This is a genomic window from Psychromonas ossibalaenae ATCC BAA-1528, from assembly GCF_000381745.1.
Taxonomy (GTDB): domain Bacteria; phylum Pseudomonadota; class Gammaproteobacteria; order Enterobacterales; family Psychromonadaceae; genus Psychromonas; species Psychromonas ossibalaenae.
Genome location: NZ_KB906987.1, coordinates 1 through 81,570, shown reverse-complemented (window position 1 = coordinate 81,570; position 81,570 = coordinate 1). Strand labels below are relative to the sequence as shown.

General features: G+C 43.2%; 68 protein-coding genes. 27 read left to right on the top strand and 41 right to left on the bottom strand.

What is annotated here, in order from left to right; genetic code table 11:
* Positions 1-169: 169 nt before the first annotated feature.
* The 6 genes from G327_RS0111705 to G327_RS0111680 are packed head-to-tail and all read right to left on the bottom strand — an operon-like array spanning position 170 to position 4,631.
* Complete coding sequence (locus G327_RS0111705; protein ID WP_019614970.1) at positions 170-1,348, bottom strand: MFS transporter; 1,179 nt, start codon at positions 1,346-1,348, stop codon at positions 170-172.
* Positions 1,348-2,259 carry a hypothetical protein gene (locus G327_RS0111700; RefSeq protein ID WP_019614969.1) on the bottom strand — a complete coding sequence of 304 codons (912 nt, stop codon included), beginning with the start codon at positions 2,257-2,259 and terminating at the stop codon, positions 1,348-1,350. Before G327_RS0111700 ends, G327_RS0111705 begins: the two co-directional genes overlap by 1 nt.
* The gene (locus G327_RS0111695; RefSeq protein WP_019614968.1) at positions 2,256-3,092 is read right to left on the bottom strand and encodes a D-alanine--D-alanine ligase family protein; all 837 of its coding nucleotides are present in this window, start codon (positions 3,090-3,092) and stop codon (positions 2,256-2,258) included. Before G327_RS0111695 ends, G327_RS0111700 begins: the two co-directional genes overlap by 4 nt.
* A gap of 4 nt (positions 3,093-3,096) precedes the next feature.
* The gene (locus G327_RS0111690) at positions 3,097-3,609 is read right to left on the bottom strand and encodes a hypothetical protein (protein WP_019614967.1); all 513 of its coding nucleotides are present in this window, start codon (positions 3,607-3,609) and stop codon (positions 3,097-3,099) included.
* 42 nt (positions 3,610-3,651) lie between these two features.
* A complete protein-coding gene (locus G327_RS0111685) occupies positions 3,652-4,122 on the bottom strand; it encodes a YHS domain-containing (seleno)protein (protein WP_019614966.1) in 471 nt (156 codons plus the stop codon).
* Positions 4,123-4,175: 53 nt separating this feature from the next.
* Positions 4,176-4,631: a YHS domain-containing (seleno)protein gene (locus tag G327_RS0111680; RefSeq protein ID WP_019614965.1), complete on the bottom strand. Its 456-nt coding sequence runs from the start codon at positions 4,629-4,631 to the stop codon at positions 4,176-4,178.
* A gap of 231 nt (positions 4,632-4,862) precedes the next feature.
* On the opposite strand from G327_RS0111680, the gene G327_RS0111675 reads away from it, so the two are divergent.
* The 5 genes from G327_RS0111675 (at position 4,863) to arsB (ending at position 9,172) form a co-directional block, all read left to right on the top strand.
* A complete protein-coding gene (locus G327_RS0111675) occupies positions 4,863-5,408 on the top strand; it encodes a PepSY domain-containing protein (RefSeq protein WP_019614964.1) in 546 nt (181 codons plus the stop codon).
* 251 nt (positions 5,409-5,659) lie between these two features.
* The gene (locus tag G327_RS0111670) at positions 5,660-6,337 is read left to right on the top strand and encodes a winged helix-turn-helix domain-containing protein (protein WP_019614963.1); all 678 of its coding nucleotides are present in this window, start codon (positions 5,660-5,662) and stop codon (positions 6,335-6,337) included.
* Positions 6,276-7,667, top strand: coding sequence for a sensor histidine kinase (locus G327_RS0111665; protein ID WP_019614962.1), 1,392 nt, complete (start codon positions 6,276-6,278; stop codon positions 7,665-7,667). Before G327_RS0111670 ends, G327_RS0111665 begins: the two co-directional genes overlap by 62 nt.
* Positions 7,668-7,779: 112 nt before the next feature.
* Positions 7,780-8,133 carry an ArsR/SmtB family transcription factor gene (locus G327_RS0111660; RefSeq protein WP_019614961.1) on the top strand — a complete coding sequence of 118 codons (354 nt, stop codon included), beginning with the start codon at positions 7,780-7,782 and terminating at the stop codon, positions 8,131-8,133.
* Between the two features lie 31 nt (positions 8,134-8,164).
* Positions 8,165-9,172: an ACR3 family arsenite efflux transporter gene (gene arsB, locus G327_RS0111655; protein ID WP_019614960.1), complete on the top strand. Its 1,008-nt coding sequence runs from the start codon at positions 8,165-8,167 to the stop codon at positions 9,170-9,172.
* 173 nt (positions 9,173-9,345) lie between these two features.
* Here the strand turns inward: arsB and G327_RS0111650 are convergent, their stop codons facing one another.
* Complete coding sequence (locus G327_RS0111650) at positions 9,346-9,861, bottom strand: GNAT family N-acetyltransferase (protein WP_019614959.1); 516 nt, start codon at positions 9,859-9,861, stop codon at positions 9,346-9,348.
* A 73-nt stretch (positions 9,862-9,934) separates the two neighbouring features.
* Here G327_RS0111650 and G327_RS0111645 point away from each other — a divergent pair, with 73 nt between their 5' ends.
* Positions 9,935-10,180, top strand: coding sequence for a DUF3820 family protein (locus G327_RS0111645; RefSeq protein ID WP_019614958.1), 246 nt, complete (start codon positions 9,935-9,937; stop codon positions 10,178-10,180).
* 54 nt (positions 10,181-10,234) lie between these two features.
* Here G327_RS0111645 and G327_RS0111640 read toward each other — a convergent pair whose 3' ends face one another.
* Positions 10,235-10,738: a hypothetical protein gene (locus G327_RS0111640; RefSeq protein ID WP_019614957.1), complete on the bottom strand. Its 504-nt coding sequence runs from the start codon at positions 10,736-10,738 to the stop codon at positions 10,235-10,237.
* A gap of 546 nt (positions 10,739-11,284) precedes the next feature.
* On the opposite strand from G327_RS0111640, the gene G327_RS0111630 reads away from it, so the two are divergent.
* Complete coding sequence (locus tag G327_RS0111630) at positions 11,285-13,411, top strand: alpha-amylase family glycosyl hydrolase (RefSeq protein ID WP_019614955.1); 2,127 nt, start codon at positions 11,285-11,287, stop codon at positions 13,409-13,411.
* A 179-nt stretch (positions 13,412-13,590) separates the two neighbouring features.
* Positions 13,591-14,586 carry a DUF2860 domain-containing protein gene (locus G327_RS0111625; RefSeq protein WP_019614954.1) on the top strand — a complete coding sequence of 332 codons (996 nt, stop codon included), beginning with the start codon at positions 13,591-13,593 and terminating at the stop codon, positions 14,584-14,586.
* 235 nt (positions 14,587-14,821) lie between these two features.
* Here G327_RS0111625 and fghA read toward each other — a convergent pair whose 3' ends face one another.
* The gene (fghA, locus tag G327_RS0111620) at positions 14,822-15,679 is read right to left on the bottom strand and encodes an S-formylglutathione hydrolase (RefSeq protein ID WP_019614953.1); all 858 of its coding nucleotides are present in this window, start codon (positions 15,677-15,679) and stop codon (positions 14,822-14,824) included.
* A 67-nt stretch (positions 15,680-15,746) separates the two neighbouring features.
* The gene (locus G327_RS0111615) at positions 15,747-16,877 is read right to left on the bottom strand and encodes an S-(hydroxymethyl)glutathione dehydrogenase/class III alcohol dehydrogenase (protein ID WP_019614952.1); all 1,131 of its coding nucleotides are present in this window, start codon (positions 16,875-16,877) and stop codon (positions 15,747-15,749) included.
* 133 nt (positions 16,878-17,010) lie between these two features.
* On the opposite strand from G327_RS0111615, the gene G327_RS0111610 reads away from it, so the two are divergent.
* From G327_RS0111610 to torD, 5 genes are all read left to right on the top strand, one after another.
* Positions 17,011-17,880: a LysR substrate-binding domain-containing protein gene (locus G327_RS0111610; RefSeq protein WP_019614951.1), complete on the top strand. Its 870-nt coding sequence runs from the start codon at positions 17,011-17,013 to the stop codon at positions 17,878-17,880.
* Between the two features lie 338 nt (positions 17,881-18,218).
* Positions 18,219-18,392 (top strand): trimethylamine N-oxide reductase system protein TorE, encoded by a 174-nt coding sequence (gene torE / locus G327_RS0111605; RefSeq protein ID WP_019614950.1) that lies wholly within the window; start codon positions 18,219-18,221, stop codon positions 18,390-18,392.
* Between the two features lie 55 nt (positions 18,393-18,447).
* On the top strand, positions 18,448-19,629 hold the full coding sequence (gene torC, locus G327_RS0111600) for a pentaheme c-type cytochrome TorC (RefSeq protein WP_019614949.1): 1,182 nt from the start codon (positions 18,448-18,450) through the stop codon (positions 19,627-19,629).
* A 13-nt stretch (positions 19,630-19,642) separates the two neighbouring features.
* Positions 19,643-22,108, top strand: a complete 2,466-nt coding sequence (gene torA / locus G327_RS0111595; protein WP_019614948.1) for a trimethylamine-N-oxide reductase TorA — start codon at positions 19,643-19,645, stop codon at positions 22,106-22,108.
* 64 nt (positions 22,109-22,172) lie between these two features.
* Positions 22,173-22,802, top strand: coding sequence for a molecular chaperone TorD (gene torD, locus G327_RS0111590; RefSeq protein ID WP_019614947.1), 630 nt, complete (start codon positions 22,173-22,175; stop codon positions 22,800-22,802).
* 68 nt (positions 22,803-22,870) lie between these two features.
* Here the strand turns inward: torD and G327_RS0111585 are convergent, their stop codons facing one another.
* Both G327_RS0111585 and G327_RS0111580 read right to left on the bottom strand, forming a co-directional pair.
* Complete coding sequence (locus G327_RS0111585) at positions 22,871-24,334, bottom strand: Ntn hydrolase family protein (protein ID WP_019614946.1); 1,464 nt, start codon at positions 24,332-24,334, stop codon at positions 22,871-22,873.
* A 99-nt stretch (positions 24,335-24,433) separates the two neighbouring features.
* On the bottom strand, positions 24,434-25,309 hold the full coding sequence (locus tag G327_RS0111580) for a LysR family transcriptional regulator (RefSeq protein WP_019614945.1): 876 nt from the start codon (positions 25,307-25,309) through the stop codon (positions 24,434-24,436).
* 95 nt (positions 25,310-25,404) lie between these two features.
* Here G327_RS0111580 and G327_RS0111575 point away from each other — a divergent pair, with 95 nt between their 5' ends.
* Positions 25,405-25,848 carry a PACE efflux transporter gene (locus G327_RS0111575; protein ID WP_019614944.1) on the top strand — a complete coding sequence of 148 codons (444 nt, stop codon included), beginning with the start codon at positions 25,405-25,407 and terminating at the stop codon, positions 25,846-25,848.
* Positions 25,849-25,988: 140 nt separating this feature from the next.
* The gene (locus G327_RS0111570; RefSeq protein ID WP_019614943.1) at positions 25,989-27,053 is read left to right on the top strand and encodes an FUSC family protein; all 1,065 of its coding nucleotides are present in this window, start codon (positions 25,989-25,991) and stop codon (positions 27,051-27,053) included.
* A gap of 64 nt (positions 27,054-27,117) precedes the next feature.
* Here the strand turns inward: G327_RS0111570 and G327_RS0111565 are convergent, their stop codons facing one another.
* From G327_RS0111565 to G327_RS0111555, 3 genes are all read right to left on the bottom strand, one after another.
* The gene (locus G327_RS0111565; RefSeq protein WP_019614942.1) at positions 27,118-27,645 is read right to left on the bottom strand and encodes a protein disulfide oxidoreductase; all 528 of its coding nucleotides are present in this window, start codon (positions 27,643-27,645) and stop codon (positions 27,118-27,120) included.
* Positions 27,645-29,837, bottom strand: coding sequence for a protein-disulfide reductase DsbD family protein (locus G327_RS0111560; RefSeq protein ID WP_019614941.1), 2,193 nt, complete (start codon positions 29,835-29,837; stop codon positions 27,645-27,647). The genes G327_RS0111565 and G327_RS0111560 overlap by 1 nt, the downstream gene beginning before the upstream one ends.
* A gap of 83 nt (positions 29,838-29,920) precedes the next feature.
* On the bottom strand, positions 29,921-30,280 hold the full coding sequence (locus G327_RS0111555; protein ID WP_019614940.1) for a hypothetical protein: 360 nt from the start codon (positions 30,278-30,280) through the stop codon (positions 29,921-29,923).
* A gap of 532 nt (positions 30,281-30,812) precedes the next feature.
* Between G327_RS0111555 and G327_RS0111550 the strand changes: the two genes are divergently transcribed.
* Positions 30,813-32,576 (top strand): putative bifunctional diguanylate cyclase/phosphodiesterase, encoded by a 1,764-nt coding sequence (locus tag G327_RS0111550; RefSeq protein ID WP_019614939.1) that lies wholly within the window; start codon positions 30,813-30,815, stop codon positions 32,574-32,576.
* Here G327_RS0111550 and G327_RS26505 read toward each other — a convergent pair.
* Positions 32,573-33,820: an ion transporter gene (locus tag G327_RS26505; RefSeq protein WP_019614938.1), complete on the bottom strand. Its 1,248-nt coding sequence runs from the start codon at positions 33,818-33,820 to the stop codon at positions 32,573-32,575. The two genes, G327_RS0111550 and G327_RS26505, sit on opposite strands and share 4 nt — an antisense overlap.
* Positions 33,821-34,036: 216 nt before the next feature.
* On the opposite strand from G327_RS26505, the gene G327_RS0111540 reads away from it, so the two are divergent.
* Entirely contained in the window at positions 34,037-35,050 is a 1,014-nt protein-coding gene (locus G327_RS0111540; RefSeq protein WP_019614937.1) for a manganese-dependent inorganic pyrophosphatase, read from the top strand.
* Between the two features lie 225 nt (positions 35,051-35,275).
* On the top strand, positions 35,276-35,941 hold the full coding sequence (locus G327_RS0111535; RefSeq protein WP_019614936.1) for an HAD family hydrolase: 666 nt from the start codon (positions 35,276-35,278) through the stop codon (positions 35,939-35,941).
* Between the two features lie 11 nt (positions 35,942-35,952).
* On the opposite strand, the gene G327_RS0111530 is transcribed toward G327_RS0111535, so the two are convergent.
* From G327_RS0111530 to G327_RS0111495, 8 genes are all read right to left on the bottom strand, one after another.
* Entirely contained in the window at positions 35,953-37,830 is a 1,878-nt protein-coding gene (locus tag G327_RS0111530; protein ID WP_019614935.1) for an HD domain-containing phosphohydrolase, read from the bottom strand.
* A gap of 403 nt (positions 37,831-38,233) precedes the next feature.
* Positions 38,234-39,328 carry a GTP pyrophosphokinase gene (locus G327_RS0111525; protein ID WP_019614934.1) on the bottom strand — a complete coding sequence of 365 codons (1,095 nt, stop codon included), beginning with the start codon at positions 39,326-39,328 and terminating at the stop codon, positions 38,234-38,236.
* 42 nt (positions 39,329-39,370) lie between these two features.
* Positions 39,371-40,024, bottom strand: a complete 654-nt coding sequence (locus G327_RS0111520) for a hypothetical protein (RefSeq protein WP_019614933.1) — start codon at positions 40,022-40,024, stop codon at positions 39,371-39,373.
* Positions 40,025-40,097: 73 nt separating this feature from the next.
* Entirely contained in the window at positions 40,098-41,297 is a 1,200-nt protein-coding gene (locus G327_RS0111515; protein WP_019614932.1) for a hypothetical protein, read from the bottom strand.
* On the bottom strand, positions 41,297-41,992 hold the full coding sequence (locus G327_RS0111510) for an ABC transporter ATP-binding protein (protein ID WP_019614931.1): 696 nt from the start codon (positions 41,990-41,992) through the stop codon (positions 41,297-41,299). The genes G327_RS0111515 and G327_RS0111510 overlap by 1 nt, the downstream gene beginning before the upstream one ends.
* Positions 41,993-42,029: 37 nt before the next feature.
* Positions 42,030-43,247 carry an ABC transporter permease gene (locus G327_RS0111505; RefSeq protein WP_019614930.1) on the bottom strand — a complete coding sequence of 406 codons (1,218 nt, stop codon included), beginning with the start codon at positions 43,245-43,247 and terminating at the stop codon, positions 42,030-42,032.
* A complete protein-coding gene (locus G327_RS0111500; protein WP_019614929.1) occupies positions 43,237-44,481 on the bottom strand; it encodes an ABC transporter permease in 1,245 nt (414 codons plus the stop codon). The genes G327_RS0111505 and G327_RS0111500 overlap by 11 nt, the downstream gene beginning before the upstream one ends.
* Positions 44,482-44,515: 34 nt before the next feature.
* On the bottom strand, positions 44,516-45,271 hold the full coding sequence (locus tag G327_RS0111495) for an outer membrane lipoprotein-sorting protein (protein ID WP_019614928.1): 756 nt from the start codon (positions 45,269-45,271) through the stop codon (positions 44,516-44,518).
* A gap of 549 nt (positions 45,272-45,820) precedes the next feature.
* On the opposite strand from G327_RS0111495, the gene G327_RS0111490 reads away from it, so the two are divergent.
* Positions 45,821-46,300: a MarR family winged helix-turn-helix transcriptional regulator gene (locus G327_RS0111490; RefSeq protein WP_019614927.1), complete on the top strand. Its 480-nt coding sequence runs from the start codon at positions 45,821-45,823 to the stop codon at positions 46,298-46,300.
* Between the two features lie 67 nt (positions 46,301-46,367).
* On the opposite strand, the gene G327_RS0111485 is transcribed toward G327_RS0111490, so the two are convergent.
* Genes G327_RS0111485 through G327_RS0111475 form a run of 3 tightly spaced genes read right to left on the bottom strand, consistent with a single transcriptional unit; the run spans position 46,368 to position 48,965 of the window.
* Positions 46,368-47,378, bottom strand: a complete 1,011-nt coding sequence (locus G327_RS0111485; protein ID WP_019614926.1) for a metal ABC transporter solute-binding protein, Zn/Mn family — start codon at positions 47,376-47,378, stop codon at positions 46,368-46,370.
* A complete protein-coding gene (locus G327_RS0111480; protein ID WP_019614925.1) occupies positions 47,371-48,261 on the bottom strand; it encodes a metal ABC transporter permease in 891 nt (296 codons plus the stop codon). Before G327_RS0111480 ends, G327_RS0111485 begins: the two co-directional genes overlap by 8 nt.
* Positions 48,258-48,965 (bottom strand): metal ABC transporter ATP-binding protein, encoded by a 708-nt coding sequence (locus G327_RS0111475; RefSeq protein WP_026339328.1) that lies wholly within the window; start codon positions 48,963-48,965, stop codon positions 48,258-48,260. Before G327_RS0111475 ends, G327_RS0111480 begins: the two co-directional genes overlap by 4 nt.
* 351 nt (positions 48,966-49,316) lie before the next feature.
* Between G327_RS0111475 and G327_RS0111465 the strand changes: the two genes are divergently transcribed.
* Positions 49,317-51,113, top strand: coding sequence for an ABC transporter ATP-binding protein (locus G327_RS0111465; protein WP_019614922.1), 1,797 nt, complete (start codon positions 49,317-49,319; stop codon positions 51,111-51,113).
* 67 nt (positions 51,114-51,180) lie between these two features.
* Here G327_RS0111465 and manA read toward each other — a convergent pair whose 3' ends face one another.
* The 9 genes from manA to G327_RS0111420 form a co-directional block, all read right to left on the bottom strand.
* Positions 51,181-52,371 carry a mannose-6-phosphate isomerase, class I gene (manA, locus tag G327_RS0111460; protein WP_019614921.1) on the bottom strand — a complete coding sequence of 397 codons (1,191 nt, stop codon included), beginning with the start codon at positions 52,369-52,371 and terminating at the stop codon, positions 51,181-51,183.
* Positions 52,368-53,561, bottom strand: a complete 1,194-nt coding sequence (locus G327_RS0111455) for an MFS transporter (RefSeq protein ID WP_019614920.1) — start codon at positions 53,559-53,561, stop codon at positions 52,368-52,370. The genes manA and G327_RS0111455 overlap by 4 nt, the downstream gene beginning before the upstream one ends.
* 54 nt (positions 53,562-53,615) lie before the next feature.
* Complete coding sequence (gene ptsP, locus G327_RS0111450) at positions 53,616-56,114, bottom strand: phosphoenolpyruvate--protein phosphotransferase (protein ID WP_019614919.1); 2,499 nt, start codon at positions 56,112-56,114, stop codon at positions 53,616-53,618.
* Positions 56,115-56,116: 2 nt separating this feature from the next.
* Positions 56,117-58,711: a glycoside hydrolase family 38 N-terminal domain-containing protein gene (locus G327_RS0111445; protein ID WP_019614918.1), complete on the bottom strand. Its 2,595-nt coding sequence runs from the start codon at positions 58,709-58,711 to the stop codon at positions 56,117-56,119.
* Positions 58,712-58,810: 99 nt separating this feature from the next.
* The gene (locus G327_RS0111440; protein WP_019614917.1) at positions 58,811-59,926 is read right to left on the bottom strand and encodes a PTS fructose transporter subunit IIC; all 1,116 of its coding nucleotides are present in this window, start codon (positions 59,924-59,926) and stop codon (positions 58,811-58,813) included.
* The gene (locus G327_RS0111435; protein WP_019614916.1) at positions 59,926-60,234 is read right to left on the bottom strand and encodes a PTS fructose transporter subunit IIB; all 309 of its coding nucleotides are present in this window, start codon (positions 60,232-60,234) and stop codon (positions 59,926-59,928) included. Before G327_RS0111435 ends, G327_RS0111440 begins: the two co-directional genes overlap by 1 nt.
* 10 nt (positions 60,235-60,244) lie before the next feature.
* A complete protein-coding gene (locus tag G327_RS0111430) occupies positions 60,245-60,757 on the bottom strand; it encodes a hypothetical protein (protein ID WP_019614915.1) in 513 nt (170 codons plus the stop codon).
* A gap of 106 nt (positions 60,758-60,863) precedes the next feature.
* Positions 60,864-61,973 (bottom strand): carbohydrate porin, encoded by a 1,110-nt coding sequence (locus G327_RS0111425; protein WP_019614914.1) that lies wholly within the window; start codon positions 61,971-61,973, stop codon positions 60,864-60,866.
* Positions 61,974-62,081: 108 nt separating this feature from the next.
* Positions 62,082-62,552 (bottom strand): hypothetical protein, encoded by a 471-nt coding sequence (locus G327_RS0111420; protein ID WP_019614913.1) that lies wholly within the window; start codon positions 62,550-62,552, stop codon positions 62,082-62,084.
* Positions 62,553-62,940: 388 nt separating this feature from the next.
* On the opposite strand from G327_RS0111420, the gene G327_RS0111415 reads away from it, so the two are divergent.
* The 4 genes from G327_RS0111415 (at position 62,941) to G327_RS0111395 (ending at position 68,152) form a co-directional block, all read left to right on the top strand.
* Entirely contained in the window at positions 62,941-63,624 is a 684-nt protein-coding gene (locus tag G327_RS0111415) for a hypothetical protein (RefSeq protein ID WP_019614912.1), read from the top strand.
* Positions 63,625-63,634: 10 nt separating this feature from the next.
* Entirely contained in the window at positions 63,635-65,716 is a 2,082-nt protein-coding gene (locus G327_RS0111410; RefSeq protein ID WP_019614911.1) for a metallophosphoesterase family protein, read from the top strand.
* A gap of 68 nt (positions 65,717-65,784) precedes the next feature.
* A complete protein-coding gene (locus G327_RS0111405; RefSeq protein ID WP_019614910.1) occupies positions 65,785-66,645 on the top strand; it encodes an endonuclease/exonuclease/phosphatase family protein in 861 nt (286 codons plus the stop codon).
* Positions 66,646-67,183: 538 nt separating this feature from the next.
* Positions 67,184-68,152: a porin gene (locus G327_RS0111395; protein ID WP_019614908.1), complete on the top strand. Its 969-nt coding sequence runs from the start codon at positions 67,184-67,186 to the stop codon at positions 68,150-68,152.
* A 65-nt stretch (positions 68,153-68,217) separates the two neighbouring features.
* Here the strand turns inward: G327_RS0111395 and G327_RS0111390 are convergent, their stop codons facing one another.
* From G327_RS0111390 to melA, 5 genes are all read right to left on the bottom strand, one after another.
* Positions 68,218-69,387, bottom strand: a complete 1,170-nt coding sequence (locus G327_RS0111390; RefSeq protein WP_019614907.1) for a cyclic di-GMP phosphodiesterase — start codon at positions 69,385-69,387, stop codon at positions 68,218-68,220.
* Positions 69,388-69,768: 381 nt separating this feature from the next.
* Positions 69,769-71,013 carry a carbohydrate porin gene (locus tag G327_RS0111385; RefSeq protein ID WP_019614906.1) on the bottom strand — a complete coding sequence of 415 codons (1,245 nt, stop codon included), beginning with the start codon at positions 71,011-71,013 and terminating at the stop codon, positions 69,769-69,771.
* A 163-nt stretch (positions 71,014-71,176) separates the two neighbouring features.
* Complete coding sequence (locus tag G327_RS0111380) at positions 71,177-73,699, bottom strand: hypothetical protein (RefSeq protein WP_019614905.1); 2,523 nt, start codon at positions 73,697-73,699, stop codon at positions 71,177-71,179.
* A 196-nt stretch (positions 73,700-73,895) separates the two neighbouring features.
* The gene (gene melB / locus G327_RS24535; RefSeq protein WP_019614904.1) at positions 73,896-75,278 is read right to left on the bottom strand and encodes a melibiose:sodium transporter MelB; all 1,383 of its coding nucleotides are present in this window, start codon (positions 75,276-75,278) and stop codon (positions 73,896-73,898) included.
* A gap of 102 nt (positions 75,279-75,380) precedes the next feature.
* The gene (melA, locus tag G327_RS0111370; protein ID WP_019614903.1) at positions 75,381-76,742 is read right to left on the bottom strand and encodes an alpha-glucosidase/alpha-galactosidase; all 1,362 of its coding nucleotides are present in this window, start codon (positions 76,740-76,742) and stop codon (positions 75,381-75,383) included.
* 395 nt (positions 76,743-77,137) lie between these two features.
* Here melA and melR point away from each other — a divergent pair, with 395 nt between their 5' ends.
* The 3 genes from melR to G327_RS0111355 all read left to right on the top strand — a co-directional run.
* On the top strand, positions 77,138-78,142 hold the full coding sequence (gene melR, locus G327_RS0111365) for a transcriptional regulator MelR (protein ID WP_019614902.1): 1,005 nt from the start codon (positions 77,138-77,140) through the stop codon (positions 78,140-78,142).
* 53 nt (positions 78,143-78,195) lie between these two features.
* The gene (locus G327_RS0111360) at positions 78,196-78,660 is read left to right on the top strand and encodes a GNAT family N-acetyltransferase (protein ID WP_019614901.1); all 465 of its coding nucleotides are present in this window, start codon (positions 78,196-78,198) and stop codon (positions 78,658-78,660) included.
* A gap of 390 nt (positions 78,661-79,050) precedes the next feature.
* A partial coding sequence (locus G327_RS0111355) for an Ig-like domain-containing protein (protein WP_019614900.1) occupies positions 79,051-81,570 on the top strand: 2,520 nt, incomplete at its 3' end.

Below are 81,570 nucleotides of genomic sequence, written 5' to 3'. Positions count from 1 at the left end.
AAATCCATTTTAGATAGAACAGCTGCATATAACGTTCAGCAGCACCGTGAGTCATTTATGCCGGGTATCTGTTTAGCCTGTAAAGAAGTCGTTAAGCGTAATGAACTGGTTTACGGTTTAGAACATTTGATGGATTAAGGTTAACTCTGTTAACCGCATTAACGCCGGCCTATGCCGGCGTTTTTATTGCTTCTTTCTGATAACCATAAAGCAGGTATACAAAAACTAACGGCAATGCTAAATCATACAGTATCTGCAGCTGTTTCAACGGATCTGAACCCATTGAAGAAAGCAGCGCAATCAGGCTGAAAAATACCACCAGCATAAACTGCGAATAGTAACTTTTACACAGAATATATCTAACCGGATTATCTCTCGATGCTAAATCATAAAAGCGTTTATTAAAAGCGAGACGGAAAAAACTGCTTAAGAACGCAATCAGGAGCATGCCTGCATATAAAATAACCGGTCCTTCCTGCGTAGTTAATTCGCCACGTAAAAACCATGAAAAGGCGTAACCGAATATTGAAATAATAAATATGCGCTGCGCGTTCATATAATCGATGCGTTTTTTAATTACGAAAAAAATCAGTGCTAATAAGATACTTAAACACACCACTAATACACCCAGCTGCATAATGTTTTCCTGGGTAAGCAGATATAATGACAGCATCCAGAAGTAACTCTCTAAAAATAAAAATAAACCATCAGTTAAAAAGATAAGTTTAGAACGATAATTGTCTTTGAACTGCATTATATCGGTGAGTGTAAAGGCTTTAGGCTGAGTACTGCTGAATAACTCGGAAACATTTTCCAAACTGCGCCTGAGTAACCAGTAACCACCAAGCGACATAGCTAATGATATAAAAAGTAGGGTTTTAATATGTACAGCATCAAGCAGGTAACTGCCGATTAAAATACCTGCCTTTAAGGCGAAAACCACCAAGATCTGAAAATTACCAAAAGTATCGCCGCTGTTGTTAGTCTCGGTTATCGACTGAAATAAAATTCGCTGTGTTGACCAGTAAAAACAGCCGGCGGCACCATTTAACAATGCTCCTACGGACAATAACAGCCGCTGCGAATCCCACAGAAGTAACATCACCAGTAATGCCTCAAAGAGAAAAGACAAAGCGATAATCACTGACCAGTTAGACAAAGCACGTAACCTGTCCCAAAAAGTTAGCGCAATAATAAAACCCACCGCAGTCAGCGCGATAAAATATGAGATAGCGGATATGTTTAAACCTTTATCCCAGAGAATAACCGGAATAAAGATCGGCAATAAACCAAGAAGAAAAGAGTGGATGCCTGAGAACAGGTAAAAAGTACGACTTAAACCGGCCATTAATAGGTATCTGACTGCTGGATATCAAGCTGCTCAAGCTGCTCAAAATCACCTGAAAGATCTTCTGCTTTGCCATAACGAGGATAAGCATGCATTTTCAGATAAGGACGAGAATTAACTTCTAAAAATATACATTTCTGCTCACGAAAATCTGTTTCAATGCCTTTTTCTAAAATCACATCAATTCCGAGGATATTAGCATCAAACAGTTTCAACACATCTTTAAACAATATCTGATTAACTTTCGGTAACAACGCCTTATCAATCACTCTAACCACGCCGCCCGGCGCTAATGATATCCGATAAAACAATGTAACCTGCTCATCTAACGGCGGAACAGTCGATAAGCTGTACCCCTGTTTAGCTAAAAAAGATAAAGTCTGCGGCCCCTTCTGCAGCGGTGACATACATGGATAAAGTCCCATAGACTCCCGCACCGCATTCTCCTGATCAATGAGTTCATCAATCGTTGCTTTACCGTCACCTTTTACAAAAGGCGCATAACGCTGCAGCACCGACATAATTTTACCGTTAGCGACGACTACCCGATAATTATTACCCTGCAGATACTGCTCAACAACGGTATAAGGCCACCATAACTTGGCAAAAAATATCGCTTTCCACAGCTCCTGATAGTTTTTAATAGGAAAGTGACTGCCGCGTGAAAAACCACTGACATTCGGTTTAATCACTAATGGAAAACCAAATTCTTTAGCAAACTGCACAGCTTTAAAAGGATTAAAAAAAATCAGTCCCTGTGCATGAGGAATATTTCCCGAAGCAAACACATCTCTGGCCTGCTCTTTACTGCGGCAGCTTTTGCGCACTTTCAGGCTGTTATAATTACTGCAGCCGTCCATAAATGTTTTACTTATCCACTGATAAATAAACTTCTTTAGCTGTTTAATCATAAGACCTCATTTTTAGTCAGTGCTTTTAAAGCACGTGAACGTTTTAGCTTTTTAAAAAATACAGGTTTAACCACCTGTGATGCTGGAATTGTTTTTGTCACAGCCGCGAGATGCTTCATGGTGCTTATTACAAAGTGTATTTTCTGGGAAATACTCACCTGCTTAACCAGCAGCACTAAAGGCATAGGTACAAACAAATTAATTTCAATAATATGGAACTGACCGGCAGCCAGAGCTTCAATAGAATCTGCACGGATACCATAGCGGGCAATACGAAACTGCCCGATCTGCTGAAGATGAGACCATATGATGTCTTTCTGTTCAGCTGTAATATGCTCAGATAAATCCCGGTAAAAAGTGTTTTTATTGTAAATACCGTTAACTGCCAAAGGTCCCTCATTGTTATTACAAGTTTCAGTAATAGATAAAACTGCGGGCACCCCGTTATCCTTATCTGAAAGAATGACAAACACTTCAAACTCACGTTTTCCCGGCGCAGCCTGCTGAATAAGGTAGCGAGGATGTTCTGCAGTACGCCGCTTACGAATGGCCCGCAGTTGTTCAAAACTGTCGGCACGCGATATGCCCTGTGAATTCTGTCCCCACTCAGGCTTTACAAAAACCGGATAGGTGTGCGGATTTTTCTGAGAAAAATCCATAAACTGCTCAAGCCGCCACTGCTCCGGAATATGTTTATCTATATCTAACTTAGAAAATAGATTACGCTGCTCATTAAAATACGGCGCATTAAGCTGAAAATATTTCCAGGGACCAATACGCAGACGGCAGCAGTGCACAATATAAGCAATAACTAAAAGCGCTCTAATTAACAATTACTTACTCCTCTTTAAGCTTAACTGACTGTAGCTGCATAAAGTTCATAACAAATAAAAGAAAACCAAAGACCAGAATCGAAACCGCCGCATAAAACAGGCTTCCGTGATCACTTTGTCCTTCATGAATCACTTCAATGCCTAAGGGTGTAAACAGATGAAAGAATACTGCACCGGCCATCACACCAGAGGCCATTAAGCCGCCTACTGCGTGCATCATTGACTGGCTGGGTGCATTAGCAATAATTTTGATTTTAGTCAGCATCCAGAATAATACCGGAGACAATAAAACAAGCGCTGTAATTAATTCAAAAGTCCCCACAACATAGGAACCATAATGACTAAACCAGGTGCCGACAGCATCACCGAGTATGCCGTTCAGCCACTGCCCTATCGTGCCGAATATATGCTGCGTATCCGGATGCAGGGTAAATTTATACGGTAGTGAAAGTAAAAATACTTTGCTTGTCCATAAAACAATTAACCAGCTGATTGTACTTATCATCTTCTCTTTCATATTGTTATCCTTAATTTATATCGGCCGGTAAGATTCAGCCGTTTATTGTTTTTCAATTTTTAACCAGTTGATATCTGCCAGCCTGATTACCCGATCTTTATCGGCCAGCAGCTTGTCTAAACCGCTTTGCGCATAAGTCAGATACAGTTTGTTTTTGTAAACAAGCCACATACTTGGATCACCCGGCGCAATTTTATTCTGCGACATTGCCCAGGTGCAGTAACCGCCGTATTGGGGGGCATAATTTTCAGGCGCGTTTTTAAACTTACGTAAATTTTCCCGGCTGCTGAAATACCAGTCGGCCCCCTTATATTCAAAAATAAAATCAGATGAACCTTTAAGCGGCTTGTGCACAGTGAAATAGGCAACAACATCAAATCCGGAAACCGCTTTATTATTAAAATAACCGGTAGAAATCTGTTCCTGTGCCTGTACCGCGCAGGTGCTGATAAACAGTAAAAATAATACTGTTTTTATTGAGAAATTAATTAACTCCAAAATAATCCGCAGCATTTTTCATCCTTAACTTTTGGCGGCTGTTACAGGCTTAATCAGGAACCTGTCAATTACTCTTTATCCATTTTTGCCCAGTGCTGATCGGCTTTTTTAATAAAAGCATCTTTATCGGCACGCCAGGTATCAACAACGCTCTGATCATAATTGAGATACAGTTTGTTTTTATAGATAGTCCAGAAAGGCGCATTGCCCGGTGCGGTTTTATCACGCGCCATTGCCCAGGCGCAGTAACCACCGTATTGCGGTGCATATTTTTCAGGATTTTCTTTAAACAGTATTAAGTTTTTCTGAGTCGAGAAATACCAGTCAGCCCCTTTATACTCCAAAGTGTACTTAGAGGAGCCCTCGACAGGTTTCTGCTCACTAAAATAAGCAACCACATCAAACCCGGATACTGCTTTATTATTAAAAAATCCCGTATAAACCGGTTCGTCAGCCTGAGCAGAACTGACGACAGCAAAAGATAACAGCAGTAGTGCCCTGACCAATAATCTGCCTGATTTCATCATTTTCTCCTTGAAAACATTCATTAACTAAATACTAGACCAATGCACTGCAGAAAATATTTCACTACTACTATAATTTTTTTGTAACAGGCTGAATAAGATATGGATATTGGCAGACTGCTGATTCAATGGTATTTTTACAAAGATTAACTTTTTGTAATGTTTCATCCACCTTTATGACATGCGCTATTCGCTAAACTGCAGTTATCAAATAGACAAAAGGATACAAAAATGAAATTTACTAAACTAATCTGCGCAGCGCTGGCTTTAACTTCTTTTACCGTCGCTGCGGACGATGATGCGCTTTCAGTACTTGCATTAAAACGTGCATCTTTCACTCTGGAGCAGGCTGTTGAAAAAGTAACTACAGACTACCAGGGACAGATCATCGAATTTGAGCTGGATGACCATGACGGTCAGAGTACTTATGAGATAGAGGTTATCAACCTGCAGAAAGAAGAGAAATATAAACTGCACTTAAGCACTGCAGACGGTACTGTACTGAAAGAAAAAAGCCGCAGCTTAAGTACCCTTGGGTTCAGTCGTTTAGATGATGATGAATATCAGGCACTGAAAGAGTTAGAAACGTCACAATTCAGCCTGTCGTCAGCCCTTGCTGAACTTCGCGAACAATACACTGCTGAAGTAATGGAATTTGAATTAGAGAATGAGAAAGGCATTACCTTCTATAAATTTAAATTAATCGATCAACAGGGCCGTAAACGTGTCATTGTTGATGTTAAAACAGGTGAAATGATTCCGATTATGAAACACTAACAGGTAGAAGCATATTGCTCTGATTTGTATGAAAAACAGAGCAATATGAAAAATGTCAGGCCGGTTTAACGTTATCACTTAAGGACAGTATGATGAAAAATACAATTATCATAAAGGTTTGGGATCTATTCATGCGTATCTTTCACTGCTCTTTAGTAACATCCATTGCTGTTGCCTGCATCTGCTGCAGATGTCTGTTTAAAAACAGATTTAAATAACAGTGCGATAACTATTCAAAAGAAGGAAAGCTTGTGCGTATTTTAGTTGTTGAAGACAGTGCTGACACCCGTCAGTATCTGCATAAAGCGCTTCAGGAGCAGGGGTATGAAGTTGACCTCGCCGAAAACGGCCAGGACGGCTTATTCTTAGCCCTGGAGCATGACTACCAGCTTATTTTATTAGACAGAATGCTGCCGAAATTAGACGGCTTGTCAGTATTAAGTACCTTAAGAAATGCCGGAAAACAAACTCCCGTATTAATTTTAAGTGCATTAGACAGTGTCGCTGAACGTGTTAAGGGACTACGAGAAGGCGGTGATGATTATCTGGTCAAACCCTTTGCACTTTCTGAATTACTGGTGCGCATAGAAATATTAATCAAACGCAAAGGTGAGAGCACCGAGCAGTCAAGTAAACTGCAGGTAGCCGATCTGCACATAGATCTGCTTTCTCATAAGGTGTATCGCGGGCAGACTGAAATCCAGCTGCAGCCCAAAGAGTTCAAATTATTGCGTTATTTAATGGAACACGCGGGACAAGTGATATCGCGCTCTTTACTGTTTGAAGCCGTATGGGATTATCATTTTGATCCGCAGACAAATGTTATAGATGTGCATGTTGCACGATTACGAAAAAAGGTAGAACTTGATGGTCATGTTCCGTTACTTGAAACCGTCCGCGGCATGGGTTACCGAATGGTGGAAAAATAGCAGCCAGGCCAGCTCTGTATGGCGTTTAACACGGCTATATACCAGCCTGCTGCTATTAGTTGTGGGCATTCTGCTAGTTGTTCTTTACCAGTTAAGTGTCGGTCAGATCAGTCGTAATCAGAACGCACAGATGAATCATCTGGCTTTGCAACAGAAGCTGTTAGCAGAAGAACTTAACCAGACAGACTTTATCAGGCAGTTCGAACTTCAAGCCGGCAGCTCCCGGCAGTATATCCTCAGCTTGATCACAACAGACAATATGTACGGCCAGCTGAATTCAGTACCTAAAAACATCGGTATTTGCCCAGAAACAGCCCGCTTTCCCGTCTGGCTGGATAAATATGATGAAATCCGCCTTATTTCAGGCTGCTCGCAGTCTATTGAAGCGGGAGTTCTTGTGATCGCCACCGATGACGAGTCATTATACGATCTGCAGCGTCAGTTTATCAGCGCCTCCCTTATTGCTTTGTTATTAGCCCTTCTATTAGGTATAACCACAGGTTTAATATTCTCACATCGCGTTTTAAAACGTATTAACACTTTTAACTCCATTGCCCAGCGGGTTGAAGGCGGGGAAATGACCGCACGTGTCCCTGTATCCAGCAAAGCCGATGAATATGATCATATGGCTCTGCATATCAATACCATGCTGTCGCGTTTAGAAGATTCCTTTCATGCTATTGCCGGCGTTACCGATGCTATTGCACATGACCTGCGCACACCGTTAGGACATTTAAGACAGCAGATTGAACAAGGTTTAATCGATGCACATAAATCCGGCAGTGACACCCAAAATCTGGAGCAGATGTTAAACAAACTGGATGCAATATTGTTTACCTTCAAAGCGATGCTGGAGCTTACCCGCCTTGAACAGAAGCAGCAGAGCAGCAGCTTTAAAGTCATAGATTTACAAGTCATTATTAACGATGCGGCCGATTTAATCCTGCCGATTATAGAAGATAACCAGCAGTACTTAACAGTTAACGATAAAGCCGGCTGTATGGTAACAGGTGATGCCACACTGCTGTTTCGAGCCGTTTATAATCTGCTTGAAAACGCTAGTAAATATGCAGGGAAACATGCTCAGATCAACGTAGAAATCAGTGGTCACGGTTTTATTATCAGTGATAGCGGCCCGGGTATTCCAGACAATGAGAAAGATAAAGTCTTCCAGCGCTTATACCGTGTTGAAGAGAGCCGCAGTATTGCCGGTTTTGGAATAGGCCTGCCGCTGGTCAGGGCGATTATACGCCTGCACGATGCACAGATATCACTACAAGATAATCATCCGGGATTAAAGGTTGTAGTTAATTTCAACACTGCTGAGTAATCCCCCCCTCCTTTGCAGTGAAAACAGATATTTCTTAAAAAGATTATCTGTTTTCACTGGAACATTTCAACAGTTCTTGTATTATTGAAGTTAAGTAACCAGGAGATAAATAATGACCAGAGATAATGCAACGCAAATATTTGAATCATTGTCGTCCGGTGTCCGACTGGATACCTGGCGTTTATTAATTAAAAGCGGGCAGAACGGCATGGTCGCAGGTGAAATGGCCTCGGCATTGGAGATTGCACCAAACTCTCTATCGTTCCACCTAAAAGCGATGCTGCATGCAGGATTAGTCTCCGTTGAACAGGAAGGGCGATTTAAACGCTACCGCGCCAATACTTCGTTAATGAGTCAGTTAATTGCTTATATGACCGAGCAGTGCTGCATAGAACAAAGTGAAACACAGTGTGAAGTAACTAGCAGCGGCAATATATGCTCTTCAGACATGAACGGCAGCTGTTAAGGCTGCTATATAAAAATTGAGGGATAGTAAAATGGGAATATTTGAACGTTTTTTAAGTGTCTGGGTAGGCATGGGCATGCTGCTCGGCATCGGCTTTGGCACCTTGTTTCCAGAGCTGTTTGCAACGCTGGCAGACATCCAGTATGCACAGATTAATTTAGTTATCGCCCTGCTGATCTGGTTAATGATCTACCCGATGATGATGCAGGTAGACTTCACCTCAATACGTAATATACATCAGCGCCCTAAAGGTCTGATTATTACTATCGTTGTGAACTGGTTAATTAAACCATTCACCATGGCGCTGCTGGCAATGTTTTTTATCCGCTACCTGTTCGGATCCTGGATATCACCGGAATTAGGCGATCAGTATATCGCGGGAATGATTTTATTAGGCATAGCTCCGTGTACTGCAATGGTTTTTGTCTGGAGCCAGCTTACTAAAGGAGATGCTAATTATACTCTGGTGCAGGTATCCATTAATGACCTGATTATGGTGGTCGCATTTGCACCGCTGGCAGCTTTCTTATTAGGGGTTACCGATGTTTTTGTCCCTTGGGATACGCTGCTTCTATCTGTGTCGTTATTTGTAGTTGTACCGCTGGCTGGCGGTGTATTAACCCGTCATTTTATTCATAATCAGGTTAAGCTGGATAAACTCAGCGGCGCACTAAAACCGCTGTCGATTGTCGGTTTGGTGGGTACAGTGATTTTACTGTTTGGTTTTCAGGCGCAGACTATTTTAGATAATCCAGTCGATATCTTCCTGATTGCTATTCCACTGCTGATTCAGACCTATCTGATTTTTGCGATCACTTACTGGTGGATGAAAAAGTGGAAACAGCCACACTGCATAGCGGCTCCCGGTGCCATGATCGGCGCATCAAATTTCTTTGAATTAGCGGTTGCTGTGGCAATCAGTTTATTTGGAACTTATTCCGGCGCTGCGTTAGCAACCATTGTTGGTGTATTAGTTGAAGTACCGGTAATGCTCACCCTGGTCGCTTATGCAAACCGCACTCGTGATCAGTTTGTATAATATCAAATCCACTAATTTTATATTCATTTATGCTTGTTAAAATGGACGCTAGCTTCGTTCTTGATTTTGTAATTAGAATAACTAGTTACAGCAATCAACGCCTTGCTTTCATCCATTTTTCCTACGCCTAAATAGAACAGCTAATTAGTGATATTGGTATAATTAAAAAAGAGTTACAGTTCTTTTTTAAGAACCAGATCGGTTTGAATATCACCGCCCATATCAAAAGGGTGCGAACCGATCTGCTGAAAGCCCATGCTTTTATAAAAATGCAGTGCCGGGAAATTACCTTCCCATACACCCAGCCACACATATTCTTTCTCCGCCTGTCTGGCTAACGTACAGACAAAATCCATCAGCTCTCTGCCCAAACCATTACGCAGAAACTGTTTACGAATATAAAAACGTTCAATTTCCAGCGATTTACCGTCATGAATATCCGTCTGTGCTCCTGTTTCATTAACCTTTAAAAAACCGGCGGCCTGGTCCTGAAAAAATATAAAATAGAAATAACTGTCCGGATTATTAAATTCAAGAAGCAGTTTTTCTTTATTTAATGCCTCAGAAAAATACCGGATCATCAGCTCTTCACTGTTACTTTCAGAAAAAGTATCACGGTAGGTTTCTATGGAAATATCACGTAAGAGACCTAACTGATCGCTAGTACAAAGCTTAATATTATTAACCATCACTTCCTGCTATTTCAATTCGTTGAACATGTTAAGATTTAACTTTTATAACCTTAATCAGCAGGTAAATCCATTGTTAGATGATCCCAAAGCTCTTAGCGAAGCTCTCAACCAGATTATGCCCTTCGGAAAATACGCCGGCCGTAAACTGATCCATCTACCGGAACCCTACCTGGTATGGTTCAACAGCAAGGGTTTTCCAGAAGGAAAATTAGGCCGGCAGCTGGCATTAATGTATGAAGTGAAATTAAATGGTTTAGAAAAAATGCTCGAACCGTTAATAAAATACGATGGTGCAGATACCAATAGATTTAAATAGATTATATGCAGGCTCAGCTGAAGCGTTAAAGATTTCTGCTAAAATGAAATTAGTTCACTGAGCCTTTTTACGCCCCAGACACATGATCCAGTTCCAGTCAAAAACATTCGCACAAAGCGCTTCTAAATCATCATAATAAAATGCTTTCTTATGACAGAGACGTTTAAAATTGCGCTTTATTTCCTTTAAACCCAGCTTTTCTTTCTCGTAGGGAGCAATAGCAGCTTCATGCTCTGCAAGCAGTTTCTCCTGTTCCATAAACAGTTCTTTATATTGCGCAACCAGCATATTTGCCCGTTCACAATCCTCAATCACAGTCCGGCAGCTTAATGCGGCTTCCCGAGCTTGTGCTTCGGCTTCCGGTATCGAAGAGAGCAGCAGTTTAAAATCCCCTTCCAGCTTTTTTAAACCGGCCTTTAAACTGTTAACTGTATCCTGCGACTCGTTAACCTCCTGCTTAAGATTAATGCACCTCTCAAGTTCAGAGCGAGACAGATTCTCTGCCTGAACAGTAAAAGTACAGCTTACTAACAATAACCCTAACAACTTATGCTTCATGCTTAATCCAGCTTCCCGTCTGTCACTCTATGCAGTGCCCCGCAGCAGTTCAAAGTCTGCACTTCCTATTTTAATATTATAGCTAAGTGCGCAATATGCCGCCGTCAAACTATTCTCAAGGCCTGCGCTGGGATTTATGCTTTTTGTTCCCTAAAATTCACCCCTTTATTTTATCCGGCAGCGGCGGCACACTTTCCTGTATAGCCTGCTGTGTATACGTTTACAGCCTGTTTCAGCTGAATTGTATAGATACAATTTGTTACAAAAACAGATAGCTCAGGTGCGATCCTGCTCCCCTTAATAGACCTCAAACTGTGATTAAATAAAGCTCTTTTTGGCGATAAGCCAGGTTCAAGTACCTTTACACAAAAGTTTTGAACAATTCAGCGGGATTTAAAATTGTCAAATATAAGGCATTTGCTTAAAGACATAGTTGTTCTATGTCGAAAACAATAACGCAGCAGCTGATGATTTAAACCCGCCCGGAAGAAGCTCATCAGAATCAAAATCTCTGTGTTAAGGTACTATTTTAAAAGGTGTCATAAAATGATGTTACGGAAAACCCTGTTAGCACTATCCATATCAGCTTTACTCACAGCCTGCAGCAGCAGTAACAATGCGGCTGTTGATTCAGCAGCTGATGCGGCACAAGCGGCCAAGGTTGATATTCAAGTCACTCAGGCTAAACGCGCCTTAGATGAACGCTTAGCCTGTAATAACCCGAGTAATGTACAAACCGCCTGCAGCCTGCGTATGTATCAGGTGATGGTCGAATCTTTTATCGATGCCGACAGCACTGCCGATTATGGTACGGGTTACGGCACCAGTCACCATAATGGTGATATCGCCGGTATTACTGCTTCGCTTGACTACATTAAATCTTTAGGAATGAACGCTGTCTGGCTGACTCCAATTTTCAAATCAACACCTCGAGACGGACAGGATCAATGGGCGGATCGTCTTGATGCAACAGGCTACTTTACCAGTGATTATTTCTCCATTGACCCCAAATTCGGTACGCTGGAGCAAGCCCGTGAACTTGTTGAACAGGCCCATGCAAAAGGCATGTATGTCTTCTTTGACGGTGTATTCGGCCATCACAAAGGTAATGTGGCAGCTTCACCTAACGGCCTGAAACCCACAACAGGCAAAAAGCAGGGTAATGCCGGTTTTGAAGCACAATATCCTCAGGATCTTGAGTTCTATAAAGAGGTTGCCGCTTACTGGATAAATGAATTAAAAATTGACGGCTGGCGTTTAGATCAGGCGTATCAGGTACCTCTGGACAGCTGGGTAGAGATCCGTACGGCAGTTAAAGAGGCTTCAGCGTCACAAACCTACAGCTTAAACGGTGAAACGGTCAATCCTCTTGGTTATATGGTTGGCGAGATCTGGCGCGGTGCCAGTGATATAAGTGCCCAGGGCTACGGTAAAGAAGACTCCCCGGCACTGACTTCGGCCTTTGATTTTCCGATGCGCTATTCCATGGTTCAGACTTTTGCCGTTGAAGAAAACGGCAGCGGCAAGCGTTATGCAACTAATTTGGATAACGGATTTGTTGCCCATATGGCTTACCCCGAACATGCTATGCCTAACCTGATGCTCGGCAACCATGATTTATTACGTTTTGGTGATCTGCTGCAGCGCGGCGTGATTGCCAGTCCAAACTCCCCTGAATACTGGGACCGCCATAAAGCGGCAATAAGTTTTATGGCGGCTTACAGTGGTCCTATCACACTCTATTATGGTGATGAGATTGGTGATCAAGTTGAAGATTTTGTCAGTAAACTGGATCCCTGTTCCGGCGATTCCGGCATGTGTGATGATCATGTTGCCCGTTCCAGCGCCAAGATTGAAGGACTGGCGACAACAGTCGGCGGGGAAATTACCGTACTTAATAAGCAGCAGGCGGATCTTAAAGATTATGTATCATCATTAATGGCAATGCGGGCGGCCCATCCGGCTTTATATAACGGCAGCCGTACCCATATCCACTCGGATAAAGATATCTATATAGACCGTAAAGATGCAGGCAACGATCACGTCCTTTATCTGGTTAATACTAAAGGCAGCAATACACGCATTACCATCGCGGCCGATGCAATAGGCAGCCAGGGTGATTTACTCAATCTGCTTGAAAACGAAACAATTACCCTTGCAGACGGTAATTATATAATCAACCTGCCTGCTTATACGGCTGCATTTTATCAGATCAGCTCGCCGGCTGACCAGGGACCTTTAATAAGCACAGCGGCAGTCAGCCTGACCGGTACAGGGGATCTGGCCGACTGCACCAAAGCGGATGCAGACGGTTTCGGGCCTATGGGGCAGAATATCTGGATTCGAGGAACCTATGCCGGCGGTGACGGTTTTATGGCCACTCCAGACTCGCATAAATTCCGCTACAAGGGAGATGACCTTTATCAAGTGGTAGTCAAACACCCTACAGCTACCGTGTTTACTTTTAAGTTTGCCACTCAGTCGTGGAGCTCTGAATTTGCAGTTGAAAATTCAGATGCTGTCACTGTTGGTCAGCAGCAGTCTATGACAAGAGCCGTTGGTCCAGGGACAGAATCTTCAATTGTGCTACCTGAAGCCGGCAGTTATGTTTACAGCTTCAAAATTAATGGTTTCGGCGATGCCGGCACTATGATGGTCAGCCAGTGTAAATAAACCTGCACTAGAGTTTGAATCTAAATTAATCCCTCAAAACCGCAGTTTTTACACTGCGGTTTTTTATACCCATATAAAATACAGAATATTTTGCTTGTTACTTATCTTTAAAATATCAGCTACACTAATCTCACAGTCTGTATCAATACAGAAGGGTTATTATATTTAAGGGAATAATAATGAACAAAGTATTTAAGATACTAATATTAAGTCTTTTTTTAAGTAGTCAGGCCTGGTCTCGCCCTTTGGCTAAAGAATCTGGATGGGCTTTTACGCTTAATGTTAATGCCGGTACAACCACTCGCCAGTCACAGTTTAATACTCACGAAGATAACGAAATTAACAAAGATTCCAGTAGCAGTGGTGAATCAGTGCAGACTGCAATTATTTATCCTTTAGCGCGTATTCAATACACCTTTGACAGCCTGAAAACTCAAATGTTTCTGGGTAACAGCAAAGACCAGGTTGCCACAGCGCGCTTCCAGTATGAATTAGGTGTTGCTCACCAGTTTAGAGATAACAGCCGGCTAACCTTAGCATTTTTCCCTGAGCTGACTTCATATAATGAAACATGGCAGGATCCTTTTTTAGAAAACAGCACACGTAAAACCACCAGAGAAAATACACGCGGCGGACGAGCGAAGCTGGAACGTATTGGCGGCGGCCCATTAACAGTGCAGTATGCATTTGCGGCCAGTAAAGCCGATCAAGAAAACAGCGGGCAAAGTCAGTCCGGACTGACTGCCGAGGAGATAAGTTCATTAGTACGTGACAGTCAATACCACCGTATTGAGCTGCAGACAACACTGCCTCTAAGAGCCGGTGTATTACTTAGACCGTCAGTGCAATACACAATACGTAATGCAAAAGGTGAAGCGAACAGTTATGACCAGTACCACGTGCAGCTGACACTGTTACTACTTGGAGATAAACATAACCTTATTACCACCCTGAACGCGGGTACTAAAAAGTTCTCGGAAATTAACCCTGTATTCGACCACAAGCAGGACTCAGTCAGCGCAGGGATTTTTTCTGTCTACACCTATAAAAAGCCGTTTAACTGGAAGTCTATAAACTTCAATGTGATGGCGGGTTATAACCAGGAAAATTCTGATATTGATTTTTATGACAGCAGCGGTTTAATTGTATCTACCGGCTTCACCTACCAGTTTTAACCAGCGGCCTAAGTCAAGATAAAACCCCAGCGCAATGCGTTAGAGCTAGATTCAATCGACTTTCTTAACTTAGTGACTGCTGTCTCCCGGCGAACTCAGGCTGCAATTCCCGAAGTCGATTACCCGAAAGTATTAACAGTAAACAGCATGGTCAGCTATCTACTGAATGTGCTTAATTAGCCAAAAAGCCAATAAAGATAAGTATATAAATACTGCCTTTATCAGCTCACCGGATTTATTGCGCTTTGATAAGACCTAAATTCAACGCATGAAAATGAAGGTGTTTTTCAATAAATGCACTGATAAAATAATAACTATGGTCATAACCGTCGGCCATATTAAAGGTCAGCGGATAGTTACTTACCTTAGCGGCTTTCAATAATGCCTGCGGTTTCAGCTGCTCTTCTAAAAAGTCATCACTTGAGCCCTGCTCAACCATTGCCGGAATCCGGGCTGTCGTTTTGCGCATCAATTCACTAGCGTCGTATTGTTTCCATACATCGGCACCTTCTCCAAGATAAGCGCTGAACGCTTTTTTTCCCCAGGCACAGTTGATCGGATTACTGATCGGGCTGAAAGCGGTGACCGAACGGTACAATTCAGGATTACGCAGTGCAATCACCAATGCACCATGCCCGCCCATTGAATGACCGCTGATCACCCGCTGTGAATTCACCGGAAAATGTGCTTCAATCAGTCTCGGCAGTTCATCAACCACATAATCATACATCTGATAATGTTTGTTCCAGGGAGCCTGGGTAGCATTAACATAAAATCCCGCACCTAAACCTAAATCGTAAGCCTGTTTTTCATCATCGGGAACATTTTCACCGCGCGGACTGGTATCCGGCGCGACAATCGCAATCCCCAGTTCAGCAGCAGCCGCCAGAGCACCGCCTTTCTGCATAAAGTTTTCATCAGTGCAGGTCAGGCCGGATAACCAGTACATAACCGGCACCGGGTTTTTACTGCTTGCCTGCGGCGGCAGATAAACAGCAAAGCGCATTGCACAGTTAAGCACCGTAGACTGATGTGTATATTGTTTGTGCCAGCCGTCAAAGGCTTTGTTACAGCTGATATTTTCGATTGTCATATTTCTTTCCGGATCGGCAGAAACAGACCGTCTGCTAAACAACAGAACGGCCAGTTTGTACTAGAGATTATTTATCAAAATGGATAACGGTGCGGATACTTTCACCGCTGTGCATCAGGTCAAATGCATCGTTAATACTGTCAAGATCCATAGTATGGGTGATAAAATCACTCAGTTTGAATTCACCTGCCATATAACGTTCAACCAGCTCAGGAAGCTCAGAGCGTCCTTTCACACCGCCGAATGCACTGCCGCGCCATACACGACCAGTTACCAGTTGAAACGGACGGGTTGAAATCTCCTGCCCGGCACCGGCGACACCGATAACAACCGACTCGCCCCAGCCTTTATGACAACACTCCAGCGCACTGCGCATCACATCCACGTTGCCGATACACTCAAATGAATACTCAACACCGCCATCGGTCATCTCTACAATCACATCCTGAATCGGTTTGTCGTAATCTTTAGGATTGATGCAGTCAGTTGCACCAAGCTGACGTGCTAATTCAAATTTGCTCTCATTAATATCAACACCGATAATACGGTCTGCACCGGCCATTTTTGCGCCGATAATCGCGGAAAGCCCAATACCGCCAAGACCGAAAATAGCAACGTTATCGCCCTTTTCTACTTTTGCAGTATTCAGTACAGCGCCCATGCCGGTTGTCACGCCGCAGCCTAAAAGACAAACTTCTTCTAACGGCGCTTCTTTGCTTACCTTAGCCAACGAAATTTCCGGTAAAACTGTGTATTCAGAAAAAGTTGAACAGCCCATATAATGGAAGATCGGCTGGCCGTCTTTATAGAAACGTGTTGTGCCGTCCGGCATCAGACCTTTCCCCTGGGTTTCACGTACAGCGCTGCATAGGTTGGTTTTACCTGATTTACAGAACTTACATTCACCGCATTCAGCAGTATAAAGCGGAATCACATGGTCGCCGACAGCAACGCTGGTCACACCTTCGCCGATCTGTTCAACAATACCGCCGCCTTCATGACCTAGGATAACGGGAAATATTCCTTCCGGATCCTGACCAGACATAGTGAACGCATCAGTATGGCAGACACCGGAAGCGATTATTTTAACTAATACTTCACCTTTACGAGGCAGCATCACATCCACTTCTTCAATTACAAGTGGTTGATTAGGGCCCCAGGCAACAGCAGCTTTTGATTTGATAAATTGGTCAGTCATATGAACTCCAGTTAGTGCTCAACATGAAGTTCATGCTGCAGCTTGTTTGTTTTAAGTGTAGCTATTATATTTATTTCTCACAGAATGATAATATAACCAAACTGCAAATTACTTTTACGAGATGGTAACAATCATGAAATGGGAAGGTATTAACGAATTTGTCGCAGTGGCTGAAACAGAGAGTTTCACTCTGGCGTCAAAAAACTTGAAAATATCTACCGCGCAGGTCAGCAGGCAAATCAGTGCGTTAGAAAAGCGCCTTAATATAAAACTGTTTTACCGTACCACTCGTAAAGTGACTCTTACTCAGGAAGCGCAGCTGTTTTACCGTCACTGCCGCGATGTATTAGACGGTTTAGAGGCGGCAGAGCAGGCTGTCACTAATTTACAGAGCAGTCCGCAGGGATCCATAAAACTCTCGGCACCGGTAACCTACGGCGAACAAAAAATATTACCCTTAATAAACGATTTTGTGCAGTTATACAGTGAGATTGAAGTGGTCAGTGATCTGACCAATAACCGTATTGATTTGGTTGAAGGGGGATTTGATTTAGCGATACGTCTTGGACAGTTGAAAGACTCCAGCTTAATTGCCAAAAAATTAGCTGTTCGTTCAAATTTCGTCTGCGCTTCACCCGAATATATTAACAAGTTCGGCGAGCCGCATTCATTATCTGAATTGAAACATCATAACTGTCTGCTGGGTACGCGCGATTACTGGCGCTTTAACGAACAAGGCAGAGAAAAAAATATCCGCGTAAAAGGTAATATCCGCTGTAACAGCGGTATCGGTCTGGTTGATGCGGCACTGAAACATTTAGGCATCATTCAGCTGCCTGATTATTATCTGCAGCGGCACTTAGACTCAGGAAAATTAGTCACTCTACTGGATAATATGCGCGAAGCACCGGAAGGAATCTGGGCGGTTTATCCGCAAAACCGCTATCTATCCCCCAAGATACGTCTACTTGTTGACTACCTGCAGGAAAATTTACAAGAATAAGCGGCTGATTACTTATCTGCTCAGTGGAATTTCAACGAGAGATACCTATACCCGTTATCATTCAAAATGTAAAAAGATCACTTGCTCAACATTCAAGTAAATACCATTCTCTTTTCACTGAAAAAGACCTGTAACAAGCAAGTTTTACTCTATCACAAGCCGCAACATCACAAACAAATAGTTTTCATTAAATTATTGTGAATTATCGTATGGTAATTGAACACCCCGTGTTTCGAAACTACAATTCTTCACAAGAACTTCATAATTAAGTTACATCCTGAACAGTACAACTAAATAGCTGGATAAAATTACCTAAATTTACAAAAAATGGAATTATTATGTCAGAGATAAAAACTGAATCAGAACAAACAACACGTGCGGGCGAATGGAAAACATTTTTATTTATCACCGTCTGCTTATTCCCAATTTTAAGCGTCATGCTGGTCGGCGGTTATGGTTTTAGCGTCTGGTTTTTACAGATGTTTATGATCGGTCCTCCCGGCCATGGTTAACCTCACAGTTCTGTAGTTACTATTTTCCTTTACCTTTTATAACAAAGGACTAGTTATGATCAAATTAATTAAATGTTTCTGGCGGATTGTCAGTAAACCAAGTGTACATTTAAGTTTTGGGCTGCTCACTATGGGGGGGTTCTTAGCGGGTGTTATTTTCTGGGGTGGTTTTAATACCGTACTAGAAGCGACTAATACCGAAGAGTTCTGCATCAGCTGTCATGAGATGTCTGATAATGTTTATGTTGAGCTGCAGGAGACAGTGCATTGGCAGAACCGATCAGGCGTACGTGCAACGTGCCCGGACTGCCATGTACCGCATAACTGGACAGACAAAATTGCCCGTAAAATGCAGGCATCTAAAGAGGTTTGGAGCGCTGTTTTCGGCAATATCGATACTCGCGAAAAGTTCTTAGCTAAACGCGGTGAATTAGCCCAGCATGAATGGGATCGCTTCACTGCCAATAATTCCTTAGAATGTAAAAACTGTCATAACTACAACAGTATGGATTTTTCTATCATGTCTGAGCGTGCACAGGTACAAATGAAAATGGCGGCCGAGCGCGATCAGAGCTGTATTGACTGTCATAAAGGGATTGCCCACGAACTGCCTGAAAATATGGGGTCAGGTGAAGGTACACTGGCAAAACTTGAAGAGATGGCTACATCGGGTTACAACAAAGGTCAAAGTTATTACAGTGTTCGTCAGCTGCCGTTATTTACCGATAACACCTTAACAACTGAAGCCGGACAGTTAAATGCGGCAACTAAAGTAACCATACTGGCAGTTGAAGGCGATGCTGTTCAGGTTGAAATTGATGCATGGCGTAAAACCAAGGGTTTCGGACGGGTAATGTTTGAAGACTTTGCAATGAATGTTAATGACGGTTTCTTAACTAAAGAAGTTGCACAGAGCGATGACTACATGAGCAAAGGCGAATCTAAAGTCGACGACTTAACCGGTCTACCATGGCAGAAAGTTGAAGTAAAACTATGGATGCGCAACAGCTCCTTAACAGAGTCCCGCGATACTTTATGGACCTTTGCTAAAACAACCTACGACAGCAGCTGCAGTGTTTGTCACACTCAGCCGGCAGAAAATCATTTTGACACCAATACGTGGCCGGGCATGTTTAACGGTATGTTATCTTTCGTGAATTTAGACGGGGATACACAGGCGTTAGTGCTTAAATATCTACAAAAACATTCATCTGATTTTTCAGACGAAGCGCATTAACTAGGAGGTCACAATGTCAATTTCAAGACGTAGTTTTTTAAAAGGTTTGCTGGCCACTAGTACCGCAGCTTTAGTCGGCCCGGGTTTAATTCAAGCAGCGCATGCGGCGACAGGCGATACAGCTGGTCAATGGAAGATTAGCGGTTCGCACTGGGGCGCTTTCCGTGCCCGCGTTTACGCCGGTAAAGTGCAGGAAATAAAAGCATTTGAAGCAGATAAATATCCGACCGATATGCTTAAAGGCATTAAAGGTATTATCTACAGCCCGTCACGCATTCGTTACCCTATGGTACGTTACGACTGGTATCTGAACCGTGAAAAAAGTGATACCAGCAAACGTGGTGACAACCGTTTTATCCGTGTGACCTGGGATGAAGCAATAACCCTTTTTCATAATGAATTAGAGCGCATGCAGACTCAGTATGGTCCCTGGGCCATTCACGCAGGAAGTACCGGCTGGCGCTCAACAGGTCAGCTGCATTCGTGTGGTAACCATATGGCACACGCAATCGCTATGCACGGTTATACCGTCAATAAGGTCGGCGACTATTCAACAGGCGCGGGTCAGACGATTATGCCCTATGTACTGGGCACCACCGAAGTCTATGCGCAGGGTACTTCCTGGCCGCTGATCCTTAAAAACAGTAAAACAATTGTGCTTTGGGGCAATGATCTGGTTAAAAATTTACAGGTCGGCTGGAACTGTGAAACCCACGAGTCTTTTGAGTATCTTGAACAGTTGAAAGAAAAAATAGCCAGAAAAGAGATCCGTGTAATCAGTGTGGATCCGGTAAAAAGCAAAACGCAGAACTACTTAAATTCAGAGCAGCAGTATATCAATCCACAGACCGATGTGCCGTTTATGCTGGCAATTGCACATACACTTTATAAAGAAAACTTATACGATAAAAAGTTCATTGATACATATGCATTAGGTTTTGAAGACTTTGTTCCCTACCTGTTGGGCGAATCAAAAGATAAAGTTGAAAAAACGCCGCAATGGGCTGAGCAGATCTGCGGTATAAAAGCCGATAATATTCGTGAATTTGCACGCATGCTGGTCAAGGAGCGTACCCAGATTATGGTCGGCTGGAGTATTCAGCGTCAGCAGCATGGTGAGCAGCCGTACTGGATGGCTGCCGTACTTGCCACTATGTTAGGGCAGATAGGTTTACCCGGCGGTGGTATCAGTTACGCGCATCATTACAGCTCGGTAGGTGTTTCTTCAACAGGGGCAGCCGGTCCGGGAGCATTCCCGCGCAATCCAGCTAAACCTGATAACCGCATTCATAAAAATCAAGATTTCAAGGGTTACAGCAGCACGATTCCCGTAGCACGCTGGGTTGATGCGATTTTACAGCCGGGCAAAAAGATTCAGGCAAACGGTGCAGAAATTACTCTACCGGATCTTAAGATGATGGTTTTCTCGGGTTGTAACCCGTGGCACCACCATCAAGGCCGTAATAACATGAAAAAAGCGTTCCATAAACTGGAAACGGTTGTGACGGTTGATTTCACCTGGACGGCAACCTGCCGTTTTTCTGATATCGTGCTGCCGGCCTGTACACAGTGGGAACGTAATGATTTAGATCTGTACGGCTCATACAGCGGGCGCGGCATTATTGCGATGCACAAACTGGTGGATCCTTTATTCCAGTCAAAAACTGACTTTGAAATATTTACCCTGCTGGCACGCAAACTCGGCCAGGAAAAAGACTACACCCAGGGTAAAAATGAGATGCAGTGGGTAAAAGAACTTTATAACGGCTGTGTTGAAGCCAATAAAGCCAGCTTCTCGATGCCTGATTTTGAGACATTCTGGAAAGAGGGTTTTGTTGATTTCGGTACAGGTAAAGACTGGACACGCCAGGCGGCTTTCCGCGAAGATCCGGAAATCAATTCATTAGGCACTCCGTCCGGCTTTATCGAAATATTCAGTCGTAAAATAGACCGTTACGGATACACAGAGTGTCAGGGTCACCCTATGTGGTTTGAAAAAGCAGAACGCTCACACGGTGGTCCTGGCTCGGATAAACACCCGATCTGGTTACAGTCTTGCCACCCGAACAAACGCCTGCACTCACAAATGTGTGATTCAGAGCAGTTCCGTGCTACTTATGCCGTTAAAGGCCGTGAGCCGATTTACCTTAATCCGCAGGACGCTAAATCTCGCGGTATTAAAGACGGTGATATAGTGCGTGTATTTAACCAGCGCGGGCAGTTATTAGCCGGTGCTGTCGTATCAGATAACTTCCCGTCGGGTGTAGCCCGTATCGAAGAAGGTGCATGGTACGGCCCGGTTGACGAAAAAATAGGTTCATTAGATACCTATGGCGATCCGAACACACTAACCATAGATCTGGCAACTTCTGAGCTGTCACAGGCAACCAGTGCAAATACCTGTCAGGTTCAGTATGAAAAATTTGTCGGTAAAGCACCTGCGGTAACTGCCTTCGGCGGGCCGAAAGAGATAAGCTAAATATAACTGTGGCGGGTATTCACTGAATACCCTGCCTTCTGGTACCAAGAAAGTGAGCTCGGAAATGACAGAAACAACCATATCAGAAATAAATGAAACACGTGCGAGCCTCTACTGGTGGTTTGCAACTTTACTCACCAAAGAGCTGGATAAAGAACAGCTTGCTATGTATTTCTGCGGTGAAGGGGTAACACTTTTAGATCAGCTTGAGCAGGAGCCTGACTTTACTGCGTCTGTACAGAAAATAAAATCAGCATTAACCGCTATTTTAGCCATGAACAAACCTGAGCTGGAATTAGCAGCCGACTTCAGCCAGATTTTTCTAACCGATACAAAGACGGGTGCACCACCCTATGCCTCTGTTTATCTGTCTAAATCAGGACAACTATTTGAGCAGCCTCATCAGGATATGATTGACTTATTCAAGGCACAAGGTCTGGTAGTTGATCCGTCCTTTAATGAACCGGCGGATCATATTGCCATCCAGCTTGATTACCTAGGCAATCTGATTATTCAGGATGTTAACGGTGTCAGTGAAGCGCAGATCAACTTTATTGAAGTACATATTCTGTCCTGGCTAGAACAGTTTGTGAAAGCGACTGCTAAGGTCAACAACTCCGGTTTTTACCAAGGGGTTTGTCAGCTGCTGCAGGCTTATATCAAGCAGGATATAGTTGAAATCATGCCCGATTAAACGCTTAAGCCCTGCCTGTCACTGCACAGTGACAGGCAGGGCTTATAAACGACCAGTAAAACCTATAACTACTTCTGTGCAGCTTCAAATTTATATTTTTCAACAATATCAAACAACGGATCACCGTTACGGTTTTTGAACCGTTCAGCCTGATAATAGATAACAGACCATTCAGATTCAGAGAGAGCTTGTGATGCGCTCAAAGGCGCTAAAGTTTTTTCAAAAATACTTTTCATAAGTCTCAGATACTCTTCTTTATGCTCACTAAGCGCCTGTTCATGCAGGTTTATCAAGGTATTGATACGCAGCAGGTAAGGAAATAAAGGAGTTAAGCGCTTCAAATCATGAACAGTTAACTTCCCGGACGCCGCTAGCTCCTCGACCTTACGTACATGACTAATTATATCTCCCGTCTCCTCGCTATGATTCTGCACAGCTAAATTGAGCATAGCTTCCGGCAGCACTTTAGCTGCCTCTATTAACCAGATTTTTTCTTTTGTTAACTGGTATTTTAAATACTGCGAACGGGCATTACCTTTTGCAGCTAACTGTTCAACAAGATCCAGAACAGGCTGATAGCCTTTTGCAGCAGCCTGAGTAATAAGATCATTACCATCGGCTTCATCAGCATCAACAAGTTCAGGATGGGAATGGTAAAACATTGCCAGGGTATACATAGCATCGGCTAATTCCCATGGCGTGGCCACCGCTTTTTTATAATAAATTTCAGCCTGCTGCGGTTTCTGGGAATCAGCCAGATAACCGGCAATCACCATATTTGCCTGCGGATCACCCAAATCAGCAACATAATGCAGATTTTTAATAAACAGTTCCACCTGCTCGGCTGTTTTTACCTGCTCAGACTGTTTATAGATACGCTCTATTTTTTCAACCACCTGCCTTGTGCTCTTATTTATATTCTGCTTAAACAGCAAAGCATCGGGATCATAATCACCGCTGCCGAAAACCGTAAAAGCTAAACTGACATGATGACTAAGCTGATAAAAAGACTGTGTTTTTACATAAACAAAAGACTGGCTGTCGCTTTTCCGAGTATTTCCTTTGAGCTGCATAACTGTTTTGTTATTAACCGTTTGAGACTCACAGGAAAAGTCATTGGCACTGCGGTTGTTTTGGCACCATTTTGCGGCCTGATCTTCTTTTTGAGGCAGATGTTTATGCACCAGGCTAAGCCAGACTACCGAATAAGCTTTTTTCTTTTTAAGCAGGCCGATAATATCAACGGGCATGAATACACTGCTGGTGCTGCTGCCCACTGCGCTGAAAAGCTCTCTAAACTCAAGCAGCTGCGCCTTGCTTATTTTCTTTTTTTCAAATAAAGACAATGCCTGAGCATAAATAGACTGTGCACTTTCCAGATCTAATTTTATCCAGCGCTCCGGTAATTCCAGTTCAAAACCCAGCTCACTGTCCACCACGGCAGCTCTGCTAACCGTGCAGTTCAGTGATAACATCAACAGAGTAAATAACAGGATAGTAAAAGTTTTAAACTGCGCAGTAATATAATCCATCAGAAGCTTCCATTATGTAAATTTATCTAAGTAACGATTATCTGTCTAGCATCTCTTATTCAGGTTGATTTAAAACAAGCCCGGCACAAACATTTTTTATCAGAAAGCCTGCTTTAATAGTTTAATCAATCCCTGTAAAGCAGGTCCCTGCTGGCTTCTTCGACTAACAATATAATCAATGGTATTCATCCAGCCGTAGGGTTCGTAAGTCACATCAAGCAGAATGACCTTACCCTGCGCCAACGAGTCTAAGGCGAGATCTTCAGGCAGCATAGTCCAGCCTATGCCCTGCTCTGCTAACTCAAGCAGTAAATGGTGATTACTGGCGTACCAGATCTGCGTGCTGATAGCGTGGCTGAACCATAACTCTTTGCCATGATAAGTACGCAAAACCAGCTGCCGATAAGCACGTAATACCTGATCATTAATTTCCTGCAGATCAGCGAGAGGGTGCGAAGCAGCCGCTACAGTAATAAATTTATTATAACCAAGCGTTCCAAAATCAACATCATTCTGAATTTCCCCTTTACTGTAAATCAGACCGATATGTACATCACCATTACGTACGTATTCCTCTATATCATAAGTAGATGCGGTTACTACCTCCAGGTTGGTCATGGGAAACTGCTCGGCAAACTTTTTTATTTTGCTGAAAATAGGCCCGTAAGAAAGGCTTTCTTCAATTCCAATAATTAATTCATGCTCCTGCTGCTGTGATAATGCGGCGACTTTTTGATCAAACTGACGCTGCTGTAGCAGCAGAGATTTAGCAACCGGCAATAACGCTTTGCCGTCATCGCTTAATGAAGGTGTATTACTGCTTCGGTCAAACAGTTGTTTATCAAGAGAAATTTCTAAATTAGAAATGGACTGGCTGATACCGGACTGCGCTCTTTTAAGCTTACGCGCGGTCGCAGAAAAAGATCCATTTTCAGAAACGGCAACAAAAATTTTCAACTGTTCAAGACTATACATATCACGACCTGTGATGGTTACTAACTTTCTATCATCTTAGTTTAAAGTCACACTACTTCCAACATCTAGTTACAATAATAAACAGGAGAATATTTATGTCTGCACGTGAACGTCTATTACACATGCTATTGTTTGAACTAATTGCAGTGTCCTCAGTAATTATCGGTTTAATTGTTTTCTCCGATATTGCACTTTATTCTGCATTAAAAACAATGATAGTTGTATCGCTAATCGCGATGGTGTGGAACTATCTTTTTAACCTCATTTTTGATCAATTTTATCGCGGAGCCCGTGAAAAAAGAGGGTTAAAATTACGCATTTTTTACGTCTTAATTTTTGAATCAGGCCTTGTCATTTTAACCACTCCGGTCATGGCGTATATTTTACAAGTCAGTCTGCTGGAGGCTTTTATTCTGGATCTAGGCATTACCCTGTTTATTACGCTTTACACTCTGGTATTTAATTACTGTTACGATCATCTGCGTCTTAAATTTGTTAATTCTAAAGAAACACCGCCTTCGCTTTCGCAGCTTAATTAAACACAGAAGAAGACAAGGTAGTCTCCTAGTTAATATTGGGAGACTGCTGATAATCAAAGCTAGAAAATATAAGCTATTCTTTCTTGGTTTTCTGTATAAAAAATAATACTCTCATTTTTTAACTAGATTAAGTCTGCATAATGCTGCTATCAGATCGTTTTGTCATTCGCCACCAGCGAATGCTTCATGCTTTACGGGTTGTTATCGCCTGCGCGATTGCACTTGTTGTGATCCGAGTTTTCGAATTCCCGCACTCCAGCTGGGCGCTGATCACTATTATTGTGGTGATGGGGCCTGTTTCATATTTGGGCTCTGTTTTAACTAAAGCTAATCAGCGCTTAAGCGGTACAATTATCGGTGCACTGCTTGGTTTAGCCGTCTACCTGCTGCCTGGCGCTTACATTGTTCTGCATGATTTAATCCTTTTACTAATCTTAGCTGTCGCTATGTATGCAGTTGTGGGGAAATATTCCTATGCAGCTGTCTTGGTGGCGCTCACTCTATTTTTAGTTGCCGGGCCCGGCGGAGCTGACAATATTGTGGTTGCAGAGTGGCGGGCAATTAATGTTGTCTGGGCAACATTATTAACCATCTTATGCAGCCGCCTGTTTTTTCCCTCACGGGCATTAGTCCACTTTCAGCTTCTGGTAACAGAGTTTTTACTGCTCAGCAGCGATTATTATCTTCTGCATAACAAAGGCTTAAACAGCGATAACGGTGCGGCTGACTACAATCTGAAACTGCTCAGCACCAACTTAAATAAACAACGCTCATTAATGGCACATATATACAAAGAGTGGAAAGGTGATGAGCAGGATATTACCGATATCATTTTTTTAGAGCGGCGCATTTTAAGTGTATTAGAAACGCTGATTAACCGGCAGTGGCGCAGCCAGGATGCTTTTCAAAAGATAAAAACCAATTCAGATTTAATGCACGGAGCATCAGATCTGTTTGAGCATATGAACCAGATCAGCCTGCAGGTGGATATGGGGGATGTACAGCAGATATTAGCCGACGATATCAGCCTGTTCACGATTACCAGTGAAACAGTGAGTGCCGTTGACAGCTGCCACCAGAGTAATATTAATTTCTTTGGATATTTATGGCTGAATCATGAATTAGCCCGGCATGTCTGTGCTGTGTCTTTCAGTCTAAGTAAAGTTTTTAATCGGCAGCATTTTCGAAAAAACAAACAAGAATAAATATAAGAGCTGTTTAGAAAAACATAAAAAAGCAGCGCTGACCGCGCTGCTTTACAGTGACGGCCTAAGTCAGCTTAAGACGCATCCACAAACCCATGGGAGATGTAAAACCGGTTGTTACCGACTTTATCTGACCTTTATCGATAATAAAAATAGTCGGCGTTACTGATATACCCCAAGCCTGGCTTATCTGCCCCTTAGGATCATTAATCGTGCTGAAATCATATTCCTTTGCCTGCTGGTATTTATGAACTCGCTCTTCTTCGCCAGAAGTTAAAGCCACAGTCACTACCTGATAATCCGCCGATAAAAAATCCACCGACGGCGAGACATAACTGCACACCGGACACCAGGTTGCCCAGAAATAAAGCAGCACGGGTTTGTCCTGACTCATAGCACCTAAATCAATCTTCTCCCCCTGCACTGAAACAGCAGTTAAGGCAGGAGCCTGACCGGAAGCCATGGAGCCGCTCCGCCAGAAATCGACAGCCCAGCTGATAACTGTCAACAGGAGCACTAAAACAAGTGCTTCTTTCAGCCAGCCCCGCCAGCCTTTATGTTTTTTTACAAGATCAGAAATCTGCTTATCCATTATTTCGATCCCCTGGCCTGCTGAATAGCACTAAGTACTTCATCCGTAGTCAGAATAGTGGCCAAAGGCAGCCCCTGCGGCGCTCCCGGACCATAAACAATATTAAACGGCACACCAAAACGCCCGTAGGACTGCAGATAATCAGTGACATCTTGAGAAGGGACCGTCCAGTCTCCTTTCATGGTCATGACCTGCTCACCCTGCAGTGCACTATAAACAGGATCCTGCAGCAGCACACCGATCTTATTGGCTTTACAGGTAATACACCAGTCTGCGGTAACATCCACAAAAACAATATTTCCCTGCTTAATCTGCTGATCTATCACATTAGTATCTAAAACCGTCCAGTCCAGCTGAGCAAGAGGCTGTACCCACTTACTGGTTGTTAAACTGGCAATAATCATACCTGATACACTTGCAGCTAACAGGCTGGCTAAAACTGTGATTAATACTTTTTTACCGCGTTTTCTGGCGATTAAGACTAATAATATAACTGTTAAAACAAGGCCGGTTAACAAGGTAATACCGGTACCGATAAAGACAGTTAATAAACTTAATAACCAGTAACAGGTAATTAAAATCATCAGTGCAAACAGTGTTTTAACACTGTTCATCCATTTACCTGGTTTCGGCAGACGCAAAGCTATTGCCGGAAACAGTGCAATTAATATCCATGGAAATGCCATACCCAGTCCTAGTGCGCTGAATATAGTCAGCAGCTCAAGGTTAGATGCACCTAATGCAAACGCAACAGCCGTGCCTAGGAAAGGGGCACTACAAGGTGTTGCTAACAGAGTTGCAAACATCCCCTGCATATAATGACCGAGATAAGAGTGGCCGCCTTTGGTTGCCAGCCAGGTCTGCATACCACTTGGCAGCTGAATTTCAAATAATCCCAGCATATTAGCTGCAAATAAAGCGGTGATCACCACCATCACAGTAATAAAATAAGGACTTTGGAACTGAATGCCCCAGCCTAATGCCTGTCCGGAAAATTTAAGAATTAATAAAAATCCGGCTAATAACCAGAATGAAGTTAAAATACCGGCGGCTGATGCAAAGAACTGTTTGCGGATCTGACTGCGCTCAATACCATGCGCCGAGATAACCGAGCTTAATTTCATGCCTAATACCGGTAAAACACAAGGCATAATGTTTAAAATCAAACCACCCAGCAGGGCAATTAAAAACATTGAAACAATACTGCTCGACTCAAATACAATGGCCTGCACAGAAGGTGTCGTACTTAATTCCACCGCTAAATCTTTATCAACCACAGTAATATTAATAGACTTGTCAGCTAAATCTACCGGGCCGGTCCAGCTGCTGGTTGTGATTTTAGCCGTCAGCTGCTTATCGGAAATTTTTATTTCCGGGGCTGAGTAACTGACTTCAGCCAGTTCACTATTCTGTGAATCAATAAACACATCCGGAGAGAACCAGCCGCTTTGATTGTCAACCTGTACTAGCAGTGTTTGATTTTCAGCATCCCAATATGAACGGTAAGCAGAAACCGTAGAACTGGTTGTTTTATCTTTCACTGCCTGCTGATCAAGTTTCATCGGCACCGCACCTATGCCTTGATTAAAAGCAAACAAAGCATCATTATCGATGTGCAGGTCTTCGACATTAAAGTTTAATTCAACATCATAATCGGTTAACACACAAATATTGGTACATGACGACATAGTCATGATGCCTTTTAACAAAACAGGCTCTGCCGGGTTCTGCACCTGTAAGGTGATAGGGAAATTAACCTCATGCTTGTAACCTAATGTTTCAACCCCTAATACCGGATAACGCTTTGGCGCAGGCCAGACCCAGCTGAAATCAGATATATTATCTGATTGTGAGAAATCAAAACTCGGTGCAACGCCGCCCTCTCCCGGGGAACGCCAGTAGGTTTTCCAGTCACCCTCAAGTTTGACCTGTAATACCGCATCAACGGTTTTTAATAAAGGATCACTTTGTCCTGTCAGCTGCATCTGCACAGAAACCGGAGGATGATTCGGATTAACTAACCAGCCGGTTGATGTCTGGCTGACCGGTGAAAACTTAGCAGAGGCACTGCTGAATTCAGCAGGAGCAATATTACTGAGCTCTGGTACAGAGCCGAATTTAACGGCGGCATGACTGAGTAATGAAACACTCAGTAAAAAAGTAATTAAAATAGAACGAAACAATGAATTCAATTGGAAATCTCCAAGTAATAATAAAACGCAGTCAGCGAAATTTAACCGCTAACTGATAAGAGCCGAGATTCGAACAAAAAATTTCATTCACGAAAAACACAAAAAAGAAGATGCCGCCGCAGCGGAGGTGCGCGAGGTGCAATAAAAGGAACAAACTGAACTGCGTAGGAGCTAAAACTTACCACCAGCAGCAGGGTCAGCACTAAAGTAAAAATCGCGGCATCTAAGCTGCCGGCAAACCACTGCAGCAGATGCACTGCCGAGTCACATTCATCCTGTGTAAGTACCGGATGATCCTGCTCTGCCTGCTGAGAAACTATTATCGAACAGGATGTTACAAAACCGGCGCGCTGGCTAAGACAAAATGTCATGATCATTACAACCAGTAACATAGTCCAGCGTGCATGCTTTTGTTTTTCTGTCTGACTACTTATAAGAACCATAAACTCATCAAGGTGTTAAATTTGTGTAACAATTATCTACTATACCCGTTATCATTCAAGATGCAAAAATCAGCAAGTCGTGAGGTGAATAATTTCTAGGCATGAAGGTGAAGATCTAACCGGTTAAATCAAAACTTCACAACAACGAAAGTGTTTGACTCACGGCTTGCCCTGCGAGGCCTAGCTCGAAAACCAGTACAGCGTTGCAGCATTCGATAAGGGCTAGCCATTTAAGGATTAAAGTCTTTATTTTAATCCTACCGATAGAGGATTAACGAAGTTAATCGCTCGAAAGGTCTTCATGCTGCGCCTTGTCTTGGTGTCCGAGCTAGCGCCTGATAAATGCATTTTGATTGGTAACGGGTATATGAGTTCATTAATCTAAAAAAGTTCATCAAACAGCAAAACTGCTTTCAGTTTTAGATTTAAATGAAACAGGAGGTTCACACTACCGGCACATTTCACTACCAGAATAGATTAATCCCCCTTATTATAAAAAGACGCCGTCACCTTAAGACCCAGGGCCCTTAATATGCCGTTGCTCCACATCAGTATTAGTATTACTGTTTTTTTATTACTTGCTTTATCTATCACTGCTTTTCATTTAATAAAACTGAAACGAAAATATAAAGATCTCAGACAGACTCATCGTCATCTTCATTCTCTGATAACCCATATTCCTGATTTAATCTGGCTGAAAGATAAACAGTCACGTTTTTTATTGGTCAATAAACAGTTTTCCCGAGCGTTCTCTTTATCTGAGCAGCAGATTTTAGGTAAAACTGACTTTGATATCTGCAGCGATCAAACACAGGCGATGGCATATTATGAAGACGACCTAAAAACCCTGAGAGAAAAACAGATGGTGCACACCGAGGAGCTAATAACAGGAAGCGACGGCTGTGCCGCCTGGTCTGAAACTATCAAAGTACCGATTTTTGATGAGCACAATCAGGTCGTCGGCACAGCAGGAATAGCCAGAGATATCAGCAAACGCAAAAAAGCCGAAAGGCAGATGCTCTACCTTGCCTACCACGACGACTTAACCGACCTGCCTAATCGAATTTCTTTTACCCGGCAGGTAAGCAAAGCGCTGGAACGGCCTGATGGTCATGTCGCAGTTATACTGCTGGGCCTAAATCATTTTAAAACCATCAATGACAGCTTAGGACATGCGTGCGGCGATCAGGTGCTTATTGAAATCTCTAACCGTTTAAAAACATTAATCGATGAACAGACTATTGTCGCCCGCTACAGTGGAGATGAATTTATTATCTCGCATCAGTATTACAAACAGGATAACTCACTGGAGAAATTACAAAGCTTACTGTTGAAGCTCTTTGAAAGCCCGGTAATTCTCGAAGAACTAAATTATAACCTTAGTGCCAGCTTCGGCATTGCCGTTGCTCCCGATGACGGCGGCAATTGTGAAACGCTGCTAAAAAATGCAGACTTAGCCATGTACCAAAGTAAAATAAATAAACATAAACATTGTGTTTATTTTGTACAGGAATTTGCCGATCAGCTGCTTTATAAAATGAAACTGGGTAATCAGCTTCATCAGGCAATGAAAAATCAGGAGTTCAGTCTGGTTTACCAGCCTAAAATGGATTCAAAAACAAACAGTATAGTCGGATTAGAATCTCTTCTACGCTGGAAAACAACAGATCAGAACTGGATTTCTCCCGCAGACTTTATTCCGGTAGCAGAGCAGAATGGTTTTATTATTGAGCTTGGAGGCTGGATAATTAAAAGTGTGCTTAAACAAATCCGTGAATGGCTGGATCAAGGTTTACAGGTGCCGCCTGTATCGATTAATGTATCAGCTGTGCAGCTGAAGCAGCCGCATTTTATTGATTACCTGTTTCAGCAGCTACTGCGCTACCAGATCCCCGGAGATTTATTAGAGATAGAACTCACCGAAGGCGTGCTGATGGAAAATATAGAGGAAACCATAGAACTGCTTAATAAAATGCGCAGCAGAAATATCCGAATCAGTATTGATGACTTCGGCACGGGTTACTCGAGCTTATCTTACCTGCCGCAGCTGCCGATCGACACCTTAAAAATAGACAGGGCATTTATTACCGGCCTTCACCTCAATACAGATAACCAGAAAATTGTAAAAACAATCGTTCATCTTGCCGCTAATTTTAATTTATCAGTTATAGCCGAAGGGGTTGAAACAAAAGAAGAACTGGAAGAAACAATAAACTGCCAGATAAACCATATCCAGGGTTATTATTATTCTCAACCGCTAACGCCGACAGAATTAGAAAAAAAGTATCTCGCTTAATCTAATTCAAGGTCTTCAGTTAACGGCACCTTGGCCGCCACCACAATAAATCTTGCTCCCTGCTCGCCCGCCTGGATGAAGTGGCTTTCCCCAGCCAGTATCAGGTGGGTATCCCCCGGGTTGATTGTCTGCCGGCTAATCTGTCCTTTATTACCCACAAGCTCAATAAACAACTGTCCTTCCAGCAGATAATAGATCTCTTCTGTATCCAGGTGCGCATGCAAGCCGACACTGGCATTCGACTCTAAACTTGAGTCCATAAACAGCTCCATACTGCTCTGCAGGAGCTTTTCCTGCTTATCCGGCTGCTCATTATACAGCCACTTACCGGTTAGTTTCCCTGATCCCTGCTGTCCAGAGGGTGCCAGGGTGTTTTTATGAGCAGGCTGATAGAGCACATTCGCAATACCCTCTTTTATCTTAAAAGAGCGCCAGTTTTCATTTCCCTGAGGTTTATAAACTGGAAAATTACCGTGGTGAAACTCATGTTCGGTTAAAACAGCTGCATGATTATTAACGGGATCATCCTGTTTGAGAGGCTCCTGTAAACGGGTCTGTGATAACGCCGTCGCGATTAACCCTGTCGGTACTGCTACTATCCCGAGACCGACCAGCAGAACAAAAAAGGTAAAAACTTTACCACCCACTGTAATCGGGAACATATCTCCGTAACCAACCGTGGTCAGTGTGGTAAGCGCCCACCATAAACTGTGGAATATCGACTTAAATAAATCCGGCTGCACACTATGTTCAAAATAATAAATACCCACGGCAGACAAATAAAACATTATCAGCGCGACAAAACCGAATAACAGCAGCTCCTCTTTTACCAGTATAAATGCACGATGCAGCCGGTTTAACGCTTTACTGTATTTAAACAACTTTAAAATACGCAGCAGCCTTAGCAAACGTACAATTCTTACTGAACGCAGATCCACACCGGGAATGAAATAGAAAGGTACAATAGCAGCCAGATCTACTATGCCGTAAAAACTAAAAATATAAGAGAATTTTTTATCAGCAGCATAAATACGCAGAGCATATTCAAGCGTAAAAATAATCACCGTAATGATTTCAATGCGCTTTAACACAAAAATTGTTGTCTGCGATAAATCCGGCAGGGTATCCATTGAGAAAGTCACTAGCGAAATAAGAATTAAGCTTTGAATAACAAAAGCAAAAATTCTTCCATAACGGGAATCCGTATCGTGCAGTAAAGACCAGAGAAATGCTTTTTGAGACAAGTTAAACTCCTTTTATTATCAGCCGGCAGTCGCTATAAATAATAAGAGTAAAGTATAAAGCAGTCGTGCTTCAATTGTTAAAATCTTTCTGCAGCAGTGATCTGTAACAATGAAGAGCAGAGTTATATAAAGAAAACTTTATATATGCTGTCATAAAATATTCACAATTAATCTTTAGTCTAAAAGCACTTTAAAACTTTTAATCACGGATAAACCATGAAATTTTCTTCTGTATTTTTATCTTTAGCAGTTATCAGCACGGCCGGCAGCGCGTTTGAATTAAATGATCCGAAAAAAAATGATACACATAACTTAGTTTGGACGGGCCATCTCAGTCCCGATACAGACAGCATGACAGCAGCCATAGCTGCGGCTTATATATACGGCGGTACAGCGGTAATGCCTCAAGAGACCAATCCGGAAAGCCGCTTTGTACTTGAATACTGCCAGGCTGAAGCACCGCGGCAGTTAGATGACTTTACAGATAAACAAGTCGGTCTGGTTGATTTCAATCAGAAAACCCAGCTCCATAAAACAATTGACCCGGGCAGCATTACAGCCATTATTGATCATCATGCGATTGGCGGAAGCCCGGTAAATTTAGCACAGGTTGCCGCTATTGATATCCGTCCCTGGGGTTCAGCCGCCACAATTGCAGCAGACCACGCTGCATCATTAAATATAATCCTGCCGAAACAGGTTGCCTGTACAACGTTAGCCGGCATTTTATCGGACACCGTGGTTTTACAGTCAGCAACTACAACTCAGTATGATCGTGATTATGCAGTTAAATTAGCAGAGCAAGCCGGTATTAGTGATTTTCACTCCTTTGGCGAGCAGATGCTGATCGCTAAATCGGATTTAAGTAAAACGGATGCGGCGACTATTCTGACCATGGACTACAAAACGTTTGAATATGCAGGTAAAAAAGTCGGTATCGGTGTCGCTGAAACATTAACAGCCCAACAGTTAACAGACAGAAAAGATGAATTTATAACTGCTATGCAGGTTTATAAAAAAGAGAATAACTTAGACCATCTATTCTTTTCAGTCACCGATACTAAGAATAAACAAGCCAATCTACTATGGATTGACGAGGCAGATGCAGCTGTTGCCCAGGCGGCTTTTCAAGGCCAGAATGCCGACGGCTGGTTACAGCTTAAGAATGTAACATCCCGCAAGCGCCAGATCGGGCCGGCAATACAGCGCGCTGTCGAAGCAGGGAATTAAACAAAGTTTTACAATTAACTGCCTAAAGGAGACTACCGTACCTCCTTTAGGCACAATGGATAACAAAAATACTCGTGCCTGAAAACCAAGTTATTGATTAACAGCATTGAATGGAATTGCTATTATCTGCACTCATATTACGCTGAATACCCATAACAGAGGCTATGCCCTTTTACCTTTAAATGAGAGTTCTAAATTTAGGTAAATAAAAATCGAGGAAATACAATGAATTACCAAGCCGCCGTTTTTGATATGGATGGTCTCCTTTTAGATACAGAAAAAGTCTGTATGCAGGCATTCCGGGAAGCTTGTCAGTTTTTATCACTACCTATGTTAGAAGATGTGTATTTAGGCATTATCGGCAGTAATGCCGCTGGTATTGAACAAGTTCTGCGCAGCGGTTACGGTCCTGAACTTGATTATGAAACACTGCGTCACGAATGGATGAAACGTTATCATCCTATTGTTGAGCATCAGGCTATTCCGGTTAAAACCGGTGTGATTGATTTATTAACCTGGTTAAAATCTCAATCTATTCCAGTCGCAGTGGCGACATCAACACCAAGAGAACTTGCGAAAACCAAGCTGAAGCTAGCTGGTTTGCTGGATTATTTTGAACATCTAAGTACCGGATGTGAAGTTAAAAATGGTAAACCTGATCCGGAAATTTTTCTGCTGGCTGCCGAGCGTTTAAATGTCCGCCCGGAAAACTGTTTAGCCTTTGAAGATTCAAGTAACGGGGTACGTTCTGGAATAGCGGCCGGTATGCAGGTTTATCAAGTACCGGATCTGGTAAAACCCTGTGCAGATATCATTGCACTGGGTCATAATATCAGCAGCTCTTTGTCTAATGTATTAGCTCAGCTTCAGGCGAGACAGGCAGCACAATAAATCGCTGTTGTTTATGCAGCAGAACCGGCGCACTGAGTTGTGCGTTCGGCTGAAAGTTTTTGTACTGGAAATACTGATTCAGGTACCTCAGAAAACTGACTATTAACCTGCCAGAACGACTCGCGAACATGCATAAAAGCATCAATAATACGCGGATCAAAATGACTGCCCCGCCCTGCTAATATAATTCTTTCAGTTTCCTGTCGGCCAAACGCTTTTTTATAAATACGGCGGCAGGAGAGTGCATCAAAAACATCTGCCACTGCCATGATCCGTGCAACCACAGGAATCTGATCCGCGACCAGGCCTTCAGGATAACCGCTGCCGTCCCATTTTTCATGGTGGTAATGGGCTATGTCCTGAGCAAACTGTAAAAATGTCGGACCATTACTCTGCTGCAGCTCTGAGGTCAGGGTCAGGATAGAAGACTCAATTGCCTTACTTCCGTAAACAGTATGACGCTGCATGATCTCAAATTCACTATTACTCAATTTTCCTGGTTTTAATAAAATGTCATCAGGGATACCAACCTTGCCTATATCATGCAGCGGCGCGGATTTGTATAATAACTCAATCGTTTCACTACTCAAAAACTCTGCAAAATCAGGATGTTTACATAACTCAGCAGCCAGCAGGCGTACATAATTCTGTGTCCGTCTCAAGTGCAGGCCTGTTTCATTATCTCGTGTTTCAGCCAGCGTCGCCATACTCAAAATAGTGACACTTTTAGTCACCTCCAGCTCTCTGCTGCGTTCTTCCACCCGACGTTCCAAAACGTGGTTAAGCTCTTTTAACTGCAGTTCGGCGGCTTTTCTACCGGTCGAAGCTCTCGCCCAGATGTAAATAAGGATTAAACCCAGCGGATAAATCACTAAAATAGGATAAAGAAATTTAACCTTAGTAAATAGGAAAGCAGGCGTATAACCCCAGACTGTATTGACGATCACAATTTTCCATTGATCCAGGAAATGATCTTTATTAGCGACCTTTTCATGAACATCAACAACCGGATGTACGCTTGCAAAGGAGAATCGTCCGTTATTCCACTTGATAATACCCTGCTCCATAAGTTTTATCTGCCGCCAGACTTCCGGATAAAGTGCGCTGAAACTCTGCTGGTGATCCAGTATAAATCCCCACTCACGTGAGGCATCTTCACTCGACAGCCAGAAGCCTTCATTGTTAAGCAGAGCAGCCTCTCCCGGCGCAACTGCCATCTGCTGACGAAATGTATCGAGAAATAAGCGCCCGAAATAATTTAAAACCACTACTCCTTTAAGCTCTCCAGCCTGATTGCGTAAAGGTTTAGCAAATCGAATCATCGGCTTGCGGGGCATCTCAACTTTACCCTGCTCAATATTCAGATCCAAAGGCGAAATATATAGTTTATCATTGTTTATGGAAGCACTCTGCTTGAAATAATAACGATTAGACTTATCCTGTAGCTGCTCTGCTGGAATTACGACAGGTTCACCGTTTTTATAATCGATGCGCACCAGTTCCATACCAGTCGGTCCTAATAAACGAATTTGATCATAAAGATGTGCAGTCTCTGCTAAATTAAAGAATTCCAGTTTAAGATGATCGCGGGTATCAGCGTTATCTGCGGCAATAAATGCCTTCATAGATTCACTTTTAGACAAAAACTCCAACTGCGAGATAACGCTGTCAAAATCACGCTGCGCCAGGCGGGACCCAACCTCAATCGCAGCCTGAACTCTGCTCTGCAGCTGCACCTGCTCAACATTAATAAACAGTATATTGACCAGTATAAAAGCCAGAATATTGATAACAGTAAAAGGAATAAACAAGATAAAGAAAGACTTCCATACTTGCTTTTTATGACCCTCTGAAAACTCTTTATTATTATTTTTGTTGATAATAGCCACGGATTCCCTCCCGATAATGATCAATGTACATATATACACTCACAACCATATGATGATAAGTTGATCACATTTTGAACTTTAGTTCAGTGGGATGTATTTATCCAATACGACTTAGTTATTAATACAAAAAAGCATCAACAATTATTGCATAAGCATAGAATTCTGCGGCGCATAAGGCGGCTGATTTCATAAAAAAAGCATAAGCAGGCCAAAACCACTACCTTAAAGGGATGGCCCAGACACTGAAAGTAGGGAGGGTGTCAGTATTAACAAATACAGCAATCTGCAGAACATCAGCAGCCAACGGCATAAATTATATGTGCCTAGCCGCAGTTATAATGTGGGAAGAGAATAAACCTATAATTCAAAATTGAAAAAGGGACAGTTTGTCTCTTTTTGTTAGCTAATATTTATTTTCTTTTTCACCGGAATAATTTACATAGTAGGGGTTATCTATCAGCCATTTTTCAAATGATTTCTTTGCCGAAGCGGTAAGCATGCTGGAAAAAACTTCTTTGTCTCCTAAATACAAACAATGACGGATCACTGTATAAGGGTTCATCGAGCCTGCCGGGCTTGAACCAGCAAAAAAGGCTTTGTATTTTTTTACTGCAGTAATAGTTTCACGAATATAGAAATTGAATTTCCCCCTGGTTATCAGTGGTTTCAGTGAAACAATTTCTTGAGTAAATCCATCCACTTTGTAGGACTCAAATTCAAAACCATAGAAGAAGTGACTTGCAATCTTTAAGAAGCTGAAGGCATTAAACTCATTACCTTTTAAATCACTACTGTCCGGTATATGTGTCCCGATATCCGTATTCTCTTCAGCCTGCAGATGAGTTTTTTCAAGCTCTGCATCCGTGGCAATGCGTATCTCTTTGAATTCTCTGTCGGCTAACTCAAAAAGAGCAGCCAGGGTATTAATACGTCTTTTTAACTGCTTAGGAATCACTTTTTTATATTTTATTTTATGATCCAGAACACTCCAGGAATCCTGAATAATTGTTCTTATCTGCACTTCAAAGCTTAAATCTTTACATACTTCATATTCAGGCAGGTTTCGGCGAATTTCATTTAATTTCAAATCTAAATGAAGTCCTTTATAGCCAAATGAATCTTCTGTATCTTCAATTTGTGATGTTTTATCCGTTACATCAATCACCAGAAAATGCTCCGCAAGCTTACTTTTCAGCTTTTCAACATCATCTTCATATAAGCACACCACTCTCAATCCGATTAAGTCACTAATATGATCTTTAATCGTATAATGCTGGAAAGCCTCTTCCAGTACATTGCGATACTTAAGATTGAATTTTTTTATGCACTCTTCTCGATTTTTTACTCTGCCCTCAATTTTTGAAATTGAGATGCTGCCTTTGGTTAATGACTCAACTAAAGCCACAAAAGAGTTCTTGGCTGTTTCTAATGAGCCAATATTTGCATCGTAATAATCCCTAAAGGTATTTTTTTCTTTATCAAAGTCAATTGATGACACTCGACATTTTCTCCTTAATTTATATCTTTTCTTAGGCTCTGTTTACAGGCCTATACTGTCTAGAATTTCTACAAAGACCAGCTCGCGGTTTTTACTGGTCAGCATAGGATATAAGCGGCATAAACGCACCGCTTGACCGAATTTATCTTTTCCAATGACGCTCAGCACCCGGGTAAATAACTGCTCATCCAGGTGAAATGTTTTAACCGCATGGGTTACTGCACTGTCCAGATTCACATAACTTGTACCGTCAAATTCAAAGGCTTGATCTTCCTGTTCAATATACAACTTCTCGTTATTGATCCGCAGCTCCCAGCCCTGATAATTAATACGCCCCTGAATCATCTCAAACATAAACCAGGCGCTGCGTTTAAAACCTTCAAAAGCACTGCCCTGTAATTCAGATTCCTCTAATTCCTGTTTGGTCCAGTTAGAGCCGATACTTAAGGTTTTCTGATGCTTGGCGGTTAAGGCTTTTTTAATAGCATCACGATAGGCAAATAATGAGGTGAATGCGGTGCGCTTAACAATATTAGCGCACTCATTACAACTCGGCAGACAGAGCGGTATATGATTCATTAAACTTTCTTCGCTGCTGTGCTTGGGAAAGTTAATCTCTTTGTCCTTCGGCTCACCACAAAACCAGCAGGTATTGCGGTTATTAAAGGGAATTTCAATCAGGGGATAACGATTCATGGGGTTCCATAAGACTTAAAATAAGACATTAAAACAGGGTTAAAAATTCAGCAGACAAGATACACCACAGCTTTTAAAAACTCCACTTCAACTGAGCAAAAGCCAAAATACTCGGTGTTTCGCCAAACAAACTACCTGATACCCCATCAAAGCGTTGTAAAACCATCAGCAGCTGCCAGTTATCAGCAAGCGAATAACTATTAGTCAGGCCTATATAATAAGAGCCGTCACTATAATAACTACCAGAAAAGGTTAAACGACTTAAGGAGCTGATATCAAAGCTAAGATCCGAATAATAGGTCATTCTACTGAAACTTAAAGTACGCGCTGTCAGTGGTAAATTAAGAAATTCTGCAGCACTGTTCTGTTCCTGCGGCTCAGAGATATATAAAGCAGCGGCTCGGCCCATCCAGTTGCGCCGCCCGCCGAAACTATAATCACTTTCAATACTGGCCAGCAATGCTGACTTCAGCTCAATATTTTCAACATCGTTAAACCAGCTGTCCTGAGTCGGCTCAAACCAGGTAACTTCCCCGCGTAAACCAGCACCACGAATATCACCGGCAAAACCACCGCCGAGAACATGATCTAAATAAGATTTTCCGGCCAGCAGCTGCATATCCCAGCCCTTCTGGTTAAACAGGTAACGCCCTGCATAACTATTTAAGTCACTGTCCTGACTGGGGTTATAAACTACTTCAACGGAACTGGCAAAATCCAGTTTACGTTTTAATAATATAGAATCACTGCCTGCGCGCTCTTCATAATCAAAATCATAAATTGAATAGGAATTAAAAATATCATTGGGGTTCCACAGAGTGGTCATCGCCCAGTTAATACGGGAACGCCCTAACCGCGCCTGCCACTCCTGATTTGACCAGTCGAGGTAAAGACGATCAAACTGGCTGCTACCCAGCACCCCATTTTTATCTAACCAGTTTGCAGATAAATCCAGATAACCAGGATCATTGTCGATAAAATCAGCATAACCGGGCAGTTCAGCAGTGTCTCCCGCCATCAGCCGGTTACGCATGCCGGCATTAAAACGCAGCTGACTGTTAAAACGATATTCATAATTAAACCGTTGATGCAGCAGATGATCATAACTGTGTGCATAATCATCGGGAAGATTAGCCGAGCCCACATATTTGATATAACCGGAAAGATCCCAGTTTTTTTGCGGAGCCAGCCCGGGGATCTGCGCGACACTGTCTGCGCAGATAAAATAAGCCGCCAAAGCTAAACAGGATTTTAGTAAACCGATCTGTCTCACTATGGGCTCTCTGCCTGTATTGTATCTTCTTTTTTCAATCCGTCTTCAAAGACAATAACCCGTTTAGCACGGCTGATCACGCGCGGATCATGAGTCGAAAATATAAAGGTAGTACCTTCCTGTTCGTTCAACTGCTGCATTATATCAAGCAGTTCCGCGGTACTTTTGGCATCTAAATTTGCCGTAGGCTCATCTGCCATCACAAACTTCGGGCTGGGTGCAAGTGCTCTGGCGACCGCAACCCGCTGCTGCTGTCCGCCGGAAAGTTTCGCAGGGCGCTTATGCAGGTGCTCAGCAAGCCCCACTCGAATTAACAGATCCGTAGCGCGTTTACGGCATTCCTCTTCACTATGTCCCTGCAGCTGCATCACAAATTCAACGTTTTCCAGCGCCGTTAATACCGGCAGCAGACTGTAATCCTGAAAGATAAAACCAATGTTATCGCGCCGAAAAGCAATTAACTGTTTATCATGCAGTTCCAAAATATTATTATCATCAATCAGTACCTTACCCGAAGTAGGAGTATCAATACCGCCGAGCATATTGAGCAGTGTGGTTTTACCGGAACCGGAAGGTCCCATTACAGCAACAAACTCCCCCTGTTTGATTTCTAAATCCAGATGATTAACCGCATGCACCGGAAAGTCCGTATCAACATTATAGGTTTTGCACAGCTGCTCTAATTTAATGCTCATTTACAGTTTCTCCGACAATTGATTTGAGTAAGCATCATCAATGCTTCTCCGACATAGCTTGTGCAGGCTCTTGTTTTAATATTTGTCTGGCAGGATATAAACCGGCTAAGGAACTAGCCAGTACCACAGTAATAAAGATAAGAGCGAAATCACTGCCGGAGACTTTAGGATATAACAGAGTGTCTAACCCCATGGCGCTTAAACCGTCCGCCAGCGAGCTTAAGGAGATCCCGGTAACTTTTAATATTGAAAGTGCAGCCAGAGAGCAAAGTAGACCGAGTGTTGCCCCCACCACTCCTAAGAAAGTCGATTCCAGTAAAATCAGCTGCAGTATTTTATGTTTCTGCATACCAACAGCCATTAACACACCAAATTCACAGGTACGTTCAAACACCGACATTAAAAGGATATTAACAATACCAAAACCCATCGCCAGCACAAATATCACCAGAATAATAATATTGCTTGATGCCATGCTTGCCGACATAGCCGCCAGCATCGGCTGCAGTTCTTCCCAGTTCTGTACGCTGTCAGACTGCGCCAGCGCGACGTGGATCTTTCGTTTTACTGACTCTAACTGTTTAATATCATTAACTAACAGCGCAATCTCATGGTCACCTTCAATACCGCTCAGCACCTTTAAATCCGCTTTACGCACAAACACATTCATTTCATCAAAAGCACTGGACGGCGTTTTGAACAAACCACGTACTCGAAATGCCGCCCCGCTGACATCGCCGTTTTTATTAGTAAAAGTCAGCACAACTTTCGACCCTACCCGTAATTTTAAACGCTGCGCTATTTTTTTTGAAACCAGTATAGGATTACGCCCTTTATCATCCAGCCAGAAACCATCATAGATATTCTGCGCAAGCGGCGTAATTAAGGCTTCTTTCTGCAGATCAATACCGTTAATAGTAATACCGCGAGTACTGCGCGCAGAAGCAATCATGCCCTGCGCCAGGTGACGGGAAGCCCATGTTTTTATCTGCGTCATCTTATCAAGCTGTACTTGTAACTGAGAGCTGCGGCTTATCGTTTTATGAATTTCCGGATCCGCACTGTAGTCTTTCTGATGCACCTGCAGATGACTGGTCTGCCAATTAATGGCATTACTGATCATATTATCCATCATACCGTTCATAAAACCGATCATCAGGGTAACCCCGACCAGGCCAAATACCATGGCGCCTAATACGATGCTGGTTCTAAGCTTATTTCTCCATAAATTACGCCAGGCGAGTTTAAGCAGCATGTGCACCTCCCTTTAACGCACTAACCAGATCAATTTTATAAAGGCGCAGCAGCGGATAAATTAAACACAGCACCAGTAAACCCAGCACCACCACAATCTGGTTAATAAATAACTGCGGATCTAATAATACCGGGATAATCGGATCATAGCCCATTTCCAGCATCAATTGTGCCGTTTCACCGGTTAACGTAATAGGGTTAAACAATAACCAGATAAGAATAGGAAAAGCGATCAACAGTCCGATAATAATGCCCAGCAGACCGATAAATGCGGACTCGATACAAATCAGCTTTAATAATTTACTACGCAATAACCCGGTTGCCAGCATCACTGCAAATTCACGCTGTCGTTCCAGCGTCATCATCAGCAGGGTGGCAAATAAACCAAAACCAACAATACCGTATAATAGATACATTAATATCAGTCCGCTGGTACGGTCCATCAAAATCTGCTGCGCTAAATCTGGAGAAAGATCCAGCCAGTCCCGCACATTTACACCCTGCTGATAATACTGCTTTAAAGCGCTGGCCGCCTGCTCAACATCAGCGAGTGAATCGGTATGCAGCACCCACGAAGTGACTAAATCCCCCGTACTGTACAAATACTGCGCCGACTGCAGAGACATATACACAAGCTGATTATTCAGCTGCGGCATCGGGAAATGTAAAATGCCCTGAATAGTAAACAACCCGGCGGCTGTCTGACCTCGATATCCCTGTCCGTACAAAACCAGTTCATCACCGGGCTGCAAACCCAGCTGCCGCGCTAACCCTTCTGCTATCAATACCTGTGGTTTATCCCCCTTGTTTTGCCGCTCACTAAAATAACTGCCGCTGATAACTTTCTTTGACAGACTTGAGTAAATATCTTCAGGGAGCGGGTCAATACCGAAGACCAGGATACCTTTAGATTTATCACCAGAGGCGGCCAGTGCAAAGGACTCGATGCGCGGTAAAATAGTTTCGACAGTTGATAGCTCCCGGGCAAAATCGATAAACTCGGGATCCGCAGAAAGCAGATCATCGATACTCTGACTATCTTTAAACTCTGGATGCTGGAGCTGAATTAACCCCGTAGATAAACGCGCTATATTTTCAATATTCGCACTGTAACTGCCCTCTTGGATGCAGCGCATCACTAATGACAGTATCAGCGCTAGCGCCAGCGCGGAAGCAGTTAAAATAGTACGGCGCTTTTGACGCCAGAGGTTCCGCCAGGCAAGTTTCACTAACATAAAGATCCTTATTGAAGCCTCGTTTAATAGTTAATTAATCACGTAATGCTTTCATCTGGCTCTGTGAAAAAAAATGTTCGTCGATCGCAAAATTAAACTGTGCCTGATGGGTGATCATTTCTGTTTTCTGCCCGGGTTTATCCGCAGGGATCATCTCCATACGTGCTGCAATCGGTCGTCCGCCCATCTCCTGAATATCATAAGTACTCATGGTGTTCACCAGTTCATCAAACTCATCATAAAACTCAACTTTCCGCTGCAGATAAGTCTGTTTAGATATCCACAAACGCACTTTACTCCAAACCACTGGCGCATCTGTTTTAGCCGTAGCATCAATCACATAGCTGTCATCATTATCAAAAACCTCGCTGGAAATCATTTTATGATGATAATCCACTACAATCGATGACTGGTTAATCAGATCATCATTAGTGAAATCTGAGCCCATCCAGGACTGTCCTAACATTGAAGGGGAAATTTTAATCACCCGTTCAATACCAGGCACCCAGTTCCACATCTCTGTTTTACGTTTTAATGAAGCGCTGCCCTTATCTTTCGCAGGCGCAGTAATCAGCACTAACGACAAATCCAGCCCTTTGGTCCAGCTTTTCATGCTCATGCTGCGGGTCCAGTCAGGACGAATAATATTCATGGTAATTTCACTGTAACTCGATTCACCACGCATCTGCTGATCTGATTTTTCAATGATTTTAAATGCGCTCTCCAGCGCAGAAACACCATGGGAGAATAAAAAAATAACAGTAATTAACAGGCTTGATATATAAGGCATAGGTATTTCCTAGTGCATAGATAATGGGCAGTTAATATGTTAGTCGACTTTTCAATATAAAAATAAAGCCAGCATCTTGTTTTGGTTAATTATTATCTGATTCTTGAAAGGAAAATTTTGAACAGCTGAGGAGAGCAGACGTGTTTTATATATGCAGGTAATGCACTGCTGTATTAAGGCGGCAGATAAAAAAAACCTCCCGCAAAAAATATTGAAGGAGGAAAACGGGTAACTATTTTATTCTTAAAGCATAACAGATACCCAAAACAACAAAACCCCTCTAAATAGGTGCTTTGTTGGTATTTGAGCAATGAAAACCTTGATTGGGATAGAGCTTACTGGAAAGTCCCCTTAATTCCTGCGAACCCAGCAAAAAATTTAGCGTAAAACGTCAAGCTCGAATTTGATTTTTAAAAAATCACAGAGAAAATCTAAACTCCTTCGATAGCTGTAATAATCAAAGAATAAAGGTGTGATATAAAACATAAATTATGCATTTACAGCTAACAAGGGTATGATTCCAACACATACAAAACAAAGGGTTCTTATATGTCAGCCTCGTCAAATGCCTATCGTGATACAGCAGGTATTACCTGGATCGCAATGCGCTTACTGCACAATAATCTGCAGCTGGAAATCAATAAGGTTAACGATACGATAAATGTTGAACAGTTATTCTTATTAATGGAATTAGATTCTGAAGACGGCCTGCGTCCCTCTGTGCTTGCTAAACGCATGGTACGCAGTAAAGGCACACTTTCCAGCTTGATTCGTCACGCGAAAAGAAATGAATATATCGCAGTGACCGATGACCCTAAAAACAAAAATGCCAAGCGTGTCTTTTTAACTATATACGGCAAAAAAATCCATGATCAGCTTAAACCTATTATCGCTGATACTGTTGCTAATGCGATGAGTCATGTTGCACCGGAGAATCTAACAATAGTCGACCAGGCAATGAGCGGCATTATCAAAACCTTCAGTCCGGAGTTGTTTGATTTAGAAGTAAAAGAGAAGAAGCAGGCATAACTGCATTAGTGACAAATAAGGCATTCACATGAATGCCTTATTTGTAATAAACGCAGCAATAATGAGCTTATTTCAATGCATTAACCAGTGAGAGTGCATTATGCTCCATCAGTTCTAAGTAGCTTGAAGCTCCCTGATCAGCATTTGATAACGCATCCGAGAACAACTTCCCGCCAACCTGCGCATCTGTATCTGCGCTTATCTGTTCAATAAGACGGTTATCACTGATGTTTTCCACAAAAACTGCTTTGATTTCATTTTTACGAACCTGATCAATAACCGCGGCAATATCAGCGGCACTAGCTTCAGACTCTGTACTTGTTCCCTGTAATGAGTAAAAACTTACTTGGTAGTCACGTTGAAAATAAGCAAATGCACTATGAGGAACAATCACCTTTCTCTGTTCCTGTGGAATAGAAGCAAACATTGTTTTTATTTTGCTGTCCAGAGTATTAAGTTTCTGTTCATACACAGCTAAGTTGTGCTGGTAATAAGATATATTATCGGGATCAATGATGCTTAAAGCCCGGCTAATATTCGCCGCGTATACCTTCACATTTTTGATGCTGTGCCAGGCGTGAGGGTCTATATCGTGGTGATGGCCGTGGCTGTCTGCATGCTCATGTTCGTGATTATTTTCATCTCCATGACTACCGGCATGCTGGTTCTCATGTTCGTCAGCATGTTCATGGTGTACTTCATGATCCTGATGCTTACTATGGCTGCAGGCGCCTTGAAGAGATGAAATACCATCTGATGCACTTATTTTCATCCCCGAGAAATGCGAAGACTCTAATAACCGCGGTAACCAGCCTTCAAAACCAAGACCGTTTAATACCACTAGATCAGCAGCGGCTACTTTTTTTACATCATTCGGTTTGGGGCTATAGGTATGCGCATCACCGTTATTTCCCACTAACGTGGTCAGCTCGATTTTATCCCCGCCAATCTGCGCCGTAATATCCCCTAGAATAGAAAAACTGGCAACAACGGATAGTTTATTTTCAGCAGCGGCATTAACCGCATTTAAACTTAATAATAAAGGAAGCCAGAGAAAGATTTTAATATATTTACGCATTAGTTTGTCCCGATAATGAAAGAGAGGTGTGTTTTTTTGAAAATAAATCACGCTGCTTAATCAAAATGATGGACGTGATATACAGCCCGCCAAGAACCAGAATAATTGCAGGGCTGGCCGCTAGAGCAAAATGATAAGAAAGTAATAAACCGCATAAACAGCTGAACGATGCACACAAAAATGCAATCAAAATCATCGGCCCCAGCTGATTAGTCCAGAATCGTGCAACAGCTGCCGGTAAAATCATTAACCCCACGGACATTAATGTGCCTAACGCATGAAATCCCGCGACTAAATTTAAAACCACTAAAAGCAGGAAAATATAATGGGCAGCCCCGCCCATCCGACTCACCGTTTTAAAAAAGTCCGGGTCAACGCACTCCAGAACTAAAGCACGGTAGACCAAAGCCAGCGCTAAGGTTGAGACAGTAGCAATGCTCGTTAGTAAAAAAAGTGCTTCATTATTCAGAGCGAGCGTAGATCCGAAAAGAACATGCAGCAGATCTACACTGCTGCCTTTAGAAGAGATAATAAGTACACCAACCGCCAGTGATAACAGATAAAATGCAGCTAGACTTGAGTCTTCCTCTGCTTTGCTGTGCCGTGCTACAAAACCCGATAATAAAGCCACAATACAGCCGGCAATAATACCGCCGATGGTCATTGCATAAATAGAAAGCCCGGAAACCAGGAATCCGACAGCCGCACCGGGTAAAATAGCATGTGCCATTGCATCCCCGGTTAAGCTCATTTTTCTTAAGGTCAGAAAAACACCAATAGGTGCTGCGCTAAGACTTAAGACGAGGCAGCCCCACAGGGCTCTGGACATAAATGAATAATTAGAAAAAGGTTCAATAAATAGTTCGAAAAGCACATTTGTCATAGTTCATTAACCGTAGCGGGATGAAAACCGGCTTTACACATATTATCCTGCGTTAATACCTGCTCAGTCGGCCCTTTGGCGATCAGCCTGCCGGCAAGCAGAGCCGTTTCAGGAAAATACTGTTTTACCAGCGGCATATCATGGATCACAGCAATCACCGTTTTACCGGCAGCATGGCAGCCCTGGATAACAGCAGCCAGATCCCGGGTAGTGTGCATATCAACCGAGTTGAAAGGTTCATCTAAAATTAAGATCTGTGCATCCTGAATAAGCATTCGTGCAAATAACATGCGCTGAAACTGCCCCCCGGAAAGCTCGCCAATCTGCTTATGTTCACTGTTTTCAAGCCCCACTTGACGTAAACAAGCCAGCATCTGCTTATTTAAAAATGGGGTGAATGCCCGCCAAAGTCCCGTTTTTCGCCATGTTCCAGCGGATACAAACTCTTTAACGGTAATCGGAAAGCTGCGGTCAACTTTTTGGCTCTGCGGCAGGTAAGCAATATTTTTCAATCCGAATTTCTTAAATTCAACGCCGCCGGCAGCTGCTTTTACTTGAGCCATAATTGCTTTAAGCAGAGTAGACTTTCCGGCCCCATTGGCACCGACGATTGCAATCATCTCACCTTGGTGAATCTCAGTGTCGACATTTTCTAACGCAAGAACATTTTGGTAATGTACCGTTAACTTCGATATTTTAATCACTTTTCCGACCTAAAAACAGATAAACAAAGTTGACCAGAGCACGGATAACAAACCCAGAGCAATGCTTAAGCGAAAAGTAATGCTGCTTAATAAAATAGAGTCTGCCCCAGCTCTGCCAATGTAATTAAACAGATTATTGAAAATTTTCATAATATTGACTTCTTGCTGAATGATAATAGATCTTGTTTGTTATGTTATAACATAACAAGAGAAAGCGCTACGCTTAATATAATTTAAAATAATGGCCATCTCTGCCAAAAAACTAAATTTATTCATTATGCTTTTATCTAACATGGCAGGCAGAATCTAAGTACAATAAGATGCAAATCTAAAACAGGAATCATTATCATTTTGACAGACTATAAAAATGAATTTATTGACCGGAGCTGGCTGTTAAAAAAAGCCGGACAGCATAAAAAACGTCTGATAGGCGCCAATATCATCGCAATTATTGCAACGCTGATCAGCGTACCTATTCCGCTGCTGATGCCGTTAATGGTAGATGAAGTCCTGCTTCACAATCCGGCCGGCGGCATCGATTTTATGAATGGTTTTTTACCGCAGCAGTGGCAGCAGCCGGCAAACTATATTGTGGTTATCTTCCTGTGCATAATTGTAATGCGCACCACCAGCCAGGTGCTGAATATATTACAAAGCCGCCAGTTCACTCTGGTATCAAAAACCATTACTTATACCATCCGTACCAAACTGATCGATAAATTAGGGCGCATCAGTATTCGTCAGTACGAAACACGCGGCAGCGGCGGTATCAATGCACATATTGTCACCGATATAGAAACCATCGATCAGTTTATCGGCACTACCCTGAGCCGTTTTTTAGTCAGCTTTTTAACCGTGCTGGGTACGGCGGTCATTTTATTATGGATAGACTGGCGTTTAGGTTTATTTATTCTTCTGGTCAATCCGCTTGTGGTATTTTTCTCACGTAAATTAGGCTCTCGTGTAAAACACCTTAAGAAAAAAGAGAACCAGTCCTTTGAGAAATTTCAAAATCGTTTAATTGAAACCTTAGACGGCATCTATCAGCTGCGCGCTTCCAACCGGGAAAAAGAGTTTCTGAATCAGCTTAAGGGCCAGGCAGATGATATCCGCAGCAGCGCCGACAAATATGCCTGGCAGAGTGAAGCCGCCGGACGCTTTTCTTTTTTACTGTTTTTATTAGGTTTTGAACTGTTTCGGGCTGTCGCCATGTTGATGGTATTAATGAGCGATTTAACCATAGGTCAGATTTTTGCTGTTTTCGGCTACCTGTGGTTTATGCTTTCCCCGGTGCAGGAGTTACTTAATATCCAGTTCTCCTGGTACGGCGCAGCAGTCGCCATCAAGCGTATTAACTCATTATTACAGGTTGAAGAAGAGCGCCGCCCGGTCAGTAAAGTAAACCCGTTTATTAACAGCAGCAGTACCGACATACAGATTAATAATTTGAACTTTTCCTACGATGCGGAAAGCCGGGTATTAAATGATCTCTCCCTGCATATTCCTGCGGGTAAAAAGGTTGCCCTGGTAGGCTCCAGCGGTGGGGGAAAATCGACTTTAATTCAGTTATTAATCGGTGTTTATCAGCACAGCAGCGGTGAGATTCTGTTTAACGGTCAGAAAAGCACTGATATAGGTTTTGATATCATCCGCGATAATATTTCCGTGGTATTACAGCAGCCGGTTCTGTTTAACGACAGCCTGCGTAATAATTTAGCCTTAGGCGCGGCTTACAGTGATTCTTTATTATGGCAGGCGCTGAATGTCGCGCAGCTCAGTGATCTGATGGAACAGCTGACCGAGGGGTTAGATACACAGCTTGGTCGTCAGGGCATACGCCTTTCCGGCGGGCAGCGCCAGCGCGTTGCTATCGCACGCATGGTCTTAAGCGATCCGCAGTTTGTAATTTTGGATGAAGCCACTTCGGCACTGGATACCGCCACTGAAAGCGCCCTGCATCATGCCTTAAATACCTTTTTAGCAGGCCGAACCACCCTGATTGTGGCGCATCGTCTCTCGGCAGTAAAACAGGCTGATATTATTTATGTATTAGAGGAAGGCAAGGTCACACAGTCGGGTACGCATATTGATTTAGTTGAACAGGATGGTTTGTACCAGACTCTGTACGGCACAGTTCAGTCACACTAGGTTTAAGTACTGAAGAATGCAGTTGAAACTCTAATAGGTTTCACTGCATCTAATATATTACAGCAGTTTAATTATAGGCTCGGGCTAACTGCCCGGAGCTGCTGACCTGATAGTCACCGGCATAAGCTGGAATAAACAGCGACTCACCTTTATTAATCGTGATTGTGTTTTCATCTCTGTGACTCAGCCTGACCGGCGCATCAACTGCAAAAATAATTTCGGCGCTGTTAACCTTTACACAAAGATCCTCTACGTTATCTGCAATGCTCAATTTAAAATCGCTGACAGGCACAACATAATTCTGCCAGCCGGCGTCTGCCTGCGGTTTTAATAACAGATCCTCAGCGGCTTTGCTGCAGAAAATAGTATTAGCCAGCAGTTCCGGCACATCAATATACTTAGGAGTTAACCCCGCCCGTAGTACATTGTCAGAATTTGCCATAATTTCCAGTCCGGTTCCTTTGATATAAGCATGCGGCGTACAAGCATCCAGAAACATCGCCTCTCCCGGCTGCAGTGTCAGCACGTTCATCATCAGCGGTGAAAACAGACCAATATCCCCGGGGTACTGTCGGCCTAATTCAGCAATCAAAGAAAACAAAGGCTGATGCAGATTATCCTGCGCATAAACCATTAATGCTTGAACGGCACGAGTTTTCCGCCCGCCTTCAAGTAATAACATTGCCTGAAAAAAGTCCTGTAGACCGCCTGCCGTGAAATCAGCGCTAAAAGCCTGCAGCAGCGGCTTTATTTCCAGGATATTGATAGGCTGAAAGTATTCGACTATCTGCTGCATATCACGAAAGCCGTTCATTGCCAGGTATTCAGTCAAAGCAAAGACAACCTCGGGTTTATGATTAGCATCCTTATAGTTACGATTAAAAGCATTATGCGGGACAGCTAATTTATTTTCTTTTGCAAAACCAGCCTGCGCCTGCTGCTTATTAGGATGAACCTGGACAGACAAGGCCTTCTCTGCGGCCAGAACTTTAAACAGGTAAGGTAACTGTCCAAATTCATCAGCCGTTTTTTTTCCTAATATCAGGTGCGGATCCTGCGCTATAAAATCAGACAGTTTTATTACTCCCTCTCCAGTCGACAGCAGTGAACAGCCGTTAGCATGCGCGCCCATCCATAATTCCGCCTGTGTCTGCTGCGTTTTATTCTTAAAAGCAAACAGGCCCTGCATAGCGGTTTTACTGCCCCACTCATAATTCTGAATAGTGTTAGTCATTTTATAAAAAGGCAAATAAATCATCCGCGAATCTCCTGGTTATACTGCTGGCCGACTGCATTTTTCCTACTGTAGACACTGTAAATTAAAATCAATAAATAGCCGCATAAAGGCACCATGTAACTCATTCTTACATTGGTAAAATCAACCATTACTGCCTGTATAAACGGCACAACTCCACCACCGATACCGCACATAATAAGAACCGCAGAGGCGCTGCCGGTAAGAGCGCCTAAACCTTCAATGGATTTCGAGAAAATAACCGGATACATAAACGAGTTACACAAGCCGACAATGATTAAGGCTGCACCGCCATAAATACTGCTGTTTAATATGGCAAAAATAATCAGCATCGAAGCGCAGCAGGCACTGAAACCTAATGCCTTAGAGGGCTCGATGTACTGACTGAATGCACTGTATGCAAAACGGCCGAACATTGAACCGCCCCAGTACAGGCTGATCAGCGTCATTGCGGTTGACGGCGCGAGCGCGGCAGTATTTTTATCTGTAAGATAACTGATAGTAACGGTGCCTATACTCACCTCAACACCAACGTAGACAAAAATAGTACAGGCGCCGAGCATGAAATTCTTCTGTTTAAACAGTGCCTGCATCTGCCCGATAAAATTACTCTGCAGTTCACTTTTGAAATCCTGAATATTACTTTTGAAGATAACAGCCGCCAGCGTTAAAACAGCAAAAGCGATGCCGAGATAAAGATTCGCAATACCCAGAGTGACTAAAGTCATCCCGATAAACAGAGGAGCCAGCGTTGTACCCAGCGAGTTAATCGATGAAGTAAAGGTTAACCTTCTTGGTGCAGATGCCGCTTCACCAAGCTGGGTTACATAGGGGTTAGCAACGACCTGCATGGCGGCAACTCCCAGTGCGAGAATAAAAATAGCCAGAAGTGCCCCGCTGAATGAGCCGAAAGAAACAGCACAAAAGAACAGAGCAGCTCCGACAGCAGTAAAAACCAGAGACATTGACAAAGTCATTTTATAGCCGCATCTGTTCATCATTATCGATGTTGGTATGCATGCCAGGAAAGGAGCCAGATAAAAGGCAATCTGCACAAACATCGACTGTTTATAACTCAAATCGAACAGATCTTGAAAGTGCGGCACCAAAATACTATTTGCAGAAGTCAGCAGGCCCCAGGTAAAAAAGGTCATTGCCAGCAGTATAAGGGTAAAAGTACGATTATTTTTCATATGGTATTAAAGCCGGTTATCCCCAGATGCCCGGGAATAACCAGCCTTCCTTAGTTAGGCCGCAATCGTTTCCTGCAGAGTGTGGAGAATATTTTCCGGATTATCAGAATCGATCAGCGAACTTCTGAAATCTTCATGCATCAGCTTGCGTGCAATCTTAGAAAATATTTTCATATGCGTATCATCGCTATCATCTTTACTAACGGTCAGCATGATCACCAGTTCAATACTGGTATCATTACCCCAGTCGATCTCTTTATCCAGGGTCATTACCGATACGCTGTTTTGACTCACATGCTCAGATTTACAATGCGGAATAGCAACAGAAAACCCCAATGCCGTTGAGAATACCGCTTCACGCTCCCAGATTGCTTTTTCAACATTACCGGCAACAGGAATGCGCAGCTCGGCTTCAAGGTTATCGGTTAAGCGTTTAATGGCTTCTTCTTTGCTGGAAACAGCCTGCTTAGTAAAGATAAGCGACTTACACATAATCGGCATCTGTTTATCTGCTGCCGTGAATTTCTCCACCAATGCAGTGACTTGTGCCGGATTGTCCGCGTCAATCGCTTTTGCGAGAAGTGCCCGACAGTCTGATGCATTAAGTGCACAAAGCCGCTCTTTTGATTTGCCGATAAGTGACGCTGACATACTGAAGTTACGTAAACCAGCTCCAATCAGCAGCGGCTGAGCAATCGGATCAGAAGCCATTTCACCACATAGGCTGACTCGCAGTCCAGCCTGATCCGCGTTAGCAATAATATCGCGCACCAGTCTCAGAAAACTCGGATCCAGGTGATTATAAAGATTCGCTATATTCTTATTACCACGGTCACAGGCCAGGAAGTACTGGGTAAGATCATTGCTGCCGATGGAAACAAAATCGATATAGGAAGAGGCTTTTTCCAGTAAATATAATGTTGACGGCACCTCCACCATAATACCCAGCGATACGCTGACGGTTTTATTTATATCGGCACAGACTTCCGCAGTAACAACATCAAGCATATTGCGGATCCATTTGATTTCATCAAGATTTGAAATCATCGGCACCATAATCGAGACTTCGCCAAATTCGCCGGCACGAACCAGTGCTCTAAACTGGGTTTTGATAATATCTTCGTATTCCGGATACATACGAATCGCCCGGTAACCCAGGAACGGGTTTTCCTCTTCAGGCAGTCCCATGTATTCGCAGGGTTTATCTCCGCCGATATCAAGTGTGCGGATAACGGCTTTTTTACCTGCCGCATTTTCTACAACAAATTTGTAATGCTCGAACTGTTCTTCTTCAGTCGGCGGTACGGCACGTTCACAAAACAGCATTTCCGTTCTAAATAAACCGATGCCGTCGGCCCCGGCTTCTAAAGAGGAGAGGATCTCGTTAGAGGTAACGATATTCGCAGAAATATTTAACTCAGCCTGGTCAGAAGTAGAAACAGCCGTACTTTTAAATTTAGATAAACGTGTTTCGATCTTCTCCTGTTTAACAGCTTCCAGCTGATAATATTTGTTGGTCATTTCATTGGCGTCAGCAATAAGCACGCCGGCTCTGGCATCAACAATCACTTCCTGCGCAGCGCTGCACAGCTGCACCGCTTTCTCTACAGCGGTTAATGTCGGGATATTAAATGAACGGGCCAGGATCACCGTATGTGAAGTATCACCACCGTCGCCCATCACCAGACCTTTAATCATCTCTTTCGGCAGAGCTAACAACTGGCTTGGTGTCAGCAGACCTTCTGAAATTATTACGCTGCCTTCTGTCAGACTCAGATCAGTGCTGATTTTTTCACCTGTTATATTTTCAACAATACGGCTGGCAATATCACGGATATCCAGTGCCCTTTCACGCAGATAACTGCTTGAACTGCCTTCAAGTGTCTGACAGATTTCATCACTAGCCAGGGCAACTACAGCACACGCATTGAATGCATCTATATGTTTATTAATCGTATCCTGCAGCTGCGTATCTTTAATAATTGCCAGATGCGCATCTAAAACCGCCTTCGCATCCGTACCTGCATGCTCAATTTCATATTCCAGAGCAGTGGTTGTTTTAAGCAGCGCACTGTTAATCATTTTTGTATTTTCACAGCTGTCTGCTGCCGGATACTGTCCGGCAATACTGTGCAGATCAATCTGGCCGATAATAACCGGTTTACCACGACCGATACCGCTGCTGGCTGCTTTACCACGTAAAAACTGCGGTTGTGCTTTTTCTAAGAATAACGGTAAATCCTGCATAACATCAGCAGGGACTGCGCGCTCTACAGGGCCGTCGATATCTGCAAGTTCGTTATCTACAAAGCTTTTAAAAAAATCATAAGCCTGATTTTCATCACTTCCCTGGAAAACAAATTGACACAAATCATCAAACAGAATGTCGGCGCCGATCATAGACAACACGCTTTTTGCGTTAGCTGTAGTATCTTTGCTCAGATTCATAATAGTGATTTGTGCTTCAAACTTAGCAGCACGCTGTTCAATTTCGGTCGCTGGACGCGCATGAATACCGTTTACTAACGGACAGGTGAACTGGAAATCTAACATAATTATTTCTCAACTTTTAAAGTAACAGGTGTGCATGGAAGCACCTTAGTGTCTGAATTATATTGTCTGCTTTCCGCTAAATTAGCGCGGCAGACGGAACGGGTGCTGTTAAATGTTCCCATTTCCAGCGTGTTGAATGACGGGTTATAAGCACGGACAATCATTTCCTCTGAATTTTCCGCCTTTTTGATGGTGCTGAAATGCAGCTCAGTGTCCCACTTAAACAGACTGACTTCATGTGCATAGGAGGCGGCATATTTGTTCATGCGGAATCTTGACCAGTCTGTACCGACATAAGTAAGCGGCTCCGTTTTCAGCTCTTCAGTTAATTTCCAGAAGGTTTGATCGCTGCCGTTATTTTGTGGAATTAATGTCAGATCGAACTCATGAGAACCTTGAATCTGCGAATCAGGAGAGGGAAGCACCATGCCCGATGCACGCCCCGGACGATAAGTCAGATCAGCCTGGCCCAGCCAGCCGACACTGCGCAAGAGAGTGACCGCAATACTGTCCTGCTGCTCTTCATGGATCTGATACTCACGAATACCATCCGCAACAACCGCCAGTCCGTTTTTCTGATCGTTCATAATCACCGTGCTCTGCATCGGATATAGAGCTACCGGCGCTTCAGTCCATTTTTCCTGCTCCCATAGATCCATAGCCGCCGGGCGGTTCTGCCGTGAAATAATTCCGAAAGGCTGATCGGCACAATGAGAAGCACAGCTTACCTGCGTCGGGAATAACAACTGAATACGGTGATCTTCAACATTGTTATGCACTGTTGCCTTAGCATTAACAAAGGGTTTGTTATTCGCGATGGTCAGTTCAAGCTCAACCAGCAGCTCCGTTGTGCATTTTCCCGCACGGCGCTCACTGATATTTTTAGGCACGCAAAGCATGTGGCTCAGTTTCAATGTACTGCTTAATTCACCTTTGAAGGTTCGACAGCTGACAGGCTGACCAATACTGCTGACTAAACAGTCTTTTAACAGTGGAGAGAAATTATAGTTATCCCCCTCGTCAGAGCCGTCGACTAATTCAAAAACATTGTTATAAGTAATACCTGAGCGTTTGTCTGTTAAAGTAATTGAAGCATCATCATTTAATTTGAGCTGCAGCCAGTCATTACTGATTTCATGTTCATTAACTTCCACAGGCTGTACATTGCCGGCAGCCGGCAGGCTTTCATTGAGATATATTGTCTTATAACCGTATGCAGGAATATCTTTAACATCTGCCTGTATGGTTAATTTTCGATACCAGGTTGTAGTAGCCTCATTAGACAGCTCTTGAATAATGGTCGACATATCCTGCTTAGATTCAGCAGTAATCTGATAACTGACCGGTTCACCTGCCGCATCACTCAGTGAGAATGAGGTTTCAGGCGTGTAAATAACAAATTCCACAAAACTTTCGCGTTTTTTAGGAATACTGTTGAAGATAATGATTTTGGTGCCGTCCTGAACAGCTTTAATACCATCACATAACTTTTTGAAATTAAGTTCAATAAGCTGCTCTGCTACTTCAATACCGGACTGCAGGCGGTTTGCCACCATGCTGTTAACCCGATCTGAATTACAGCAGCCGATACTGTCATGCGCGTGGCTTTTCATCGCTTCGCGCCAGATATTATTCACTGCATTTTGTGGATACGGCAGACCGTTAACCATATTTAAGGTCAGCAGCGGCTCCAGATAACGGCTCACTGTTTTTTCAAATTTGGCATTCAACAGTTTGATATCCATACGCGTTGAGAAAATACCACGGTGAATTCTCATGTATTTAGGTGATAACAATTCACCTTTAAACAGCGGCAGGTGATCGCTGTTTTCCTGCAGTTCATCAAAAAACAGATCAAAACTGCTGTTCTTAAAATTAAACTCCTTCTGCCCCTCATTTATCTCATCAAGCATGCCCGGGACCTGATATTCAAACGGTGACTGGTCGTTGCCGTTGGGCAGCATAATGCACTCGGATGCTGCAAATTCACTCTGTTTACGTGCTTTTTCTATGATCACCGGCAGTGCTTCAAACGGCTCCGTCGGCAGCCATTTGGCACATCCGTAACCCCACGGCAGAACTGCGGCAGTGACACTGCTGCCGTTTTCACTCTGCCAGTTGAACTCAGTGGTGCTTACTTCATGTTCAGACCAGCCGCGCCAGATAACCGCCCGATCGATATCGAACTCATTCAGCAGCATAGGAAGCTGCTCCATCTGTCCAAATGAATCGGGTACATAACCAATATTCATCACCGGACCGAATTTTTTAGCGTCATTAATGCCCAGCAGCAGATTGCGTGTCATTGACTCTGCGCTTACCACCAGGAAGTCTGTCTGACTGTACCAGGGACCGATTAAAATGCGCCCTTCCTGAATTAACTTAGTAATGCGCTGTTTATTTTCCGGTGCAATTTCTAAGTAGTCATCGAGCACGACCGTTTGTGCATCCAGCGTAAAAGGCCCTAGTGCCGGATCGTTTTCAAGCCGCGTGGCCAGATCATCCATGAAATAATAAAGTAATGCTTTGGAATCATTTTCGGTAAAGTACCACTCGCGATCCCAGTGAGTATGCTGAATTAGATGAACATTTTTCATATATTCTAGATGAGCAGAAGCCCACTCCATGTAATGAGTAAAAAAGTTTATAAGAGAAAAAAGCCGCCCGTTAGTGCACGGCTGTATCAGTGATAAGAACTATCGTTTAAGTGCGAATTTTGGCGCTGCGCTTACTGGTTTTTCGGGTGCTTTAATCGCTTCACCGGTGAAAAACAGTAATGAACCGAGCGCAATAATGGCAGAGCCGACAGCAATAGAGATAACGTAAACAAACCAGCCGTCAACAGCTAACCAGCCGTAAAAACCTGAAATAGGCGCCTTATTAACAGCCCCTAGGCCGACAGCCATAGCCGCACCGGTCGCAGAGCCGATTACATTAACAATGATTACTTTTGGATTGGCGATAGCAAACGGGATTGCCCCTTCAGATACACCGATAAAACCCATTAATGTCGAGGCTTTGCCGGCTTCCTGAAGTGACTCAGGGAAACGGTTCTTCCAGATTAAGGTCGCGATTCCTAGACCGATCGGCGGGATAATAATGGCCACTTGAGCTGCTGTATTAGGATCGTAGATACCCGATGCTAATAGTGCCATTGCCGTTGTAACAGCCGCTTTATTCACCGGTCCGCCAAGGTCGAATCCAACCATGCCGCCGATAACAGCCGCCAGCACAATCTTGTTAGTGCCGCTCATCGCCAGCAGCCAGTTTTCTAATCCGCTATTTAAACTGGAAAGCGGACCACCAACGAGATACATCATAATGACACAAACCAGCAGTGTGCCGCCGACCGGGATAAGGAAGATAGGTCCGGCTGAAGCCAGCGCTTTCGGCAGTTTAATTTTTGCAGCCAGATATTTAACAATGTAACCCGCTAATAAACCGGCAACCAGCGCACCAAGGAAACCTGTTCCGAGATTCGACGCTAATAAACCGCCGATCATACCCGGCGCAAGCGCCGGACGATTCGCAATTGCAAAAGCAATATAACCGGCCACAACCGGCAGCATAAATGATAAAGCCAGGCCGCCGAAACCATCAAAATCATGGAAAAGACGTACAAACGTATTAGCAGACTCACCATGGGCTGCGTCCCATATATTATCGATTCCGTACATAGAGGCACCGATACGGGCTATGCCCATCAGCACTGCACCGGCAATAATAAACGGAAGCATGTAGGACACACCGGTCATAATGGCATTTTTCAATTCAATGCCGATGGATTTCTTTTCACTCTTAAATTTGCTCATTAGTTAAACTCCTTAATGAGAGCCTCAAATAATTCATCACCGTGTTTAATCGGGTCTGCCACGCTGCATTCAATTTTAGGAATATCAGCAAAACGTTCCACATCATTAACAGCAACATCGGCGGCTAGAATTGCCGCATCTGCACGGGCAAGATCTTCAGCGGTAATAATATTATCAGCCCCCATACTGCCTTGTGTTTCAACTTTAACTTCCAGCCCAAGTGCCTTGCCTTTAACTTCCAGTGCTTCTGCCGCCATAAAAGTGTGTGCGACCCCAGTAGGGCAAGCTGCAATACATACGATAAACATAGATGTTTCCTTAATTTAATTTACTGTAAAAAAAAACACAGCGCCTTGTCAGCAGCTGTGTTTTGATGATTTTGTTTAATGTAAAAAAAAACACAGCGACTGGTAGGAAGCTGTGTTTAATCGGGGTAATTATTTTATTTAAAGAAGTAGCCGCGTCTTCAAGAACTGAATACTGGCAGATTTTCATAATAGTTATAAAACAAACTGTAACAATAAAAGATAATGTCGTTAGGGTCTGTTGAATATACATAGACAAACAAGAAGCATTTTGCGTCGAAAGAGAAGCTTCCTGATTTTCCCGCTGCTTATTTTTACGGGTTAATAACAAAGAAGCGCAGGACCATATTGCAGACCATTGCTCAGAGACAGGTTCTGTCGTTTGAGTTGTTTCATTATGATTTATACTGCAGGCTTCACTAAACTGATTACTTTTCTGCACAAGAAAAAAATCCACAACACTGCTTAGCAAAGATATAAAAATACCTTTGCTAAAAATAAATACAGTGTTAAGAAAATTGCTCATTGGATATAATCTCTCTCGTAAAGTGCCGGCATAATACAAAATAAAACTATTAAAATATGTGATTAAATTCACGTTCCATTGACGTGATAATTAATTGAAAAGTAGTTTAGAAAAAATATTTAAAACGAACTCGTCCGCCAAAATCATCTCCTTCAGCAAAATTACTAGCAAGCGAAATACCTTTATCGGTAAGGTTTGTATGGTAAAGTCCAACGTAGATTGAAAAGTCATTAACATCAAAAATATCTGCAAACTGATAAGAGCTGTATACGGTCTGAACTTCAACTTTACCGTCATGCCAGCCGGAAGCCGCATCAAAATCATTCACTCCGTAAACATAACCAAGCCCAAACCCTTTCCATAAAACATTCATAGCCAAAGTGGAGTCTGCTTCATTAAGTGCATCAAGGTAAGCAGCATTCACATCGACTGAAAGATCACCCTGCGAGTAATTGGCAGTTACACCGTAACCGATACGATTACCGACATCACCGGCACTACCGTCAGCAAATATAACCGCATCTTTAACTAAATTAGCTTCCATTGAAGCGGCCACGCGAAAATTATTCGTCTGATAAGCCACAACAGGCCGAACAATGATCGAGTCACTTGAAGCTTCAAGAGCTTTACCGTGATAAGTATCTGCAAATAATTCGGTGCGGTCACCAATCATAGTCGAAACTTCGGTATATAAATTAGCAAACCGGTGGCTATACATGACCTGCCCGGCCTCACCTCCACGTCCGCGTCCCTCTTTCAGCTGATACATATAACCGGCGTTATCCGTATAAAGATCATTCGCAGTATCACCAGAGTATTCCAGAAAAGTATCCTGACCGACAGGGAACATATCGTATGCCTCAAAACGTCCCAAACGCAGCTCCCAGCTGTCTTTCACTCCAAAAGAAAACCATGAATCATCAAGGTTAACTGCACCTGAACTATCCATTAACGGCTGTGCTTTAAATTTTAAATAGTGACCGGATTCGGTTTTACGTTCACCTGCAAATTCAATCAAAATACGTCCAGTCTGATCAAAATGCGAGCTGTCATCACCGGCAGCTGCATCACTCTTCTGTTCATAGTTCAAATCAAATTCAACATCACCGCCGATAGAAAAGCTGCCTTTTTCATTATCAATAATATTAATCCCGGCAGCGGCTGAGAATGATGCAGCCATAGCGGCTGCTGTAATAGATATTTTAAAAAAATTCATAAATTAAATTCCAAAGTTATATTTTAATAGAGCCTGCTCACGCAGACATTGCGCGCAGACTGACGGTAAAGCGAATTTGAATAAACATGCCCCTAAACGGCATATTTCCTACATAGGTACCTCCTTAATTTTTCTGAGAGCAAAAAAAAACACAGCGGCTTGGAAGCGGCTGTGTTTTCTCGGTATGGTGATTATCTTGAAAATAAAATCACTTTTTTCAAGAATGCTGTACTGACAAATTTTAATAATATTGATAAAACAAACGCTAACGATAAAAGACAGAGCACTGATTGTCTGCTGTAGATGCAGGTTCACATAAAAAGCGTTCTGCGCTTTGCGTTTCAAAATGAAATCACTGTGCTGCGCATATTGTCTATTGGTGCAGGGAAGTAAACATGAAGCACTGGACCAGAGTGCAGACCACTGCTCAGACTGCAGATCTGCTTCACTGTCTTCCACGGTGCAGGCTTTAGTCAGATGATTAGTTTTTCGCAGAATAAAAAACTCCACAACACTGCTTAGCAAAGATATAAAAATACCTTTGCTAAAAATAAATACAGCGTTAAGAAAATTATTCATCGGATATTATCCCTGTCGAAAAGTGCGGGCATGGTACAAAATAAAAGCATAATAATTTGTGAAGAAACGCACAAATTCTGCACAGCAATTTTCAATGAACGCCCTAATAGACATTATTTTTTTATTATTTTAGCTCACTAGAAACACTTCAGAATCTACAGCCAAACCTTGCCGCCTGCGGGTATAAAGTGACAGAAAAAAGCAGTGCAGATGCTCCAGTGCAGACCTGAAAATTGATTACTAAAAAATAAAATTGTTACAATTTCCACCTTAAACCAGCAATTTAATAAATTTCAGGCGCTTATTTTATTATGTGATGAAAGTCGAAGATGTATTTGAAAAATTACTGTTATGATAATTAGGAATTTACTAATAACGAGCTGCAAAAATGACAAAAAGATTAAATTTTTTAAGAAACAGGGTGAAGCAGGGAACTGATATTTTAGTTCCTCTTGCTGCTGTGTTTTTTAAAAATATCCTTTTTTTATTTTTACCTCAGGAAGCAGATCTGAATAACCACGGCTCAAATTCAGACTCCGAAAAAGAGGCCGATGATATCTCTTTACAGTGGAGTAAATTGTGGTCACGCCTTAGTGAACAGCTCTTTGCAGCTAAGCGCGTCCGGAAAATATCAAATAATCTAAATTCACAGGAAACTCACAATAGTACCGTTAAACTGCGCAGCGTTAGACAAGCACTACTGGCTCATATCTGTAATGACTCTGCATCTAGCCAGATGCTCAGCTGCTACCGAAACGCAGGAGAACCAGCATTTTCTTTTTACCTCATCCCGCACTTAACTTTCTCTTTTCAAACCATTTTCCTCAAAGCAGTTTCCCGTTTTATTCTCTCTTTCCAGACTATTACTCTCAGCCTTATTTCACAGTTAACCACCTGTTTTCACATAACTTTATTAATTATTTATCCCGATTCCCAGCCTCGCTTCATAAAATATTTGTATCACATTGTGCATTTAATAACGGCCCGCTTAGCGGCGTTTTTCAGCAGACAAAAAAATTCAACAGCCACCAACCCTATTCACAACCATCCATTGTTAACAACCGTTCCCTAAGGAAATAAAAATGAATCAATTCACCAGAAACAGTTTAGCTTCTCTGCTCCTGTTCAGCGCATGCACCTCAGTAACTGCGGCCGAACAAGTGAAAGTTGCCTTTATGCCCGATATACACTTTCATGACGTATATGGTCAGTTTGAAGACGGCAGCTATCAGGGTATTAAAAATAGCAAAAGTGGAGAGTATGCAACGATCCGCAGTATGTACGCGCAGCTGACCTCTACCCGTCTATTTAATGAAAACTATTTTACGCTCATTGCGGCACTCGATGATGTGGTTAAACGCGGCGTAAAATATGTCTCTTTACCTGGTGATTTCAGCGACGACGGGCAGTCAGTTAATGCCCGGGGATTACAGAAAATTCTCGACTCTTACAGTAAAGAACACGGCATTCAATTTTTTGCTGCTCCCGGTAACCATGATCCGGTTCGCCCCTTCGGGCGCGCTAGCGGTAAACCAGACTTTTTAGGCAAAGAAGGTAAAACCCAGCGTATCTTCAGTCGCGGCGCTGAAGAATGTCAGGGATATCAAGGTGACTCTGCAGTAATCGATGCAGGACATGAACTGCCGACAATCTGCAGCGAAGAGATCCGCGAGTTAGGTTATAAAGGATTGATGGACGAACTGGGAGACTTTGGCTTTTACCCGCAGCCGGACTATGTCTACTGGGAAACCCCCTATTCCAGCTATAACGAAAAAAATTACAATTTCAAAACCGCCAGTAAACAAGCGGCTTATACACAGCGTCAATATGAGATTTGTCATCAGGGGACGGGTGGTGAATACAAACAGGAAGGTTATACCTCCTGCACTTCTGTTCCGGATACCAGCTACCTAGTAGAGCCCGTCGACGGGCTTTGGCTGCTCGCCATTGATGCCAACGTTTATACCCCGCAAGCCGATGCAGATCTTAATCAGCCGCAGGCAGCCGCTAATTTCGCCGGCTCCGGTGATGCAGGTTATAACAAAATGCTGACCCATAAAAAGCATGTGATTGAGTGGATGAAAGAGATCGTTGAACGCGCTGAACAACAAGGCAAAACACTGGTCGCATTCAGCCATTTCCCGATGACTGAATTTTATAACGGCGCAGCTGAAAGCATCGAAGATATCTTTGGCCCCGGCAACTTCCAGATGGCCAGATCTCCTAAAGAGGATGTCAGCAGAGCACTAGCGAAAACCGGTATCAAACTGCATGTCGGCGGTCATATGCACTTTAACGATACCGGTGTTAAACGCTATGAAGACGGTAGTTTTCTATTCAATATTCAGGCGCCGTCAATGGCTGCCTACGTTCCCGCATACAAACTACTGACATTTAAACCAGCCGGGCAGGTAGAAGTCGAAACAGTCATACTGGATGAGGTACCCCGTTTTGATGAACTTTTCGAACACTACCAGCAGGAGTGGAAACATCTCAAAGCGACAGGTTCAGACAAGCTGTGGAACAAAGATATCCTCGGCGCGCATAACTACTATGAATTTACCAACTGGCATATTACCGAACTAACGCGTATGCGCTTTCTTCCTGAAGAATGGCCGTGCGATTTAAAGCAGATGTTATTCAGCTTAGACGGCAGACAGATGCTGATCCTCAGTCAGCTTGAAAGCCCAATCAGTCAGGATCAAGTTAACGCCCTCACCAAAGGTCGTCAGGCAATAGAAATTTGTCAGGAGCAAAACAGCAGTTTTGCGCCGGAACAGATTCTAGACCCTGCTTTTAACAAAGCATGGCGCCAGGCATCCGAAAAAGCTGCCGAACTGGCCGCCGAATCTAATCTAAATCTACAGGCATTCGCGGACTGGAACGGTTTTGACCTGGCCGTTGACTTCTACCGCCTGCGCAACGCTGACGAGCTGGCATTTAAAGATGTACAGCGAGGCAGAATTCCGCAGTACAGCCTGCTGGCAGAAACTCTCGCACAGCACCTTAATTCTGAACCGATTAATGCCGACAGTCCGTTCGGCACTGTCTTCAAGCAGCGTTTCGGCGGCTTGTTCGGAATTTTAACAAAATTTGCCAACGGCAATCCAAGTGATCATTTCACACTGGACCTGAATAAAGGAACGATTAAAGACCTGAAATAAAATCAATATATTTTAAATTAACCGGGGCCAAACAGGCCTATATACATAACTTTAAAAGGTATTAGAAAATGAAAAAAACAGCAGCAGTCTTATTATTTACACTGGCAGCCCCGTCATTTGCGATGGATTTTAATGTAATGAGCTTTAATGTTCGAAACAGCAAAGACAGCGTGGCAGGCAGCAGTTACGATGGAAATAACACCTGGGAAAACCGCAAAGGAATTGTTGTCTCTATTTTTGATGAGCAGAAAATTGATATTGCAGGCCTGCAGGAACCCTTTAACGATCAGCTTATTTATCTCGCTCAAAATTTACCTGATTACGGCTGGGTTGGTGTTGCCCGTGACGACGGCAATACAAAAGGCGAAGCGGTGCCTATTTTTTATCGGACAGATAAATACGTGAAATTAGGCGGAGGCACTTTCTGGCTTTCAGATACGCCGGGCGTTGTAGCAAGTCTCGGTTGGGATGCTGAACTTCCCCGCATTACCACCTGGGTGAGATTAGAAGAAAAAGACACGGGTAAACGCGTACTGGTCTTTAATGCTCACTTTGATCATATCGGCAAAACAGCACGTCAGGAAAGTGCACGCTTATTAAGTAAAAAAGCAGAAAAGATTATTGGAAACGGCTCAGATGCGGTGATCGTTTTAGGCGATCTGAATTTTGAAAGAAGCGACACTGCTTCCTATAAAGCGTTGACCGATCTGTTTGAAGATGCAAAAACAGCAGCTCAAACACCATTCAAAAGTATTGATGATCATGATTATACCTACCATGGATATGGTAAAGAGCCCACTGAAGATATTGATTACATTTTTGTAAACACTCAGCTGAATGTAAATACCTTTAAGTATGAAAACGTCATAAAAGACGGCATATATGCATCAGATCATTTACCTGTTATTGCCAATGTGAGCTTCAAGTAACTGTAAAATAAAGACTCAGGGGGGAGTTATTTCCTCCCTTCTACACGATAAGCAGGCGCTAACATAATAGAAATATAATACTGTGCTGTCCCGCATGTTCTGTGCATTTTTATATGCAGAAAAATGCAGGTAAGCACCTCAATATAAAGTAAAAAAAAGAGAAGTGTAAAGATAGTGTAAAGACGGTGTTCAAAGCGATACTTATGATGGTAAAAAACGCCGGTAGCCAAAAATAGATAGTGGACGCTATTTTTATATCTACAGAAAATTGATATTTCCGACCCGTTTTACGATCAGTTAAGTCTCCGCACTTAAAACTTTAAATAAGCGATGCTCAATATCTTTATTTAAAGAATCAAATATAAACACCGTCAGAACAAATTCTATCAATGACTCATTCCTTATTCACTCTGCTGTTTGAGACAGGGGGGTGATCAGGGCTGTAAAAAAGAAGCTCAAAATAAGAGCTCTAAATATAACCACCAATGGGAAGCTGCAGATAAGCACTCCCTTATAACTAAGAAAGGCAATAAATATAATGAAAAAAACTCTTCTAGCACTAGCAGTTATCAGCGCATCAGGCACAGCAAATGCCGGGATCACTCTCTATGAAACAGAGGGTGTTAAAGTCGATTTTGCCGGTGCAGCTGAAATTCAATACATCCAGGAATATGCTGCCGACAGTGAAGCACATTTTCGTCTAGATGACGGTGATCTTTCACTTAATACAACAATTGCAGTTTCTGAAAAGCTCAATGCTGTAGCAGGTATCGCATTTGAAATGGAGTCAGGAGATGTCACCAGCGATGAACTATGGGTTGGTTTAGGCGGCGATTTCGGTACGCTTACTTTTGGACGCCAAAACTTATTTGCCGATGATTCCGGTATTGGTAAAGATTACGAACTTGCCGGTGAAGGTATCGATTTTGTTCAAGACAACGGCGATCAAGTTGCTAAATACGTTTTCGACAACGGTCAGTTCTACTTAGGGGCTGCAGCTCTTTTAGAAAGCGATGGAAAATCAACAACAGAAAATCAAACAACCATTTATGACGGCCGTATTGGTGCCCGCTTCAATGATTTAGATGCACGTGTATATTTTTACTCAGGCGACAGTGTTCACTCAAACAAGTTTGATATTTTCAACGGCGGAATGGATGTGAATATCGACGGATATAACGCTGAAGTTGAATATGTCTTTAATGATTTTGCATTTGCAGCTTCATTCGGTCAGGTTGAATATCAGGGGTCAATTGACAAATCTATTAAAGTTGAAGTGGATACAGCGGCTCTGGCCGGTTCATATGTTATGAATAAAACCACCTATGTACTGGGTTACACTTACTGGAATCCAAAAGAAAATAGTGTAGATGATAAAACCAGTGCAGTTTACGCCAATGTAACTCAGCAGCTGCACAGCAACGTTATAGTGTACGCAGAAGTAGGTTACTCTGATATGGACGATTCAGAATTTGCTTACCTGGCAGGTATGGAAGTTCGTTTCTAAAACAAGTGTTTATCTAAGATACTAGTAGGCAGGGCGACATCGGACGCTGCTTTGCCCGAAAAGAACTATCCCTCATGCGCTAAAAACTCCATAATCATGTGCATATCTAAATCAAAATCATCAGCTCTGACACACTTTACAATCTGCTCATCTTTAGCGACGGCTAAATCGATAGCCTGTGCAATTTCAAAATGCTTCGGCTGCAGACAGTAAAAGGGTTTCACCCAGGGACGAATAGGATCTTTACGGTTAAGAAATTCAACAATTGCTAACCTGTTTGAAGTCAGCTGTACCAAAGCCCCCACCGGATAAACCCCCATACAGCGGATAAACGTATCCACTAAATCCGCATCTAACTGATGGTTTTCAGCTAAGGCGCGTAAAATACTGAAGGCTTTAACCTGAGAATATCCCTTTTTATAACAGCGGCTGGATGAGAGCGCATCAAAAATATCACAGATAGTGATCATCCGCCCATAAACTGAAATCTGCTTGGCTTTAACACCGTAGGGATAACCGATACCATTCAGTTTTTCATGATGCAGAGTCGCGGTCTCTAAACTCAGCTTGCTAATACCCGGTGTTGCTTTAATAATATCAATAGAATGAATAACATGCTGCTTCATTATCGCAAATTCATTGTCGCTTAATTTCCCCTCTTTGTTGAGTATTTTGGCGGGAGTTTTCACCTTACCGACATCATGCAGAAAAGCACCAATAGCCAGCTGCCTGACAGTCTCTTTTTCTAAGTGCATAAAAAAAGCAAAAATAGTCACCAGTACAGAAACGGCAACGGAATGCTCCAGTAAGTATTCATTTTTGCGACGAATATTAAGCACACAGGCAAGCGCACTGGGGTTGTTATAAATAAGATCCATAGACTCATCGGTGATTTTACTGACCGGCTCCAGATCTAAAGGGCAGCCGTTCTGGGCGTCATGAAACAGTTTTTTCTGGATATCTTTAGATTCATCAAATACATGTTTTGCTTTAACCACTTCCTGCTGAAAAAAGATTCTACTTTTCTCTGCGGGTAACAAAGCAGGTTTAGTCAGCGATCTTTGTTTACTGGTATCGATAAGGACGCGCTCTATACCTTTGTTTCTAAAACCTTTCAAGATCTGTTCATTTTCAATCCAGCCAGCCTTAGCAAGATGGAATTTTCCTTTCGGGGAGGTGATATCCAGAATATACATACCCACGCAAACTTCAGAAATACGCTGCTCAACAATCATGATCTGCAACTCCGCATTTGTAAATATCTCAGCACCAGCTTTACAGGAGACTATTTAGTGATGTCGATAATATATAATATAGACCGTAATCAGGCCCGCAGCGCCAATGAAAGCATCACTATTTTGGCGGAATAAACAGGTAGACGAATACAGCTTATATCTGTTCGAGTTAACAGCTTAAATTTTACAAACAGCTAACTGCTCAATTAAAAAACAAGAAAAACAACATTAAGCAAAGATAAGAAACAGAAGAACATGCTGTCAATGAAGGGGTTTATTTTGCATTAAATAATTTAAGTTATATTCTGTGTTTAACAGACGGTCTGGTCGGCAAACTTTTTCCGTCTGTTACTATTTATAAGTTATTTAAATAGGCTTTTTTTACCACCAGGCTTCCCACATTGCACCAACAGCAAATGTATCTTGTTCCGGCTCATAACTGTTTTGTGAATAATTCACCTGATTATCCGCTTCACCAACTGTTGCATAAAAACGCAGCATCGGACGTTCACCGCTGCCTTTGCCAAAACTAATATTCTGTGACAGTGTTACTTTCCATGCACTGTTTTCACCGGCATTATTAAAATCAACCAGTGAATAACCCGCTTCTAACCAGGTAGAATGCACGTTATTCCAGAAATACATAGGGCGGACAATGGTACTGTAGTTAGTACGGTCTTCACTTGCATCTTTCTTATTTTCAAGATTATGGTAAGCAGCTAAATACTCGACAGCGACTTGTTCACTTAGCGAAACATTACCTTCAAGGCTGGCGTATAAAGTGGTTAAATCTTCTGTTTTTGCAAATACTGTGTTGTCAGCATTATCCGCATAACGTACAACAAACTGGTTTGAACCTTTTGACCAGCGGCTGTCAATAACCGCACCAACCTGGTAAGCAGTACTGCTGTTCTGATTGATTTCATTGCCTGTCTCTAAATCATACTGAGTACTTTCAAAACCATAGTTTGCCAGCAGGCTGAGGTCGATAGAGTCTGTTAAACTGATACCGTGCAGTTTAGAAGTAAGCGCATAATTGCCGCTGTCGCTGACCCCGTCAACTTCAGCAACACCGGCCAGATCCAGCTTCAGCCCCCCCAGATCTAAATTATAAAAACCTGCGCCCTGACCGTCATGCTGCATCCATTTATAATCATTAAGTGCCTGCGCTGGACGCTGATGGAAATCCCGCCCCGCCCATAAATACAGATCCGGTTGTGAAGCAAAAACATTTGACGCGCCTGCATAGAATTTTTTCAGACCAATCTCATCACTCCAGTGTTCCATCATCAGCACAATATCCCAGACAACGCCGTCATCTGATTTAAACGCTTTAGAAAACTGAAACTCACCGCCGTTTCCTTCATTACCTAAACGCCCGGTGGCATTACCGGCAAGCTGACCATCGGCAGTGACATATTCAAAAAGGTCGTCGGTGTAGTGCAGACCGTAACGCGCATAACCAGAGAACACTACCCCCTCAGCAATATCAGCAGTGTTTGCAAGAACCTGCTGCTGCAGATCATCAACACTTTGGCTCTCCTGGGTTTCATTCACATTTGAAGCTAGTACCGTCACAGGTAATAAAGCGGCCGCAACAGCAAGCGATAGACGATTATAATTCATTGTTTTTCCTCACTTAAAATATAATTAAAAGACTTTTCACAAAATTCGGCAAAAAAAAAGCAACGCTCTGCTGCTTTTTCTTCACATGCTCCCCGACAGGTAAACTGTCGAGGAAAGTTATTGCTGCGCCGAATTGTGCTGCTCCCTGCCGGCGCTGAATGTTTTAGTTAGTCACTTCCACAGTAAGAACTGCAGACGGATCGACAGTGACTTCGATATAGCTCACTAACACACCGTTAACCTCTTTCTGCTGTGCAGGCTGAGATGAACCGTTAACGCTAAGCTGCGCGTAGTCGCCGTAGAACCTTGCTTCCCAGTTTAACGGTCTGTCAGAGTCGTTAGTTAGAGCTGTTCTAGTAATGCCGTCATGCCTTACCGCCAGCTCCTGATCACCAATCTGCAGATACTGCACTTCTAACCAGCTGATATCCTGCGGCAGGTGCGAAGCGGTTACTACAGCATCATTGGCAGCATCAGGTTCAATACCCATCAAGCCTTCTATGGTATGAGAAATCAGGGTAAATGAAATTTCCGGGTAATCACCGTTGGTTCCCTGTGTCGGACGCTCATGCGGCAGCTCACGTACACTGATGATATATTCCATCCATTTCCAGGCTTCCTCATTACGGTTGTAAGGGAAGAAAGTTTCCGGCAGGTAGGTGTAGGCTTCGATATTATGCGGTGCTTCAGGCGTTGAACCGATGCCGTCACCTACATTGGCAGAGATAAAGTCCAGGTAGTTATCATTTCTAGGACCCGGCTCAGTAATGAGTTTCATGGGCATAAACCAGCTGTTCTCTTTACCGAAATCATTCAGGCGCACACCGTCTTTCTGAACAATATTGACATAGTTAGCTTCGGGGTTATTAATATCCGCCACGCTCCAGTCTTCATTGAAAAACGTTTTAAACTCTTCTGTTTTAGTACGCCATTCCTGCGCACTGCTGGTTTCTCCGCGCGCTTCCAGCATCGCTGTATAAGCAACCATCGCCTGGTACTGAGAACCTATACCGTCACCGGCCTCAATGGGAAACTCGCCGCGTTCATTGTAAGTTGCAGAGCCTTCAAAGATGCCGCCGTAACCTTCAGCAACGCCGTTATTAGTCTGCGTATCATGCAGGTAGATATAATCTGTCATGACTTTTGTGTAGAAAAGCCATAACTGTTCATCTTCGATATAGCGTCGGTCACCGGTCCACAGGAACTGCTCATAGGCTTTTTCAATAAACTCAAACTGCGCCGGGACTTCCCTTACAAAGTAATCATCATGCACGTAATCAATGGTATGCGGACTACCGTCAAAGTTAACCGCCCATAGCGTATACCACTTGCGGGACTCTGTTGAATGATGAGCAAAGATCTCGAACATTGAAAAGTTTTCATTATCTAAACCAGCCAGTTTTGCTCCGGCAGCCTGATGCAGAAAGTCTCTTGAATAAAATGCGGTTCTGTCATAATAACCAGCCCAGTAGGAAGGCAGGTAATCCGCTCGTCCACTGCCGTCATTATTATTCTCATCGCGGTTCACCAGACCGTTTTTACCGGTCATAACAAACTGTTTGGTTTTATCAATTGCCCAGTTAAAGGAATCTTCCAGGCTCTCATTTGATGAGCTGATTGCCACCTCTTTATCTTTAACAGTAACAGCCGCCGTCCAGGTTTCAGTCCCGCCGTCTTTATCGATCAGTTCAATGCTGACAGGATCAGTGAAGTCAAGTATGTCGCCAGTGCTCACTGATGAAGTTGAATCCTGTGATACACTCATTGCGCTCACAGTTAAACTGCTGATATCGGTGTTATAAGGCACAAAAAAATCAATCGTCTTATCATTTTTGTTAATGCCGGTTTCTCCAGACTGCTGATCCACAGCAAACTGAATAACCTGATTTAATACCGGCAGCTCGTCCTTGTCCGTTTTTGATAACTTAACGTTATCCACATTCACCGCACTGTCATTGGAACCGTTGAAAAATATTTTGACCTGCTCGCCTTTTTCCAGTGGAATAGTGGTTACTTTTGAGAATTTATACTTGTTGCTGACAGCTGCAGTACGGTTAATCAGCACCTCATCAAATAGATTTTTGATACCAAATTCTGCATTAGCACCTGTGCTGTTGATATAAGCAGACAGATCATAATAAGCCGTTTCCGGAATGGTAATCGTCTGGGTAATACCGTGATCTGCACCGATCGCGATACGTCCACGGTTTTCTCCCTGATAAGTAAATGAACCTTTAATATTCGCTACATCGTAACTCCAGCCCAGCCCTTTATTATCAAAACTCGGATTATTGACAATATTAATATCTATCGGCCCCACAGCTTCACTTAAGCTCGGCTCTCCGACAGTTCCGTCTTCACCAACAGCAGAGACTTCAAATTTAATATATTTATGGAGCTGAGCCTGGTCTATCAGCAGCGACTCTTCCGTTGCACCGGAGATAGGCACATAATCAGCATCTTTAGTGTCAGAGATGAGCCATCTCACGCTGGACACATCTGCACTGCTCTGGCCCTCTTTTATATCAAAGTTTCCCTCTAAAACAGTACCTACCGAGCCCATTCCTTTTACGCTCAGGTTTTCAGTCTCCGGGCCCGTATTTGAGCCCCCGCTACTGCTGTCATCATTACATCCACTTAGTGCCAGCGCACCGGATAGAGCAAATGCTAAATACTTCAACTTCATACTTTTCTCTCCAAAATCACATCAGATTAGTTTTATGCTGTTTGCTGTTACATTTACCGCCAAATTCAGGCAGTCAAATACCCTCCCTTGAAATACAGCCGAATAAAGTCAGCAGCAGAGACGGGATAAACAGGTATTTGTTAAAAGGGGTAAAACAGACAGACCGGCATTTATGCACAGCCTGCCCGGTTAGCTGTTAAGACTGAGGTACGGCAGCACCGTCGTATTTATCTTCCAGATGGGCTTGCACCTTGGCATGGTAAGCGCCGTTTAATTTATAGTAACGGAAGTACAGAACCAGCGTGACGGCAAAGAATAAGGCTGGCAGACCAATCATGATGAACTGCATGCCTAAAATGGTATCGGCAGACTGTTCAACATTAGGCACGTAATCAACTAATGTCAGTGCGATACCGATAAAGAAAGCAGCAAACGCAGAGCCGGCTTTGACCACTAAAGTCTGTACCGAATAAGCAATACTTTCGCAGCGCACACCTAATTTGTATTCACCGTAGTCCACAGTATCCGCGACCATGATCACGTTAAGTACCCAGAACAGCGCGGTACCTATCTGCAGCAGTATGCCGGCAGTTGAAATCAGAAATATGCTCTGCGAATCGTTCATACCGATATAAATCAATACTCCGCAGCCTAGGATAGGGAAGATTGACGCACCGGCCCAAAGTTGGCGGCGGGAGAATAGCTTAGCTAGTTTAGGGAATAACACCAGGGTGATAAGGTTTGCGATACCGGCATATGCCATGTAATACGGGAACAGATCAGGGTCACCAACAACATAAGTGAAGTAATAAACTGCGAACGCCATAATAATATTGGTTGCAGTGTTGTAAGACAGCGCCATAAATAACAAACTACTCAGCTGGCTGTTTTTGTAGATAAGCGATATCATTTTCTTAAGCGGCACTTTATCTTCAACTTTAGTGTCGTCTAAGTTAGCAGTCGAGTAGCGTTCTTTTACATTACGCAGAGTGATAAATGTCGACAGTGCAAAACAGACAATCAACACTAGCGTCAGCATTTGAAAACCAAAACCTTTATCATCTCCACCCACATAGTCGACAAACGGCATCGCAATCGCTGCGATCACAATCCATGCTAAGCTGGCAAAAAAACGCGGGAAAGGAACCAGTTCTTCACGCTCACGTTTATCCAGCGTTAGCGTCGGCACCAATGACCAGAACGGAATATCCATTAAGGTATAAGTCATGCCCCATAAAATGTAAGTAACCGAGGCATAAACGATAAGCCATGGTCCTTCAATATAATGAGCCTGAAACAGCATATACAGCACCACAGAGTTAGCGATGGTACCAATAAGAATCCAGGGTTTGAATTTACCCCAGCGGCTGCGGGTATTATTTACCACCCAGCCCATAATAGGATCATTAAACGCATCCCAAAATCGTGCAACTAAGAAAATAGTCCCGACCACGCCCGCAGAAATACCAGCGACATCGGTGTAGTAAAACATCAGGTACATATAAACAATGGTGATAGCAAAGTCTTTACCAAAAGCGCCAAAGCCGTAACTCAACTTTGTCTTCATTGTTAAACTCATAATTTTTCTCCTAAATATGCCCTCCACAGCGAAGGGCATCGATTTATCAGCGGTAACAGCAGTCCAATAATGTTCTATTTATTTACGCTGGTTAAAATAGACCTAATCATTAGAGTTGTTATAAATCCACTCAGGCAGCCAGCCTTGATGGGATTCAATCAAATCATCAACCAGGGCATAAATCTCGTCGATTCCCAGCACGGCAGCTGTATGCGGGTCTAACATAGCAGCATGGTAAATACTTTCGCGTTTCTCTTCAGTAATGGCTTCTGTCACTAAGGTCTGAACATTAATATTGGTGGTCATCAGAGCAGCCAGATGACTTGGAAGACGGCCGACTGCTGTAGGCTGGATGCCGTTCGCATCAACTAAGCAAGGCACTTCAACACAGCAGCCTTCAGGCAGATTGCTGATCAGGCCGTCATTACGCACGTTGCCGTAAATCACACTCGTCTCACCACTCCAGATGGAGTTGATAATCACGCTGGCATATTCATTGGAAGCCGGTACTTCCACTTTTTCACCGTTTTTAAACTCCTGCAGATCATTTTTCCAGTCGGCAATCTGCTCAACGCAGCGTTTCGGATATTCATCCAGCGGCACCTTGTAACGTTCAATCAGATCCGGACGGTTAGGTTTAATAAAGTAAGGCGTATATTCAGCAAAATGCTCAGACGACTCAGTCACAAAGTATCCGAGCTTTTTAAACATCTCATAACGAACCAGATTCTGACAGCGCAGATGATCTTTACGAGCTTTTGGTGCATCACCACGTTCAAAAGCAGCCAGCATATCCGGGTAGACACTGACGTATTTACCCTGCGCATCTTTTTTCTCCAGCGACAGGTAATAAGCCATATGGTTGATACCTGCACAGACATAACGCAGCTCGGAAGCATCAATATTAAGATCATCCGCTAACTCTTCAGCCGTTCCCTGAACCGAGTGACATAAACCAACCTGCTTAATATTCGGGAACTTTTTATACATTGCCCAGGTATTCATTGCCATCGGATTTACATAATTAAGCATTACGGCATCCGGGCAGATCTCAGTCATATCTTCGCAAAGCTTCCAAAGATGAGGAATAGTACGCAGTGCACGCATAATGCCGCCCGGCCCTAAGGTATCAGCAATCGTCTGCTCTAAACCGTGACGCTTACAAACATCAAAGTCAGTGACAGTACAAGGCTCATAACCACCAATCTGAAAAGCTACAACCACAAAATCTGCATCCTGAAGCGCTTCTTTCTGGCTGGTATGGCTGCTAAGCTGACCACGGGCTTCCGCTGTATCCATTAATTTGTTAACCACTAAATGGGATTCTGCAAGACGCTCTGGATCAATATCCATTAGAGCGACATCTGCATTTTTAAGTGAGGCTTTATGAAAAATATCACCAAGAATATTTTTCACAAAAATCGTAGAGCCTGCGCCGATAAAGGCTATTTTCGGGTTTTTCATGTTACTTGTATCCTTATTTCATGTTATTTCATTTCGTTTCGATAACAGCATCATTACATAACGCCGCTGAGCGCATCTCCTCGAATAAACTTATCAATGTCCTGTTTTCTCAGATCCCTGTTAAGGCAGTAGAAAATCTTAGGAAATGAGACAAATTAGAGCAGATAACAGATGCTCTTTTGCATCGCTATGCTCAATCAACAGGCTCCTTATCAGCAGAGAAAATAAATGAAAGCTGAAATGCTTAGATAAGCATCAGATATTTAAAGGATTTATTCTTTATATCAATAGGTTACAATATCTTCCAGAAGTTTTCAGACTATGATCCGCATCTGAGTTTAAATTGACATAATCTGCTACATATTAGGGACTGTATTTTTAACCTCGGAATTGTGATGAAAACACCGACTGACCCTGAGTTAACTCTGGAAACAATAGATGCCTATTCAACGGAAAGTGTCACCGTCAGCCCTCTGTCGCTGTATTCATCCTATGATCAAATTGATGTTGAATTACGCCCTCCCCATGAGATGCCGGGTTATCACTGGCATGGCCAGGTAGAGGTCAATATCCCCTTCGGTGATGATGTGGAATATATTATCAACGGTCAGCCGCTGCTCCTTAAAGCAGGCCGTATCTGCCTTTTCTGGGCCTCGGTCCCGCACCGTTTAACCGATCCCGGTCAAAGTCATAATATGGGCATAATCAATATACCCATACACCTTTTCCTTTCCTGGCCCTTGAGCCGCGAACTGCTTAACCAGATAACCCACGGGGCAGTGCTGCAGTCATCCCGCCCCGGGCTGGTCAGTGAGTTTGAGCTTGAGCGCTGGACATCGGAAATGGAGCAGTCGGCTCCCGGCCGCCAGCAGCTGGTAGCGGATGAAATCTGCTTAATGCTTAAGCGCATCTGCCTAGACGGCTGGGAACGCTTGTTAAGCAACCAGTGTGAGAAATCCAGCAGCCAGGGAGTGTCCAAACACTCGCAGTTTTACGTACGTCAAATGCTCGCTTATATTGCAGCGAATCACGACAGTCCTTTAACAATACAGCAGATAGCGGATCATATCGGCCTGCATGCCAACTATGCGATGGGTTTGTTTCAACGCGTTATGCAGCTGACTATTAAACAGTACATAACAGCAATGCGAATTAATCATGCCAGAGCACTGCTCAGCGATACAGACCGCACTATTCTTGATATTTCACTGACTGTCGGTTTTAACTCCAGCAGCCGCTTTTATCATACTTTTCAGCGCTATTTAGGCATAACACCAACACGTTACCGGGTCTTAAGCCGTGAAGATCACCGCTGGCTGCAAAAAGGCGTCAGTCCGCTGCAGAATCTCGAAAAAGGCGCCTGTGACGGCAGAAATCCAGTGGGCACATCTCTAAAATAAACAGGTACTTCTCTTATAAAATGCGGCATCAATAAAAACGGAGGCAGGAAAATATGTATGAATGGCATTGTAAAAAATATGAACAGCTTTCATTAGATGAATTATATGAAATACTAAAAATTCGCCAGGAAATCTTCATTGTCGAACAGGATTGTGCTTATCTGGACGCCGATGGTCTGGATAAAAATTCCTGGCACCTTTTTGTACAAAAATCTGATGATTCTGAATCCAGCCGAATAACGGCTTATTTACGCGTTGTGTTTCCCAAACATAAATATCAGGAGCCCTCTATCGGACGTGCTCTGACCAGCAAAGAAAGCAGAGGCTCAGGACTAGGAAAAGAACTCACTAAAAAAGCGCTGCTGCTGATCGAAAAAGAATATCCCAGCCAGGTGACCCGTATTTCTGCACAGCTGTATTTACAACGCTTCTATGAGAAGCTGGGCTTTACAGCGGTATGCAAACCCTATGATGATCAAGACGGCATCGCACATATTGAGATGCTTAAGAGTAAATAAACAGGCAAAAAACAAGCCGCAGTTTATTTGTATGCTTTGCTGTTAAGCTCGCGTTAACAGCACAACATCAATTAATCATCTTTTACCCGAAGATTAGCAAAACATCACAAATCACAGCCTGCAGCTCGAAAACCGCATAAAAACAACATCTACGATACATTACAGTCTTAGCTCAGCATTTGGAGACGTATAATAATTTATTACTACCAGGATATTAACCACTCCGTCAGGAAAATGAAAAAACAGTTACTGTTCAACATGTTGCAAAAAACTTCACACTTATTGAGTTTAAATCACAGTTCTTGATTTTACAAATCAAGAACACGCTTCTTATTATCATGAGCAATTTACAAACAACAACACACAACTTAATAAGCAAGGTTTAATCACATGAACTCTTTCATCAAAAAAAAGACAACCTCAACAGGCATTGCATTGCTCTCCATCTTCGGCGGTTCTGGCGGCGGTATTCCTGCAATAAAAATTTGTAGACAAAGCTGCAAAGCTATTTTTGTGCTCTTACTGCTTACCTTGACAGGGTGTAAGCGCTCAACTGATGTAGAGTTTGATACTGTTCAAAAACAGTCTCCCAACGCCCCCGTTTTGACGCAGTTTTCCTTTACGGTGGATAAAGGCCAGGTTCTGACCATGGATGCAGCACCTTATGTCAACAGCGACAAATCATGGCAGCTGACCTCAGTGACTGATCCTAAAGGGCTGGTAAGTAATATCAGCATTAACGGAAGCAGCGCTACAATGACGGCTGATCACGCCGGGGTAACGGCACTTTCCTGGCTGATAACTCAAGAGGGTAAAACTTATTCCTCCGTTTTTTATCTGGCCGTGCAGGATGTCAGCAGCTCCAGCACCCCGCCAACGGCTGCCGACATTAGACGCAGTACCGATAGTGAAACCTCTATTTCTATTGATTTGTCGCAGGCAGTCAGTGACGCAGACGGCGACACGCTGACCATTTCCATGTTTGCTCAATCGCCAGACCGCTTTACTCTGGATGGTATGGATGTGACGTATACGCCGTCAGGCTATGTGGGTAATGATATAGCGATGTACAGCGTGGAGGACGGCAGCGGCGGCTTTGCTATCGGACAAATTTCAGTTATCGTAAATGATGCCAACCCGCCTGTGCCTAATACCCCGCCGACGGCCGATGACCATGCGGTGTCTTTAAATCAGGGAGAAAGCCTTGATATTGATATCAGCACTTTGGTGAGTGACAGTGACGGGGATGACGTTTCCCTGACTAAACTAATTGCAGCTTCCGGGCGTGCTTCGATAACCGATGCTAAGACTATTACCTATTCTTCCGGCAGTTTCAGCGGGCTGGACAGTTTTGTGTATATCGTATCGGACGGCAAAGGAGGGATAGCGCAGGCGGAAATACAAGTCACCGTAAACCCCGTTGCAGTTCCACCGCCTTTGCAGACCAATCCACTGGTACTGAGCATGACAGCTGGAAATACGACTGTGTTCGATATTTCTTCAAGCGTGAGTTCCGGACTGGACTGGCAGTTAACCGCTGTGAATGACCCTGCGGGGCTGGTAAAAGTCGGTATTATTGCCTCGCAGTCGGTGACACTGACGGCCCTTTCTTCTGGTATTGCCAGAGTCTCCTACACGGCGGAAACTGCGAATGAATCCAAAAGCAGTGAACTGATTATTAGCATCAGTGAGGCCGATACTACCCCGCCAAAAGCCCGGAATATTACCCTGAATACGGATAATATTACCCCTTTATCAGTGAATTTAAGCGCTTATATCAGTGGCACTGACAGCGATTCGCTGCGCGTGACTAAGCTGCTGCAGGCAAATACTCGTTTTAAGCTTTCAGGCAGCACAGTAACCTACACTCCGGCAAATTTTATCGGGGTTGATTCAGCTGCCTATGTGGTGGAAGATAAACGCGGCGGCTTTGCTGTCGGATATATTTCAGTTGTCGTGAAAGATGCCAACCCGCCTGTGCCTAATACCCCGCCGACAGCAGAAAACCATGCGGTGTCTTTAAATCAGGGAGAAAGCCTTGATATTGATATCAGCACTTTGGTGAATGACAGTGACGGGGATGAAGTTTCCCTGACTAAACTAATTGCAGCTTCCGGGCGTGCTTCGATAACCGATGCTAAGACTATTACCTATTCTTCCGGCAGTTTCAGCGGCCTGGACAGTTTCGTGTATATCGTATCGGACGGTAAGGGAGGGATAGCACAGGCGGAAATACAGGTCACCGTTCACCCCGTTGCAGTTCCTGCACCTTTGCAGGTTAATCCATTGGTGCTGAGCATGACAGCGGGAGAAACTCGCCCATTCGATATTTCCTCGAGCGTGAGTTCCGGACTGGACTGGCAGTTAAGCGATGTTAATGACCCTACGGGGCTGGTAAAAGTCGGTACTATTGCCTCGCCGTCGGTGACTCTGACGGCCCTCTCTTCTGGTATTGCCCGAGTCCGCTACACGGCGGAAACCGCGAATGAATCCAAAAGCAGTGAACTGATTATTAGTATCAGCGAACGCGATACTACTCCGCCAAAAGCCCAGAATGTCACCTTGGAAACCGACAATGATACTTCTGTGACAGTGGATTTAAGCGCTTATATCAGTGGTGCCGACAGCGATTCGCTGCGCGTCACTAAGCTGCTGCAGACAGATGAACGTTTTGTGCTTTCCGGCAGCAAAGTAACCTACAACCCGGCAGGTTTTATCGGGGTTGATTCCGCCACCTATGTGGTGGAAAATGAACGCGGCGGCTACGGTTTGGGATTAATAATGGTTAATGTGGCGGATGCTAATCCTCCCGTGCCTAATAATCCGCCGACAGCGAAGGGCTACACTCAAACAACCGACAGCGATACATCGGTGTCGTTGGATTTGAGTGCTTTGAAGCTTATCGGGGAT

What these genes read in the sequence shown, in the direction of transcription:
- G327_RS0111705 (WP_019614970.1), bottom strand. Translation starts at nt 1,348, where the DNA reads ATGGCCGGTTTAAGTCGTACTTTTTACCTGTTCTCAGGCATCCACTCT.
- G327_RS0111700 (WP_019614969.1), bottom strand. Translation starts at nt 2,259, where the DNA reads ATGATTAAACAGCTAAAGAAGTTTATTTATCAGTGGATAAGTAAAACA.
- G327_RS0111690 (WP_019614967.1), bottom strand. Translation starts at nt 3,609, where the DNA reads ATGAAAGAGAAGATGATAAGTACAATCAGCTGGTTAATTGTTTTATGG.
- G327_RS0111685 (WP_019614966.1), bottom strand. Translation starts at nt 4,122, where the DNA reads ATGCTGCGGATTATTTTGGAGTTAATTAATTTCTCAATAAAAACAGTA.
- G327_RS0111680 (WP_019614965.1), bottom strand. Translation starts at nt 4,631, where the DNA reads ATGAAATCAGGCAGATTATTGGTCAGGGCACTACTGCTGTTATCTTTT.
- G327_RS0111675 (WP_019614964.1), top strand. Translation starts at nt 4,863, where the DNA reads ATGAAATTTACTAAACTAATCTGCGCAGCGCTGGCTTTAACTTCTTTT.
- G327_RS0111665 (WP_019614962.1), top strand. Translation starts at nt 6,276, where the DNA reads ATGGTCATGTTCCGTTACTTGAAACCGTCCGCGGCATGGGTTACCGAA.
- G327_RS0111660 (WP_019614961.1), top strand. Translation starts at nt 7,780, where the DNA reads ATGACCAGAGATAATGCAACGCAAATATTTGAATCATTGTCGTCCGGT.
- arsB (WP_019614960.1), top strand. Translation starts at nt 8,165, where the DNA reads ATGGGAATATTTGAACGTTTTTTAAGTGTCTGGGTAGGCATGGGCATG.
- G327_RS0111650 (WP_019614959.1), bottom strand. Translation starts at nt 9,861, where the DNA reads ATGGTTAATAATATTAAGCTTTGTACTAGCGATCAGTTAGGTCTCTTA.
- G327_RS0111640 (WP_019614957.1), bottom strand. Translation starts at nt 10,738, where the DNA reads ATGAAGCATAAGTTGTTAGGGTTATTGTTAGTAAGCTGTACTTTTACT.
- G327_RS0111630 (WP_019614955.1), top strand. Translation starts at nt 11,285, where the DNA reads ATGATGTTACGGAAAACCCTGTTAGCACTATCCATATCAGCTTTACTC.
- G327_RS0111625 (WP_019614954.1), top strand. Translation starts at nt 13,591, where the DNA reads ATGAACAAAGTATTTAAGATACTAATATTAAGTCTTTTTTTAAGTAGT.
- fghA (WP_019614953.1), bottom strand. Translation starts at nt 15,679, where the DNA reads ATGACAATCGAAAATATCAGCTGTAACAAAGCCTTTGACGGCTGGCAC.
- G327_RS0111615 (WP_019614952.1), bottom strand. Translation starts at nt 16,877, where the DNA reads ATGACTGACCAATTTATCAAATCAAAAGCTGCTGTTGCCTGGGGCCCT.
- G327_RS0111610 (WP_019614951.1), top strand. Translation starts at nt 17,011, where the DNA reads ATGAAATGGGAAGGTATTAACGAATTTGTCGCAGTGGCTGAAACAGAG.
- torE (WP_019614950.1), top strand. Translation starts at nt 18,219, where the DNA reads ATGTCAGAGATAAAAACTGAATCAGAACAAACAACACGTGCGGGCGAA.
- torC (WP_019614949.1), top strand. Translation starts at nt 18,448, where the DNA reads ATGATCAAATTAATTAAATGTTTCTGGCGGATTGTCAGTAAACCAAGT.
- torA (WP_019614948.1), top strand. Translation starts at nt 19,643, where the DNA reads ATGTCAATTTCAAGACGTAGTTTTTTAAAAGGTTTGCTGGCCACTAGT.
- torD (WP_019614947.1), top strand. Translation starts at nt 22,173, where the DNA reads ATGACAGAAACAACCATATCAGAAATAAATGAAACACGTGCGAGCCTC.
- G327_RS0111585 (WP_019614946.1), bottom strand. Translation starts at nt 24,334, where the DNA reads ATGGATTATATTACTGCGCAGTTTAAAACTTTTACTATCCTGTTATTT.
- G327_RS0111580 (WP_019614945.1), bottom strand. Translation starts at nt 25,309, where the DNA reads ATGTATAGTCTTGAACAGTTGAAAATTTTTGTTGCCGTTTCTGAAAAT.
- G327_RS0111575 (WP_019614944.1), top strand. Translation starts at nt 25,405, where the DNA reads ATGTCTGCACGTGAACGTCTATTACACATGCTATTGTTTGAACTAATT.
- G327_RS0111570 (WP_019614943.1), top strand. Translation starts at nt 25,989, where the DNA reads ATGCTGCTATCAGATCGTTTTGTCATTCGCCACCAGCGAATGCTTCAT.
- G327_RS0111565 (WP_019614942.1), bottom strand. Translation starts at nt 27,645, where the DNA reads ATGGATAAGCAGATTTCTGATCTTGTAAAAAAACATAAAGGCTGGCGG.
- G327_RS0111555 (WP_019614940.1), bottom strand. Translation starts at nt 30,280, where the DNA reads ATGGTTCTTATAAGTAGTCAGACAGAAAAACAAAAGCATGCACGCTGG.
- G327_RS0111550 (WP_019614939.1), top strand. Translation starts at nt 30,813, where the DNA reads ATGCCGTTGCTCCACATCAGTATTAGTATTACTGTTTTTTTATTACTT.
- G327_RS0111540 (WP_019614937.1), top strand. Translation starts at nt 34,037, where the DNA reads ATGAAATTTTCTTCTGTATTTTTATCTTTAGCAGTTATCAGCACGGCC.
- G327_RS0111535 (WP_019614936.1), top strand. Translation starts at nt 35,276, where the DNA reads ATGAATTACCAAGCCGCCGTTTTTGATATGGATGGTCTCCTTTTAGAT.
- G327_RS0111520 (WP_019614933.1), bottom strand. Translation starts at nt 40,024, where the DNA reads ATGAATCGTTATCCCCTGATTGAAATTCCCTTTAATAACCGCAATACC.
- G327_RS0111510 (WP_019614931.1), bottom strand. Translation starts at nt 41,992, where the DNA reads ATGAGCATTAAATTAGAGCAGCTGTGCAAAACCTATAATGTTGATACG.
- G327_RS0111505 (WP_019614930.1), bottom strand. Translation starts at nt 43,247, where the DNA reads ATGCTGCTTAAACTCGCCTGGCGTAATTTATGGAGAAATAAGCTTAGA.
- G327_RS0111500 (WP_019614929.1), bottom strand. Translation starts at nt 44,481, where the DNA reads ATGTTAGTGAAACTTGCCTGGCGGAACCTCTGGCGTCAAAAGCGCCGT.
- G327_RS0111495 (WP_019614928.1), bottom strand. Translation starts at nt 45,271, where the DNA reads ATGCCTTATATATCAAGCCTGTTAATTACTGTTATTTTTTTATTCTCC.
- G327_RS0111490 (WP_019614927.1), top strand. Translation starts at nt 45,821, where the DNA reads ATGTCAGCCTCGTCAAATGCCTATCGTGATACAGCAGGTATTACCTGG.
- G327_RS0111485 (WP_019614926.1), bottom strand. Translation starts at nt 47,378, where the DNA reads ATGCGTAAATATATTAAAATCTTTCTCTGGCTTCCTTTATTATTAAGT.
- G327_RS0111480 (WP_019614925.1), bottom strand. Translation starts at nt 48,261, where the DNA reads ATGACAAATGTGCTTTTCGAACTATTTATTGAACCTTTTTCTAATTAT.
- manA (WP_019614921.1), bottom strand. Translation starts at nt 52,371, where the DNA reads ATGATTTATTTGCCTTTTTATAAAATGACTAACACTATTCAGAATTAT.
- G327_RS0111455 (WP_019614920.1), bottom strand. Translation starts at nt 53,561, where the DNA reads ATGAAAAATAATCGTACTTTTACCCTTATACTGCTGGCAATGACCTTT.
- ptsP (WP_019614919.1), bottom strand. Translation starts at nt 56,114, where the DNA reads ATGTTAGATTTCCAGTTCACCTGTCCGTTAGTAAACGGTATTCATGCG.
- G327_RS0111445 (WP_019614918.1), bottom strand. Translation starts at nt 58,711, where the DNA reads ATGAAAAATGTTCATCTAATTCAGCATACTCACTGGGATCGCGAGTGG.
- G327_RS0111440 (WP_019614917.1), bottom strand. Translation starts at nt 59,926, where the DNA reads ATGAGCAAATTTAAGAGTGAAAAGAAATCCATCGGCATTGAATTGAAA.
- G327_RS0111435 (WP_019614916.1), bottom strand. Translation starts at nt 60,234, where the DNA reads ATGTTTATCGTATGTATTGCAGCTTGCCCTACTGGGGTCGCACACACT.
- G327_RS0111430 (WP_019614915.1), bottom strand. Translation starts at nt 60,757, where the DNA reads ATGAGCAATTTTCTTAACACTGTATTTATTTTTAGCAAAGGTATTTTT.
- G327_RS0111425 (WP_019614914.1), bottom strand. Translation starts at nt 61,973, where the DNA reads ATGAATTTTTTTAAAATATCTATTACAGCAGCCGCTATGGCTGCATCA.
- G327_RS0111420 (WP_019614913.1), bottom strand. Translation starts at nt 62,552, where the DNA reads ATGAATAATTTTCTTAACGCTGTATTTATTTTTAGCAAAGGTATTTTT.
- G327_RS0111415 (WP_019614912.1), top strand. Translation starts at nt 62,941, where the DNA reads ATGACAAAAAGATTAAATTTTTTAAGAAACAGGGTGAAGCAGGGAACT.
- G327_RS0111410 (WP_019614911.1), top strand. Translation starts at nt 63,635, where the DNA reads ATGAATCAATTCACCAGAAACAGTTTAGCTTCTCTGCTCCTGTTCAGC.
- G327_RS0111405 (WP_019614910.1), top strand. Translation starts at nt 65,785, where the DNA reads ATGAAAAAAACAGCAGCAGTCTTATTATTTACACTGGCAGCCCCGTCA.
- G327_RS0111395 (WP_019614908.1), top strand. Translation starts at nt 67,184, where the DNA reads ATGAAAAAAACTCTTCTAGCACTAGCAGTTATCAGCGCATCAGGCACA.
- G327_RS0111390 (WP_019614907.1), bottom strand. Translation starts at nt 69,387, where the DNA reads ATGATTGTTGAGCAGCGTATTTCTGAAGTTTGCGTGGGTATGTATATT.
- G327_RS0111385 (WP_019614906.1), bottom strand. Translation starts at nt 71,013, where the DNA reads ATGAATTATAATCGTCTATCGCTTGCTGTTGCGGCCGCTTTATTACCT.
- G327_RS0111380 (WP_019614905.1), bottom strand. Translation starts at nt 73,699, where the DNA reads ATGAAGTTGAAGTATTTAGCATTTGCTCTATCCGGTGCGCTGGCACTA.
- melB (WP_019614904.1), bottom strand. Translation starts at nt 75,278, where the DNA reads ATGAGTTTAACAATGAAGACAAAGTTGAGTTACGGCTTTGGCGCTTTT.
- melA (WP_019614903.1), bottom strand. Translation starts at nt 76,742, where the DNA reads ATGAAAAACCCGAAAATAGCCTTTATCGGCGCAGGCTCTACGATTTTT.
- melR (WP_019614902.1), top strand. Translation starts at nt 77,138, where the DNA reads ATGAAAACACCGACTGACCCTGAGTTAACTCTGGAAACAATAGATGCC.
- G327_RS0111360 (WP_019614901.1), top strand. Translation starts at nt 78,196, where the DNA reads ATGTATGAATGGCATTGTAAAAAATATGAACAGCTTTCATTAGATGAA.